Here is a 115,343-nt window from a genome sequence, read left to right as displayed (position 1 = left end):
CTCCTGAGGTTGCTTTTGGGCTGGCTGTGCCTACGGCTGATGGAGTATTCGACGTGCAAGCGACCGTTAAGCTTCCCATTATAGATGTAGCGACGAGCATCGTGAACATTTTGTTCTTTTTCATCTTTTGACCTCCTAAGATTATCCGGTTAGGTAAATCGGTTTGTGAAACATCAGAAACGCGGGAACAAGTTATGAGGTTGGGGACTTGATGTCTTACCTCAACTATATGGTAACGCTTACATTTTCACTATCTGCAAAATATCCAATGGCGTCGTGATTTCCGCCGCTATGTTCTACAAAATATCCAATTCCATCTCCAAAATAGCCAATTAGGGTCATTACAGGATGAAAAATACGGAAGGAAACCAGTATGAAGACTAGAATGAAGACCAGAATTAAGAACCCAACCGCGGGTCAGGTTCTCTAAAATTATACGCTTGGAGGTAAATAAGCAAGCTAAACGTTACTACTTAGGTAGCCAAGGAAAGAAGTGAGGAGTGTAGCGGAAGGTTCTGTTTCATAGCGTCGAAGTGAAGCTGCGGATCGTGGCCACCGGTTGTTCTCCACTTTCGACGGTACCTGCAATCTCGGTGCCGCTTCTTGTTAGCGACCCAACCTAGTAAGGGAACTACAGGGCGCTATTTAGGCAAAAAGCAGGGAAGCGAGGGTTATAGCGGAATTACAGGGGCTTATTTCCATGAAAAGCGCTGAATTTCCCGCGAAAAGGCAAAATAGCGTACTGTAGTTCCCTGTAGCCCCCGATAACGCCACTTTTGGCTACAATAGCGCCCTGTAGTTCCCTCTCCGCGAGGCAGCTGGAGTAACTCCGCGTTCACCTCAAAACATACCTTATTCCGAGCGCTCCGGACCCCTTTTTCTCGCAATTTTACCTATCGATCAACTCTTTATATTTCCCGGGCGTGATGCCTTCCACTTTCTTGAAGACGCGGATAAACGCATTGATATCGTTGAAGCCTACGCCATACGCGGCATCGCCGACAGACTGCTCGTGCTGTTTTAGAAGCTGCTTGGACTTGTCAATTCGGACTCGATTGATGCGATCGAGCAACCCTTCTCCGACATAATCTTTGAAGAGCTTGGATAAATAGGTTGCTTTACGGTCAAAATGGCTGCCGATCATCGTCACATTTAAGTTGGCATCTGTATAATTGTGCTCAATGTAAGCAGTCACTTCCTCAACCAGCTGCTGCAGCGCTTTTTGACGTGTAAGCGAGATGGCATGCTGACGTTTGGCGGCTGTGTAAGCACAGACTTGGGTTAACATCTCATTCAGTTGCTGATGCATGTCTTGCACCGTTTTACTGCAGAGAAGACGATCCAGCAATTGGGGGTTGCGGATGAACAAGCTCTCCTGAATATCCCCGGTTTCGCTGATGCTTTTCATCATCGTTGTGACCACATTCAGCATGAGACATTTGGTTAAGGAGACAGAGATATCGCGATTTGCGAAATTTTTGTCCATAATCTCATTCAAAATACGTTGTGCTTCCTCCAATTCTCCGAGCTTAACGGTATAAAGGAATTGCTGCTCTATTTGCGCAGGGTAGTCATAACCCGTGTTGGTATCACAAGCCACATTCTCTTGCAAAACGTCATACGAAAGAATTTCGCTGCCGCCCATAACCAGCTTGTAGGCCATAGAGTCAAGTGCTTCCAAGAAAGCTTGTGGCACACGCCCAATGTGTTCATGGATACTGCTGATAGCGATGGTCAAATGAATATCATAGGTGGTGGAAAGAAACGTCTGTGTTTCTTGCGCGATGCGAAGCAGTTCCTCTCGGGAACTGGCGCCATCGCCTGCTGTTAAATTGACTAAACAGGCTAACGTGTCATCAATTTCTGCCACATAGCCGCGGTGCTGCTTAGCTAATAGCTCCTCGATGACATTTTTGATAATAAACTGCAGCAGCTTCCATTTCTCGTCTTCAGACATATGGCTGACGCGATCTGTGAACGTTTCACTTTGATCGACAACGAACAGCATGACGGCATAATCCGGACGATCCAGCAACATATCGAAGGTAGTTAACGCTTCATCAATCGGGATTTGACTGTTAAGCTTGCCTTTCAAGAGCTTCTCGATAAAATGGGACCGCACTATGTGACGCTGCTGGTCCATTTTATTTTTGAAATCAGCGACTTCAATTAAGGTTCTGTCTACAGCTTCCTGAATGAAATGAAACTCATTGAACCGCTGCTGCGATGCTTGGTTCTGTTTGAGCGTGAAAGCATGCACAAGGCGGCGGACCGGATGGTAGTTCCTGCGCAGAAAGACATAAGTCAGAATACCTCCGCCAAGCAAGCTGATAGCCATGCTCATATACGTTAGATTGCGAATATGAGCTGCTTTTTGCCAATAGATCGTACTAGGCATGATAGAGACATAAGTTAATTTGGAACGTGGAGAATGTATCGTGAATACTTCATAATTCTGCCCTTCTGAGCTTTTGTAATAGAACTGTGTTGAGTTGGCTAGTTGCGTGTATGGAAAGTCTGCAGGGAGCGTATTGGTTGAGTTGGAAGCAAGTATTTGATTCTCCTCATTCAAAATAAGCACATGGCCTTTATTGAAGATCTCCATATTCTGAATCGCTCCCAGAATGCGGGACTGATCCACCATGATCACATTAGTAGCTTGCGGCTTGCCATGCTCCATCGGATAGCTGCTGATATATGCGACTGTCTTGAGCAGTTTGTTGTCACTGCTGATACGATACATCGGGATGAATCCTTTGAAATTATCGCGATTCAGAGTCTCTTGCCACGAAGTGAAAGGAAATGCATCACTTTTGTGCAGAGTTTCGTAGGCAAAGTCGATTGTTCGCACTGTGCCTGGGAGAATAACAGATTGATCTTTATTTAAATAAACATAGAAGGAGTCGATAAGTGGATAGGAGGTTTGATAGAGTGTGAAGCTGCGGGCGATTTGGTAAACATCGTATCGGTACTCTTTGGGAAAAGCATCATACTTATTGGAATAGAGCAGCTCTTGCATATTCACATTCCAGGTAAGTTCAAAGTTTAATTGCTCCATCGTTTTGAATTGGCTGTCCATAATTTCGCGAACTTGCTTCAACAAGGAATCATTCGCTTGCTGAATTTCTTCCTTCAACGTACGATTGGATTCAACATACAGAAGCAAGCCAATGGCAACGGGCAAAAGGAGAATGACAATATAAGAAATCATCCAAGTTAAGACGATGCTTTGTCTGTTGAAGGTGATTTTAGTCCGCATGGAAAGTAACCTCCTCACATTCATCAAGCAAGTAGGAGCATGAGATATCCGAATGAATGCGCTCTCAATTTATTGTATTTCCTTTCTATCGTTCAAGTCAACGATAGAAAGAACCAATTTTAACCGGATTCTTCTACGGGTTTAAAGCGATCTTTTCCGAAAAAGAAATAAAATAAGTACGAAATAAGGGAGTAGACGACGGCAGTGATACAGAAGGCATAAGCGTAACCGTAGTAAGAACCGTAATGCAACACGAGGCCTGTACTAACAGGAGATGCGAGAAACCATCCCAGATTAAAAACCGCTTCGCCTGAACTGGAGGCCAACCCGCGAAGCGAGCGGTGAACATAACTCATTTTGATCGAATTGTAAAAAGGATTGGCGGCATTCATCAGGGCTTGTCTGAACAAATAGCCACCCGAAGATAAATAAAAGTTAGCGGAGAAAGCCGTCAACAGCAGGAATGGAATCGAGCTTAGCTGTAAGTAAACAACCGACTTGACTTCCCCATAACGCTTCACAATCATAGGCCCGATAAGAAAGGCGATTGCCGTAGCACCCTGGCCCAAAGCGACAACAATTCCGATCGCGGACTTGGAAGCTTCGAATCGATCCTCGAAATAGACATTAAGGTAGGGGACAACCATCCCTCCGGCTGTTGATGACAGGAGTCCCAGCAAGCAGAATATGCCGATGACCTGAATCGAAGTCTTATGATTACGCCACAGCAGCTTGATTGCGAGTTTTTCCCGGCGCGGTTGAATTTCTTGTTCGTTTTTTTCAAACAGAGCCATCGGAATGACGCCCAGTGCGGCTATGCCGACACCGATTAATAAAGTAAATCGAAGACTATGAATTTCATCCAACCCGATCAGGAATTGGAAAAAGTCGCAAAGCACACCGCCAAGCGCAATACCGATGACATTGGCAAGCATAACCAAAGCCATATTGAAGCTAAATAAGTGTACGCGCTGCTGGGGCGTTGAGTTATTGGCCATGAATGGCAGAATTGTCGCCGAAACGACCGCGAGTGCCATACCGCCTAAGAAGGCGCTGACGAGCATGCCCTGCTGACCTTCAATCAAGGAACGTGCTGTCAAAGCGGCAATCGTGAACATAAGTCCAAAGGTAATAACACGTTTCGGCCCTAACCGATCGTTCATGATCCCAGCTGGAATTAATATAATTGCAGAGGCAAGCGCAGTCATCCCCACGATACTTCCGACCGTTGTTTGCTCATACCCCAAGCTTCTGACATACAGATTATAAACAAGACCAAACATGCCTAAGCCTAAGTTCCAAACAAAATTAAACCAAAAGAAAAGCATAATATTACGACTGTATCCGTGAAATTGATTTTTCCATTCTTGCAGTAAATGAGTCATCTTGTTGTTCCTGCCTTTGGATTCTGTGTCTAATTTGTAACCGCATTATCCATTCTACCACTGGTAAATAAATTTGAACACGGGAAAGACTTGATATTCGAATCGATCTGTATAATAATAAGTAGTCTAATCTATGAAACAGGGAGAACATAACTGAAATGTCTACATCAACGAGTACCGTGACGGAAGAACAGAAGCCAGAAGTCGAACAAATTGAGATTTGGAAATGTAAGGAGACAGATTGTAAAGCATGGATTCGCAAAGAATTCGTTACGGAAGCTTTACCAACTTGTCCGTTATGTAAAAATCCGATGGTGCGCAGCTATAAGCATGTGCCTGTGGCGGCTAAAAAAGGGAACAAAAAGTTTCTAGTAGGAAAAAAGCGGTTTTAAGTTGATTGATATAACTGTGAATGACCAAAGCATCTTCAGCCTAGCTTGAAGAGAGATGCTTTGGTCTTTTTTTTATTTGGAAAGAATCCGGGTAGACAAGCATATGTTGGTAGAAAGGGGGAAGTGTCTATGCAAAAATGGCCGGAACTTAATCTTAGCGACGATGCGAACAAGCTGTTGGAAGAACTCAAGGCTCGGAAGCAGAAATGGGATAAACTCAAAGCGATTCAGCCTGTGTTTGCCATCGTGACAGCTGCCTTCGTTTTCTTTTTTATTTATACGTTTTATAGAAAAGTGTTAGTGATCTCTGGCGGCAATGCGCTGGCCATCCTTGATTTGGTCATATCCAATCCGCTTTTCTCTGGCTCGCTCCTGATCAGCATATCGCTATTTCTTTTTACAAGGAACCGGATGAATCAGATTGAAAAAGCGAAAAGCAAATATGAGGATTTGCGTATAGAAGCGATAGAAAGACTAGACACCTCCTGGTTAAAAGATGTAAAGTCGGAATCAAGAGATCAAATTTCAAGCTTTTTACATCAGGAATACGATATCAATATCGTTCACAAAAGTTAAAGCTGGAAAGCATCTGAAATAAGATATCAGACAAGGAGCGTAGGAGGGCGAACATGAGATATGAATGCAATTATGTAGAGGTGCTTAATGACGGGCCAATCGACTGGGCTCAGATGCCTGCCAATCTGTTATGTGAAGTTGTAACTGGTGCGGCACCGCGATTGGAAACATTTTTTCGTGCTTGCTGGAGCGAGGAGGCCATCCATATTCGTTTCGAATGTGAGGATGATCACATTGTGGCGACCATGGAGCAGCGGGACGATCCGATTTATTTGGAAGATGTGGTTGAAGTATTTATCGATACCGTAGGTACTGGCAAGGTTTATTATGAGTTCGAGGTAAGTCCTCGGAACGTCCTCTTTGATGCGATCATTCACAACGATCTGGAAGGTGGAAAAGAGATCGATATTTCGTGGGATGCGCCAGACTGGCGAACAGATGTAACGCAGCGAGCGGATGGTTGGCGGGTATATGATCTGATGATTCCTTTTGCAGATTTGGATCATGCCGCTCCTCGCCCAGGCGCGGAATGGCGCTGGAATCTGTACCGCATTGACGACGATAAAGAAGGAAATCGCCACTATTGGGCCTGGTCGCCAACCCAAGCAGTCAATTTCCATGTTCCGCAGAGTTTTGGGACGCTGGTTTTCGTGCGAGCTTAGAGCGGCCTGTAATTAGGCTATGGATAAGAGTCCCTGGGGGACTCTTATTTGCGTTAAACTCTGTGACCCGCGTGAGCTGTGTGACCTGCCCCCGTGCCCCAGGACTCCGGGTGCACCCAGTGACCCCGGTGGCTCCAGTGCCTCCAGTGGCTCCAGTGCCTCCAGTGGCTCCAGTGGCTCCAGTACCCCCGTGCCCCCAGTGACTCCGGGTGCCCCCGTCCCCAGTGACTCCGCGCCCCTCCCACTTTTCCGCGAATAGAAGCTTGCAGGGTTCTTTTGTCTTAGAGTAGCTGTAATTTGAAGGAATCTGCCTGAAATAAGAGTCCCCAGGGGTTACTACTTACCTTCTTCCAAACGCGGAAAACGAAACTCCCCACGAAAAGTAACAATAAGCGTCGAGAGTACAGGTAAATTTTGTTTACGAAGGGTTGAAATGAAGCCGCGCGCGCGGGCGAACTGATGAGCCCCGTCCCAGGTACGGAATAAGCCGGAGACTTTGGCTTTGACCTTGGCCATCCGCAAGTCTCGTTCGGCGACATTGTTGTCAAAAGGAACACGGACATCTTGAATAAACCGGAGAATCGGTTCCTTGTGACGACGGAAACGTTCACCCAGATTGGCCGATTTACTTTTGCTTTGCCTGCCTTGCGGTCCGGTTTTGGCTTTGGTACGCCCTTGATTCCATTCCAGCTCGCCCTGCTGCAGGATGTCATCGTACCAATTCTCTAGCCATTTAACCGTACTCGGAGCTAAGCAGCACAAGACTTTACGGGCGGCTAGCGTGAGACGCCAGGCTACTTGTAGCAAGCGTTTCATCTGCACGGCCCACTGGTGATGATCATAATCGGCGATTCCTTGGCATTCCCGCAGTAAGTGCGCATTGCATAAGGCATGCTGGAACGTGTATTTTTCTTTAAAATACGGCCCGTTGCAGTCATGCACTAGAATGCCCGAGTAAGCCGGCAGCAGACCGATGGCATCAAAAGCGAGGGTGCCCCGGTTTTCGTGAACCGCCTGGAACGTCCAGTCCACATTAGAGAGGGTGTGCAGCCATCGCTGTTTGCCATCGACGTGAATGCCGGTTTCATCAGCGTGCAAAACATCGGCATTCAGCAGGTTTTGGCGAATTTGTTCCTCATAGGGACCTAGCTGCTTGTGCGATTTCTTCAAATGGGCGATGACCGTAGCCTCGCTCAGCGAATGCCCGGTCAGGTCCGCAAACATCTCGCTCACCCTTTTCAGTGGAATCATATGGTACGCACTCACATACACGATCCAGCCCGTAACACCAGCTCCATATTGGACAGAGGCGCTGACATGCGACGGAAAAGCAGCCTGATGAACCCCGCTACACTGCGGGCAGCAGCTCGTATGAGCGCGAAACTCGGTTGTCTGGATGCGTGGTTCAGGCAGATCGATCTGCTGACGCCGGTCGTAGCCTATACAGTTCTCCTGGTCCATTGGAGCATGACACGCAGGGCAGGTAGTTAGGCAAAAGTCGAGGATGGCATCCGGATCATCCACCATACTAAGTGTGTGTCCTTCATGACCTAGGGGTGCTCCCTTTTTGCCACCAGCGATGCGGGAGTTTGCGGGCTTACGAAACCCGTCACTTGAAGGCGGCTTGCTACTATTCTTGCTGTTAAGCCCTAGCTGGCGCTCCAACTCGGCTACTCTGTTTTCCAGTTCAGTGATCCGTTCTAGCAGTTTCGTAATGACCTTCTCGATTTGATCTGGACTACTGTGGCTAATTTGTTTGATTTCTTCGAGGCTCATTTTCATCCTGATCCCTCTTCTCCATTAAATTCGTTAAGTATTCTTAACCAATTTTTAGGGGTTTGAATAAGGGGACCTAAGTAGTAACCCCCAGGGACTCTTATTTCACGCCAAACCCCCACTTTTCCGCGAATAGGAGCTCCCAGAGACTCTTATATCTTGGAGTAGCTGTAATTAGAGGCATATTTCCATGGATACGAGTCCCTAGGGACTCTTATTTCGCGCGAAGCCCCCACTTTTCCGCAAATAGGAGCTTCCAGAGACTCTTATGTCATAGAGTAGCTTAGTATGGCAAGTGGGAGTCTTGGTTGGCTGGTTTAAGGAATAGTTTAAATCCATAGGGACTCATTTGACTGGATTTACTCCAGTGAAACATAACACAGAACCTCATCCAGTCCCTGTCTAGGAGGAAAGAAGAACATCGGAAACTTGCTGCCAAGCCCAATCCAGTTCATCCCTAGTGATCGTCAGCGGAGGAGCCAAACGAATAATATGCGCATGCGTTTCCTTGCATAGCAGTCCTTTAGCTAATAACTTCTCGCAATAGGGACGCGCGGGAACCGTAAGGTCAATCCCAATGAACAGGCCGCGGCCCCGCACTTCCGCGATGACGGGGGACTGAATTTCCTTCAGCCGCTGGAGGAAATACGTGCCCAGTTCATCCGAACGCTCTGCGAGCCGTTCGTCTTCTATAACCTCAAGGGCCGCGACCGCGACTGCGCAGCCGAGCGGATTGCCCCCGAACGTCGAGCCGTGGGAGCCAGGCTCGAACAGTTCAAGAACCTCCCGATCCCCCGCTACGGCGGAGATCGGGAATACACCGCCGCCGAGCGCTTTGCCCATGACATACAGGTGGGGGGTGACCCCCTCCCAGTCACAGGCAAAGCGGCGGCCCGTGCGGCCGAATCCAGTTTGGATTTCGTCCGCTACGAACAAGACATTATTCGCCTGACATAGCTCATAACAAGCCCGCAGGTACCCTGCCTGCGGGATAACAATGCCAGCCTCGCCCTGGATCGGCTCAACGAGAAAACCCGCCGTGTTCGGCCCGATGGCCTCACGGAGCGCCTCGGCATCCCCATAGGGGATGATGCGGAAGCCAGGCGTGAAAGGCCCGAATCCGCGCTGGTACTCCGGCGAGGAGGAGAACGATGTGATCGTGACGGTGCGGCCGTGGAAATTACCGTCACAGACGATAATTTCGGCTTGGTCGTCCGCGATGCCCTTCACATCGTATCCCCAACGACGCACCGCTTTAATGGCGGTTTCGACCGCTTCTGCACCGGTGTTCATCGGTAAAATCATCGGTTTATCCGTATATAAAGCCAATTTTTCATAGAAGGTGCCAAGTGTTTCACTGTGGAAGGCGCGCGAGGTCAACGTGACCTTCTCGGCTTGTTCATGCAGCGCTTGGAGAATATGGGGATGTCGATGTCCTTGATTCAAGGCGGAGTATGCACTTAGCATATCCATGTACCGATTGTTTTCCGGATCTTCAACCCACACGCCCTGAGCTTTGGCAATGACAATCGGCAGCGGGTGGTAATTGTGCGCACCGTATTTTTCTGTTTGTTCAATGATCCTAGAGCTACGCGTATCCATAAAGGATTCCTCCTAAAGTCAATTGACTTGGCCTTTGCTATAGTGTATTCCGGAAATCAGATATAAAATCATGGACCAAACGTATATCCACGGCAATTAAGCTAAAAATAACCATGGTCATAGTTTTCGCTGCGCGCTCACTGGGTATTCGCCTAATTTTAATTAACCGGTGATTGATAAATATAACAGAACATGTTAGATTTGAAATGTCCACATGTGCATCATACTTTAATTAAAAGGAACGGTGTGTTCGATGACCTATCGTGTTGAGAAAGACTTTTTAGGTGAGAAACAAGTTCCAGCTCAAGCGTACTATGGGATTCAAACGATGAGAGCTGTAGAAAATTTTCCGATTACGGGCGTCAAAATTCATGCTGAGTTGATTACGGCTCTTGCTGAAGTGAAGAGGGCAGCTGCGCTTGCGAATATGGACACCCATATGCTTCCTAAGAAAATTGGAGAGCAGTTGGTGAAAGCCGCTGAAGAAGTGCGGCAGGGCCAGTTGGTGGAAGAGTTTATTGTAGACTCTATCCAAGGGGGTGCCGGTACTTCGATCAATATGAACATGAATGAAGTGCTCTCCAATCGGGCGTTGGAGCTTATGGGCGAGGCGAAAGGGAACTATTTTCAATGCAATCCGAACAACCATGTGAATATGTCCCAATCAACGAATGATGTCATTCCCACTGCGATCAAAATTGCCGCTTACCGATTATCTGAACAATTAACAGAAGCCTTAACTTCTTTGCAGAGTGCTTTTGCCCGGAAGGAAGTTGAGTTCGATGATGTGATAAAAATGGGACGAACCCACTTGCAAGATGCGGTTCCGATTCGATTAGGTCAAGAATTCGGCGCCTATGCCCGTGTGCTGCAGCGTGATATTAACCGGATCCGTCAGGCCTCCCAAGGGCTGCTAACTGTCAATATGGGAGCAACGGCCGTGGGTACGGGGCTAAACGCCAAACCGGAATATGTCGAACGGGTTATGTTTCATTTGAAAGACGAAGTGGGCATCCCGATTGTGTTATCTGAGCATTTGGTGGATGGCACGCAAAATATGGATGCCTATACAGAGCTTTCTGCTTCTTTGAAGGTTTGTGCCGTTAATCTTTCCAAAATATGCAACGATATTCGCTTAATGGCTTCCGGGCCACGTGCCGGACTAGGGGAGTTGAAGCTGCCGCCAAGACAGCCAGGATCTTCGATTATGCCGGGGAAAGTGAATCCGGTTATGCCAGAGGTTGTGAATCAGGTGGCGTTCCAGGTCATTGGAAACGATCATACGATTTGTTTGGCCTGTGAAGCTGGGCAGTTCGAGCTCAATGTCATGGGTCCTGTACTGGCCTTTAATCTGCTGCAATCTCTTAAAATACTGCGCAACGCAGCAGATGTGTTCGAACGCTTCGCCATCGAAGGCTTGGAAGCCGATCGTGAACGCTGTGCGAACTATGTGGAACAGAGCTTCGGTATTGTAACGGCCCTGAACCCGCATCTGGGCTACGAAGTCGCCGCGCAATTAGTGAAAGAAGCCGTACGTACCGGAATGACGCTCAAAGAACTGATCCTGGAGCGCGGGCTCCTCACCCAAGAGGAGATCGAAGAGATCCTCAATCCGATTCAAATGACGACGCCAGGCATAGCCGGCGAGAGACTATTGCAGCTTACGGACTAAGCGCATAGAATTATAGCAAAGGAGCTGTCTCACAAGGTTAACTTGGAGAGCAGCTCCTTTTTTTCTTGAACCGATATCTCGTCAATACGCCTCCGCACGATGAAATAAGAGTTCCTAGGAGCTCCTATTCTCCTGAAAGTCAGCTTTTTATAGGTAATAGGAGTCTTTGGGGATTCCTATCACTAGTCAATTCACCCGATACCGCCTCAACACGATAACATAAGAGTCCCTAGGAGCTCCTATGCGCGCAAATGTTGGCTCATTTTATGGAATAAGAGTCTCTGGAGACTTCTATCCCTTCACACCAAACGAAGAGGACATTCCCTCTATTCCCTCTAATCATCTCCTTGGCTCGTCTTACGACTATTTTCCCATTTTTAGAGGCGCTGATCCGATTTTGCATTTGTTCCCAAGCCATTGATCATGAAGTAAAAGGTGGCGTAAACCAGCATAACGGAAAGGCCTACCACGAAACAGAAGAGGAAAGATTCTCCGCTCAAGGTCATTCGCAAAACACCCCAAATGTTATTGTCCAACAAGGCATCCCAGCTGTTCAAACGATATTCTCTGCCTAGTAGAATGCCATACCCGCACAGGAGTGAAGTCACTCCGATCCCGATCCATGACAGGAAAGCATTGAACATTCTTCTCGCGATAAGATGCATGATGTACATGGAACTGCAGCCCAGCAAGAGGCCATTCCAGGCAAATAAAAAGATGGTGTAGAAATCATACCAATAGCGATAAGTGAGGGTGCCATTCTGTGCATACGTATGCTTCATAATCGTTAAGTGGATAAAATCCGTCAACACATAAGGTGAGTTAGGGAGAAATAACAACCATCCCAGCGCGAAAATCATCAAGAGGCTTACTTGCATAATCGTAGATTTGTGCTTGTGAATATAGGAGGCTGCCAGAGCGAGCAGATAAGGAATCCAGGCAAGGAATAGATTCCAGATCAGAAATTCATAATACGTTTGATCTTTGAAAAATGCGTAGACGCTTACTGTAATGAGCGAAAATAAACCTAAAAATATAAATAGGTACTTGTTATTCAAAGTTTTCATTGTAGACTCCAAAGTGTGTTTATTTCTATTTGTTAGTGTAATTCCCTTTATAGTTTACCTGTATTTTCCATACCCGGCAAGCCAAAAAAATCCCCCGGGTGCGGGGGACTAAAACCTCATAGAATTTGCTTGCCTAACAAGGAACTAATTAAGCCTACAGCCAAATGGGACGTTTTGTTATTATCATCCAGAAGCGGATTTACTTCGACGAATTCAGCGGAAGTTACAATGCCTGCTTCAGCAAGCATCTCTACCGCCAAATGAGCTTCGCGGAAATGAAGGCCGCCTTTGACCGTTGTTCCTGTACCTGGAGCTTCCAATGGATCAAGAGAATCTACATCATAACTTAGATGAACACCGTCTGTTTTGGCACTTATATAATCAATGGCTTCCTGCATCACATGTGCCATGCCTTTGCGATCAATATCATACATGGTGAAGCATTTGATTCCGAGAGAACGAATGAGTTTCTTCTCGCCTTCATCCAACGAGCGTGATCCGATGAGGACGATATTTTCTGGTTTTATTTTCGGTAGCTTATGCTGGATCTCTGTTAATAACGGATGTCCCATGCCTAGGCTAACGGCTAATGACATCCCGTGGATATTGCCCGAAGGGCTCGTTTCCGCTGTATTCAGATCCGAGTGAGCATCAATCCAGATGACGCCCAGATTCGTGTAATGCTCGGATAATCCAGCTATCGTTCCAATAGCTATACTATGATCGCCACCTAGAATAAGTGGAAAATGCCCTTGCTGAACGACTTTGGATACTTCCTTCGCCAACCTTGTGTTTACTTCAACCACTTCTGCCAAATACTTGAGATTAGTATGATTCACTTCAGCGGCTAAGGGAGCAGCTTGGTCATCAGGCAGCCTAATTTCACCCGCATGCTCGGCGGTGATGCCCATCTGCTGCAAACCGCGCAACAATCCCGCTTGCAGGATGGTTTTGGGTCCTTTACTGGCTCCGCGCCGGCCTGCCCCTAGATCAAATGGCACGCTAATCGCACTAATTTTCGGTATGGTACTCATACGATCAACTCCTCTTGACTAAGATTCCCAGTAAACAAAAAATCATGCTGTCTTATCGCTATTAGATTACCATTTTATTCGTGTGTACGTATATGTTTCATTATATGAAAGGCTACTTCCATTGGTTATTGGAATTCAATTTGTTTTTGAGAAGGCCAACCTCGTGCCGATATGTTATACTATTATGAGAATGATTATCAATGATTCAGTGAAGGTGGGATTTGACTTGCATAGCGGTTTAAATCAAGAAGCGTATCTAGCGGGCACCTTGCTGGAACTGAGCAAATTAGACGTGATCACCTATTCAGCTAGTTGGAAATTTGAAGTGGAAAAGGCTGATAAACATACATTGCTTTTTTTCGTAAAAACAAGAGGTCAGCTTCTTATGAATCAGGAAGAGATTCCGATTTATGGTAAAACGCTCTGTTTGCTGCTGCCCGGAATGAGCGCGCAGACGATGAATTTGTCTGGCAATGAACATAGCTTGATTTATCAGCTTGAATTCGAATTATTTCGCATGGGGGAGAAAACGGATTTGCGCAAGGTTTATGACCGCGTGCTTGATTTCCCGGTACAGGGCTTGCTGCAAGCGGATCTACTGCTATTTCAGCGTAAAATACAATTGCTTGCATCCGCTTATGCCGTATCCAGTGTGAGAGAACATTTGCGTCAGCAATATGTTTATGAATTGCTGGAGCTGATTCTCAAGGAACAACCGCCAGTGGTAACTACACCTAAGGATGCGGATGCTTCGATCCAGTTGACCATCCAATACATGCAAGACGCTTATGCAACAGATTTGAATTTGGATACCCTTGCTGAACTTGCCGGCATGCATCCGGCTTATTATTCGCAGCGTTTTAAACAAAAGATGAATAAAACGCCGATCGAATTTCTTACACAAATCAGGATGAATAAGGCGAAGGAAACCTTACTCGTGTCTGCGCCTAAGATTAAGGATTTGGCTGGACTGGTTGGGTACCGCGACGAGTTCTATTTCAGCCGCCGCTTCAAAGAAAATAGCGGCTGTGCACCCAAGCAGTATACGAGCGAGCAGCTTGAGAGCATTGTGTCGTTATCTTATCCGTATACCGATCATCTGACAACGTTAGGCATTGTTCCTTCGGCAGCGCAATATCACCGTGCAGCGTATTTACCCGTGGAGGCAAAATCATTAAATTTGCCGTTGCATGCTGTTGAGGCTTGGGAAATAGGCAGACAGGCCTTCTTGGAAGCCAAGCCAAGCTTGGTGATTTGCAAAGATAATGTCGTTCTGAAAGCCAGAGAGCATATCAGTGATATAGCTCCTATCATTTCCATTCCATGGGCTACCCTGGATGTATTTGATCACTTAGAGGAAATTGGACAGTTGGTTGGGCGAAGACAGGCAGCCAAGGAATGGATTCAACGCCATGAATATATAGCGGAGCTGGCAAGGAAACGGGTTCAGAAAACTTTCGGGAATCCGACCTTGACGATTTGCCGGATGACAAGCAAGGGGCTGAGGCTGTATGGTGCAAGGAATGTGGGGCATATTTTTTATCGCGCTCTGCAATTCATGCCCCCAAGCCGTCTTAGTCAAGCGATGAGCTTGCACCGTGCAGGGACTAACTTTAACTGGATATCCATGACGCCAGAAGAATTAAACCAATATGAGTCCGATTACATGATTATCTTAACATCGTCGGAGCAAGCTGCTTCCAAGCTGCGCCACCAGTTAGTGACAGATCCAGCATGGCTGCGACTGCCTGCGATCAGACAGGGACGCTATTTCCTTTTGCAATGGGATGAATGGATGGTTTATGCACCGCAAGCGATTGAGCAGCTTCTTGAGAAGGCGACTCAGATGCTGATCAGTACTCCGCTGACCCAAAGCCGTTTGCAGCTCTGAAGGAAATCTTTAAATTATCCAAGGATTTATTCTTTGAAAATGACATGGACGAAAGCAAGATACATTTCTATAATTATTTTATTGATAATGATTATCAGTATTAATGAGAGGTAAGGATTTTACTCATGGATTCGAGTCGTCCGAGGATGAACGGTATTACGCATGGAGGGATAGGTCTCGCAACGATTGCTGTACTGCTGTTTATTATGTTTACTGCTATTTCGTTCGGAGCTAAGGATTTAACGCTGGGGACCGTATGGTCAGCCGTTTTCCAGTATGACCCAACGCTAACTTCACATCAGATTATCCATGAGCTGAGGCTGCCGAGAGTAATAGGCGCAGCTGTGATCGGAGCTGGCTTTGCCGTTGCAGGTGCTCTCATGCAAGGCATTACTCGAAATCCATTAGCGGATTCCGGCATTCTGGGAGTCAACGCAGGGGCTACAATGATGGTTGCCCTGAGCTTCGCCTTTTTCCCGAATCTGCCCTACTCAGCGCTTATGTTCGTTTCTTTTATTGGTGCTGTGGCGAGTACAGCTTTCATTTTCTTGCTTGGCGCTTCAACTCCAGGCGGCTTAACCCCGCTGCGTTTGACGTTGGCAGGAGCCGTAGTAGCTGCCATGCTGCATTCGCTGAGCTCTGGGATTGCGATCTATTACGATCTTAATCAGGATCTTGCATTTTGGTATGCAGGCGGGGTTTCGGGTGTGAAATGGCCCCAATTGAAGCTGCTTGTGCCTGTGATTGCTCTCGCCATCCTAGGTGCGATGATGATCAGCCGCTCTGTTTCCTTGATCGCTTTGGGCGAAGATGTTTCCGTTAGTTTGGGCGTTCAAACAAAACGCACACGCCTGATAGGAATAGCGCTGGCTGTGATTCTTGCCGGGGTAGGCGTTTCCGCCGCAGGTTCCATCGGATTCGTTGGACTCGTTATTCCCCATATCGCAAGAAAGATCGTGGGGGTAGATTATCGCTTCATTATCCCATTATCGGGATTACTCGGAGCCATCTTGCTTGTGCTCGCTGATTTGGGTGCTCGTATGGTTCATCCGCCGAAGGAACTGGCGATCAGCTTGATGGTAGCGATGGTCGGTGTGCCCTTCTTCCTGTATTTGGCCAGGAAAGAAAGGAGGGCTTTATGATGAGCTCACTTAGGCGCATTCGCCGGAGGAATCTAAGCCTAACGGTAGGGCTTTGTCTCCTGCTCATTAGTTTGCTGGTCATTCTGATTAGCTTGAACACAGGCTCGATTCGGCTCTCACCATTTGAGGTTTGGCAGACTTTTGTAGGCCAGGGGAGTCCGGATAGTCAACTGGTGTTGTTCGAATACCGACTGCCCCGCATATTGATTACGATGCTTGCGGGCATCGGTTTAGGCGTCTCCGGAGCGATTCTTCAAGGGATCACCCGCAATGGGCTTGCGGATCCCGGTATTCTGGGGCTTCATGCGGGAGCAGCTTTTGGATTGATTGTATTTGTTAGCTTTTTTCATGCCATGAAAGGCATGCCGTCTTTACTCATTCCAGTTTTTGCTTTTGTCGGTGGCATTGTGACGGCTGTTCTCATTGTCATCTTGGCCTATGACCGTCACAAAGGCATCGTACCTATTCGCCTGATTCTGGTTGGTATCGCGATTGCGGCAGGGTTCAGCGCGGTTACGTTATTCTTGTCGCTGCGGCTGGATGAAGCGACATACCGTTTTACGTCCAGATGGCTGCTGGGTAATGTATGGGGAAGAGAGTGGATCCATGTCTATGCCCTATTGCCGTGGATCCTTGCCTTCATTCCGTACACGTTCTCCAAGTGGAAAGTCATGAATGCCTTCTCGTTGGGGGATGAAACAACCGCTGGTATGGGCATTGCAGTGAACCGTGAACGCATGCTGCTGTTGATGAGCGCTGTTGCGCTCTCCAGCGCCAGTGTCGCGATGGCTGGAGGCATTGGTTTCCTGGGGCTGGTCGCGCCGCATCTGGCGCGGCGACTGGTCGGTCCCATGCATCAATATCTGCTGCCGATAGCAGGGTTGATCGGGCTAGTGATTCTAGTGAGTGCCGATACCATCGGGCGTTCAATCTTTCAGCCTAATGCGATCCCGGCCGGTGTCGTTGTAGCAGCCGTCGGGGCTCCGTATTTTTTGTATTTATTAATAAGAACGAAATAAGGATATTGAAGGAGTTTAACGATGGTAAAGAAAAATATTGCACTCATGAGTATGGTCAGTTCGCTATTCCTATTAGCGGCTTGCGGCCAATCCGCTGCCCCTCAAAGCGCAGCAACGAAGACACCAACAGCAACAGCAACAGCAACAGCAACAGCAGCAGCAACTGCGGCGACTACAGTAAAACCGATTGAGAAAGAGCCACGCATTGCCTCGTTGTCTATTCATTTGACGAATGATCTGCTTGCACTCGGAATTACACCAGTAGGTTCTGTTATGGGAGGAGACCTCAAAGCTTTCCTGCCGCATGTCGCTGATCGCCTGCAAAATACGAAAAAGCTGGGTGTTGTGACGGAACCTGATATGGAAGCTTTGCTGGCTTTGAAACCAGAAGTGATTTATTTGGATCAACAGTACGCTGGCAAAGATATAGCCAAATATGAAAAAATCGCAAAATCTGAAGTGTTTAATCTCGATGACGGCACATGGCGTGACCATTTGAAAAAAATCGGCAAGCTCGTTAACCGTGAACCGCAAGCGGAAACATACATCAAGGATTATGAAGCGCAAGCGACGAAAGTGAAAGGGCTCATTAAGGATAAAATCGGGGATGGCAAGGCCATGGCAATCCGTGTGACAGCCAAAGAATTGCGCGTGATGGGCATGAAGCGTCCATTAGGACCGCTCCTGTTCACGGATTTGGGTTTGAAGCCGGCGAACGGGGTGGAGAAGATCGACAAAGCTTATGAAACGATCTCCCAAGAAGTTCTGCCTGACTATGATGCTGACGCCATATTTGTCATTGTGAATAATGAGGATGCGGCTAAAAAGGTCTTTGAACAATTGTCTGCCAACCCCATTTGGAAAGGGCTGAAAGCTGTTAAAGCCGAGCATATTTACCCGATCGCCGACCAACCTTGGCTAGATTACTCAGCTATCGGCAACAAAATGGCGCTTGACGCAGCGGAGAAACTATTCGCCAAGTAACACCCAAAGAGGCTACCCTAAAGTCAGTTATCTCACTGGCGCTAGGGCAGTCTCTTCTTGTTCGTGCTACAGCAAGGAGCAGCAAAAGTCGGATGGCCGGATGTCATTCCTGATATTCTATGGATAAGGAGGTAAGGGTCATGGATTTGCTTACGAACATGAATGGCGCAATTGCGTATATGGAAGACCATTTAACAAGCGATATCGATTTCAAAGAAGTTGCCAAGCAAGCTTTTTGTTCAGAGTATCATTTTAAAAGAATGTTTTCCTTGCTTTCAGGCATGACGCTTTCGGAGTACGTCCGCCGCAGACGTCTAACGCTTGCCGCATTTGAGCTTAAAGGGAGCAGCATCAAAGTTATTGATCTGGCCATTAAATATGGGTACAACTCAGCTGATTCGTTTGCACGAGCTTTTCAGCAGTTGCATGGGATCACGCCGTCTGAGGCCAGGCTTCACGGTCATTCCCTTAAAGCGTACCCGCGAATGTCGTTCCAATTAACCATCAAAGGAGGTAGTGAAATGAACTACCGGATTGAAGAAAAAGCAGCATTCCGCATTGTCGGCAAGAAGAAGCGAGTTCCGATCATATTCAGTGGGGTGAATCCGGAAATTGCCGCTATGTGGCAAGGTCTGGATCAGACTACGATTGAAACTCTGAAAAAGCTTTCTGATGTCGAGCCCATAGGACTGATTAGTGCATCGACGAATTTCTCGGAAGGCAGGATGGAGGAGAAAGGGGAGCTGGATCATTATATTGGAGCAGCTACGATGCAGGCATGCCCGGAAGATTTCTCCCTGTTGGAAGTCCCTGCCTCCACATGGGCAGTATTCCAAGCGGTCGGACCTTTTCCGCAGACGCTGCAAGAAGTTTGGGGGCGTATTTATGCCGAATGGTTCCCATCGTCGAACTATGAGCAATTAGAAGGTCCGGAACTACTGTGGAATGAGAACAAAGATATATCCTCGCCAACTTTTAAAAGTGAAATCTGGATACCGGTGTCAAGACGGTAGTTATAAAGATAAATAAGGGGTTAGGCTTGGCTGCTTACCCCTTATTTTTTGTTTGAGCTGACCCGTTAGCGGATTAAAATGCCCAGTTGCCTTGGCGGAAGATTGGTTCAATGCGGCCATCCGCGTGCTCGCCATCAATATCCATTTCGGCAGAACCAATCATAAAGTCAACGTGAATCAAGCTATCGTTAAGACCTGCTTGCGCTTGCTGCTCCTTCGACATCTCAGCGCCACCCTCGATACAGGTTGGGAAAGCTCTGCCCAAAGCCAAATGATTGGAAGCATTCTCATCATACAACGTATTAAAGAAGATGAGATTTGAATTCGAAATCGGAGATAGATGCGGTACGAGTGCGATTTCGCCCAAATAATGCGCTCCTTCGTCCATCTCGATCATGGCTTGCAAAGACTCGTAGCCTTCTTCAGCTGTATAGTGGACGACACGCCCGTTCTCGAAGGTAAGCGAGAAGTTGTTAATAAGATTGCCTTGATAGCTCAAAGGCTTCGTACTGCGAACGGTTCCTTGGGTCCCTTGACGCAGCGGTGAGAGGAAGACTTCTTCTGTTGGGATATTCGGGTTAAACTCGAAGCCCCCGCGGCCATTCGTTGCTGATCCGCCACGCCAAACGTGATGCTCAGGGAGTTGTACGGTAAGGGCGGTTCCAGGTGCGCGGTAATGAATTTTGTGGAATTTCTTTTCATTCAGCTGTTCCCTTTTGCTGCGAAGTGTAGCGTTATGTTCCTGCCAAGTTTGCACAGGATCCTCTTGATCAACACGGGTAGCTTTGAAGATAGCGTCCCATAAGGCGTTGATTGCTGCTTGTTCTTCCAACTGCGGGAACACTTTTTTGGCCCAAGCTTCGGAAGGAGCGGCTACGATCGACCATGTCATTTTGTAGGATGACATATGTTCTCTCCACTTCACTAATTTCGGACCTGCGGCTTTGGAGTTAGCGGAAATGCGGGCAGGATCAACATCCTTGAGCAATTCAGGATCATCCGCATCAATCCATAAATAAGCCCCGTTATTGTCGGCTAATTCGCTGAGCGCATCCGCTCTCCACGTGGGATATTCATTGAAAGCATCGTCAGGAGCGTTGAGATATCTGATCTGTGTGCAGATTTCATCCTGCCATTCAATATGTACATGCTTGGCCCCGGCTTTATAAGCTTTGGAGGAGATCAGGCGTACCAGCTCAGGCTGCAGAATTGGAGCGTTAATCCAGAGTGATTGACCGGACTGAATATTCAGGGAAACACGGACGATAAGCTCTGCGTATTTATCAAGATTACGTGCAAAGGTCATGATGAATCCTCCTTATTTTAAATCTTGCTAGCAGTTTATCCTGAGATGAGCCGACTGTCAAATAAATTTTACCGTTGGTTTTTGATGAACGTAGAGGGGGTCATCCCATGCCATTTGCGGAATTGATTCGTAAAGTGGTTATAGTTTTGAAACCCTACATCGTAACAAACTTCCGAAGCACTTCGGCCCGTATGCTCCAGCATTAACACGGCTTGTTGAATCCGCATACGATTCAGGGTATCGATAATGGACAGGCCTGTGCTTTCTTTGAACAGATGCGATAATCTTGAAGGGGAGAGTCCGACGGTTTGAGCTAGATCCTCGATCCGAATCGGTTCACGCATGAGCTGTGAGAGCAGTCGGAGCACTTCTTCAATGCGGGGGTCCATGTAGCGCTTGGTTTTCTGCGCCATGATCAACAAGATTTCTCGCAGCGAGCCACAGCACAGCTCGAACCAGTACTCGCCGCGTTCACGGGAATCCGCCAGAATCCGGCTGAATGCCTGGAATATCCGTTCACGCGTAGATTCATTCTCGATGGTCAGATAAACGACTTCTTCCTGTGGAAGCAGGTTTATTTCCGAAAAAAAGGCAGGGAAATGCGCCCATACAAACTGCCACGTATGGTTCTTCAGTGTGCCATAATGATGAGCGGTTCCCGGTGCCAATAAGACGATATCGCCTGTTCGGCAGACGTGCTTCTCCTCGTTATGGTTAACATAGCCTTTCCCGTCCAGCGTAAACATCAATAGCCAGTCCTGCCGCCCATGAGGACGCTTGACGACATAGGATTCCGATTCATTGAAATGTCCTGCCAAGAGCTCTTGTACGTCTAACTTCATTTCCGTCGATTCCTTTCGCTAGAAGCTTTGGGACATCTTCAGTATATCAATAAATAGCAGGATTGTATGAGTATTTAGCACTATTATTACTTCTATGCCTGCTTGCTTTCCGTTATGCTGAAGTCAGGGAACAAACATGATGATAGGGGAGGGGAGCAGGATGAAGCCATCCTTGCTTAAATTGACGAAGGAACAGAAGCAGCATTTTGAAACAGAGGGGTATGTGATCGTGAAGGGGTTGTTTTCAGAGCAGAATCTCGCGGAAATTGATGCAACCTTTGAGGCGATTAGTGAACAAACGATTCCGGGCCATTTTGAACCTGAGCGGCAGGCTGAAGTCATGGATCCGTTGAAACGCTACCCGCGAGTGATGCATCCGCATCGGATTAACGAGACAGCCAAAAGATATATGCTGCATCAGCCCGTACTTGAAGTGTTAGCAGATTTGTATGAGGAAGAGGCGTTGGCTGCGCAAAGCATGTTTTATTACAAACCGCCAGGATCTCGCGGGCAAGCGCTGCATCAGGACAACTTTTATTTGCAAGTGGAGCCTGGCAATTGTATTGCGGCCTGGACGGCGATTGATGCGGCTGATGAGGAGAATGGCGGCCTGCTCGTGGTACCCAAAACGAACACTTATGATATTTCGTGTCCAGACATTGCAGATGCCAAAGAATCGTTTACTACACATTATGTGAAGCCGCCCAAAGATGAAAAGGCTATGCCAGTCATCATGGAGCGCGGCGATGTTCTCTTTTTCAATGGCAATCTGATTCATGGTTCTTATCGCAACAAGACGAAAGATCGCTTTCGTCGGGCGTTTATTTGCCATTATGCTAACGCATCAGCCACGCACATCAGTAATCATTACCGTCCTTTGTATCGACAAAACGGTGATCAGGTTGCCTTAGAGGTTAACCCTAACGGCGGACCGTGCGGCGAAGAATTTGAGAATGTCTATCCTCATTAAGCATTAACATGTATTATGGAGAATCGTTCCAAGGCCGGGAGACTGGCTTTGAACGGTTCTTTTTTCGTGCATGCGTATGGAATGATGTCAATTGTTTACAATAGGGGAGGGGTGAATAACAATATGATGATGGGATGGATGGCGGGATTGCTGCTTTTCTCGCAGCAGGTAACCGTGCCTGAGCGTTTGACACTTACGGATAATAAGGGGCAAATCACAGCCAATGTGGATAAAAAAGCCTACTCGCTGGAGTATTTGGATATCCCCTTAGTTGATAATGAACGATTGCATCAGCTAACCGACGAGGTAGGGAAGAGGATCTATCGAAAGCCAATCAATGCCACCATTAATGACAGCGGCGCTATAGTCAAAGAGATTCCAGGCGTTCAACTGAATCAAAGTGCGTTTGTGAAACAATTTTATCAACATTTTTATGATTCAAATTCGCTGAGCTTTGAGGTGCCCCAAATGGCGGTGTATCCCAGAGTGGATAGTGAACTATTAGCGAGCATTCGTGTGCGTCCAATCGGTTATTATGTCACATACTTTAACTCAAATAATAAGCATCGGTATACGAATATTAAACTTGCTACCCAAGCGATTAATAATTATGTTGTTCAACCGAATGAGACCTTCTCGTTTAATCGAGTTGTGGGCGTTAGGACGCGCGCCAAAGGCTATATGTCTGCCAAAATTATTGTGAGAGGTGAATTCTCCGAGGGGATTGGCGGAGGGATTTGCCAAATTTCTTCGACTTTATTCAACGCGGCGGATCGAGCCGGCCTTAAGATTGTGGAACGATTCTCTCATAGCAGATCAGTACCGTATGTTCCTTCGGGAAGGGACGCTACGGTCAATTGGGGTGGGCCGGATTTCAGCTTCAAAAATACGTATAATCAACCGATTCTGATTAGGGCACATGCCATGCCAGGTCGCGTGTATGTGAGCATTTCTTCCTCCGAAATGATTAACTACAAACCAAGGCATGTCCCGAGTGCTTCGGAAACGTTGCCGGAAGAAATTAACGCTGGAACGGACGTGGATCAAACGGTCCCCTAGCACTCGAAGGTCAATATATGCACATATTTGTATAAATAAAAGCAAAAAATCACAAGACTTCGAGTCCACCTTTCGCTAGAATAAAGGGCAGATCATTCAGCTTGAGAAGGGTGGAAATCAGTTTCATGAAAACATTTTTGGATGAGAATTTTTTGCTTGCGAATGAGACAGCGGTTAAATTATTCCATGAATTTGCCAAAGATTTGCCGATCATTGACTATCACTGTCATCTAAGTCCTAAGGAAATTTTTGAAAATAAACAATTCAATACCATCACTGAAGCTTGGCTGTATGGCGACCATTACAAGTGGAGAATGATGCGTGCCAATGGCGTCGAAGAGAATAAAATTACGGGAGAAGCGAGCGATTATGATCGTTTTACTGCCTGGGCCGCGACACTTCCGATGGCGATTGGCAATCCGTTGTACCATTGGTCCCATATGGAGCTTCAAACGTATTTTGGCGTTAATGACTTAATTAACGAGCAGAATGCGCCTGTTATATGGGAAAAAGTAAACGCGAAGCTGGCTGAGGGGAACTCGCGCGCTCGCGATTTAATTACGAATTCCAAAGTTACGGTCATTTGTACGACTGATGATCCGGTGGATTCCTTGGAATATCATATCAAAATCAAAGAAATCAAAGATTTCAATACACAAGTATTGCCGTCCTTCCGTCCTGATAAAGCATTGGAAATTAACCGGGCGACTTTCTTGCCATGGATCAGCCAATTGGAGAAATCGGCAGGCATCACGATCAACTCCTATGATGATCTGTTGGCGGGACTTGAAAGCAGAGCCGAATTTTTTGCTTCTGTTGGCTGCAAAGTATCTGATCATGCCTTGGATTATGTGCCATTTGCGGCTGCGACCAAAGAAGAAGTAGATGAGATCTTCAAAGCTGGATTGGCAGGTAAGGCTGTCAGCTTGGAAGACGAGAAGAAATATAAAGCGTTCACCTTGCTGTTCCTGGGCGGCATCTACAAAAAGCTGGATTGGGCGATGCAGTACCATATCAATGCTTCCCGGAACAATAATGGGCAAGCTTTCGCTACATTAGGACCGGATACGGGCTTTGACTCCATTAATGATAGCTCGGTTGCCAGCGCTCTTACAGGCTTGCTGTCGTCTCTGGCGGTTGCGGATTCGCTGCCGAGAACGATCCTTTATTCCCTGAACGCGCGGGATAATGAAATTCTCGCATCGTTGATGGGCAGTTTCCAAGGCGATGGCATCCCGGGCAAAATTCAGCTCGGCGCGGCTTGGTGGTTCAACGATACCAGAGACGGCATGGTGCAGCAGATGAAATCGCTGGGGAACTTCGGTTTGCTAGGCCGCTTCGTAGGGATGCTGACAGACTCCCGCAGCTTCTTGTCCTACACGAGACATGATTACTTCCGCAGAATCCTCTGCAACATGTTCGGCGAGTGGGTCGAAGCGGGCGAATTCCCGAACGACGAGCAGTTGCTGAAGCAGTTGGTTCAAGGGATTTCATATCATAACGCGAAGCAATATTTCGACTTCTAAAATAAGCTAACCTCCGCGCTTGCGCTGAGGCTGCTGAAATCGTTGATTTCAGTGGCTTTGGCGCAGGGTGGAGGTTTTTTGTTTTTTTGGTGGGCAGCAGGGGGGCGGTGCTGGAGTATGAGTAAGAGTAAGAGTAAGAGTAAGAATAAGAGTAGAAGTAGAAGTATAGGAGGAGGTCTAAAAGTGACTAATTTGTTGAACATCTAGGCAGAATGGAGGGGGATGAGGAGTTGCGAGTGGTGAGTTGTACATGAAAAGGAACTATAATCCGCTAATTGACGGGAACCGGGCTAAAAGCAGTATGAAAGGGAACTGAGGTACGCTATTCAAGCGGAAAATGCTGATTTCGACGGGGAAATGGTGATATAGCGGATCGTAGTTCCCTTTGGAGTGGGATTTGGCGGTTTTCAGCCATATAGCGGATCGTAGTTCCCTTTGGACTGTGCGATGGCACGGAACGTAGTGGGAAAAGGGTGTAGGGTGACCAATTTGTTGAACATCTAGGCAGAATGGAGGGGGATGAGGAGTTGCGAGTGGTGAGTTGTACATGAAAAGGAACTATAATCCGCTAATTGGCGGGAACCGGGGTAAAAGCATTATGAAAGGGAACTGAGGTACGCTATTCAAGCGAAAAATGCTGATTCCGACGGGGAAATGGTGATATAGAGGATCGTAGTTCCCTTTGGAGTGGGATTTGGCGGTTTTCGGCCATATAGAGGATCGTAGTTCCCTTTGGACCGTGCAATGGCACGGAACGTAGTGTGAAAAGGGAGTGGGGTGAAGGTTTTTTGTTTTTTGCGTGGGCAAAAAGGAGGCCGGTGGTGGGGTAAGAGTAAGGGGGAGGGTAGGAGTAGAAGTAGAAGAGGAGGAGGTCTAAAAGTGACTAATTTGTTGAACATCTAGGCAGAATGGAGGAGGATGAGGAGTTGCGAGTGGTGAGTTGTACATGAAAAGGAACTATAATCCACTAGCCTTGCAAAGAAGCTGACATCAGATCATTGTTTTGCTTAAGGAATATTTTTACAGTTTATTGTTGTGAAAAAGAACAAAAACAGTAACATTCAAATACGCATAGACAAATTACCATTTTTTTCAATTTACTCTTCAATTGTTTTAGTTCTGTTCAAGTTTCTTTTTCTGCGCTTTTTTCTTGATAGGATGAATTCGAGGACGCCCGCCCTTATTTTTCTTTCGACGTCCTTTTGAACTTCGCGTGGGCGCTCTGTTTAAAGCAGCAAGGAACTTTTCCCAGCTCATCATCACGTAAATGCGAACTAACTTCAGCACTTCCCATGTACTTTTTGTTGTTTTCGTTTGCAACTTGACCAGGATGCACAGTCCGTAGGCTAAAAGTGTCATGTAGATTTGGTTCCATACCGCATCAGGTTTATAGCTATAAAGTTTAGCCAAGTGAAGGTGCTGCTTCATCCATTTAAAGAACAATTCGATCATCCAGCGATCTCGGTACAAGTTAGCGATTTCTCGTGCTGAGAGATCCCACCTTGTTGTAACCACGCGGTAGATTCGTTTTTTGTCATCTTTGAATTCAACCAATCGGAGCGTTACTTTTTGATCAGGGTGCTTCGGAACCACCATTTGGACATCAGCATCTCGTAAAAGGCCAGGATCATCTTCTGGAACAGGTCGTGCCTGGATGACGGTTGTCTTACTATTTGCTTGTATTCGCACGACAAAACGAATGTTTGCTTCTGCCCATTTCTTGAAAAAGGCGTAGTTAATGTATCCGCGATCCATCACATACGTTGTGTTTTTATCTGTGAGAAGTTCGATCGCTACTTCCGAGTCAGCTACAGCTCCCGTCGATAAAATAACTTTGCTGGGATAGGCCATATCCGGGAAATCTGTGCAGAGGTAGGTATGCATTTTTACGCTATTTTGCATTTTGCTGCAGTAGGCCCACTGACCGTGAAAGTTGGGTAAAGAGATGGTGGTAGAGTCAATGATCGTTAGCTTTTTTACATCTCGCACCTTTACATGGGATGATTCTCGTAAGGTCTGTGCAATACGCCGATTGATTTCTTGAAAAGCGTACTGGAGTAAAAAAGTAGGTAACTCGTTCAATTTACGCGAGAAACGGGAGGCGCTAATCGATTTTGTTCCTACAAGAGCCTGCAAATTTTCGTTAGAACGCAAATGCTCCTCAATGGCAGTCGGCTCTTCGCGCCGTGCCAACTGAGCTTCGATGAAAAGTAGGATTGCACTGCGAACGGTAAGTTTTTGAGTCCGATAATCCAAAATGTCGCAGACTGCCTTTGGTAAATCCAACAATTGAAGACATTGACTAATAACGGTTTTATCTGGTACGATACCCATGCGATTTCTCCTTTTGATGAGGAAATGGGTAACATGCCTATTCCTTAACATTAGGGGATTTTTTTATGTCTTACCAGATAAAATAGTGAAATATATTCATAATATAGAAATTATTATATCTATAAGTTTTCATGTCAGGTTCGATGCAAGGCTAGTGACTATAATCCGCTAATTAGGACGGGGGTGAAGTAAGAGTAAGGGGGAGTGTAGAAGTAGAAGTAGAAGTAGAAGTAGAAGTAGAAGTAGAAGTAGAAGTAGAAGTAGAAGTAAAAGTAAAAGTAAAAGTAAGAGTAAGAGTAAGAGTAAGAGTAAGAGTAAGAGTAAGAGTAAGAGTAAGAGTAAGAGTAAGAGTAAGAGTAGAAGTAAAAGTAGCAGTCGCAGTATAGGAGGAGGTCTAAAAGTGACTAATTTGTTGAACATCTAGGCGGAATGAAGGGGGATGAGGAGTTGCGAGTGGTGAGTTGTACATGAAAAGGAACTATAATCCGCTAATTGGCGGGAACCGGGGTAAAAGCAGTATGAAAGGGAACTGAGGTACGCTATTCAAGCGAAAAATGCTGATTCTGACGGGGAAATGGTGATATAGCGGATCGTAGTTCCCTTTGGGCTAGGCGATGACTCAGAAAGTAGTGTGAAAAGGGTGTAGGGTGAAGGTTATTAGCTTTTTGGGTTGACAAAAAGGGGGGCCGTGGGTGAAGTAAGAGTAAGGGGGAGTGTAGAAGTAGAAGTAAAAGTAAAAGTAAAAGTAAAAGTAAAAGTAAAAGTAGCAGTGTAGGAGGAGGTCTAAAAGTGACTAATTTGTTGAACATCTAGGCAAAATGGACGGGGATGAGGAGTTGCGAGTGGTGAGTTGTACATGAAAAGGAACTATAATCCGCTAATTGGCGGGAACCTGGCTAAAAGCAGTATGAAAGGGAACTGAGGTACGCTATTCAAGCGAAAAATGCTGATTACGACGGGGAAATGGTGATATAGCGGATTGTAGTTCCCTTTGGAGTGGGATTTGGTGGTTTTCAGCCATATAGAGGATCGTAGTTCCCTTTGGGCTAGGCGATGACACAGAGCCTGGAGGGAAAAGGAACTATGGTTCGCTAAAAGGCGGAAAGGAGGCCGGGGACGGCGGGGACGGCCGGCATACCGTCGCGTAGTCCTCCGTCGTCACATGGCGTATCAGCTTTCAGCCCGCCCCGCCCCGCCCCGCCCCGCCCCGCCCCGCCCCGCCCCGCCCCCGTCACCTCAAAGCACGTGCCGCATCAGCTTCCGGCACTCCAGCGGCGTCTGCGAGGTGACTTGTTTGAACACGCGGCCGAAGTGGGCGACGCTGTCGAAGCCGGATTGCTCGGCGATGTGGATGACTTTGAGCTTCGTCTCGCGCAGCAGGCGCTGTGCTTCGCGGATGCGCACGTTGTTCAAGTATTCGACGAACGAGAAGCCGGTTGTTTCCTTGAATGAGCGGCAGAAGTAGCTCGGGCTGATATAAAAGGTTTCGGAAATCGAGGCGAGCGTCAGCCGATTGCGAAACTGCTCATTGATGTAGGAGACAATTTCGTACATTTTGGGATTGTGCGGTTGGGGCTGTTCGTCCACCAGATTTAGTTTATCTGTGAGCCGCGAACAGATAATCAGCAATTGCGTGAATAAGGCTTTGCTGTTAAGCTGCCAACCGCTTTGTTCCTGCTGCTGCTCTCGCAAAATATGAAAGAGCAAATTCTCTATAGCAGTGCGATTCGTGCCCGTGAGGGAGAAGACATGATGGTTTTGCTGAAAGAGCAAGAGCAGTTGTTCAGCGGCATCTTCACCAATGGATCGAATGAAGGAATCATCAAAGTTAAGCAGAATACGTTCGTGCGGCGCTGCATCGACATTTCGAGTTTTGTGAAGTACGTTTTTATCGATACAGACGAGGCCGCCCTCTTCAATATAATAAGAGCGGTCTTGTATAAAATAATGGCGTTTCCCGCTGAGTAAATAATAAATTTCATAGGTATCATGGAAATGGTTCACGTTCATGGAGAAAGCATGATCTCTGCGAAGTCGTTCAATCGCGAATTGCTGCAAGGCTAACCACCTCTTGTCTTAATCAAATAGGATCTTTTTATTATAGCAAGATATGCAAGGAAAGAAACTATAAAGGTAATATTTGATTAGAAACACAGCAAATATTGTATTAATCTTGAAGTAAGACATATCCATATTCGAGAGGGGTACAAACGGAATGAAAAAACGTTACGCAGTAGTCGGCACAGGTGGAAGAGCAGAATTTTTCTATGGGGCGATTGTGAAGGATTTTCAAGAAACGTCCGAATTGGTTGCGATTTGCGATATGAACCAAACGAGAATGAATTATACCAACCAACTACTGGTTGATAAATATGAGTACAATGCGGTACCAACCTATAAAGCAGATCAATTCGAGGAAATGATTCGCAACGAAAAACCTGATTATGTCATTGTGACATCGGTAGACCGGACACATCATACTTACATTATCAAAGCGATGGAGCTTGGTTGTGATGTGATCTCTGAAAAACCGATGACGGTGGATGAAGAGAAATGTCAAGAAATTCTCGATGCCATTAAACGTACGGGACGCCAGCTTCGCGTGACGTTCAATTACCGTTATGCTCCGCATAATACCAAAATTCGCGAGCTGATTATGGATGGAACCATTGGGGATGTACATTCGGTACATTTTGAATGGCTTTTGAATACCGAGCATGGCGCTGATTATTTCCGCAGATGGCACCGTGATAAGCGCAATGGCGGCGGGCTGCTGGTACACAAGTCTACGCATCATTTCGATCTCGTTAACTTCTGGCTCGGCACGACTCCTGACACGGTATTTGCGATGGGCGGCCTCATGTTCTATGGCCGAGAAAATGCAGAAAAACGCGGTGAAACGAAGTTCTATCAACGAGCTACGGGGAACGAGAATGCCAAGGATGATCCGTTTGCGCTGCATTTGGATACGAATAAGCATCTAAAAGGGATGTATTTGGATGCGGAACACGAAGACGGCTATCAACGCGATCAAAGCGTTTTCGGCGATGGGATTAGCATTGAAGACACGATGGGGGTTATGGTGCGCTACAAAAATAAAGCCATTCTCACTTATTCACTGAATGCCTACATGCCATGGGAAGGCTTCAATGTTATGATCAATGGCAGCAAGGGCCGTATTGAATTGCGGGTAGTTGAGAAATCATACGTGAATTCCGGTGGGGACAAAGCGGACGAAGGCGCATTAAAGGCCAAATCAATCAAGGTGTTCCCGATGTTCGCGGCCCCTTATGAAGTGGAAATTGAAGAGCTTGCTGGAGGACATGGCGGCGGTGATCCGATCTTGCTGCGTGATATCTTTGATAAGGCATCCGACGACCGCTTTGCCAGAGCAGCTTCCCATGTGGATGGAGCGATGTCCATTCTGACCGGCATAGCCGGGAACATTTCATTGCGGACGGGACAGCCTGTTGCTGTAGACAAATTGGTCACTTTCTAATACAAGGGGCGAGCGGCATGTGGAATCCGGATGCTATCATGGAGAACCTTTATAACACTTATGCCGACAAGCGGCTTCAAAAGCAAGAACATGAAACGGCTGCTTCGTATAAGCTGCGGTTAAAGGAGAAATTGACTGGCTCGCTGACGCTTCGAGAAGGACAGGATGATCTACATCCTGTCCTTCTTGAACGTACAGAGCTCAGTGATCATATTCGCGAGCGAATTGAAATTGGTACATACATGGGCTTCCGAGTACCTGCTTATGTATTGATTCCACGAGGTTTGAAAGAAAAGAGAGCTGCTGTACTAGCTCTGCATGGTCATGGGTTCGGGAGCAGGCAGATCGTAGGATTGAATGCGGATGGGACTGAGCATTCTGGTGAGCCGGACATTCACGACAATTATGCGCTGGAACTCGTTAGGCGCGGCTTCATCGTGATTGCTCCTGAGATTATAGGCTTCGGGGATCGAAGGCTAGCTGAGGATCAGAAGGACGGAAAAGTAGGGAATTCCTCCTGCCAAACCCTAGCATCACATTTGCTTTTATACGGGATATCGTTAGCGGCATTGCGCGTTCAGGAAGCGAGGCGAGCGCTCGACTACGTGTTGTTTCGGGATGATGTGGACAGCAGTAGCATCGGCTGCTTTGGTTTCTCGGGAGGCGGGCTTATCGCTGCTTATACAGCAGCTATCGATGAGCGGGTGAAAGCGACGGTTCTGTGCGCCTTTACCAATACATTCAAAGGCAGCATCATGCCTATTCGCCATTGCATCGACAATTATTTGCCGGGCGTGCTAACATACGCGGAGCTGCCTGAATTAATTGGTTTGATAGCTCCTCGCCCCTTGTTTATCGCATCTGGCAAACAAGATCCCATTTTTCCTGTAGAAACGGTAGAGGTTGCTGTTGCGTATTTAAGGAAACTGTATATACAGAGTGGTGTGGAAGACCGATTGCATGTTCATCTCTATGATGGGGTTCATGAAGTGGACGGGAGCCGGGCTTATCCTTGGTTGGTTGAGGCACTTGTACAGTTATGAGGTTAAATGCTGTTGTCTGTTCCGTTTAGTTTCAAGGTGTCGTACTTGCGGATTTCTTCACGCCAGGAGAGAAATCCGCTTTCCATTGCGCGAATCAGCATTTCTGCCGTCGCAACATTCGTAGCCAGAGGAATCCGCTGAACATCACATAGGCGAAGCAAAGCAGAAATATCCGGTTCGTGGCCGAGCGCTGACAGCGGATCGCGAAAAAAGATCAATAAATCAATATCATCCATCGCAATCATAGCTCCGATTTGTTGATCTCCACCAAGCGGACCTGAACGCAAACGGGTCACCTCTAGTTTGGCAGCCTCACTTATTCTTTTCCCTGTCGTTCCTGTTGCAAAAAGCGTATGCTTCTGGAAGATATGTTTGTAAGCGATAACGAAGTCTACGATTAAGTTTTTGTGAATGTCATGAGCGACCAATGCGATATTCATTTACTCTCCACCCCTATTATTGTGTTATATTATCTGACATACAATTGTTGTTGAATTCAGATTATCCTAAATTATAAATTAATTCAATCATTATTTTGGTTATTTTGATCAATATGCATATAATGTGTCATGTTTTCGAACATTAATATTACACCGAATGAGCTAATCAAGCAGTTTGCAGCTTGTTTCCTTCCTTTCTATAGGGAGCTAACTATGTTAATCTGTAAGAAGTGTCAACAAGGCGGTGGTCATTTTTTGAAACGAATTTTGATTACAGGGTACAAAGCATCAGAATTGGGTATTTTTTCATTAAAGCATCCGGGAATTCCGATTATAAAAAAAGCGATCCAGAAAAAGCTGATTGCTCTAGTTGAGGAAGGTTTGGAATGGGTCGTCGTCAGTGGGGGTTGGGGTGTAGAGTTGTGGGCGGCCGAGGCGGTGCTTGAGCTTAGAGCGAGTACATGCCCGGAGCTGAAATTAGCGATCATTACGCCTTTTGTGGAGCAGGAAGAGAAATGGAGCGACGATAAGAAGAATTGTTATACGAGTGTGATAGAGCGTGCTAATTATGTGAACAGCATAACGAAGACCAAATATGAAGGTCCTTGGCAGTTTAAGGAACGCGACAAGTTCCTGCTTCGCAACTCGGATGGCATCCTGCTTGTCTATGATGAAGAGACAGAAGGCTCTCCTAGATTCATGAAACAGCAAGCTGCGCAATTGGCAGCCAACCACGCTTATCCGATCTTGACCATCAATGCGTATGATTTGCAAAATATAGCAGAAGACGAGCAAGGGGAGCAGCACGGCGAAGAAGACTTGAGCGGAGATCAATGGGAAGATCTAGATACGTATAAGGATAATAAAGATTTCGAGGAAATCTAAAAAGGGGAAGCCAGGTCCGATGCGGACTTGGCTTTTTTTCCACAATAGAAAGTATACGTTTTCGGTTCCGAAAACGTCTTTCTATTTGGCGATAAAACCTACCTCTAAACGCGGTCGCTCATCCTCGAATGGCCTCGATAGAGGTTTTCTCATGACGGGTACGTTAAGATAATCTTAAGAATTGTCCCCACAATCTGTTAAGATTCAGCGTCTATACTAAGTCTCATGATAGCTATCAACATTTTGGTTGTATTTGCCAGACCAACTTGATACGTTTATGGATATCAGCAAAGCGCAGTACATGGGCTTAAAACTACTTCATACTTACACATGTAAAGGAGGGGACCCGGAATGGCACAAACTACAATACTCCTTGTCGACGACGAGAAAGAAATCATAGATATGCTGGCGATTTATTTGAAAAATGAAGGGTATCAGTTGCTTCGGGCGTCCGATGGCATGGAAGCCCTGCAGGTACTTCAGAAGGAAGAGGTAGATCTGATCGTCCTCGATATCATGATGCCGAAAATGGATGGGATCGAGGCTTGCTTTAAAATCCGCGAGCAAAAAAATATGCCGATCATCATGCTCTCTGCCAAGAGTCAGGATATGGATAAAATCTGGGGCTTAAGCTCAGGCGCTGACGATTACATGAGCAAACCATTTAACCCCTTGGAGCTTATCGCGCGAATTAAATCGCAGCTGCGCCGTTACACAAGGCTTAATGTGCCCCATGTGAACAAGGACCACGAGCTTGAAGTGGATGATCTGACGATCAATACACAGACGCACGAAGTCAAGCTGGAAGGCAAAGAAATTAAGCTAACCCCAAGAGAATTCGCCATTCTTGAATTGCTTGTCCGTAACCGCGGGATGGTGTGGAGCTCAGAAAAATTGTACGAAACCATTTGGAAGGAAGCCTATTATGACTCCGACAATACGGTCATGGTCCATATCCGCAAAATTCGTGAAAAAATTGAAACAAATCCAAGAAGCCCGAGATTTATAAAAACAGTTTGGGGGGTTGGCTACAAAGTTGAATAAACGATACGATATCGATCCTTACTCTAGACTGAACCGATTCCCATTTAGCATTTTCCCTTTTACCCTGCTTCGAAAGCTGATTATTTTGCTTCGGACGCTGTATAAGATTAGCATAGGTCATGTGAATCGGAGCGTACGGATGCAGTTGATGCTAACCTTTGTCATCTGTTTGTTGGCAGGATCGATGACTTATGGCATTTGTTCTAATCTATTCGGAGAAATGCGGCGGGCGGCTGTTATTGACTATAAGTACGGAATTGAACGAATAGATAGCGAAGCCCGCAGCCTGGTTAATGAACTAACATCCCTCCAAAGTCAACGAGATCTGTCCGGTGGCGGAAATTCGGGCGGGAGGCCGGAATTTTTCGAAAATCATGTAAACCGAATGAATGATCAGAAGTTCAAGGTTCTCATAACGGATCTGGAAGGCCGAGTCGTCTATCGAAGCCAGAACGCTGCGGAAACGAATGTCGAAATTCACAATGTGATAGGCAACGCGATGAATGCCCGGACGGACCAGGATTATGGCCGGAAAGAATTTTCCAGTTTTTACCCTGTCAACTATATGGGACAAAAATCATATCTGATTGTCTCCGGCATCCCGGAACCGCACATTACGTATCAGAAGGGTGAGAGCCCGCTGTCCTTGTTGAGCGCTGTGGCTGTTTTTATCCTGCTGTTCTACTTCATGACACAAAAGAAAATGCGCCATATTGAGGAATTGGCTGGTGGTCTGCGCATCATTGCAACGGGGAATTTGGATTACCGTGTCGTTGAACGCAGTCAAGATGAGCTTGGTTCCCTAGCACGGGATCTGAACTTCATGGTAGAGGATTTGCAGAAAAGGATTGAAGAGGAAAGAAGGAGCGAACGTTTGAAGCGCGAGCTGATTACGAATGTTTCTCATGATTTACGCACGCCTCTGACGCTCATCATGGGTTATTTGCGACTGCTGCATGATAAGGGCTACGAGACACCTGAGCAGGCGTCTGGCTATGTTAGTATTGCTTATCATAAATCCGAAAAGTTGAAGCTGCTCATTGATGACTTGTTCGAGTACACGAAGTTGTCCAATCGCGATGAGCCTCTTTACCGAGAAGGTGTTGTGATCAACGAACTGTTAGACCAATTACTTGAGGAGTTTGTCACACCGGCTGAGGAACAGCAACTTACGATTATTCGCACAATCCCGAAGGAGAAGCTATTGGTTCGCATCGACGTGGATAAGATGATTCGCGTCTTCGAGAATCTGCTGGGAAATTCACTGAAGTACAGCTTGAAGCCGGGAGCAATTACTGTCAGTTTGCGCCATGATTATCGGTATGTCACCCTGCAAGTCAGCAATAAAGCAGAATTGCTTAGTGATGACGCCTTGCATCAATTATTTGATCGGTTCTATCGGGTCGACGCTTCGCGTTCTTCTAATACGGGAGGGTCGGGCCTAGGGCTCGCCATCGCCAAAAGTATTGTAGAGTCGCACGAAGGCGCCATTTGGGCCGAGCAAAGCGGCGGGCAGATTCATTTTTTTGTGAAATTAAAGCTTATTTGATGGAATTAGGAAAAGGAAGATGAAAGGGGTTTTGCTATGAAACGATGGATTGTATGCTTGATGTTAGTAAGCTTGCTAGGGCTAATAGGGTGCTCGAAACCTATCGAATTTACCGGGAAAACGGAAGAATGGCGGGTGGCGTGTTCGGTAAATCCATCCGATCATGTCAAAGAATATGCGATCACGTATATTGGCAAAGACGGTCAGTCTGTCAAAAATGTCAGTTACTCTTTTATGGATAGTGGAAATTTTAATCAAAGCGGCACTAGCGAATCGAGCTCGAAAAATTTGAAAATAACCGGAAAGTCAACCGTAGAAACGCCTTTTGTTGAGGAAGATAGCTTTAAGCTTCATATCAAATGGAATGGCAAGGAGGACACGATACCTGTAGTGAAAAAAGCTTAGCATCACGTATATGCACACACAGCCGATTATTGCCCCTAAGGTAGAATCGGCTTTATTGTCATGCCATTTTTTAGGTGTCCAGTGCAGGGAGGAGTAGAAAAATTGACGAAGTTAACGGAGTTTTCCATGAAAAATGTTGCGGCTGTATGTATTGTGATATGGCTGCTGATTGCTGGGGGATGCTACGCTGCGACAAACTTGAAGGTAGAGAGTATGCCGGATATTACCTATCCGATTGTTATTATTTCGACTGATTATACAGCTCCGCCTAAAGATGTCATGGAGTTGGTTACCAAACCGTTGGAGAAATCAGTGGCAGGAATGCAAGGGCTTTTGAATATAAGCTCCAGTTCGCAGGATAATTACTCGCAAATTGTTATCCGACTAGAACAAGGCAAGAAACCAGAGGATGTTAAAAAAGATGTGGAAAGCTTGATTGCAAATGTGCGGCTTCCGCAGGGCTCTGAGAAGCCTAAGGTATTAACGGCGGGCTTCGCTTCCGAACCAATCTATCATTTGGCGCTTTATGCAGAAGAAGGAACGAATCAAACGGAGCTCGATCAAGCTTTCAAAGATATGATTTTACCTGGATTAGAGGGGATTAAAGGTATTGACCATGTAGATTCATTTGGCAATCGGGAAGCCGTGCTTACAATTAAGCTGGACGGTGCTGCAATGAACCGATACGGCCTTACGCCGCCGGAGGTATCCCGCTTTATTCAAGGAGCGCTCGTGTCCAGTCCGGCTGGCACGGTTGATTTTAACGGCAATCATCAGATGCTTAGGGTAAAAGGACAGCTGGATTCTATTTATAGTCTGGATAATATGAAAATAAGAACACCTGAAGGCGAGATGCTTCTGCTTAAGCAAATCGCGAAAGTGGAAGCGATCAGCGAGTCCGCCAATACAGCCAGACTAGATGACAAACCGGCGATCACTGTGCTGCTATACAAGACGAAGGATGCGAATACAGTAGAATTCGCTGGAGAAGTGGATAAACAAATAGCATCCTGGCAAAAGTCATTGAAAGGAGTGAAGTTTCATCTTGTGCTGAATGGAGCGACGTCTGTGAAGGAATCTATTCACGGGATGGTACAAGAAGGCGGGTTAGGGGCGCTTCTCGCTTCACTGATGATCCTGATCTTTTTGCGGAATGTGAGAATGACCCTCATTGTATTGGTCTCAATTCCGCTTTCAATTCTGATTACGCTGCTAGTTATGAACCCGCTCGGCATTTCATTGAACATTATGACGCTCGGGGGGATGGCGATTGCCATTGGACGGGTCGTTGATGACAGCATTGTCGTTATTGAAAATATATACAGCCAGATTCAGAAGGCGCAGGAACGCAGCGAATCGGTTATCAAGCTGGCTACGCAGCAAGTTGCCTCGGCGATTACTTCGTCAACCCTTACAACTGTTGGTGTTTTCGCGCCGATTGGATTCGTAAGCGGCACTGTCGGCGAAGTATTCCGTCCGTTTGCATTGACTTTGATTTGTGCGCTTCTGTCTTCGCTGCTCGTTGCCCTAACGGTCATTCCGATGCTGGCGAAGCTGATGGTGCTTAAAGGAAATAGCATTCCGCCTCAGAATGAGAAGCAAGCGACTTTGTTCATGCTTCGCTATCAAAAAATGTTAGAGTGGTCTTTAACTAACCGCATAAAGACGTTGTCGTTTGCAGCGGTTTTGTTTGTGCTTTCCATTGTGCTTACGGTGCCGCATCTGGCAACATCGTTTATGCCGGCCAACGCGTCGGAGAGGCAAATGGTTTTTACGATTCAGATGCCTCGCGGCACATCGCTCGAAATGATGAATGCCCAGTCCAAAGACATCGAAACGTTGTTGAAAAATGCCAAGAGCGCCTCGGGCCAGTCCGTCTTTAGCTACAACGAATCGATCATGGGGGCTGATTGGGCCGATATTTACACAGAATCGAGTACGCAAGAAGATGCTAAAATGGCTTTTAAACAATATAAGGAAAAAATTGCTGAACTGCTTCCCAAAGATGCCAAAGTGAACGGTAAAGTATTTAGTTTTGGACCTGGCACGGGAAGCGGTGTAGACTTCTCCTACTTATTAACAGGAGATGATCAGCTGTATTTGCAGCAGGCTGCTCGGCAGATTGAAAATAAACTGAGAGAGTTTCCAGAGCTTGCTGAGATTAAAAACAGCTTAAGCGAAACGAAAACAGAAGTCGAAATTACCGTTGATGAAGGCAAGGCGATGTTGTACGGCTTCACAGCGGCCCAAGTTCTAGAGAACGTGAACAGTTGGATCAAAGAAGAAAAGCTGGGTGATCTCACATTTAATCACATCACTTATGCGACCAAGGTGATGCTCGATAATAAATACAAAGATTCGATGGATAAGCTAGGCAGCTATATGCTTAAGTCAGCCAATGGCAAGCGTGTGCAAATCATTGAGATTGCCCAAATTAAGCAAATCAACGCGCCGGTCTCTATTAGTCGGGAGATGCAGGCTCAGGTGCTTACGGTGACAGCTCAAATCGACAGTGCCGATAAAGGCGGAATTAGTAAAAGAATATCGACGGAGCTTGCCAAAATTGAGTTGCCCGCGGGCGTAAGCCGCGAAGTGAAGGGAGTATCGGGTGATATTAATAAAAGTTTCATGGAAATGTTCATGGCCATGGGAGCATCGATTTTTATCGTGTATCTGGTCATGGTGCTCGCATTTGGGAATGCGAGAGCACCATTTGCAATTCTGTTCTGCTTGCCGCTAGCTGCAATCGGGGGGGTATTAGGCCTCTTCGTTACCGGGGAATCACTCAACGTTACTTCCTTGATCGGATTTCTAATGCTAATCGGCATAGTTGTGACGAATGCCATAGTTCTCATCGACAGGGTCCAGCAACTGGCTCAGCAGGGGTATCCGCTGCGCCAATCGTTGATTGAAGCGGGGATGACACGCTTGAGGCCGATTATTATGACCGCAGGGGCGACCATTATGGCTTTGATGCCATTGGCTCTAGGTCTATCGAAGGGGACGATCGTCTCGAAAGGTTTGGCCGTCGTAGTTATTGGGGGCTTAAGCACCTCGACACTGCTCACGCTTGTCGTTGTCCCTATTATGTATGAATGGATTTATTCCATTAAAATACGTCGCAAGATGGGATGGCAAAAGACTTCATAGTTGGTTGTGGAAAGGACTGTCAGGGTGTTTACTGGCAGTTTTTTTGTTGGGGGAAGCGAAGCTTTTACCTCGTGGGATTTATATGTTCGGAATGATTGAAAAGGAACTATGATCCGCTAATTGGTGGGAACTGGAGTAAAAGCAGCATGAAAGGGAACTGAGGTATGCTATTTAAGCGGAACATGCTGATTCCGAGCGGAAAATGGTGAAATAGCGGAACGTAGTTCCTTTTGGAGTGGAATTTGGCTAGATTCAGCATTATAGCGGATCCTAGTTCCCTTTGCGCTATGGGCATTCTTCGATCCATACAATTCGGAAGCTTCCGCGAAACTGTGCAAGAATTATGTATGTTAAAATCAATGTCATATAACATGACGTTTATTTGAGGGAATTCAATATATGTGAGATTTTTTTGTTCCTCAATCCAAATTAATGGTGAAAATTTAGCTCGATAAACAATAATGTGCTTGTTTGTGTTAGAAATATTGACGCTAATGACGCGTGGACATTACGATCAGGTTACAAACAACAGGGGGGATCGGAATGGCTAACCACTTGGACTTGATCATTCGCGGCGGCTCCATCGTTCTCAGAGATGAAGTTCGCGTGCTGGATATAGGTGTTAAGAGCGGGAAGATCGTAGCATTGGGTGAACAGATTGGAGAGGATGCCGAGACGATTGTGGATGCGCGAGGCATGACGATGATGGCAGGGATGATAGATGTTCATGTTCATCTGAATGAACCGGGACTTGGGGATTGGGAGGGTTTCGCTACGGGCTCGGCAGCTTTGGCGGCGGGAGGATGTACGACCTATTTGGATATGCCTCTAAATGGCGTTCCGCCAACCGTTACGCTTGCGGCCATGCAGATGAAGTTAGCAACAGCGGAGGCGCAGTCACACGTGGACTATGCGTTATGGGGCGGCCTCGTTCCAGGCAATGTGGATGATCTGGAAGCCCTGAATGAAGCAGGGGTTATCGGGTTCAAAGCGTTCATGTCCTCACCTGGCGACCCGGGGGAGGACGCATTCCGCGAGGTGGATGATCTCACCTTGTGGGAAGGGATGAAGCGGATTGCCCGCCTGAATCGTGTGCTTGCTATCCATGCCGAAAGCGAATCGCTCGTCTCGCAATTAGGAAGAATTCGCCAAGTAGAAGGAGCTGTTTCCGCCAAGGATTACTCCTCTTCAAGACCGATCCTGGCGGAGTTAGAGGCTGTAAATCGTGCTTTGTTTTATGCCGAGCAGACGGGGTGCCCTTTGCATTTCGTTCATATTAGCAGTCCGGCAGCGGTCATGGTCATAGCAAAAGCCAAGGAAAGAGGCGTTAATGTAACTGTGGAAACGTGCCCGCACTATTTGACGTTAACTGAGGATGATTTGGAACGGATTGGTCCCAAAGCCAAATGTGCGCCTCCGCTGCGGAGCAAAGAAGAACAGGATATGCTCTGGCATGTACTGCGGCTGGGCTACATTGATATGATATCGTCGGATCATTCTCCCTGTCCGGGAGATTTGAAATTATTAGACAACTATTTTGAAGCCTGGGGCGGCATAGCCGGGGCGCAAAGCTCACTGGAACTGATGCTGGACGAAGGTCATCTTAAGCGGAATATCCCGCTAACACAACTGACCGCCATGCTGTCCTGCGCACCAGCCAAACGCTTTGGGCTGCATCCGCGAAAGGGTGAAATTCGTATCGGGGCTGATGCCGATCTCGTCATGATTCAACTGAATAAGGCTTATGAATTGACGGAGGAGCAGCTGCTTGATCGGCATAAGCAAAGCCCCTATGTGGGGAAGACCTTCTCCTGCAAAGTCGCAGCCACATGGAGCAATGGGAATCTTGTGTATGAGCAATCAAGCGGCGTACAGCCGGTGAAGAGGGGAAGTTGGCTGAGCGGAATTAGCTAGTTGAGGCTCATCTTGATTCAGGCAGCATGGCCATGAAGGTGCTGAGCGAGCTGCTCACGAAGGCATCTTTGCGGGTAATGAATTCCGTATGGATGTGACGATAGTGATCAGGTATTTCAAAAGTACGGATCAAACCGTCCGCCTCATGCTTATGAACGACTGCTTTGGGCATAAGGGAAATGCCGAGTCCCGCAGATATGCCGCCAATAATGGCTTCTAACATCCCGAACTCCATCAAGGTGGGTTGCATCTTGCCGATGGATTGAAGCCACCCTTCCAACACATCCCGATAGGAACAGCCTGAGCTGAAAACAAGGATGGGCTTCGCCAAAGCTTCTGCCAGATTGGCCACATTAGGGCCAGCTGCAATGACTAATTCCTCTTGGAAGGCAGGAATGGATACCAGTTCGGGATGCGTGCACGAGCAGCCAATGAATGCGCCGTCCAACTCGTAATGAAGCACTTTTTCGATTAAAAATTGCGAGTGGCCTGTAGTTAGAGAGAGCTGAACATTCGAATGCTGCTCATAGTAGCAAGCAAGCAGTTTAGGCAGTCGAACAGCTGCGGCAGTTTGCGTAGATCCAATCAGGAGCGGGCCGCTAGGTTCCCCGGAAGATGAGAAGGCGAGGAACGCTTCATCCAGTAAGCCGACGATTTTATCTGCATAGGCTAGCAATGTTTTGCCGCTTGAAGTTAATGACATACCACGGTTATGCCGGTAAAAAAGCACGGTTTGCAGTTCCGATTCAAGCTGTCTGATTCGAGCTGTAATGTTGGATTGCACATAACCGAGCCGCTGAGCGGCCTTGGTGACGGAGCCTTCACGGGCGACCATTTGAAATACGCGCAAATCTGGACTTTCCATCTCGCAACCCCCTTGTAGGTATATTTCTTGCTATCATTCATTCTGATACCTAATATCATTAACAATCATTATACATAATAGAAGCCCTCCCTTACAATTAGCGTACTGTTAGTAAATGGAGGGTTTTCTCGATGAATAAATTCAAATATATTTGCCTTATTCTGGTTACCACTTTTGTAATGGGAGTTGCATTTCCGGTAGGGAAAATCGGCATGTTGTACGCGACACCTTTCTTTCTGATGGGAATCCGCTTTGTGTTCGCAGGAGGCTTGCTGGCTCTGTTAGTTGCCAAAAAACCACGCCCGCGTGGTGGCAGACAGTGGTTGAAATCAGCCATAATCGGCATTTTTCAATCTGCGGGTGTCATGGGGTGTGCCTACTACAGCATGCATTGGATCACCTCAAGTGAATCTTCCATTATTACTTGCACGAACCCGCTGATCGTCATTGTTCTCGGAACTTTATTGACTGGAGCCAAGTACCGTGGCCGTCAATGGCTAGGTGTTGCCATTGGTTTTGTTGGGGTCGCGATGACCTTTGGGCTCCAAATGAACTTCCAAATCGGCACCTTCATCGGCTTCGCAGGTGCGGTTTGCTTCGCTGCAGCTACGCTCCTTATCAAACGCTGGGGTGCTGAGTTTGACATGACGGTCCTGGCAGCTTATCAAATGTTGGCTGGGGGAATTGTGTTACTTCTATTAAGCGCGTTTACGGAACATGCCTACTTTACGTTTACAGGAGCCTCTGTGTTAGTCATGCTATGGCTGGTTATTATGGGTTCCATCGTGCAATTTTCCCTGTGGTTTTACTTGCTTAAGAACGGGGATCCGGCCAAAACGAGCGCCTTTTTGTTTCTTGTTCCGTTGTTTGGCGTCCTTTCCAGTTGGCTGCTGCTTGGCGAGCAAATCGCTTGGTATGTTTCGGCGGGCGGAGCTTTTATCTGCCTGGGTATCTTTTTGGTCAATTGGGAGGGGAAATGAATAAGCCGCCAGACACAAGGTTCCCCGAGTGTTTAGCGGCTTTTTTCAATACGGCTTGAGCTGAATAAGGTCTCTATGATGCGTGGCTAGTTGAGTTAAATCCTTTGACGATAAGCCACACGGCCAAAATCATTTCATAAGCGAATACCGGTACAGCCAAAATAGCTCCCCATGTTGAAAGTTGAAGAATGATGCCAAACATTTCTAATAAGGTTGCTATGAAAATGAGGGTTGCTCCGGCAAGGCCCATGATAGAAATAAAACGGGGAACAAGTTTGGATTTGTAGAGTAGGTAGCTGCACATCATCGTATTAACCGCAAGCATGAAATTGGGTCCTAGCATGAAAGTCCAGTCATGTACAGCTTTGAGCAAGATACCTGAAGTTTGAAAAGAGGCCGTATTCGGAGTGGATATTTTTACGAATTCCTGACTTAATGTCAAGAGGGAGAGCACGCTGATAACACCAACAATAATGATGGCCGCTTCAAGGAGCCTGAAGCAAACATAACCAAGAGCAAGGCTTTCATTTTGCTTTTTTAAGAATGGAAACAGAGTAATCGAAGTGCCAACAACGGAGCAGGCAAGAATTAGCTCCAGAAGAGCTCCGAGAATCACTTGGTTTGCATGTTCGGAGCCTGTGACAAGGGAATTGGGCCCATTGAGAATGGGGTCGTACAGAATAAGACCGATGATCGACGTAACTGTCGCAAGGATAAATAGTACCCCCACAATAAAAGCTGACTTTCTGTTGGCGGTCATTTGTTGTCTCCTTTTTAATGGAATTTGCCGCAAAGGTTGAGCATTTATCCCTGGAAAGAGAAAATCTCCTCTAACGGTAAGTCAAATACACGAGCGATGCGAAAAGCCAATTCCAGCGTAGGCGAGTATTTCTCATTCTCGATGGCTACGATGGTTTGCCGAGTTACCCCTACCTTATCAGCTAATTGCTGTTGGGTCATTTCGTCATGGTTAAAACGTAATTTTCGAATGTTGTTGCTGACAAGACTTTTCCCCATCTTAGACTCCTTTCCGATATAGGTAGAGTTGCGTACCAGTTCCAACTACCTCTGACACAAACCCTGATAGTAATAGCATAACGAACATCACGGAAGGCGACATATCCATGGCAAGCGGTACCATCGATAAAGCAAATCCAATAGCAAACACATAATGCGAGTTTCTTATTGCTTTTAATTCAATTAATTTGTCAAGCTCATCAGAGAAAGAGGGTTCTTTTTCTTTCGTTGCTATTGTATGGATGATGCTAAATACAATATGAATAATGATCCTGGATACAATCGCAATTGGAATTAGGGTTAGAATCATAACCCCCCAGAATTTGAAGGTGACCGTCGAATCTACGGCTGCTTCTTGGTACCTTTGGAAGACATAGATTCCATAAAGCATAGAAATGAGTACATTACTAATCAAATAGACAATATTCTTTTTTTCTTGAAAGGACATTTTCCTTTCCTCCTGTCTGACTATCTTTACTTGTAGTCAGTTATTATATACACAGTGTAAACAATTCATTACTACATGTCAAATATTTTATACATGTAAAACGAATTTAAATTAATAATCCATTTAAGCTGTGCTGCTGACCCCTTCGTTTATCTGTATTTATTCAAACTAAAACAAAAATAAAATAATTATTCAAAAATAAACAAAGATATGATATGATGAATCCATCAAAAACAAACACTTACTCATGGGAAGTAAACATTAGGAGGATACTTATGGTTGCGAATTTGTGGGAAGCTTCAAAAGCGAATGCTGTCTCAAAAGGGGTAGAGGAACTGGTTTATCGTTCCAATTTGTTGGGGACAGATCGCGCAGTTGCTAACTGGGGCGGTGGGAACACTTCTTACAAAACGATTGAGAAGGATTTCCGCGGTCGCGATGTAGAAGTCATGTGGGTAAAAGGAAGCGGTTCCGACCTTGCGACAATGAAAGCAAAGAATTTCACAGGTCTTCGTATGGAAGACATCCGTCCTTTGTTCGAAAAAGACGAAATGCCAGATGCCGAAATGGTTGCTTACCTTGTGAACTGTATGATCGACAGCAAACACCCGCGTGCTTCTATTGAGACGCTTTTACATGCTTTTCTGCCATTCAAACACGTGGATCACACGCATCCGGATGCGATTATCGGTCTATGCTGCGCTCACAATGGCCGTGAGCTAGCCAAAGAAATTTACGGCGACCGTTTCGTATGGGTTCCTTATGTACGTCCTGGTTTCACACTTTCCAAAATGATCGCCGAAGGCGTCAGAAACAATCCGAAAGCTGAACTTGTTTTGATGGAGAAGCATGGTCTTGTAACTTGGGGCGAAACGTCTGAAGAGAGCTACCTCAAGACGCTGGCTATCATTCAAGAAGCAGAAAGCTTCATCGAAGCACGCGTTAATGAAGACAACCTATACGGCGGAGCGAAATATGAATCTCTTTCGGTATCCGACCGCGAAGACATTTTGGCGCAAGTGCTGCCAATCGCACGCGGAGCAGTAAGTCAAGAGAAGAAAATGATTCTGACAACGGACAGTGCAGATGATGTTTTGAAATTCGTCAACAGCAAAGATGCAGGCGTTCTTTCCCAAGTTGGCGCGGCTTGCCCGGATCACTTGGTTCATACCAAAATGAAGCCATTATACATTGATTGGAATCCAAATTCCCGCGATGCAGCTTCCTTGATTGAAGCTTTGAATGCAGGGATTGCAGCATATAAAGAAGAATACCAAGCTTACTTCGATCGCAACAAAAATGAAGGCGACGTGATTTTCGAAACGGCTCCGCGCGTTATTTTGATTCCGGGTATCGGAATGATTAACACAGGCAAGAGCTGGGCGATGGCGCAGGTTAGCGGTGCGCTTTACCACCGTGCGATTTCCGTTATGAGAGGCGCTACAGCGCTCGGAACGTTCGTATCTTTAAGCGAAAATGAGTCTTACAATGTAGAGTACTGGCCTCTTGAGCTTTACAAATTGACACTCGCTCCTGCGGAAGCGGAATTCTCCCGTAAAATTGCTTTCATCACGGGCGGAGCAGGCGGAATCGGAAGCGTAACGGCTCGTCAATTCCTCAGAGACGGTGCGCATGTTGTTCTGGCCGACCTTAACCTAGAAGGCGCACAGAAACTTGCCGCTGAACTGAACGAACAATATGGCGAAAACAGAGCCATTGCCGTTAAAATGGACGTAACGAAAGAAGAAGAAGTAGAAGCAGCTTACCGCGAAGTGATCTTGAGCTACGGCGGAATCGACATTATCGTGAATAATGCGGGTCTCGCGACTTCGAGTCCTTTTGATGAAACATCGCTTAAAGAGTGGAACTTGAATATGAACGTGCTTTCCACGGGTTACTTTTTGGTAGCTAGAGAAGCATTTAAAATTATGAAAAAACAAAGCATCGGCGGCAGCATGGTATTCGTCGGTTCCAAGAACTCGGTATTTGCCGGCAAGAATGCTTCAGCTTACTCGACGGCTAAGGCAGCTGAGATTCACTTGGCGCGCTGTATCGCAGCTGAAGGCGGCGAATTCGGCATTCGCGTGAACTCCGTATTGCCAGATGCGATTCTCCAAGGATCAGCAATCTGGAATTCCGGCTGGCGCAATGAGCGTGCAGCAGCTTATGGGATTGAACCGGATCAGTTGGAAGAGCACTACCGCAAAAGAACGACTCTGCTTGTTAACATTTTCCCGAAAGACGTTGCAGAAGCCATCGTGTATTTCTCCTCTTCCAAAGCAGAGAAAACGACTGGCTGCATGATCACAGTTGACGGCGGCGTTCCAGCAGCCTTCACACGTTAATTCACCTAATAGGAGGATACGAATTCGATGAGCGATAAAGCATATGCATGGTTTGAGGAGCAGCAAGCAAATAGAGGTATTGATTTGGCTGCGGTTAAAGCTAAAATCAAAGCACTGAAAGTCGAAACCCCTTCGTGGGGTTACGGCGATTCAGGCACACGCTTCAAGGTGTACAAGCAAAATGGCGTGCCGCGCAATCCTTTCGAGAAATTCGAGGATGCTGCGCAAGTTCACAAATTGACGGGTGCTTGCCCGTCGGTTGCGATCCACATCCCTTGGGACAAAGTGGATGACTATGCGAAGCTTAAGCAGCACGCGGCTGATCTCGGTGTATCCATCGGTGCGGTGAACCCGAACCTGTTCCAAGAAGATGACTATATCTTCGGCAGCGTAACGAACTCCAATGCAGCGATTCGCCGCAAAGCGACGGATCATTTGCTGGAGTGTGTAGATATCGCGAAGACGGTTGGCTCTGATGTATTCAGCCTCTGGTTCGCGGATGGCTCGAACTATCCAGGTCAAGTAGACATTCGTGCCCGCAAAACTTGGATGTACGAAGCGCTTAAGGAAATGTACGAGGCGATGACGCCAAGCATGAGAATGCTGATCGAATACAAATTCTATGAGCCTGCTTTTTATCACACAGATTTGGCTGACTGGGGAATGGCGTTCAATTTGGCGAATAAATTGGGTCCGCAAGCTGAAGTGCTTGTAGACACTGGGCATCACCCGCAAGGAACGAACATTGAGCATATCGTGACGTACTTGTTGGACGAAAATAAACTTGGCGGCTTCCACTTCAACTCCCGGAAATACGGGGACGATGATTTGATCGTCGGTTCTGTAAATCCGTATGAATTGTTCTTGATTTTCTACCAAATCATCGATGCAGCGAACGATAAAAACCCGCAAATTCGTCAGGCTTCTGACAATATTGCTTATATGATCGACCAAAGCCACAATATCGAGCGTAAAATTCCAGCGATGCTGCGTTCCGTGCTTAACGTTCAAACGCAATATGCCAAAGCATTGCTGATCAACCTGGATGAAGTGAGAGATGCTCAAGAACGTCAAGACGTTCTAGGCGCTGAAGACGCGGTTCGCAAAGCATTCGAATTCGACGTAACCCCACTGCTGCATGCGGTTCGTGAAGAAATCGGCGTGCCGGTTGATCCAATGAAAGCTTATTTGGAAAGCGGCTACGATGAGAGCATTAACGCAAGAGGCAAGGGCGGTGCCAGCTGGTGAGTAACTTTTCGAGCGTTCTGGCTTTTGATTTGGGAGCAAGCAGCGGCAGAGCGATCGTCGGACGCCTTGATTCTGAAGCGGGCTGGATTACGATCGAGGAAGTTCATCGCTTCTCCAATGATCCAGTGAAGGTGGGCGACCGCCTTCATTGGGACATTCTGAGATTGTTTCATGAATTGAAACAAGGTATTTTACAAACGAAGCATCTTGGTTATACGGATATTGAGAGTTTGGCGATTGATTCCTGGGCGGTAGATTTCGGGCTGCTTGCGGCAAATGGCGAACTCCTTGGAAATCCGTATCATTATAGGGACCACCAAACGGATACCGTCATGGACAAGGTGATTGCAGCGATCGGCCGTGAAAACCTGTATGCCAAAACAGGACTTCAGTTCCTGCAATTCAACTCTATTTTTCAATTAATCGCTATCCAACAAAGAAATCCTGAGCTTCTGAAGCGGGCAGAAACCTTTTTGATGATACCGGACTTGCTCCGATATTTCCTGACCGGTGAGAAACATAGCGAATTTACCAATGCGTCGACAACTCAGCTGCTGAATGCAACGACTAAGGCGTGGGACACGGAACTTTTGGAGCAATTAGGCTTGCAGGGAGAAATTTTGCTGCAGCCCGTTGCTTCAGGAACGCGGGTCGGTGCTTTGACTCCAGACATTTGCGAAGAGCTTGATGTGGCTTCAATTCCAGTTATCGCCGTGGGTGAGCATGATACCGCTTCCGCCGTTGTTGCTGTTCCAGCGTTGGATGAAGATTTTGCTTTCCTCAGCTGCGGCACTTGGTCCCTCCTGGGAACGGAAACTGACGCTCCAGTTCTTAGTGAACAAGCGCAAGCTTGGAATTTCACGAATGAAGGCGGCGTGTATGGCACGAATCGTTTGCTCAAGAACATCATGGGGCTTTGGCTCATTCAAGAATGCAAGCGAACGTGGGACAAAGAGGGTAGAAATATCAGTTTTGCTGAACTGGTCAAGTTGGCCGAACCTGTGAAGCCTTTCCAATTCTTCATTGATCCGGATGATGATATGTTCTTGAATCCTGCGCACATGCCCAAGCAAATTCAGCAATATTGCCGCGATACGAATCAGACTGTCCCCCAAACAGAGGGTGAAATCGTTCGTTGTATTTTGGAAAGTCTGGCCATGAAATACCGCTTTATTCTTGAGCGAACGGAGCTGCTTTCAGGCAAAGCGTATCAAGGAATGCACATTGTAGGCGGCGGCATCCAGAATGAACTGCTTTGTCAATTCACGGCGAGTGCGATTCAGCGTGAGGTTTGGGCTGGACCTGTTGAGGGTAGTGCCTTGGGAAACCTTGTAGTACAATGGATAGCACTAGGGTATATCGCGGATTTGCGCGAAGCCAGGAAGCTGATTCGGAATTCGTTCCCGGTCAAAACGTATACCCCACAGGGGAGCGCGGGTTGGCAGGAAGCGTATGCAATATTTGAACAGGTGGCGTCCCGATCGACGGTGAAATGAGGGAAAACGATGCTGGTAGCGGAAAGATGGCAGAGAATCGTTCAGGCAGTGAATGAAAGAGGCAGTATTCGTGTTACAGAGCTCAGCGAACTCTGCCAAGTAACGGAAGAAACGATACGGCGTGATCTGGATCGGCTTGAAAGCGAAGGCAAGCTAATGCGCAGCCACGGCGGTGCTGTCAGTGTGAAGGAAGCGCAGACCGAGGTCCCTTTTATGGAGCGGGAAACGGCTTATGCCGACTTCAAGATCAGCATTGCGAGGGAAGCGGTATCCTATATTCGCGAGCATGACCGCATCATTCTGGATGCTAGTACAACGGCTTGGTACATGGCTAGATTGATTCCGGATATGTCGCTGACGATCATTACGAATTCGATGAAAGTGGCTTTGGAAGTAAGCGCCAAGGAGAAGATTCAGGTCATTTCCACAGGCGGACTCCTCTCGCCCAAATCGTTGTCTTACGTAGGACCACTAGCTGAAAGATCACTGGATATGTACCATGTTCATAAATGTTTTCTGTCCTGCAAAGGGGTGCACATCCAGCGTGGAATCAGTGAATCCAATGAATTGCAGGCGCTTATCAAGCGCAAAATGATCAGCATAGCTGACGAAACCTATCTGCTGGCGGATCATAGTAAATTCGGGATGCAATCTTTGACGCAAGTGGCAGGTTGGCCTGAGATCAAGCATGTCATCACAGATGGACAAACCAATAAGGAAGATGTGAATCGGATCCGCGAGATTGGTGTGAACGTGCTTCAATTAGATAAAGGTTAAAACTATTGTTCCTTCCATCACCAGTATGTTTCTTGCGTACTGAGGATGGTTTTTTGTATAGCCAATCACATCTTTGGTGGGGACAATTAAGGAAGGGAGTTAGCTGCAATCATGAAAGTATCTATGTTCATAACGTGCTTGAGCGATCTTGTGTATCCAAAGGTTGGCGAGTCTATCGTGCAGTTGCTTGCCAAATATGGCGTTAAGCTGGACTTTCCTGCCAAGCAAACTTGCTGCGGTCAACCGGCCTTCAATAGCGGATACTGGGATGAGGCCAAGGGGGCGGCTTTAACGCTGCTTGAAGCGTTTGATGATAGTGATTTTGTCATATCTCCTTCGGGTTCCTGTACAAGTATGATCCATCATTATTATCCTAAGCTTTTTGAAAATGATCCTATCCATCTAGCCAAAGCTAACCGACTCGTAGAGAAAACGTATGAGTTTACACAGTTTCTTGTGCAAGTCATGGGCGTTACAGATTTGGGTGCTGTGTTCCCGCACAAAGTGACGTATCATCCGTCCTGCCATGGCAGCAGACTGCTCGGGGTCAAAGCGGAACCGATGCAGTTGATGCAAAATATCCGTGGAATGGAACTAGTTCCACTCCCTCACGCCGAGGATTGCTGCGGATTCGGGGGTACTTTTGCGGTGAAAATGTGCGATATTTCCGGGGCGATGGTTGCTGAGAAATCCGACCATGTGCTCGAAACCGATGCCGAAGTGCTAGTTGGACTCGACATGGGCTGCTTGATGAATATTGCCGGTAATTTATCCTACCGCGGGACACCTGTAAAGGTGATGCATCTGGCTGAATTATTGGCTGAGGGAGTGAAGTTGGCCCATGAGCGAGCATAAAGCAAGCGGTACCGTCAAGGAAAGATCCAAGGTAGCCTTGAACAATGATTTTCTACGAAATGCGGTTAAGTTCACGACGGAACGCTTGAAGAACGGCAAGCTTGCTGCGGCTGAAGAGATTGGAAACTGGGAAGAGTGGCGTGAACGAGGGCGCGAAATTCGTCTCCATACCATCGCACACTTAGACTACTATTTGGGCAAATTTGTGGAAAATGCCAGAGCGCAAGGCGTGCATGTCCACTTTGCGGCAGATGCAGCGGATGCGGTTCGCTTGACGATGCAAATTGCCGAGCATAAGAAAGCTAAAAGCGTCGTGAAATCCAAGTCCATGGTTTCGGAGGAATTGCATATCAACCATGCGCTGGAATCCATCGGGGTTGAAGCGATCGAAACGGATCTGGGCGAATATATTATTCAACTTGCTGGAGAAACGCCATCGCACATCATTATTCCGGCGATTCACAAGAATCGGTATCAGATTGCCGATTTGCTTTCCGAAGATGCCGGCGAGAAGCTTGAGCCAGATACCGGTATTTTGGCTGGGTATGTGCGGAGGAAATTACGCGAGAAATTTCTGGAAGCCGATATTGGGATGACGGGCTGCAATTTTGCCATTGCCGAGACAGGTTCCATTGTTCTATTTGAAAATGAAGGAAATGCCCGGATGGTCAGCACGATTCCCAAGACACAAATTACGTTCATGGGGATGGAACGAATTATTCCAACCCTGGACGATCTCGAAGTGATGGCAACTCTGCTGCCTCGTTCAGCGACAGGTCAGAAACTGACCGTCTATATGTCCGTGATTTCCGGTCCGCAGCGGGAGCAGGATGGCGATGGGGCGGAGGAAATGCACATCATTATTTTGGATAATGGTCGTTCCTTGCAGCTCGGAGATCCGCAGTTCCAGGAATTGCTGAACTGTATTCGCTGTGGCGCGTGCCTCAACGCATGCCCGGTGTATCGCCATATTGGCGGCCATGCTTATGGCGGCGTGTATAGTGGGCCGATTGGTGCTGTATTGACGCCAGCTTTGAATAAAAATGTGGACCAGTGGGACGACATCGCCAGCGCATCGAGTTTGTGCGGGGCTTGCTATGAGGCTTGTCCGGTGAAAATTCCGCTGCATGATATGCTTGTCTATTTGCGTCAACGCAAGGTCGAACGAGGTTCGACGGATTTAGGCGAGAAGCTGGGTATGAAAGGGTTTAATTTCTTGATGTCCGATGCCAAGCGTGTGAAGGCTTTGATCCAAGTTGGCCGCATCGGACAAAAGCTGCTCGTTCGCGACGGTCATATTAAAGCGAAAGTAGGACCGCTTAAGGGATGGAACTCGCATCGATTTGCGCCAAGCATAGCGAAGAAGACGTTCCGTGAATCGTGGAAGGACATCGAGCAAGGGCTTGAAGGAACTTTCCCTGAACTGGATGCCGCGATGAAGGCTCGGATGGAGAAGCTGGTCGCAGATCGCAAAGAAGGCGGAGGAGGACATCATCATGGCTAAATCAGATCCAGCTTTTCTCCAAAATCTGCATCAGGAAGCCCTCAAGGATCAAGAGGCCTTCTTTGCCAATATTGCTGCAAGGCTGGGGAGATCCAAGCCTATGCAGAGCGCTCCCACGCACAGCATGAAAGGGGCTCCTGCATTCTGGGAGCAGGTGGATCTTCCGCTGGAGCAGCGCACCCAGCTGTTCATGTCGAACTGGCAGAAGGCGGGCGGCCATACGCAGCGCCTCCAAGGGATGACAGAAGCGCAAGCGTTCATTGCCGATTTCATCGGCAAGACGCAGGCAAAGCATCTGATCATCCAAGATCAAGCGGAGCTGGCAGAGCTGCGCGCTGGACTTGCCGCGGAAACAGAGACGGACATCACCGTCTGGAATGCCGGCGGCATCGATGCTGCTTCCAAGGATGAGCTGGTCGCGAAGGCGGCTGGCGCTGACATCGGCATCGTGGCTGTCGAGCATGCTGTGGCCTACACGGGGTCGCTCGTAGTCACATCCGATGCCACGCGAGGCCGAAGCGTCAGCTTGCTGCCGACGACCTTCATTGCGATCATCCCTGTGGATCGCTTGCGGACGAAGCTGGGCGAAGTGCTTCGCCCGTTTGACGGCCTTGCGCGTAAAGACAGGCCGGCGGGCATTCACTTCATCTCAGGACCGAGCCGTTCGGCTGATATCGAGAATGATTTGACGATCGGCGTGCATGGACCTGGTATTGTGTATGCCCTAATTATTGAATAATTCATGAGGCTGTCCCAAAAGTCAATTCATTGACTTAAGGCAGCCTCTTGCTTTCAATATTGCACTACATGGAAAATCGAAATTCCTGTTAAATTTCGCTCCAAATCGAAACAATATAGAGGCTGCTCTCTAGGTTTGTAACCTTTTTGAGTCAGCTTCTTTTTCTATTTCGTGTTTCAATACGTAAAATAAGCACATTTAGCTTGCTTGTTCTTCCTCGAGCACCATAGTGTAGTGCACTTATCGGGTAATTTCGCATGCCGGCGGAACGTCGATCCCTCGCTTGCTTAAAATCATGTCAACATCATTCATGACGAAAAGGGATTTTGATTTGATTGAACATGAAAGCGCTTTTGCTTTACGATAAGAACATGAAACAAACAAAGGGAGGTTATCCTAGTGAGTACAATTGCTGCGCAGAAGCAAGCAAATTCCGGAGGATTCCGGGTGAAGGTACAAAATTTCGGTCGTTTTTTGAGTGGTATGGTGATGCCGAACATTGGCGCATTTATTGCTTGGGGACTCATTACGGCTTTATTTATTCCGACAGGCTGGATTCCAAATGAGTATTTGGCCAAACTAGTCGGCCCTACAATTACTTATCTTCTTCCCCTGCTGATTGGCTATACGGGAGGAACGATGATACACGGTACGCGCGGCGGCGTCATCGGCGCTGTCACGACGATGGGTGTCGTGATCGGTACGGATATACCGATGTTCATGGGAGCCATGATTGTAGGCCCATTCGCCGCATGGGTGCTGAAGCAGTTCGATAGGTCGATTGAAGGCAAAATTAAATCCGGCTTCGAAATGCTCGTGAACAACTTCTCATCAGGCATCATTGGAGCTATTCTAGCCGTTCTAGCCTATACGGTAGTTGGTCCTGCGGTTCAAGTGGTGAGCAAGGCTCTCGCGTCTGGCGTGCAAGCGCTTGTCAATGCTGGCTTGCTGCCTCTGGCTAACGTACTGATTGAACCAGGGAAAGTGCTGTTCCTGAACAATGCCATTAATCATGGCGTGTTAAGTCCGATCGCTCTGGATCAAGCATCCAAAACAGGCAAGTCCATCTTGTTCATGCTGGAGTCTAATCCAGGCCCAGGTCTTGGCATTCTGCTTGCTTATTGGTTTGTTGGCCGCGGCGCGGCGAAACTTTCGGCACCGGGTTCTGCCATTATTCACTTCTTTGGCGGTATTCATGAAATCTATTTCCCTTACATTTTGATGAATCCACGACTGATCTTGGCTGTTATTGCCGGCGGTGTGACAGGGACGTTCACGTTCTCCTTGTTCGGCGCAGGGCTGGTTGCTCCCCCCTCACCGGGAAGCATTTTCGCTTATATCGCTATGGCTCCCAAGGGGAACATGCTGCCGATTTTCTCAGGGGTGATCACATCAACGATTGTCTCCTTTGCCGTAGGTTCTCTGCTGCTCAAAACAAGCAAGCAAAGCGAGAGTGAAGATCTGGATCAAGCTACTGCACGAATGAAAGAAATGAAACAAGCTCCGGCTGCTGCGGCAGCGGAACAAGTGGCTGCTCCGATCACAAAACCAACAGCTCATGTGCAGAAAATAGTTTTCTCATGCGATGCTGGCATGGGCTCAAGTGCCATGGGCGCTTCGATTCTGAGAAAGAAAATGAAAGAGGCAGCTATTGATATCACAGTCATTAATACAGCAATTAGTGAGATTCCAATGGACGCAGATATCGTCATTACGCATAAATCATTAACGGATCGAGCGCGGAACAAAGCTCCGCAAGCCGAACATATTTCTATTGAGAATTTCATGAAAAGTCCGGCTTACGATGAGCTTGTGAAACGATTGAGTTAAACGGAATAACTTAACGCTGGCTGATTGCCGGCGTTATCTCCATTTTGTTCGTGAGGAGAATCGACATGGGCCTGTCTAACAGGCATCGCCAAATCCTAGAGCTGTTAATGTACCGGGCGGATGACATTACAGCAGGAGAAATCGCTGCCGAAATCAATGTAAGCACACGTACCGTTCATCGAGAGTTGTCTGAACTCGAGGCGATTTTGGCTGATTATGGCATCGGGTTGCAGAAGAAATCAGGCAAGGGTATTCAGCTTCAAGCTGAGCCTGAACAACTGGAAGCATTCAGACAGATGCTCTATGGCAGGATGGCTGTTGAGTACTCCGCCGAGGATCGCAGGATGATGATCCTATGTACTTTGCTGGAAGAAGAGGAACCTGTGAAGCTATTCGCGCTATCGCACGATTTGGGCGTAACTGTTCCTACGATCACTCATGATCTGGATGAGCTGGAAGGATGGGTGAAGCGGTCTAACCTCACGCTAGTTCGTAAAAGAGGCTATGGTGTCGGCTTAGTCGGCACAGAAGCCAACAAGCGCAGGATGATTGCCAGATTGGCTAAGAACGGACTGGATGAATCGGATCTGTTTGGCAAGAATGAAACGCCTCAATCTCAATCTCCGGTTGTCCAGAAATTACTTGAGCTTATCAGCAAAGAGAACTTCACGCATGTTGAAGCTGCCTTGTGGCTAGCTGAAGATGAAGGCTTGAGCGAGCTTTCGGAAGAGAGTTACACGAATCTGCTTATTCATATATCCATCACCATAGCTAGAATTCAGCAGGGGCGCTCGATGGAAGGTCCATTGGAAACAAGTCCACCTGTGGCAAGCAAGCTGCTAACGCATACGGTAGAGCATTTGACGAAAGTCCTTTCAGTGGAACTATCATCCGCCGAAATCGCCTATATTGCTGAATTGCTGGAGCCAAAGTCTTTGAACCATCCCAATCATCTGCTTCCTATTGATGAACTGAGTTATATGGAGATGGTTTGGAAGTTGATACGCTGCATGGAAAAGAGTCTGGATATTCCGTTCAGTGAGGATCGCTCCTTGCGCGATGGCCTTCTGTCACATCTGGAATCTGCAATCAAGCGGCTTCAGGCAGGAGCGAACATTCGCAATCCATTGCTGGCGCAAATCAAGAAAGATTATGAGTTCTTATTCGATGCGATACGGCATGCCGTCAATCAGACGATCGAAGAAATGGCGATCCCTGATGAAGAGATCGGGTTCCTGGTTATGCATTTCGGAGCCTCGATAGAAAGACAGAAGCAGTTTAAAAGAAATGTAAGAGCTATATTAGTCTGCACAAGCGGAATCGGCACTTCCAAAATGCTTGCTGTGCGTCTAACGAAGGAGCTTCCGCAAATCAATATTATCGGGCACGCCTCGTGGTTTGAGGCAGCACGTATTCCTGAGAAGGACTACGATCTGATCATATCTACCGTCGATTTGCCTCTGGAGCCTAATCAATACATGAAGTTAAGTCCGCTGCTTACGAAAGAAGAAGCAGAACGTCTGAGGCTTTTCATCCAAAATGTCACCTTGCAAAAACAGCCGGAAGAACGCATAGAAACGCATCAAGAGGAAGATTCAACAGGTCGATTGCATCGCATCCAGCTTTATATAAATGAAATCGTCAGCATCATTGATCAATTCAAGGTGCATGCCATTGAGCAAAGCTTTCATAGTCTGCAGCAAGCTTTAGAGGTCATTTGTGGCTACAGCAGCCGAACAGGTGTTATTGAGGAAGTAGGGCCTATAGTCAATCTTTTGTTGGAAAGGGAGCGACTGAGCAGTCAAGTCATTCCGGAAACAGGGCTTGCCCTTTTTCACATTCGAAGCGAACAAGTTTTAAGGCCTTCCTTTACACTATTTCGATTAAAAGAAGATTTGCCTCTGGATAGCGGGATACCCTCCGAAGTCAAGCAACTGCTGTTGATGCTCGGTCCCCAGAAGCTTTCTAAAGAAAGTCTGGAAGTTCTAAGCGAAATAAGCTCTTTGCTATTAATTCCGGAGATGATTGAACTGCTCAAATCGGGGAGCCAAGCTGAAATTAAACAGTTTATATCCCAAGAGCTAGCTGCTTTCTTAGAAGATAAAAAATAAATCGGATATAAGGAGAGATCAATTATGAGTATCTTATCAACGAACAAAATTAGGCTGAATGCGAAGCCCAAGGATAAATTCGAGGCGATTCGGATGGCTGGACAACTGTTAGTAGACGCGGGTCATGCATCATCCGCTTATATCGATAAAATGTTGGAAAGAGAACAGACACTCTCTACCTATATGGGCAATGGCCTCGCCATTCCGCATGGCACGCAGGATTCCAAATCACTGATCATTTCTACAGGGCTGTCGATCGTACAAATCCCTGATGGCGTTGATTTCGGAGAAGGGGAATTAGCCACTTTGGTGATCGGGATTGCTGCCGCAGGGAATGAACATTTGGACATTTTGACGAATGTGGCGATGATTTGTTCCGAGGATGAGAATGTCGAGATGATCATGAAAGCGACGACGCCGGAAGAGATGGTCAGCATTTTTGAAAGCGGGATGGAATCATGAAGGCCGTTCATTTCGGCGCAGGGAATATCGGACGCGGATTCATCGGTCTCCTTTTGTCGCAGGCAGGCTATGAAGTCTTGTTCTCTGATGTGAACGACAGCTTGGTGGAGCAGCTTAAGGAAAGGAAATCGTACACGGTTCGCTTGGCCAATGAGGCACAGGAGGCGTTCCACGTTTCTAATGTGTCTGCAATCAATGGGAAACAGGCAGACGATGTCGCAGAGGCGGTTGCACAGGCCGATCTGGTCACAACCGCCGTTGGCGTGAATATCCTCAAACACATTGCGGCAGGCATCGCCAAAGGGATTGAGCTCCGCTTGAATCGCGGCGCCGCGCCGCTTCCTATCATCGCCTGCGAGAATGCGATTGGCGGCAGCACGCAGCTCAAGGAACATGTGTACAGTCATTTGAGTGCGGATATGCGTGAAAAGGCAGATGCCAGCATCGCATTCCCTGATGCAGCAGTCGACCGGATCGTTCCCTTGCAGCATCATGAAGATCCTCTGCAAGTGACGGTGGAGCCATTCTATGAATGGGTGATTGACGAGTCTCAAATGCTGGAGGGCTTTCACCGGATTGAGGGTGTACATTATGTGAAACAGCTAGAGCCCTACATCGAGCGCAAGCTGTTTACGGTGAATACAGGGCATTGCAGCGCGGCTTATCTTGGTTATCTGCATGGCTTCGATACCATTCAAGCAGCAATGGCAAACCCGCAAATTGCCGCTTTGGTGCGCCATGTGATGCAGGAGACAGGTTCCTTGCTGATTAAGAAGCATGGCTTTGATCAGGCTCAACATGACAGCTATATCGATAAAATTTTGAACAGATTCTTAAATCCTTATTTGATCGATGAGGTTGCCAGAGTTGGCAGATCGCCGATTCGCAAGTTATCCGCCAATGATCGACTCGTGCGGCCTGCTTTACAGGCTTACGAACTGGGGATGAAGCCCGCTTATTTAGCTATGGCGATGGCAGCAGCCTTTTCTTTTAAGGATAAGGAAGATCCTGAGGCTATTCAGATTCAAGCGGATTTGGCGGCAATCGGAATCACGCAAGCGATAACTAAATATACAACGATTCCTGAAGATCACCCGATCCATGCTATGATTAAGACGCAGTATGAACAATTTCAACAGGTAGAAGTTTCCTAAGAAAGGGGAGTTTCCAAGATGGCTAAAATGATGTCCAATCGCTTGACTGGTATAGCTGCTTCCCCCGGCATTGCCATAGCTAAAGCTTTCCGACTGAACAATGCTGATGATTACGTTCCAGTTGCTGACAAAGCAGCGGATACTCATATAGAAGTAAATCGATTTCGCAAGGCTGTTGATGAAGCCAGGCAGGAGCTTGAAGAGATCAGAATATTAACGGAACAGCGCATAGGAGCTGCCAAAGCGGAGATTTTCGAAGCCCATCTCATGCTGCTGGAAGATCCTGATTATGTAGATGCGGTGATTGAGGGCATCGAAGAGGAAGGCATGAACGCCGAATTCAAGCTGCATGAAATAGCGAACAGCTTCATTGAAGTGCTCAGCGCGATGGATAACGAGCTGCTTAGGGAACGTGCGGCGGATGTGAAGGACGTTACTGGCCGCATCATGAGCAAGCTTCGTGGCGTCTCCTATGCGGCGATTGCGGCCATTAATGAACCTTGTATTCTAATCGCGGAAGACTTAACCCCTTCGGATACAGCTCAGCTTAATCTGGATTATGTACTCGGCTTTGTAACGGAAATCGGCAGCCGTACTTCGCATTCTGCGATTATGGCTCGCTCGCTTGAAGTGCCGGCTATCGTTGGGGCTGGCACAGCGGCAGGAGATATCCAGACAGGGACGATGGTTGTCATGGATGCGTCGCTAGGGACGGTTCTTATCGCTCCAACCGAAGAAGAAGTAGCGGATTACCAGTCGCGCAAGCTTGCTTATGATCAACGCCGAGTTGAACTTCGCAAGCTGCTGGATCAGCCAACGCTTTCAGCTGACGGGCAGCATGTTGAGCTTGCTGCCAATATCGGCAGTGTGGAAGATCTGCAGAAGGTGTTCGCGAACGGAGCGGAAGGGATCGGGCTGTTCCGCACGGAATTTCTGTATATGGGACGCAGCGCGATGCCAAGTGAAGAGGAACAATTTCAAGTGTATAAGCATGTTTTGGAGCGAATGAATCCTAAACCTGTCGTCATTCGTACGCTGGATATCGGTGGCGATAAAGAATTGCCTTATATGAAGCTTCCGGAAGAGAGCAATCCATTCTTGGGGCTGCGTGCGATCCGCCTATGTTTAAGCAAACAGGAGATATTCCGGACTCAGCTAAGAGCTTTACTGCGGGCAAGCGCTTATGGGCAATTGAAAATCATGTTCCCCATGATTGCTGTTATGGAAGAGCTGAGGGCTGCGAAGCAATTGCTCGAAGAGGAAAAAGGGAAGCTGGTACAAGAAGGAGTCCCTGTACCTGAGAACATCGAGGTAGGCATTATGATCGAAGTTCCGGCTGCTGCCCTGGGAGCGGATTTCCTCGCCAAAGAGGTCGACTTCTTCAGTATCGGAACGAATGATTTGATTCAATATACAATGGCGGCAGATCGCATGAATGAAACGGTCTCCTATTTGTATCAGCCTTGCCATCCAGCTGTTTTGCGTTTGATCCATATGGTCATCCGGGCAGCGGAGCGGGAAGGGAAATGGGTTGGCATGTGCGGGGAGATGGCAGGCGACGTGACGGCGATTCCGATTCTACTCGGTATGGGCCTACATGAATTCAGCATGAGTGCCAGCTCGATTTTGCCCGCTAGAGCCTTGATTAAAGAGGTGTCGAGAACAGAGTGGGCAGGTTATACACAGCAGATTCTAGCCATGAGCAGTCAAGAGCAAATACAACAATTCGTCAAGCAGAAATTAAGGAGTGACTTGCAATGAGATCGCAAACGTTTACGATTCTAAATCCATCGGGTTTTCATGCCCGTCCCACCAAAGTGTTCGTTCAGAAAGTCGGGACCTTTCCCTGCAAAGTAAGTGTAAGCAAAGGCGGGAAGAAGGTTAACGGTAAAAGCTCGCTAAGCATGCTTACACTAGGCATTCAGCAGAATGATGAAGTAACATTGGAAGTGGACGGCGAGCAAGAGGAGCAGGCGTTGCAAGAACTTGGGGCGCTGCTTACTCATATTTTCGAAGAATAGCTGTATCTCATAATAAACAGAGGCTGACTCGAAAGGTTGAATACCTTGAGAGCAGCCTCTGTTTCTGTTTCTATTAACGAACGTACCACTCGCCGGAAACCCAATCGGTGGATTTCCAACGCAGGACATCGGGGGTAGCCAAATGCATGATTTCTTTGAGAAAAGCAAGCTGCTCGAGTTCGGTCATCGGTGTAAAGCTTTTGGCGATGGCCAAGTTTTGTTCGAGCTGCGCCATCGACTCCATCCCGACAATCGCTGTCGAAATAGGGAGTGAGAACGTATATTGCAGCGCCTTCTCATACCAAGGTGCAAGCTTGCCAAGAGCCATGACCTTCATCCCGATGATGGCCACACCCTTTTCAATCGCCTTGGGCAGAAATTCGTGAGCGAAGCTGTACACGAGATGGTCCGCTGCCGATAGAGCAACCAGCGCGCTGTCGAAGGCATAGCGTTCAATCGCTTCCAGTTGGACGAGCGGATTCGTGTGTCCGCTGATCGAGATGTGCTTGATCAAGCCTTGTTCCTTCGCTTCGAGGAGCGCCTCCAACGCGCCGCCTTTGGCGAAGCACTTGTCGAGCTCTTCCATGGTCATAATGTTATGTAATCGCCATTCATCCACATGATCCGTCTGCAGGCGCTTCAAACTTGCTTCCAGCAGCTTCAATGAGCCGTCACGCGTGCGATCGTGTGTCTTGGTTGCAATCCAGACTTCATCCCTGCGACTCCGGAGCGCCAAGGCTTTGCCTAATCGCTCTTCCGATTGACCATCCGAATAGCTTGGTGCTGTATCGAAATAAGTAATGCCCTCGTCAATCGCCCGATTCACAATGTGAATCGCTTCCTCTTCCGTACAGTTGTGTTCATCTACAATGCGCTGAGCGCCAAAGCTCAGGATTGGAAATTGCTGCCCAGTTGAACCGAAAAGCCGTTTCTCCACTTCATCCACTCCTTTTTATACTCATTTTTGCCAAAAAGGTGAAGAGATCATACGCCATTCACATTTGAAATCGCTTACTTCAAGCTAGAGATCGCATTAAGCAGGAATTTGCCCTCTCTAAGTATAAAATAGGTAAGAGCAGGATGCCAGCATTCGTCAGAAGGTTTGTTTATTCAACAAATGTTCATGACTATTGTCCTATATATTCGACAAAAAGTGATTGTAATTTATAGTAAATAAACTTATTATATGTACATATACAACTTTCTGTCGAAATCATGGAGGGTCAATGACATCGGAACAGGGAAAGCCTTATGACAGCCCAGGATTTCATCTCTGGCAGGTCACGAATCAATGGCAAAAAAATCTTCGCCATGCCCTGCATGACTTGGATCTAACGCATGTTCAATTTATTTTGCTGGCAGCCACGCAAGGATTAAACACACAGTCACAGCTCGAGGACATCACACAGGTACAAATTGCGAGTTATGCGCATGTTGATCCCATGATGGCGTCGCAAGTGCTCCGTCACTTGGAGAAGAAAGGGTTTATTATCCGGAAGGAACACCCGACAGACACAAGGGCGAAAGCGATCTCCTTAACGCTGGAAGGGGAACGGATAACTGCCCAGGCGCTGGAGATTGTCATGGAAGCCGAGAATATCTTTTTTGCTAAGTTGGGGGAAGAACAGGAAACATTAGTAAACTTGATGCGTGCTCTAGGAAATGAAACAACTCAAGATAACAATTAACATGAAAATGACCATAGGAGAGGTGCCTTGCACATGGAGAAATCATCAGTTATTGGCATTGTTTTAGCATTTATATCCATCGGTGTGGGGATGGTGTTGAAAGGCGCGAGTTTAGCAGCTTTGCTGAATCCGGCAGCGGCCTTAATCATTTTCGGTGGTACAGCCTCAGCGCTTTTTATCGCTTTCTCACTGGAAGAAATGAAGAAAATACCGGCATTATTGAAAATTATTTTTACCGAACAAAAGTTGATGCCTAAAAAAGAATTGATCGAAACCTTTATCGAATGGGTATCCATTACTCGCCGCGAAGGATTGCTTTCTTTGGAAAAACAAGCGGAAGAGCTTTCCGATCCTTTTATGAAAAGCGGTATGCGCTTGATCATTGACGGGAATGACGCTGATTTCGTGCGTGACGTATTGCTCGAAGACATCGCTGAAATGGAAACAAGACATAAAAAATATGCGGGTATTTTTACGCAAGCAGGTACATACGCACCAACATTGGGAGTGCTAGGCGCCGTAGTAGGACTTATTGCCGCACTAGGCAACCTGAGTGAAGTAGAAAAGCTGGGACATCTGATTTCAGCAGCCTTCGTTGCTACAATGTTCGGGATTTTCCTTGGTTACGTTGTATTCCATCCGTTCGCTAATAAGCTGAAACAGAAGTCCAAAAAAGAAGTTGAAATCAAGTTGATGGTAGTCGAAGGCCTGCTCTCCATTCAATCCGGCGTTTCTGCCAATTCCGTGAAGCAAAAAATGATGATCTTCGTAGCCAATAGCGATCGAGCGGCTTATGAAGAAGAATCACCAAGGGAGGCTGCTCCACAGTGAGTAAAAAAAAGAAGCATGAGGAACATGAAGAACACGTTGATGAAACCTGGCTCATTCCCTATGCCGACTTGCTTACCTTGCTTCTAGCTCTATTTATCATTCTATTTGCATCCAGCCAGTTGGATTCGAAGAAGTACGATTCGATTATGAGATCTTTGAACAATGCCTTCTCGGGTGGCGAAGCCCCCTTCGCAATGTCGAATTTAATCCCGATTGATGATGCGGCGAATTCAACGAAAAATAATAATAAAAACCAGAATCCGCCGAACAAAGAACAAAGCAAAGAAGAGAGCCAACTAGCTGCGAAGCTGCAAAAAGAAGAGAAAGATCTCGAAGAGCTGAAGAAAAGCATGGATGCTTTCATCAAAGACAACAGCATGAGCGAGCAGTTGACGACCAAGCTGGATAATGAAAAATTGACGATTACGATCAGTGACCGTGCCTTGTTTGACTCCGGATCAGCAACGATCAAACAGGATTCACAGAATCTGGCGCTTGCGATGTCCAACCTGTTGGCCAGCTATCCCGGCTATCAAGTTGAAGTAGGCGGGCATACGGATAACATTCCCATTCATCGCGCCGATTTTGAAACGAACTGGGATTTGAGCGCTAAGCGTGCCGTCAATTTCATGAAAATTCTTTTGAACAACGGAAAAATCGATCCCTCATCCTATTCGTCGGTCGGCTTTGGAGAATATCGCCCGATTGCACCAAATGACACGACAGAAGGCAGGGCCAAGAATCGCCGCGTTGAAGTAAGCATTCTGCGCAATATTAAAGCTACGGATGAGATTGCCAAGTAAAATGGTTGTATTCAGGTCAAGAGCCTAGGTCAAGAGCCTATAGGCTCTTGGCTTTTTTTTTGATATATAAGAATTTATATGTTCTGGAGTGAACGAGGAGTTGCCCGGGCTGCTTGAGCGGGGATAAGGGAACTACAGTCCGCTATTCTAGCAAAAAGCGTCATTATTGCGAGGTTGAGGGAACTACAATCCGCTATTTTGCTGTTTTCTAGGAAATTCAGCTCTTTTGGTGGAAATAAGACCCTGTAGTTCCGCTAATACCCTAGCAACCCTGCTTTTTGCCAAAATAGCGTCCTCTAGTTCCCTTAACAGGTTTTGTCGCTAATAAGAGGCTGATTTCTCAGGGCGGCGAAGCCGTTTTTCTTACGGCGCTTAAAGATATTCCGCTGCGAGAAAGGGGATGCTAAAAAAAACGAAAAGAGGAGAACAGACCATTGGATGCTACATTCGAGCATGTTTACATTCCCTTAACAACCGTATCGAGCGGAGAGGGTCAAGAAGTCAATATCGATATCTACTGCTACTGCATCCAGTTCGTCAATATTTGTTTGTTGGGTAATCAGACTAGCAAGACGAAGGAGTGGTTCTTAATCGATGCTGGCTTGCCACACTCGGCAGACAACATAATTCGCCTTGCGGAGGACCATTTTGGGTCGATGACGAAGCCTCAAGGCATTATTTTAACGCATGGACATTTTGATCATGTTGGCGCTATGGGGGAATTGTTGGAGCATTGGGATGTGCCCGTTTATGCGCATGAATGGGAGATTCCCTATCTAACAGGGAAAGCCGATTATCCCAAAGGCGATCCAACTGTAAATGGCGGTCTCATTAGCGAGCTTTCTCCCTTGTTTCCTAATCACGGCATTAACCTGGAAAACCATGTACAGGCGCTTCCAGCTGACGGCAGCATTCCGGGATTGCCCGAATGGCAATGGATTCATACACCGGGGCATACGCCAGGGCATATTTCTCTATTTCGCGGTAGAGACCGCTCGCTCCTTGCAGGGGATGCTTTTGTCACGGTGAAACAGGAATCATTGTACAAAGTCATACTCCAGACGAAGGAAATCAGCGGACCGCCGAAATATTTCACGACGGACTGGCAGGCGGCGGAAGCTTCCGTAAGAAAACTTCAAGCGCTCCAGCCGGTCTTGGCCGTAACAGGCCATGGAAAGCCGATGCGCGAGGAGGAGCTGACGAATCAGCTCAGCTATTTGGCCGAGAATTTCGCGCGTGTGGCCGTGCCGAAGGAAGGCCGATTCGTGCATTAGCGGATGTGAAAAAATGAGGCTGTCTCAACAGGTTGAAAACCTGGCGAGCAGCCTCTTTGTTGCGATCAGGAGCGAAATCTAATGGGGATTCCTCCCTATAATTCGAGGGAAATTCGCTATTTAGCGAGAAATGAGCAGAAATAACAGAAGGTTTTGTTTTCCAGTTAACTATACAGTAGGGGCAAGAGATGAGGGGGTGATGCTAACCTATCAGCACCGGCTCTTTTTTCTCCTGTCCCTTCGTAGTGTCTGACGCCGACTCCGTTTTACTCTTCGCGGACTCGTCGGTTGAACTTGGCGCTTCAGCTTGCTCCTCATCGCGTTCCGCTCCCTGCTCCGTTTGCATGAGAACTTCATCGGCAACGTCATCCGAAACAGTATCCGAAGTTGCTGTGCGAGACGTTCCCTCAACAAAATTCAAGGGTGCCGTATTATCTAGCGAACCATCCAGTTTCTCCTCCGCATTATCATGCTTCTCTACCGAACCATCCAGTTTATCTTCCGAATCATCATGCTTCTCCTCCGAACCACCCAACTTCTCCGCCTCTTCCTCGTTGATTCGGAATTTACTGATCTCGGCGAACAACTGCTGCGCTAGATCCAGGATATCATCCGATTCTTCGGCGATGCGGCGAATCGAAACATCCTGCTGGATGGAGGTCGAGTTAACCTCCTCGACACCTGCTGCTGTTTCCTGGGCAATCGCGGCAACGAATTGCACAGAGTCAACGAGCTCGTCGTTCTTCGAGCGAGCTTGTTCGATCTTCAGATGGATTTGTTCAATCTGAAGTTTAATGCCCTGCATCGAGTAATCGATGCTTTCGAAAGAGCCAAGCGTGTCAGCGACACGGCTGTCTTGAGCCAGCGCCGAGTCGCGCGCTTCGATCAAGGAGCTCTGCAGCTCCTTGATCTGCTGTTGCAGCGTTCCGATGATGGCGCTGATCGTCTTGGACGATTGGTTCGTCTGCTGCGACAGATGACGAACTTCGTCCGCGATCACGGAGAAGCCGCGTCCGTGTGCGCCGGCTCTTGCCGCTTCAATCGCGGCATTCAAGGCCAACACGTTCGTCTGCGTCGAAATTTCCGTGATGGAGTGAATGATGGCGCCAATTTGCTTCGAGCTGGCGGCCACGGTCTGCATCGCGGCATCTACCCGCTGCAGCAAATCTTGCGAATGCTCGGAGGAAGCTTTCAGCGCTCGGACCGAGTTTGTGCCTTGCTGCGTACCTGCTGCCGCTTCGTCGCTCGCACGCTTCATTTCATATGTATATGCGGTGATGTCACGGATCTCTGCTTCCAGCTCTGCAATGACGATGGAGCTGTGCTCCGTCTTAACAGCTTGTTCATCGGCGCCATGGGAGATTTCGTGAATGGCTTTCAGAATATCTGTGTTCGCCGATGCAGTCAGCTGTGAGAAGCGATGAAACTCATGCGAGTGCTCGGACAGGGAGGAGGCGATATGCTTCGTTGCGCTGAGCATGTGGCGTACCTGAACAATCATATGATCGAAGCTGTTGCTCAGAGCGCCAAGCTCATCCGTTGATTTGGAATTGATTGTCTGGGTCAAATCCCCCTCTGCGATGAGCGTGACTGCTTTCTGCAAGCGGGAAATCGGTCTGATAAAGGAACGAATTAAGAGAATGGCAATAGCGATGGTCACGGCGAGCACGACAACGGCGGCAATCATCATAACTTGACTCGTGCTATCGAGCGCTTTGGTGGAATCCGCAATAGCCTGATCAGCCGAATTGGCGTAGGTCACATAGAACTTATCAACGAGTTCGAATATTTTATCCTTTAATTCTTGCGATTCATTATATAAGTAGAGCAGATTAATCTCCAGGTCTTTGGGATTTGTGCCGTTGCCTTGAATCATTTGCGCCGCGGAATCGAAATTGTTGATGTAATCGACAGAGATTTGGATCAGTTGGCTGCGCCATTTGATTTGATCGGGTGTAGTGGCGGTATCGCCAATTTTTTTAATGAAATCATTATAAGGTTGTCGTTTGCTGTTATATTTCAGAATGAATTCAGGTTTCTTGGAAATCTCCAAACCTGACGCAATGATGTTCATTTCCTGCACCATTTCCTTTAACTCCAGGGCAAGAACTTTCAATTCCACTTTGTCATTCTGATCGTTCATATTTTGTTTGATTTGACTAACCTGATGCAAATTGAAGAAGGCAACTGCCAGAAAAATGAGAAGCACTCCACCAAAGCTAGCAATCAATCGACTCCGCATGGTCATATTGAACAACATCATCTTGCGCATTGTCATCCCTCCATTAATAAGACAAGAACTGACTTTATTCTTGCTTTTGCTTATTAATATAGGTCTTCTGTATTAAATAGAGCATCGAATTATGTAAACCAGTTGTAAATTTATCCATAAATATAGCTGCTTAGGACCCAAATAAAAGTTTTACATTACGTTTACGTTTCGTGGGTTTGGAATTTACAATCGATTGTTACGATAGGAGAGTAGTTAGCAGGGCGGACAAACAAGAAGACGCGGAGCTAACAAAACCAGTAACATAAAATCAAAGGAGGACATGCTAACCATGTTCAAGTTCATGTCGAAAAAAGGAATTACATTATCACTTTCCGCGGTATTAATGATGGGGTCATTGGTTGGTTGCGGTACTAAAACAGAGACGAAACCCGCAGCATCAGCAACACCAGCTGCTAGTACAGCTGCTTCAGCTTCTGCAAAACCTTCAGATGCTCCAAAAACAGAGCTTAGCGGTACAGTAACAGCTTCCGGTTCCAGTGCACTTCTTCCTTTAGTTAAACAAGCGGCAACAGAATTCATGGAAAAGAACCCGAAAGTAACGATCAACGTTACAGCAGGCGGTTCAGGTACAGGAATTAAAAACGTAGCTGATGGTACTTCTGACATTGGTAACTCCGATGTTGAGCCAGCTGCTGAATATAAAGATAAAGGTTTAGTTGATCACCAAGTAGCAATCGCGCCTTTCGCACTCATCGTAAACAAAGATGTGAAAGTAGACAACGTAACAAAAGCACAAGCAGCTGATATTTACATGGGTAAAATCACGAACTGGAAAGAAGTTGGCGGCAATGACGCGAAAATCGTTCTTGTTCACCGTCCAGACAGTTCAGGTTCCCGTACGCTTGTTAAACAAATTATTCTTGATGGCAAAGAATTCACAAAAGACGGTATCACACAAGAAAACAGTGGCGCTATGAAAACAGCGGTAGTTGGTCAATCCAGCTCCATTGGTTATGTGGATACGCCTTATATCGATGACACTGTAAAAGCATTGAAAATTGATGGTGTAGCTTTCTCCGAAGAAAACATCAAAAACGGTACTTATAAATTGTTTGGTGTTGAGCACATGTATACAAAAGGCGAAGCAAAAGATCCAGCTAAAGCTTTCATCGCTTACATCTCCAGCAAAGAATTCCAAGGCAAACAAGTTCGTGATTTGAAATTCTTGCCTGCAGATCTGCTTAAAAAATAATTAGCCATCCCACCAAGAGCGCTCGCAAGTCTGAGCGTTCTTTTTTTATGCTCAGCCATAAAACTTTTACATTCCCTTAACATTTCATTGATGATCCAATGACAATCGTAACCTATTCTAGAAGTAAGGTATGCGAAAGACATGCGTGTATTAATAGAAGGGGGATTAACCCATTGAATTCAGTAGCAGACAAACTATCAAGCACGAATTCGGAAAGAAGTCGTCCACTTACTTCCAAATGGACCCAAGGACAACATAGACAGGACAGCCTCATGAGATGGGTGTTTGTAGGCAGTGCTGCCCTAGTGTCAGCGATTATTTTCTCTATCATTGTTTTCGTAGGTATGCAAGGTATTAAGACGTTCCAGGATGTCAGTGTGATAGAGTTTTTCTTTTCTACGGATTGGACACCAGGCCAAAATAAATTCGGAGCTTTTCCTTTTCTATACAGCACATTATTAATGACATTGGTTTCGGTTGTGTTCTCTGTACCTCTAGCATTATCCGGTGCATTGTTCATGGCGAAAATTGCTCCCAAATGGATGCGCGAAATCATGCGTCCAGCCACGGATTTGTTCGTAGGTATTCCTTCCGTCGTCTATGGTCTGATCGGGATGACCGTGATTGTACCTGCCCTCGGTAAGTTCACAGGCGGAATTGGCTACGGGATTCTACCTGCCTCGATCATTTTGGCGATTATGATTCTACCGACTATTCTCTCCATATCTGAAGATGCTATCCGAGCTCTTCCAGGGCGTTTGGAAGAAGCGTCACTAGCCTTAGGCGCAACACGCTGGCAAACGATGTGGCGGGTCCTCCTGCCAGCGGCCAGACCTGGTATTCTGACAGCGATCATTCTCGGCATGGGCCGCGCTATCGGAGAAACAATGGCCGTGTTCATGGTTATCGGAAACTCTCCTCAAATGCCTAAGTCATTGTTGGATTCCACAACCGTACTAACAACAGCGATCGTGAAGGATATGGGGAATACGAATTATGGATCTGCATGGAACAATGCCCTTTATATGATGGCTCTGCTTTTACTAGTGATCTCCTTATCCTTAATCCTAATTATTCGTATCGTGGCTAAAAGGAGTGAACTGAAATAATGACTAGCAAAACGACAGATCGTATAGCCACATTTTACTTTTGGGCATCAGGTGTCATTATCATTGCCATTCTGGCTTGGTTCCTTATTCGTATCCTAGGGGAAGGGATTCCTCATCTATCCTGGCACTTTATCTTTGGCAAACCGGAAGAAATCAAAGCGGGAGGCGGCGTCGGGCCGCAGTTGTTCAACTCCTTCTACGTCTTGTTTTTATCCTTATTGATTTCCATTCCTATCGGATTATTCTCAGGAATTTACTTGGCTATCTATGCACAAAAAAATTGGTTCACTGATCTGGTGCGTATTTCCGTTGAAGCTTTATCATCCGTTCCTTCCATCGTATTTGGGTTGTTCGGGTTTCTGCTCTTCGCGAATCTGCTTGGTCTGAAATTCTCCATTATCGGCGGTGCTGCGACTGTTGCCCTTCTGAACTTGCCGGTTATGGTGCGGGTTACGGAAGAATCCATTCGTACAGTACCGGAATCTTACTGGGAAGCAAGCTTGGCGCTTGGATCGACCAAATGGCAGGCCATTCGCAAGGTGCTTATACCTGCTGCACTGCCTAGCTTAATCACCGGAATTACTTTGATTGCTGGACGTGCCTTAGGTGAATCAGCGATTCTCATTTATACAGCCGGGTTATCGGTTTCCCGTTTCTTCCCGGACTTCAACCCGCTCAAGATGGGAGAGACACTGTCAGTCCATCTCTGGTATGTAGGGGCTGAAGCGCTTGTGCCGGACGCCAAGGATATTGCCAAAGGCAGCGCCGCGCTGCTCCTGATCGTCGTCTTAATTTTCAACCTGCTTGTTAGCATACCAAGCCGAATCCTACAAAAAAGACTTTCCGGGGGGAAATAATCGTGGCGACTAAACATAAAATCAAAGCGGATAAATTGAATTTGTTTTACGGGGAAAATCATGCGCTTCATGATATTGAATTAGCCATTGAAACAGGAACGATTGCTGCCTTGATCGGGCCGTCAGGCTGTGGGAAATCGACCTTCCTGCGCACCTTGAACCGGATGAATGATCTCATTGACAGCGTGCGGATTACAGGGAATGTAGCCGTTGACGGGCACAATATTTATGAGGCTGATTCTGATGTGGTTTCTTTGCGCAAACGTGTGGGCATGGTCTTCCAACGCCCTAATCCATTCCCGATGAGTATCTATGATAACATCGCCTATGGACCGCGCATTCACGGCACCAAGAAAAAAGCTCATCTGGATGAAATTGTCGAGCGCAGTCTTGTACAAGCGGCTCTCTGGGATGAAGTGAAGGATCGTTTGCATAAATCGGCACTAGGTTTGTCAGGCGGTCAACAGCAGCGTCTATGTATCGCTCGTTTGCTTGCCGTTGAGCCAGACGTTCTGTTGATGGATGAGCCGACATCTGCACTAGATCCGATCTCCACACTGAAGGTGGAAGAGTTAACGCAAACCTTGAAAGAGAAATATACGATCATTATCGTTACGCATAACATGCAGCAAGCAGCGAGAATTTCCGATATGACTTCCTTTTTCTTAAATGGGTATCTAGTCGAAACCGACAAAACAGATAAAATCTTCACTAATCCGAACGACCAACGTACGGAAGATTACATTACGGGAAGATTCGGCTAACCACTTCGAAAGGGGACAAACAAATGGATGCAAGACCAGGGTTTCATCAATCGTTAGCACTACTGCAAAAAGAATTGCAAGATATGGGAGAAAGCGTAGAGGATTTGATCTTCAAATCGGTCGAGTCCTTGGCAAAGCTAGATGAGAAAGCTGCAGTCCAAGTTATTAAGACGGATGACCTGATTGATGACTATTTAACGACCATCGACGAACTGTGTCTGCGACTCATCGCTCTGCAGCAGCCAATGGCCAGTGATTTGAGGATTATCGGCACGGCGCTCAAAATTGCCACAGATTTGGAACGCATCGCAGACCATGCCGTTGATATCGCCAAGATTACAATACGCTTCGCGGGGGAAGAACTGGTGAAGCCGCTTGAAGTCATCCCGCAAATGGCGGAGATTGCTATCGAGATGCTGCATGAGAGCCTTCTTTCCTACACGGAGCGCGATGTACACCGCGCGGCATCGCTTGCAGAGAAGGATGACCGGGTAGATAAGCTTTACAGCACAGTGATGCAGGAACTGATGAGCTTGATGAGTTCTGATTACAACCGCAATCGCCAACTGACACACTTGCTGTTTGTGGCTCACTTCCTGGAGCGCGTCGCTGACCATACAACGAACATCGGTGAAGGCGTTATTTATATGGTGACAGGAAAGCGCAAGGATTTGAATGTATAGATAAATCAATTAAAAAGAAGCATATGCTATTTAAAAACAGATGTGATGTAAGCTGTTTTTTGATACATATGCTTTTTTCTTATGTAAGTTTGATGTGGTCAAGAAAGTCATAAACTATTTAAATTGTTTCTAGTTCCTGATCGTTGCATACATACTTTCGCCTTCATTGGATAAATCCAATGAAATTGGCTCTAAAGCTGTTGAAATCAACCTTTCACTGGATTTATCCAATCTTTTAACAGGGAATCACTCTATAAGAGCTGATTATGGACATCCCATTGGAAATATCCAATGAAAGAGGGTTCTGAAGCACAAAAATGAGGAAAACACTGGATAAATCCAATGTTTTCCTCAACTGAAGGAGCGGCTGCGGAGGGGCGTAGCTGCTAGGCGTGCCCCCTAAGAGGTAGTGTCGCTCACCACTCCTCCTCACCGCACCAAGCAATTCGCTTCGCGCCTCTGCCGCAGCAAGCAACTCGCTTCGCGCCTCTGCTGCACCAAGCACCAACTATTATAGATTGAACTTTTGTTTGCAGTCGAACACAGAGCCGCACATGACTTCCATGGGTTGGCTGCGCCTTGATAGCTGCGTATGTAGCCATTCAAGGTCTTCTCCGATGCGTTGACCATCTTCCTATTAAGAATCGGCGCCATCCTCAAGAACGGGGAAGCGAATATAAAAAGTTGTCCCTTTGGGGCTGGATTGAACTTCAATGGAGGCCCGATGCCTGGCCGCTATACTGTAGCAGATTGCCAGACCAAGTCCAGTTCCTTCGTCTTTGGTGGTGAAGAAAGGCCGGCCAAGCTTCTCGAGATGATGCTCATCGATGCCTGTCCCCTCATCCCCAATAAGCAGGACAACGTGTTCTGGTTCACGGTAGGTCTCGATCCGCAGCTTGCCGCCGATGCTCATCGCTTCCAGACCATTCATGCACATATTTAAGATGAGTTGGCGGATTTCTTTGTCGTCGAGCTGAATGATCGGACAGTCCATGATCTGATACTGCACATGCTTGCCGGACATCACAGCCTCAGCTTGAATCAACGGCAGCAGCATTTCGATGATCCGGTTAATCTGATCGGGATGCTGATGGGATTGCTTATTTTTGGCGAGGGATAAATATTCGGTGATGATCTCGTTGGCACGATCCAATTCTTCGAGCATGATGGGAATGTACTGTTTCTGCATACGGCCATCGTTTTCGCGAAATAACTGGAGGAAGCCGCGGATGGTGGTCATGGGGTTGCGAATTTCATGCGCGATGCCAGCGGCCATTTCACCGACCAGATTTAACTGGGCTAGACGGGCCATTTCTGCTTCGAAACGCAGGCTTTCTGTAATATCTACAGCGACCTGAAGCATACAGCTCTCGTTCTCGATATCAATGATTTCTGTCGACATGAGCGCTGTCCGCATTTCCTTGGATTTGGTCTCATATCTCACTTTCAAGTTATGGATGACCTCATCGCATTTCATCGGTTCTCCCTGTTCCGTTCGCAGGAGATCCATCGAGGTCCCAATAATTTCGTCCCCATAACCTGTATACTGCTTCCAACTCTCATTAATCTCCAGATAAGTGAGATCAGGCAGGCGCCGGATCGCCATCAGGGAGGGAGAGAGCATAAACATTTTCTTGAAATGCTCTTGGGATTTCAATAATTTCTGGTGAGCGTCGACCAGTTCGGACGTACGTTCTTCGACCCAATTTTCCAATAGCACATTCTGTTGTTTCAGCTTTTCTTCCGCTTCCGCTAATTTCCGATTCGTTTCTTCAAGGTCCAGTGTCCGCTTCTGCAAAAGCTCGCTCTGCGATTTGATTTTCTGGTGATTCAAATGCATGTTAACAAAAGCATCCACTTTCTTGCGAAGCATTTCGGGATGCACAGGTTTAAATAGGTAATCAATCGATCCCACATGATAGCCTTTGAGCACATGTTCAATGGACGTACTAAGGGCTGTCAGGAAGATGATAGGAATATCTTGACAAGCCTTGCGCTGTTTAATCAGCTCAACAGTCTCGAACCCGCTGAGTCCCGGCATTTGCACATCCATGAGAATGACGGCAATATGATCGGCAGATTCCTTTAATAAATATCGAAGAGCCTCTTCACCGGATTGCAAGCCAATCACTTCATAATGGGGAGAGGCCAGAATACTGTTTAGAGCCAGCAAGTTCTCGTAGCGGTCATCTACCGCCAAGATTTTGACTTGTTGTTCCATGTCAAATCCTTTCCGTGCTAGTAAAGACTGTTAAGCACCTTGCGATTCTCCTTTTCTCTTTTCGTGGAAAAAATGGAATTCCCTCTTTTTTATTTGAAGTCTTTACAAAGATTTTACATAAGGATAATAAAGGAAGCTATTTGGTTTGATAGACTGATCATATACGGAATAACAAATAAGGGATGATGGACATGAAGGCTCAGTCAGAAATGCTTGACCAGTTTCATAAGATAATCAGGGAGCAGCTCTTGTACTCCGTTTATCAACCCATTGTATCTTTACAGGACGGACAAGTAATGGGTTATGAAGCTTTAATTCGAGGGCCCAAAGAGAGCCCGTTCCATTCCCCGCTAGCGATGTTTCAATTCGCAGAGCAAGAGGGTGAACTTTATCCGCTTGAACAGTTGGCTCGTGAAAAAGCCATTCAGGGATCCATTTTGGAGCATCCTCAGCAATTGCTTTTTATTAATATTTCTTCGCAAGTCTTGTATGACCCAGGGTTTATTCCAGGCAAAACACTGGAGATTTTGCAGCGGCATGGCCTGAATCCGAGCAACGTTGTATTTGAAATAACGGAAAGAAGTTCAATTGAAGATTTTTCGTTGGCCAAAAAAATTCTTGAGCATTACCGCAAGCAGGGCTATCGGATTGCCATCGATGATGCTGGGGCCGGGTATTCCTCTCTTCAAGCGATCGCCGAGCTGCAGCCTGATTTTATAAAAATTGATCGTTCGCTTATTGAACATATTCATAAAAGCAAGGTGAAAGAGTACATCCTGGAAACCTTCGTTACTTTTGCCCAAAAAATGAACATTTCCCTGATTGCCGAAGGGATCGAACATGCGGATGAATTGATTAAATTAACTAGACTCGGTGTGCATTACGCGCAGGGGTTTTTGCTGGGCAAACCCGAAGTGTCCGCCGCCAAGGTGCATGACCATTTGGCTATGCTGATCTGGCAGCACCGCAAAGTGCAAGGTCTCAGTATGACGTGGAATATTGGCGATTTGGCTACACCAGTTCAGGTATTTGACAAAAGAGTGCTGATTTCGGAGGTCGCGGATTATTTCAAAAAGAATCAAGATGCCGTGGGTGTTGTCATTACGAGCGAGGAAGTACCCGTAGGTCTCGTGATGAGAGAGCGCCTGTTTCAGCATTTGGCAGGTCAATACGCCTTCTCTTTATTTTGGAACCGGACGATTGATGGCATCATGGATGAAGCCCCGCTTATTGTGGATGAGTTCATGTTTGTTGAGCAAGTTTCCCAAATGGCGACTTCGCGCTCTATTCATCATTTGTATGACCTTGTCATCATTACAAGCTACGGGAAGATGGCGGGAGCAGCTTCCATAAGGACCATTCTGGAAAGTATTACGAATGTGCGGATGGAATCCGCGCGTGTGGCGAATCCGTTAACAGGACTGCCGGGCAATTTGCAAATCAATCGGGAATTGACCAAACGGATCAATGAAAGCAAGCCATTTCACGTGGTGTACGCAGATCTGGATTATTTCAAATGGTTCAATGACCGTTTCGGTTTCCAAAAAGGGGATCAGTTGATTCAATATACCGCAGATATTATGCAGCAGGCGATTGCCGTATGTGGAACCCCGCACGATTTTGTGGGGCATGTGGGAGGCGATGATTTCATTGCTATCTCTGTCACGCGGGAACCTGAGCAGTTGTGTCGGGAGATGATTCGTCGCTTTGAACAGGGCGTTAAGGTGTTTTATGAAGAGGAAGAATGGGAATATGTTTGGGACCGGAGCGGGAATAAGGTAAAAAGCGAGGGAGTCACATTATCGCTTTCGCTTGTCGTATGCAGCTGTGAATCTCCCATTTCGCTCGAACATATTTCACACACGGCCGCGACGCTCAAGAAGAAAGCCAAAGCGCATCAAGGCAGCATTTATTATTTTCAAAATATTGGCTGACAAACAACGCTTAGAAGGTATAGACCAGTTGTTTAAAAGAACGAATGATAATGACTTTCTGCTTGCCGATGCGCCGCTCGGAAATTTTCTTAATATTCCCCGGATGAATCCAGATGGCATCCATGCCGCTTGAGGCGGCCCCTACGACGTCATTCCGCCACGAATTACCGACCATCACACATTGGCTTGGAACCGCGCTCATGGACCTTAAAGCACTTTCGAAGATCGCAGGGTGCGGTTTGCGCGGACCATCCTTTTCGGAGCTGAATAGCCGATTATGGTCAATCCAAGGTGTCAATTTCATCTTCTCCAAATTATTCTGCAGTCGCCTTCGATTCCCATTGCTGATAATCGCAAGCTGATAGTTCTGAGATAAGGCTTCCAGGGTATCCTCGACACCCGGGAAGAGTGCCACGAAGTTATCCTCCTGTTCTTCCACCTGTTCAAAAAAAGCCCTCGTAAACATGGGATTCACATTCACTGGCAAGGTCTGAAGCGCTTTGCGCAAACAAATATGACGCAGCTCATCCGGAGAAATCGGACTCCGGATCGGCGCTTTGCGGTGACGGCTCCATTCCATCTTGTAGCTCTGCAGAGCATCTTGCGCGGAGAACTGCGACTCATCCGGCTCCCACCTCGCCGTGTAGTCGTTCATAACGTCAAGAAAGGCCGAGTCAAAGCATTGTCTGCGATCCAGTATCGTATTGTTCATATCAAAAAAGATGAATTTTTTACGTGTTGGTGAGAAAAAAGGGCTCATACGGAGAACCTCCTTCTGAAGTCCTAGCCATCCAATCATGCTTTCCTTTTATGTTTATGTGCGGAACCGTTTTTTTATTTTAATTTCGTATGCTATGATGAAGGAAGTATGTCAAAAATCGGGGTGCGAACTTATGGATAAGCTTATTATTATTGATGGAAACTCTATTGCGAATCGAGCATTCTATGCCTTGCCGCTGCTAAGCAATTCAAGCGGATTGCATACCAATGCGGTATATGGGTTTACAACTATGCTGCTCAAGCTCATTGAAGAAGAAAAACCGACACATTTTCTTGTGGCTTTTGATGCGGGGAAAATAACGTTTCGACATAAAGAATATACGGAGTACAAAGGCGGCCGAGCCAAAACGCCGACGGAGCTTTCCGAGCAATTCCCACTGATCAAAGAACTTCTGACGGCTTTCAAAATTACACAGTTTGAACTGTCAGGCTATGAAGCTGACGATATCATCGGTACGCTGACCAAGGCAGCTGATGAAAAGGGCAAGAAAGTGCTGCTGGTTTCGGGAGATAAGGATATGCTGCAGTTGGCCTCCGATCATGTGACCGTAGCCATTACGCGCAAAGGCATCACGGAAGTAGAACTGTATAATCCGCAAGAGATCAAAGATAAGTATGGGCTGACGCCTGCGCAAATCATTGACCTCAAAGGTCTAATGGGCGATACCTCAGATAACATTCCGGGGATTCCGGGCGTTGGCGAAAAAACCGCGCTGAAAATGCTGCATGAGTTCGGTTCGGTTGAAGAAGTGCTTGCCAATACGGCAAGTCTCAAAGGCAAAATGAAGGAAAAAGTTGAAGAACATGCCAAAGACGCGATCATGAGTAAAGAACTCGCGACGATATTCCGTGAGGTCCCCATGGAAACCGAGTGGAATTCGTATCGTTATGACGGCTTTGATGGACAAGCTTTATCCGGGATGTTTCGCAAACTCGAATTCAAATCGCTCCTAGAGAAGATGGATTTCGGTCCTGGCGCTGTAGCGGAAGATCAGGTTGTGGAGAGTTTGGAAGCCGTTGCTGTGACGGAAACGAATGTAGCTGAACTTGTCGGGAAATTAAGCGACAGCGCTGCGATTCACGTGGAAGCGGTTGGTGAAAATCCACATCAGGCTGCGCCTGTTGGCGTGGTATGGTTTGTTGATGACGGCGCGGAGAATAAATCCTATTACGTGCCGATCTCGTTGCTGAAAAGCGAAGCGGGAGAGCCGCTGCGCACGTGGCTCAGCGACGAGTCGAAGAAAAAGCAGCTCTTCGACCTGCACCGTGCCCGTTTGGTGCTGGCATGGCAAGGCATCACGCTGGCTGGCGTGGATTTCGATGCGCTTTTGGCCTCTTATTTGCTGGATCCGACTGAGTCGAATCTGAGCTTAAGCGGCCTGACCTACAAATACGGTTTGCCAGGCGTTAAAACCGACGAAGAAGTATTCGGCAAAGGGGCGAAGTTCCGCCTGCCGGAACTGACAGCGCTTAGCGACCATCTGGGCCGCAAAGGGATGGCGGTTGCGCGCATCGTACCGGTGCTGCGCGAAGAACTGGAGAAGAGCGGCATGCAGAGCCTCTTCTACGAGCTTGAACAGCCTCTGGCGGGTGTTCTTGCCGAGATGGAACTGCAAGGCATCCTCGTGGACGCTGAGGGCCTTAAAGCGCTTGGTGTCGATTTGGTGAAGCAGCTCGACACGATCATGGCCAGCATCTACAAGCTCGCTGGCGTCGAGTTCAACATCAACTCGCCGAAGCAGCTTGGCGAGATTCTGTTCGAGAAGCTGGGGCTGCCAGCTTGGAAGAAGACCAAAACCGGCTACTCGACGGATGCCGAGGTGCTGGAACGTCTAGCGCCCTACAATGAAATCGTAGGGCAGATCCTCCACTACCGTCAGCTCGCGAAGCTGCAATCGACGTACGTCGAAGGGCTGCTGAAAGAGGTGCGGCCGGAGACCGGCAAGGTGCATACCTATTACCGGCAGACCATTGCCGCCACAGGCCGGCTCAGCAGCCAGTTCCCGAACCTCCAGAACATTCCGATTCGTCTGGAGGAAGGGCGCAAGATCCGCAAGGTCTTCGTTCCATCCGAGCCTGGATGGTACATTCTTGCCGCGGATTACTCGCAGATCGAGCTGCGCGTGCTTGCGCACATCTCGCAGGATGAGAAACTGAAGGAAGCGTTCCTTCAGAATATGGACGTTCATACGAAGACGGCGATGGATGTCTTCGGCGTCGAGGAGAGCGCCGTCGATTCGAACTTGCGCCGCCAAGCCAAGGCTGTTAACTTCGGTATTGTTTACGGCATCAGCGGCTATGGTTTATCTCAGAACTTGGACATTTCCCGCAAGGATGCAGAGCAGTTCATTGAACAGTATTTTGCTGTCTTCCAAGGGGTTCGCAAATATATGGACGATATCGTGAAGGATGCTCGCCGAGATGGGTTTGTGACCACCTTGCTGCAGCGCCGCCGCTATCTGCCCGAGATTACGGCATCGAATTTCAATCTGCGCTCCTTTGCGGAGCGTACGGCGATGAACACCCCCATCCAGGGGACTGCGGCCGATATTATTAAGCTGGCCATGGTACAGATGGCGGACCGCTTGAAGCAAGATGGGCTGAAGAGCCGCATGCTGCTTCAAGTTCACGATGAGCTCGTCTTCGAAGTGCCGGAAGATGAACTGGAGACGATGCGCCGTCTCGTCCCTGAAGTCATGGCATCCGCGCTTGCACTCGACGTTCCGCTTAGCGCGGACGTTGATTATGGACTTACTTGGTACGATGCCAAGTAAGCTATCAACATTACACCATAAAGAGGTGAACATCCGTGCCTGAACTACCTGAAGTCGAAACGGTCAAACGGACGCTGAATACTTTAATTACCGGAAAAACGATTGCACACGTTCAGGTCAGATTGCCGCGCATTATTCAGAAACCTGATGATATCCAAGTTTTTGAGCTTTTGCTGCAAGGGCAGACCATTGAAAACATCGAACGCAGAGGGAAATTCCTGAGGTTCATTCTTACCGATTATGTGATGGTCTCCCATTTGCGAATGGAAGGCCGCTACGGGGTATATGACGCCGACGATCCCTTAGAGCTGCACACCCATGTGTTGTTCCGTTTCACGGACGGCAGTGAACTTCGCTACAAGGATGTGCGTCAGTTTGGAACGATGCATCTGTTCCCGCGAGGCGAAGAATTAACGCAGCCACCGCTGCATAAGCTGGGGCTGGAACCGCTCGATGAAGCCTTCACCTTCGAAGCTTTCCGCGAGCGGATTGCTCATAAGTCCACCAAGATTAAACCGCTCCTGCTGAATCAAGAATATATTGTCGGTATCGGGAATATTTATGTAGACGAGTCCTTATTTCTGGCGGGCATTCACCCTGAACGGGAAGCATCGTCGCTGAGCAGGAAAGAACTCGTCCTCCTTCATGCAGCCATCATCAAGACGCTGAGCGACTCGGTGGAAGTGGGAGGCTCTTCGATTAAATCGTATGTGAACGGACAAGGGGAAATTGGCTTGTTCCAGCATCAATTGAACATTTATGGCAGACAGTCGCAAGCTTGCAACAAATGCGGGACAGAAATATACAAGACCGTCGTTGGCGGCAGGGGCACGCATATCTGTCCGCTCTGTCAGCCGCTCAAACGTCAGCGTATTCGAAAGAAGTTAGAGAAATAGGCACGTGAGACATACCCTTCCCATATGATATGGAGTACTTAGCCCAGATAAACAGCTTCCATAGCGCGTTTGCCGGGTAACACTCTTAGGAGGGGTATTATGCTTCCTGTCATTTCTTTACTTATTCTGGCTTTTGCAGTTTCATTGGATGGTTTCGGTGTTGGTGTGATGTATGGGCTGCGCAAAATACGTATTCCGCTCCTCTCCATTGGCATTATATCACTATGGTCTGGTATCATTATTTATAGCTCGATGCAAATTGGTGTGCTGATGTCTTCTTTCATGTCACCTATCGTTGCTCAGCGGATTGGCGCTTTTATTCTAATCGGAATTGGCGTCTGGGCCTTGGCGCAAACGAGGCAAAAGTCTCAGGAAGAGTCCAGCAAATTGACGGAGCAAGCTTCTGTTAGCGGCGTGCAGGCTGATTCAGCCATGAGAACATTGGGTGCTAACGAACTCGCTTCCTATGACACGCTGCAAAGAACCAAGGAAATTTTGAACATAGAATTGAAACGATTCGGTCTGGTGATTCAAATATTGCGCACACCCTCAATTGCCGATGTCGACAAGTCTGGAAATATTTCAGCGTCTGAAGCTACACTGCTTGGTCTGGCACTTTCGCTCGATGCTTTTGGCGCAGGAATTGGTGCGGCTTTGATTGGTTTTGTGCCTTTATTGACGGCTTCAGTGATTTCGATTGCGAGTGGTTCCTTTATTGCTCTGGGACTGCGGATTGGCTTCCGCTATGCAGAGATGAAGTGGATGAAGAAGCTGTCGATTCTCCCGGGATGTGTCCTTATCGTGATGGGTCTTTTGAAAATGTTATAGTCTAATTAGGAGAGAACTGCCCATGAATATCGGGTTAACAGGAGGAATCGCCTGCGGCAAAAGCACGGTCAGTGCCATGCTGGTTTGCCGCGGCGCTCTATTGGTAGATGCGGATCAAATCGCCCGTGATGTTGTCGAGCCCGGCAGCCCTGTTCTTGAACAGGTTGCAGCCCGTTTTGGACAAGCTGTTCTGCAACCAGATGGTTCTCTTCATCGCAAAAAACTAGGTGAAATCATCTTTGGTCAGACAGAAGCACGGAAACAGTTGGAAAGTATTTTGCACCCCCCTATTCGTAAACAAATGCGGGAACAGATGGAAGCCTACGAGCAGCAGTATCCGAACAGGTTGGTTGTGGTGGATGTCCCTTTATTGATAGAATCAAATTTGAGCTTTATGTTTGAAGAAGTCTTAGTCGTCTATGTGCCGCGTCATGTGCAGTTGGAGCGACTTATGCACAGAGATGGTTTAACCGAGACCGAGGCTAATAAGCGGATTAACTCTCAGATGTCGATTGAAGAGAAACGCCAAGTGGCTGATATCGTGATTGACAACAGCGGGTCATGGGAACAGACCCAATCTGAAGTAGAGCGATTTTGGCTAAGGAAGGGGCTCTCATGACGTTTTTGCGTAAAAAACGCGTTTTTGCCCTTTTACTCGTCTGTTTTATCGTGGTTCTCTTTATGAACAGTTCATTTATCGGGAGAAAGCTGTATCCCATCTACTTTGAGCAGGAAATCAGGCAGAGCGCGGCGAAACACCATATAGATCCTTTTCTTATTGCTGCGATCATTCGCGTCGAGACGAACTATAAGCACCATTTGGAGTCCAAAAAAGGCGCGTTAGGTCTGATGCAGCTCATGCCGGATACGGCAGACTGGATTGTGGAATCGACAAATCTAGAGCCGCATGCACAAAAGGATTTACTCGAAGTAGATGTGAACATTAATTTGGGGTCATGGTATCTGAGTTGGCTGCAGAAGCATTACAATGGCAATTTGGTTTATGCGATTGCTGCTTATAATGCGGGTCAGGGTAATGTGAATAAGTGGAAGCAAAATGACATTTGGGACGGCTCCCAAGCGAACATCAATCAAATTCCGTTTGGTGAAACGCGTCATTATGTTCAGCGAGTTTTGTATTATTATGAGAAGTATACGAATCTTTATTCCGAGCGCTGGGGAGCTCTCCCCAAACAAAACAAAGAAGCATTGGACTAGCTCCTTGTGGGGGCCTAGAGTCCAATACTTCCTGTTTGGCAGATTCAGAAGCTAATCTTCAAGATTACTTGAATTGACCAGCCAAAGATTGTTCTGCGATTTGTACCAGGCGACGAGTAATGTGACCACCGATGGCACCAGTGTCACGAGTAGCCATATTACCGTAGTATCCATCTTGTGGGATAGAGATACCTAGCTCTTGAGCTACTTCGTATTTCAACTGATCCAACGCTGCGTTAGCTTGAGGAACGACTAATGTGTTGCTGCTGCGGGATTGTCCTGCGCTCATGTCTGTTCACCTCCTTGTCGGTTGGTACTAGTATTGTGCGCAAAACGGCGAAGTTCATAACTTGTAACATATGGTAATCCTTCAACCATTCAACCAGGAGAGAAAGGAGTGAAAAGCGAATGAAATGTCCGTTTTGTGACTATTCCGGTACGAAAGTGCTTGATTCCCGTTCTGCGAATGAAAATAAATCGATCCGTCGGCGTCGTGAATGCGAAAAATGCGCAAGAAGATTCACAACCTTTGAGATGGTGGAAGAAACTCCGCTCATCGTGATTAAAAAAGATGGCAGCCGGGAAGAATTTAGTCGAGAGAAAATTTTGCGGGGCTTGATTCGCGCCTGTGAGAAGCGGCCTGTTTCGATGGAGCGACTGGAAATGATCGTATCCGAGGTCGAAATGCAGCTGCGCACGACAGCTCATGCTGAAGTCGAAAGTCTGGGCATCGGAGAAATCGTTATGGAGCAATTGTACCCCGTCGATGAAGTGGCGTACATTCGCTTCGCTTCCGTCTATCGGCAGTTTAAAGATATTAACATGTTCTTGAAGGAGCTCACGCAAATTCTGGGAAAGCATGATTCCGGATTGCTCCGGGATAAATAAATAGCTGTAAGTTGCACCCGCAAGAATAAATCACAGCGGCAGCGCTCGCGGTTTGCAACTACGAAATCTGACAAAAAAGTAGAAAAAGACAGCGGGTTTCCCGTTGTCTTTTTCTTTTGCAAGCTTATAAATTCAGCAATTACTTGATTATCATGAATTGAAAAAAAATATTTTATAGACACCAACCGACTGTATTTTTGATTGCGTTGTTGCATAATTCTTTTATTGAGTACGATTGTCCAATTCACTTCGCAGAAAATGTATAAATCGAATGGATTCTTCAGGGGTTAAAAGATTGTCATCAAACTTAAAGGAGAACATGTCCAGAATATCGCTCTCAGGAAGATGCAAATGTTCAATCAATTGCCTGACATCCAAACTCATTGCGCCATCTAACGTGATTTTACCCATCATTATTATCTCCTCCTAGGCTTTCTACATGAATCGGACGGAGGCTATACCGGTAGCTGGCTGACATCTTGACCATTGTGACATGTCAATTTAGTCCCTATAGCTTTGCGTCACCACTTTTCAATGGTTTTGCCTTTATCGTACCGATTCATGCTTGTATCAAAACTATATCACATTTAAGGATCAGGTTGCATTAATTACAATTACATTTATTCGAAGGATGGTTGAAACATATGTCCGTCAATTCTAATCCAATCCCCCATATTTCTTGCGAGTTAGATATCGTTAAGGTTGCTTATTCACTGGGAATTGATCAAGATCGCTTACTGGCTTATGTGTACTCAAATGTGCAAGCAACCAAACAAATCGATGACAAGGAGCTATCGCCGGATTATCAGAGTTGACGGTTCGCATAGGTATGGATGCAAAAAGATCCTCAATTCCACAAAATCGGGGAATTGAGGATCTTTCTTTATCTTTCTTCCGTTAAACCATGATTTTGCAAATATCGTTTGTGAATTCAACCGGATCCTGCAGCGGCAGGCCTTCGATCAAGAGCGCTTGATTGTAGAGGAGAGCTGTGTACAGGTTCAGCTTATCCTTATCTTTGGCAAGGGCGTCTTTCAGTGAAGCGAAAACGTCATGGTTGATATTGATTTCCAATACCTTCTCAGCTTTCACATTCGGATTGTTTGGCATCGCATTTAAGATTTTTTCCATCTCAATGGTTACATCACCATCCGTGGATAAGCAGACAGGGTGAGTTTTCAACCGCTTGGATGCTTTCACATTGGACACTTTGCCGGATAACAGGTTCTTCATGTAGTCAAAAAGCTCCTGGTTTTCGTTCTTGTCGGATTCGTTTTCCGCTTCCTTGTCGTCTGCCTCAATGCCCAGATCGCCGCTGGATACGGATTTAAATTCTTTTTCTTTGTAGGTCATGATCATTTTGATCGCAAACTCATCGATATCGTCTGTGAAATACAAGTATTCGTAGCCTTTTTCAGAGACAATTTCCGTTTGTGGAAGCTTATCGATACGCTCGATGGATTCCCCGGAAGCATAATAGATATACTTCTGATCTTCTGGCATTCTTGCGATGTATTCATCCAACGTGACGAGCTTCTTCTCCTTGGAGGAGTAGAACATCAGCAGGTCCTGAAGGACGTCCTTGTGAGTGCCGTAGTCGCTGTATACACCGAATTTCAATTGACGGCCGAAGGCTTTATAGAACTGCTCGTACTTGTCTCTTTCGTCTTTCAACAAGCTTTGCAGTTGGCCTTTGATCTTGCTTTGAATATTTTTGGCGATCAGCTTCAATTGACGGTCATGCTGCAGCATTTCTCTGGAAATGTTCAGTGATAAGCTTTCAGAGTCAACCATACCCTTCACGAAGCTGAAGTAGTCCGGCAGCAAATCAGCACATTTATCCATGATCAAGACACCATTGGCATAGAGCTCCAAACCTTTTTCGAACTCTTTGGAGTAGTAATCAAAAGGCATATTTTCCGGGATAAAGAGAATGGCTTGGTAAATCACAGCACCATCGGCGCTGACATGAATGTGCTTGAGCGGCTTATCGAAGCCGTAGTGCTTCTCATGATAGAACTTTTCGTAATCTTCCGGTGTGAGCTCGCTTTTGTTTTTACGCCAGATCGGCACCATGCTGTTCACGTGCTGTTCTTCTTCATAATCCTCGAATTCACTTTCACTGCCTTCTTTCAAGCGTTTGCCGGCAATGTCCATTTTGATCGGATAGCGGATGAAATCAGAGTATTTTTTGATAATCGCCTTTAAGCGGTACTCGTCCAAGTATTCATCATAGTTGTCATCTTCGCTGTTATCTTTGATTTTCAAAACAATTTCCGTACCCACAGCATCTTTCTCGCAAGCCTCGATCGTATACCCGTCAGCGCCCGTAGATTGCCATCTGTAAGCCACATCACTGTTCAGAGCCTTACTGGTCACGGTAACGACATCTGCGACCATAAACGCCGAATAGAAGCCTACACCGAACTGACCGATGATGTTGTGTCCGTCTTTCGCTTCGTTTTCCTTCTTGAAGGCAAGTGATCCGCTCTTGGCAATGATCCCTAGATTATTCTCCAGGTCTTCTTTGGTCATCCCAATTCCTGTATCGCGAATCGTTAAGGTACGGTTAGCTTTGTCAGCTACAACTTTAATGAAATAGCTATCTTTATCAAAGACCAACGCATCATCCGTCAATGCCTTGTAATAAATCTTGTCGATGGCATCGCTTGCATTGGAGATGAGTTCTCTTAGAAAAATCTCTTTTTGTGTGTAAATGGAGTTAATCATCATTTCCAAAAGTCTTTTGGATTCAGCCTGAAATTGTTTCTTTTCCACGGGGAGATCTCCTTTCAAATTTGAACGATGTAATAGGTTCATAAGTTCCTGCGAATGACTGCGTTAGCACTCTCTTACTTCGAGTGCTATTCAATAATTTTATAACATTGTTACATTATTATGTCAAATGAAAGATCGTTGAAATTTCAAACTCCCACTTAACCATCCTAGAAAATGGAATGGTTAAGTGGGAGCTAATTAATTATTTTTATGGAAGAAGTGAACCAGGGAATACAGCAACGGATTGATAATCTCCGCCGACGGACGCAAATGCTGTCCATGTTGCTCCAGTGGAAGATGAAAGTATTGTTCCATCGTTACCCACTGCTATAAATTTGCCTGTTGATTCATCATAAGCAACAGCATTTAAATTGCTGGAAGTTGCAGGTGATGCTGCACTCCAAGTAATAGCGTCTGTAGAATACAGGATTAACCCACCAGTACCAACAGCTATAAATTTGCCGTTTCCATAGGCAACACCATTTAATTGCTTGTTATAGTAGCTATTGAGTATAAGCGGCGAAGAACTCCAGTTGGTGCCATTGGTTGAAGAATCAATGACTGGACGGAAAGTTCCTGTACCTGTTGGGTACATGCCTACTGTTACAAATTTACCATTACCATAAGTAATCCCATTGTAATTAAGTGCAGTAGCTGTAAGCTGGATTGACCAGTTAGATCCATTCAATGATGTCGCTGTATAACTTAGGTAATCCGTATTCCCGATAAGAACGAACTTTCCATTCCCATAAACGCCGTCTTTAATAATCCCCATAGCGTCACCACTGTTGTAGTTTGCGTTAGCATTTCTGTATCCATCTATTGTCTGCGTGAAGTTTGTTCCATCCGTCGAAGTATAACCGATTGTACTTGTGTTGTTTCCAATTCGATATCCTCCAGCAACGACATATTTTCCATTGCCATATACAGCAGCGTATACAGGCATTTGTTGTGCGTTATGATTCCCGTCTAAGGTTACAATAGGAGTGGTTCCGAAGCCGAAGCTATCACTAAGATAGCCATAGCCGATAAGACGGTCATTTAATGCAGTACGGGTTCCCAGTGCAAGCATATTGCTTCCTGCTGTGTAAAGTTCCATGTAGTTTAAGCTGTCGGGCGTGATATCAGCCCAACTAGCAAGCCCATCTTCAGAAGTGAAGAGTCCAGTATTCCCGCCAATCACAACGGAATGATTTGTAGAATTGTAAGTAGTTACTTGAATTGAATTACTTGGAGAAGACACATTTCCTTCTGCATCTCTTGCGTAAACTGTGAATGTATAAGTCGTTGACAATGCTAATCCGCTGACCGTATATACATTGCCAGACACGGTTCCAGCAAGGGAACTATTTACATAAATATCGTAAGCTGCAACGGCAACATTATCTGTTGAAGCTGTCCAGTTTAATTCTACAGTTGTTCCACTGTGTGCGTTCGAAATCAAACCACTAGGTGCGGTTGGTGGGGTGATGTCTGGAGCAATGGGAACGACAGATACAATGTTCGAATTCCCGATGTCCCCAACAGCATCGATGCCAGTAATTTTGTAGTAATAAGTAACGCCACCAGTAACACTGCTGTCTGTAAAGCTTGTGGAAGTTGAACTTGAAATTGTTGTATAGGGACCTGTTGAAGCAGCAGCTCTTTTGACCTGATACTCCAAAGCATTAGGGATAGGATTCCAGGCTAGCTGGACAACATTAACCCCTGGAGTAGCAGTAAGCTGTGAAAAAAGAGTCGTGATGGAAATAGTATTACTGTCTAAAGATAAATTGTTCGCAGAATCTTTTGCTTTAATTGTATAACTATACGTTGAGCCGGCACTAAGGCCGGCTAAAGAATATGTAGTCCCTGCGGTTGTACCTATTAATGCGCCATTCTGATAAATATTATAGCCAGTGACGGAATAATACCCAGCTGCAGATGGGGACCATGTTAGTGTTGCAGAATTTGTTGTGACATTCGATTGTGTGATCGACGCAGGTGGCGTTGGTCCCAAATTCAAACTTATTGTTTGGTTGATAAGGATGGGGAGTTGTGATGATGTCGTCGTGTTGTTACCCAGTTGTCCGTTGCCATTGCTTCCGAAAGTATAAAGTTTCCCAGTATCAGTAAGTGTAATAACGTGAAAATTACCACCACCAATAGCGATAACATTGCCAGGGATGCCGGAGACTAATGCGGGAGTATAGAAACTTGAAGTTGCGCTTGTACCGGTTCTGGTGTTGTCTCCCCACGCCCTTACTTTCTTGTCAGTGCCCAAAGCAACGCTTTGCGTATTCCCCATGACGATATCCTTAACCCCTGATAGGTTAGCGATCAGTGTCGGGGAATAGGCGGTGTTTTGTGAGGGTTGACCTAGCAAGTAGGAATTATTTGTCCCCCAGGAAAGCACATTCCCGGAACCGTTGAGTGCCATGGCTCCCTGCCAAGCTCCTTTAACTTTAGTAATGTTAGATAGACCAGCAATTTTCTCGGGTGCACTGATTATATAAACACCCGAAAGATTCACAACTTGTTTGTAGAAATTGTCCCCCCATCCTGCTACAGTGCCGTCTGTCATAACTGCATAGGAATTGCCTCGAGTTGCATTGATAGATTTAGCAATCCTGTTACCAAACCCGGTATAGGTTGGAAAAACAACTTCTGTGGGGATGGAAGTGCTTCCAGTACGACCTAATTGACTAGTACTGTTGTCTCCCCATGAGTAGACTTTCCCCTGATTATCAAGTGCGAGATTATGATTCATATAAGTACTGACTTCAACGATAAAAATACCTGACAATGTTGTTAATTCCTGTGGTGTTGTTTGTGGAGATCCAGTTGTGCCAAGACCAAGTTGGCCTAAATCATTTGCACCATAAGCATAAACCTTCCCATTTGTTGTTAAGATAAGCGTATGTCCTGCACCAGTGGAAACACTTGCAACATTGGGAATCGATAAGGCTGCGACTGGGATTTTTCTATCAACGTTAGTCCCGTCACCGATTTGATAAGTAGAATTTGCCCCCCAACCATAAATAGTACCGTTGGCATCAATTGCTTTGGATGAAGTTCCTCCTCCACTAAGTGATAGCGACGGGCTAATTGCAAATGAGGTAGATGAATCGAAAAGCAATCCAGATAACAATAAAGCACTAGTAAAGAATAAGAACATTAATCTTTGTTTCAGCTTAGACATATTGATTCTCCTTTTTTGTATAATTATGGAACGGTTGAATCTATTGGTAGATTATAGATATTTATTGGTAGAATAGCAATAACAAAAAACACTCATTTCAGAATATGGAATGAGTGTTTTTTGTTATAACCTGGGTACTCAAATGTCAGAAGATTTGGTCTGTCAAGCCCGCCTTATTCCGTGGTTTGGGCACCCCATTTGAGCGACCATTTCTCCATCTCTTTCAGAGAGGATTGAAAGTCTTCGCCTTTGGCCGTTAATGAATATTCAACGGACACAGGAACTGTGGGGAAAACCTCTCGGCGGACGATGCCATTTTTCTCCAGGTGGCGAAGCGCGTCTGTTAATGACTGAGTCCTAACGATAGCCAGATCTCTGTGCAGCTGCTTGAAACGTCTTGGTCCTTTGGCCAATTCAGCAATCACCAGGAAGGACCACTTGGCCCCTAATATTTGGAGCACCGAACAAATGGCCGAGGAATTTTGTACTTCTTTTTCCGTTGATTCCATGCTTCATTCACCTGCTTACTATTATATAGGTAGTCAAAATATTTGGATAAAGACCAGTAGTTTTGCCTTCTTACCTAAAGTATGCAACTTCATTATAATACATTCAAGAGAAGTTGAGGAGGATGATTATAATGAATCGCATGACGATTTATATGCTTACAATTGGGGTGTTTCTAACAGCTACTGCTGAATTAATTGTCTCTGGTATTCTTACGTATATTGCTGAAGATTTGCATGTATCTTTAGCCCTTGCTGGGCAATTAATTACCGCTTATTCTTTATCCTTTGCCGTAGGAACTCCTATTTTGGTCTCATTGACTTCCCGAATGGGTCGTAGAAAGGTACTCATTGGCTCACTGTTCGTCTTTATCATGGGAAGCTTATTGTCGGCTATGAGCACGACTTTCATCCTGCTAATGTTATCTCGAGTGGTGCTTGGGATCAGTGCTGGAGTCTATTTCGTCACGGTGTTCGGGGCTGTCGCGAAGCTGGTCATTCCAGAGAAATTAGGCAGTGCGATTGGCACCATTGTTCTTGGCTTTAGCACAGCAATGATCTTGGGAGTGCCCATGGGAATCTTGATAACGAAATGGCTGAGTTGGCAGGCTATATTTGTCATACTGAGTTTGCTTAGCTTGTTGATTGCTTATAGCATCTATCGACTTGTACCGGAAATTGAGGGGGATGCGCCTATTTCTTTTATGAAACAATTTAAAGTATTGGGCAGCTTTGCTATTGTAAGCGGGCTATTCATTACTCTTTTCAAAGAATCCGGAAGCTCCATCCTATTCACATATATGACACCATTTATGCAAGAGATTCTGGGGCTCAAAGCGACCGCGATTAGCTTCCTCATGCTTGTTCTTGGTGTTGTTGGCTCAATTGGTTCCAAGTTTGGGGGATATGGTGTTGATAAATGGGGGGCTGCCCGCATGGTTTCGATGAGTTTAATTGTACAAATTACAGCTGCGGCCTTGTTGCCCATCGCCGTTGGTTCGCTGCCGCTTAGCCTGCTATTGATCGGCTTTATCGTGTTGTCGATGTTTGTCAGCGGTCCTGCTGTGCAAAGCTACTTCATTCAGCAAGCTCCGCAATCCGCCAATCTTGTTCTAAGTTTGAATACGTCTATCGTACATCTAGGATTGGCAGCCGGAGCGGGAGCAGGCGGATATTTGTTAGATTCGACATCGACACTGTTGTATCATCCTTGGCTGGCGGGAATTGTGCTTATGCTAGGATTAACCGCAGCTATCTATAGCTTCTACCCTAGACATAATCGCAAAACGACATGGTCTGCCAAATGAGGTAGTTCAGCGAGTCATAACGATCTGTTATAATGGCCTAGACAGACATTTCATTGAATCTTGATAAGCTTGCGCGGGGGGTTAGAAAACCTGATTTTATAAGGTTATTTTTCTTTATCAGGATTACTGATAGATCTTATAAGTTCATTCTAATTGACCAGATCTCTCAAGCATGGTAGGTTCAGATGAGTGAATAGTGAGATATGTAAAGGGTTTCTTATCAATGCAGGCTACGAGAGGTGGATATTCTTGGAATTTCAAGTAACAAACAGTCCTTTTAACCAGGAACAAGTAGAATTGCTGAATCGTCTGTTACCGACATTGTCGGAGACACAACGGATCTGGCTGAACGGGTATCTTGCGGCTACCCAAGGATCAGCAGTAAGCGCAACAGCGGGGGCGGCTACAGGAAGTCCGGTTGTGACTTTAGCGACGAACGCGCCGGTTATTTCCAAGGAAGTAACTGTGCTTTTCGGCTCCCAAACCGGCAAATCTCAAGGTTTGGCCAAAAAAGTTACGAAAAAACTGGAAGACATCGGCTTTCAGGTAACGCTCTCCTCGATGGCGGATTTCAAGCCGAACAATCTCAAAAAAGTACAAAACCTGCTTGTTCTGGTGAGCACACATGGGGAAGGCGATCCGCCTGACAACGCTATTTCTTTCCATGAGTTCTTGCATAGCAAACGTGCGCCTCAGTTGGAAGATCTGCGTTATTCCGTGCTTTCACTTGGAGATACGTCCTATGAGTTCTTCTGTCAGACAGGCAAAGATTTCGACAACCGTCTGGCTGAACTCGGCGGTAAACGCCTAACTCCTCGAGTGGATTGCGACGTTGATTTTGATGAGCCTGCCGGAGAGTGGATCAGCGCTGTTTTGGGCTCTCTGAATCAAGCTTCATCCGCATCCGTTGCAGTTAGCGCGGTCGGTACGGCAGGAGAGAGTGGAGCTGAGTCCGAATTTTCGAGAACGAATCCGTTTCAGGCAGAAGTTCTGGAGAATTTGAACTTGAACGGGCGTGGTTCCGACCGTGAAACACGTCACCTTGAGATTTCGCTCGAAGGATCAAACTTACAATATGAGCCAGGCGATTGCTTGGGTATTTACCCAGAGAATCACCCGCGTCTTGTTGAAGAATTAATTGAAGCTATGGGATGGAAATCCGATGAGCTTGTAACGATAAATAAAAATGGGGAAAAGCGTGCCTTGCAGGATGCTTTGCTTCGCAATTATGAAATTACCGTCTTGACGAAACCGTTACTGGAACAAGTTGCCAAACTTACTTCCAACAGCGGGCTGCAAGAACTGCTTGCGGCAGGACGTGAACAAGATCTTAAATCTTACCTTGTTGGACGCGATTTGCTTGATTTGGTACAGGATTATGCACTGAAAGGTGTCTCATCTGCAGAATTTGTTGGCATTCTTCGGAAAATGCCTGCACGCTTGTACTCCATCGCGAGCAGCTTCAAATCCTTCCCAGACGAAGTGCACGTTACCGTTCGCACGGTTCGTTATGAGGCGCAAGGCAGAGAACGTTATGGCGTTTGCTCCGTACAACTCGCAGAACGCATTCAAGCTGGCGATGCGCTGCCGGTCTATATTCAGAACAATCCGAACTTCAAGCTGCCCGAAAATCCAGAAACGCCAATCATCATGATTGGTCCAGGTACGGGCGTTGCTCCGTTCCGCGCATTCTTGGGTGAACGTGAGGAGCTTGGAGCAGAAGGGAAATCTTGGCTCTTCTATGGTGATCAACATTTCTCCACTGATTTCCTTTACCAAGTTGAATGGCAGAAGTGGCTCAAGAATGGCGTGTTGACGCGAATGGATGTTGCATTCTCCCGCGACACTGACCAGAAGGTATATGTACAGCATAGAATGCTTGAGAAAAGCGCTGAGCTCTACAAGTGGCTCCAAGAAGGAGCTTGTGTTTACGTCTGTGGCGATGAAAAGAAAATGGCTCACGATGTTCACGCAACCTTGGCAGCGATCATTGAACAAGAAGGAAGTTTCAGTCCGGAAGAAGCTTCTGAATATTTGACCCGCATGCAACAGCAAAAACGTTATCAAAGGGATGTTTACTAAACGCCAAGTTTACTAAACCTATGTCTCAGAGATCGCGAGAGGAGTAAGGCCGACAATGTCAGATAATAATTTAGTATCAACAAATAGCGCACCGCACAGCGATGTAGAGGAAATCAAGATCAGAAGTAACTACCTCCGGGGGAGCCTGGAAGAAACGCTGAAAGACGCGATCACAGGCTCGATTCCCGAAGACGATAATCGGTTAATGAAATTTCACGGCAGCTATATGCAGGACGATCGCGACCTGCGTAATGAAAGACAAAAGCAGAAGCTGGAACCAGCTTATCAATTCATGCTTCGCGTCCGCGCAGCGGGCGGGATCGTAACGCCGGATCAATGGCTTATGATGGATCGCGTTGCTCAGAAATTTGCCAACGGTACGATTCGTTTAACGACACGACAATCTTTCCAATTGCATGGCGTTCTCAAGTGGAACATGAAGAAAACAATTCGCGAAGTGAACGATGCCATGTTAAGCACATTAGCAGCTTGCGGAGACGTAAACCGTAATGTCATGTGTAATCCGAATCCGTTTCAATCGGATGTTCATGCAGAAGTTTATGAATGGGCCAGCCGCGTGAGCAATCATCTCGATCCCCACACCAGAGCCTATCATGAGATTTGGCTCGATGGCGAGAAAGTTGTAGACAGCTTGGAAGGCGTAGAGCAAGAACCTATCTATGGACATGTCTATTTGCCGCGTAAGTTTAAAATTGGTGTTGCTGTTCCTCCTTCTAACGATGTGGATGTTTTTTCTCAGGATCTGGGCTTCATTGCTATCGTTGAAAATGGACGTCTTGTAGGCTTCAACGTTTCCGTTGGCGGCGGCATGGGGATGAGTCACGGCGATACGTTGACGTATCCGCAAGTTGCCCAAGTTATCGGATTTATCAAGCCGGAACAAATGATTGATTTGGCCGAGAAGACGGTTATGATTCAACGTGATTACGGCGATCGTTCTGTACGCAAGCATGCACGTTTCAAATACACAATTGATGACCGCGGCATCGATTGGTTCATAGGTGAACTGACAGCCCGTTTGGGTTGGAGTTTGGAACCAGCGCGTGCTTACCATTTTGACAACAATGGAGACCGTTATGGTTGGGTAAAAGGCAGCAATGGCAAATGGCACTTCAACCTGTTTATCCAAAACGGCCGTGTGAAAGACGATGACAACTTCTTCTTGATGACGGGACTTCGCGAAATTGCCAAAGTGCATACGGGAGACTTCCGTTTGACAGCGAATCAGAACCTCATTATCGGCAATGTTAGCAGTCAGAAGAAGAAAAAGATTGAGGAGTTAATCAAAGAGTATGGACTTACCGACGGGCTTCATTACTCCGCTCTGCGCAGAAGTTCCATGGCTTGCGTGGCATTCCCAACGTGTGGATTGGCTATGGCTGAATCCGAACGTTACTTGCCGTCTTTGATCGATAAGCTTGAACCCATGCTGGATGAAGCTGGCCTGCGGGAGAAAGAAATCGTCATCCGCATGACGGGTTGCCCAAATGGCTGCGCTCGCCCTATGTTGGCAGAAATCGCGTTCATCGGCAAGGCTCAAGGCAAATACAATATGTATTTGGGTGGAGGCCACACCGGAAATCGTTTGAACAAACTGTACAAAGAGAATATCGGTGAAACGGAGATTCTGGATTCCTTGAAACCGATCATCAATCAATATGCCAAAGAGCGTGAGGATGGCGAACACTTCGGTGACTTTGTGATCCGCGCTGGATATGTGAGAGAAGTACGCTCAGGACAGGATTTCCACGCATAAAAGAAAGAAGTGCATCTGCGATTTGCGGATGCACTTCTTTTTGTTCTGGACTATGTTCTTAGTATTCTCAGCTCTGTTGCTTCTTTAATCCATTGCGGGAACTCATTGAGAAGCAGATTGTACAACGTTTCATCGGAGATGGCGGCTATATCATCGATATGAATAAAATTAGCATTGTCCACAATGCGGCCTTCCATGGTATCCAACTTCTTGAGTACTTCGAAATCAGAGCGGCCTATGCCGACGAACTGCCAGAAAATTGGCTGAACAGCCGCTTCCGTTATCACTTTTTTGATAGATTTCAAGACGCCGCCATCATTAATGAATACTAAGAATACAGGGAGGGAAGAAACTTCTTCTTTGGTGTACTTTTTTATTACATCCTTCATGACAGGAGGTTCATTATTATAACCGAATTTATGGATACTGCGATTGCTGATAATTTGATTTTGAACATAATTGTCAAAATCTGCTTCAGTAGCAGGGGATAATCTGCTGAATTCATTATCATAAACCCACACATCGAGGCTGGCATTATCGTCAAATTTACAGGCTACAGCCAAAATACGCTCGACGACCTCTTGAACCGTTCCATTGTTGTATAGATGTCTCATCGAACCTGAAATATCAAGAACTAGTCCGACTCTCGCGGTCAAATGAGTCAATTGTTTCTTTTCCAAAGTGATTTGCACAAGCTTCTTGCGCAAATCAATGGTTGAGAGCATTTTCTCCTCCTGAGGGAGTGGAAGTTCTAGATGGGCTTGAGGATTCTCCTCTACTTCCAAACCAAAGCTCGTGCATAAAGCAGCCAAACCTCCAAAAAAACCGCTCCCTATTGCGTTAAATTTCCACTCCCCATTATGCCTGTATAATTCACTTGCTACGATAGCCGTCTCCTTGTGTAAATCTGTTCCATAGTCAAAGCGGCAGATTTCTTCATTTCGTTCGTTATTGACTAAGGTGACAAAAAGATTAGACACATTTTTCATGATATAACCATGTTTTTCAGCTTCATGAATGGTGACAGTGAATGCTAATTTAGCGGCGCTCTGCGGTATTTGTGATAAGTTAATTTGGATTGATTCTTTGACAGTACTATGACCAACCATTTGCTGATGGGAGATAGCTCCATGATAAACGGACGGATTGCCGTAGAAGACGAAGTCCTCATCCTGTTCGCAACGGTTTCTGGCAGACAGCACAAAACAGGCAGCATCAATATTCATTTCTGGTACTGTAGAGGTCCAGCCAAACTGCAGACTAAGCGTAGACACGTTTGCACCTTTGGTAACGTCTACTTTTTGTCCTTTAGACAATAACATTTAGGTTCTCCTCTGTTTTGGAAATTGTTGTATAGTTTCTATCATAATGGAAAGGGTAGATTTAGAGAAGCGTTTGTGCAAATTTAATGTCATTTTCTGTGAAAAGCTTGCGAAAGAGGGAGAATATTCAGCCGCTTGTGCAAAACAAACACGGCAAAAAAGGGCTTCCCCCAAAGTTGATGAACCTTGAGGCAAGTCCCTCTGCGAACTCAATAAACGTTATTTGATCAAAATGGTCTGTTTTGAAAATGTAACGAATTCCCGATGCACTATTACATGCAAATGATCGCCATTCTGCCTATAGTCTACTCGATAACGCCAAGACAGTTCGTTAAATCGCCAAAGAGGCTGTTTTCTCATCTATAAGCATCCTACAGTTCATTACATGACAGATCGATTGCGCGGGTGCTCGGGGCAGTTCTGGGAGGTGCAGTGTCGTGCCGTGCCGTGATACAGCGGTACTCAGCTCTATTCTATGAAATCGCGACTGGACACTTCCTATGTTATAATGAAAAGAAAAAGGGAGAAACTTTATGAGCGATCCACGCAAAGAGCTTTGGGAAAAAAGAAAACAACTAGGTCGATCCAAGTACTTAATTTTGTTCGGCTTGCTCCCATGGGGCATTGGACTAACGATCTTAACGAGTATTATCGAAATTATCAGTTTCAAAGCACTCAACCCAGTCTGGATTCCGATTCGCCTGCTCGTCTTCTTTTTCATCGGTTTCTTCGTTGCGAATGCCCGTTGGCATGCCATGGAAACCCGTTATGAGCCTTATGTAAGACGACCTTAAAGGGTCGTTTTTTCTTTTTACTCAGTGTAAAAAAGTTTGATCTTCGACATCATCGGTATGAAATAGAGAAGCCGTCCGGCTCAGTTTAAAATGCTCCTCCAAATCGGTGCGTATGGTGCCAACCGCCAAAATAGCATCTTTGAATTCTTCGCGTTCCACCCACTTGCTGTGAAACAATTCGTCCGACACATCCTGAAAAGCTTCATGTAAATTGTTGTCATACCAGTCAATTTCACTTGAAGCATCTTTGCGGTAAACGTGTCTCAAATCAAAATCATGGTCCAGCGTCGCAGCGAATTCAGCGAGTAAGACACCATGCACACCGTCAGCTTTGACTTCTATATCGACGCAACGAACATCATTTCGTTCAGTGTAACGCACGATATTGGCTTGTTTGATTTTCTTCATGTTCATACCCTCCGAATAATTTAATCATAGAGAGAGTATTTCCCGTTTTACAGGTTTTATCAACCGCCTGGCGCGAACCATATTTTGCGAAAATCGACCCACCCCAGATCGTTAAGACTCACGCCTTTGATCGAGTCATGATAAGTTGTTTGCTGCGAGCGATGAAGCACGAAAAGAAAGGATTTTTCTTCCTGTAGAATTTCAACCAATTGATGAAGCTTGCCAATACGTTCCTCTCGATTTGGATTTTGGAGGATTTGATCTATTTCTAGGTCCACCCAAGCCATGCGCTGCTCGCCTAAATGGGCACGGACGTAGCTGTTGCTTTGTTTCAACGTTTGGATAATATGAAGATCATATTCACTCTCCATACAAATGTGATAGAAAATCAAGTCCGATTCCATGATCGTTGAGAGGTTCATCATGTCTGACTTGCTGCGAGTTGTCAGTTCAATGGTTATGCCTGCTCGGGCACATTGCTCACAAATCCATACGGCATCTTCGTTGTGGTTGCTATAGATGTACATGTGAAGAACTTCCCCGCGATACCCCATCTCTTCAAGCAACCGCCTGGCTTCCGCAAAATCTGTCCGATAGGGCGCTTCGGATCCACTTTGATTCAACGATGGCAAAAAGCTGCTCGCTGGGGCTTCTCGAAAGCCGCCAAGTTCCTCAATCATCCGCTCGCGATCAATAATCAAGTCGATTGCTTTGCGAAAATTAGGGTGCTGCTGAGGACCTTTTTTGCTCCTGTTGAACGTAAGCAAGCTGCAGCCGAGAATAGATTGCTCGATCTGATGCCACTCCGAATCTTTCCCAACCGCACCGACAGGTTTGCGGGAGTTATTGTGATCGCACAGCACCTGAACCATATCCCAGCTCGGACCCACTTCAGATAAATCCGGCGGCAGCAGCCAAATTTCCACTTGATCGAGATGGGGTCTGACACCAAAATAACTGTCAAAAGCACGAAGTTTGCATATATAATCATCGTTGCGTTCCAAACGAAAAGGCCCTGTACCGATGGGCATACGCCCAAAAATGTCCTCATTATCACGGCAAATTTCCTCAGGTAGAATAGCTAGCGAGGAGTGAGCTAATTGTTGAAGGAAGAGCACATTCGGCTGTTTCAGCTCAATAGCGATCGTGCTGCGGTTCAAAACCGTCATATTCTCAATCGTTTCCGTCATCCAGCCCTGGCTAGCTGATAGACCCAAATCCTTGAGCCTGGAGATCGAATAATGAACATCGTGGGCTGTCATTTCTCGACCGTGATGGAACAACACGCCTTTTCTCAAATAAAAGGTGTAATGCAGGCCATCCTCACTTATCTCCCAGTAATGGGCCAAATGGGGCTCAATCACCATCGTTTGCGAGTTATTTTGAACCAATGTATCAAATATTTGATTGATCAGATGACTGTCGAAGGCGAAAAAAGAAAATGCCGGGTCCAACGACACCAGCCACTTATAAACGGGGAATCGCAGCGTATCCTTATAACGCTCTTCATATTCGACAGCGCGATAGCCAAAGAAGCTGAATAACCAATCGATGAAGGAATCTTGCAGCGCTTCGCCCTTGCCCAATTGGTGAATCAACTCAATAGTCCCTTTATAATCGCCTTGACTGGCTAAGGCCATCGCTTGTTTCGAGATCATATCCTCAGCGGATACGAGAAAAGTTAACTCTGAGACATTCCCGCGGCCTCTGCCGGGCTTCCAAGAAATCCACTCTTGCTCACACATCTTCTTCAGCAGAATCTTCACGTTCCGCGTCGAACAGTACAAACGATCTGCAAGTTCATCCAAAGTAATCGGCTGTGGTTCCTGCTCAACGCCATGTGGAAAACTGGCCCTGAGCTCGAAAAAATGGCTTAAAAGCTGCATCGATTCAATCCTTTCCTTAAAAGGGGAAATAGTTAAACAGAATTATACACTTTTTGTTCCCCTTATTCCAGATGTAAACTAGACCTATCAGGAAAAGAAAGGAAGGTGATCATTATGCAATCAACAGACTTCTATGCATCTGAGAAATTGATGCAGTGGCAACAACAGGGTTTGGAAATCGAAGCTCGCGAGCTATGGAAATTCAAATCGGTCAAAAAAAGAAAAGTCTACATGCTGCTGACTAACTTATTCTTCTTCGTTTAATCCATCGACGGATTCCGAAGCCAATCAGGATGATGAGAGCTGCGAGAACAACACCGATGGAATCGATAGCTACATCAATCGCATGTCCGGTTCGACCAGCAACAAACGTTTGATGCCATTCATCGGATGCCGCATAAAGGATTGAAATGAAGGAGGAGGTGATCAGTGCGATGACGACTTTAACTTGCTTCGCCACAAGCGCTAAGGACCAGAGCAGGGCTAGGATAGCGAATTCGCTGACATGCCCTGCTTTTCTTATGAAGAATTCGATAACGCCGACGGGGTCCTGCCATGAGATCTTTTGGTGGTCATAGGAAAATTCAAAATGAGGCAAACTCTTTTGTAAATAATTGCTCGAGAACTTGGATTCCAGAAGCGGCCGCAAGCTCTGTTGTTCATACGATTCTGCTGATTTGAAAAAAATAAAGGCCATCCAAAGGACGGCTGCAGCTAAAAATAAATAAAAAAAAGTCTTGGAAGATGACAGCTTCACAGGTGAAAAATCCCCTTTTATGGATTCAATTTCTTACGAATACTGAACAAAGCAAAAAACTCAATAACCATCAAATTCACCGCAGAAACGCCATAGAAGGCCATTCCGAACATCATGTAGAATCCTTCCGGTGTCACGGATTTCCACCACAATGCCGCGGCAAGCGTCAACACAATATTCAAAGCCGTCGTTATCCAGAAAGAGAATCCTAAGCGATTCGTTCTCCGCATTAACCACACGCCAATCACGAATGGGATTACAAAAGCAATCCCTAAGAATACCCAATATAACACTGCATTCGACACGTTCCGTCACTCCTACACGATCAACTAGTTTATTTTACTAGGTTAGCATGAATAAGAGGCTGAAAACAACGTTTGCTCCACTTTGCAACAGAAACGTCAAATGACCAACGCAAATAATTAGGTTTCAAAAATATCTCTGTTAAGGACTTGCCTGAGTCCTATAATTCATGTATAATACGAAAAGTCGACATGAATTAATCGACATTGCGGGGCCTTAGCTCAGCTGGGAGAGCGCATCGCTGGCAGCGATGAGGTCAGGGGTTCGATCCCCCTAGGCTCCATATAGAACGAAAAAAAGAACATGTCATTGGACATGTTCTTTTTTTCGTTCAAGGAGCCCAGGGTAGAGAACCCCGGCGGGTTCGCCCGCGCGGACGGAACGGATGAGTGAGCTTTGAAAACCAGCGTTAACTGGTGGAATTGAGCGCCTAACAATCCATCTGTAATCCTTATGAACTGTATGATGCTTATAGACGAGAAAATGGCTGCTTTGGCGATCTAGTGAATGTCTTATTTTGGGCAAATAAAGGTTATTGAGTTCGTAAGGGACTTGCTCAAGGTCAATCGGACTTTGAGCAAGTCTCTTTGGTAATAGTAGGCGAACCGCTACATAAATGAGAGTGGATATGCCCACTAGTGATCTGGCTGTAATGACTATTGAAACGTACGAAAAACTGGTTGGAAAGTTCGAACTATATAAGCTGCTTGATGAAGGTATGGATGCACTGAAAATGCAAAAGGTACGATCTTTTGATGAGGCATTTGCAGATATCGAGAAAAGAACTCCGGAGTGAGGCTTAAATATCGTTTAGTTATCACTGAGCCGGCAGAATCGGATTTGCGAGAAATCGCCGACGAATTGATTGAACCGACGACAGCTCGAAAAATGATTGTCAGAATCTCTGAAGCTGCTTTTCAATGGGAGCAAATGCCTTCTAGAAATAGATTAGTTCGCGATGAACGAGTGGCAGCGAACGGCATTCGACATTTACTTGTGGACGTGTACGTCCTGTTCTATGTCATCTCGGAAAAAGAAGATACCGTTACATTTATTTGGATTATTTACTTAAAGAGGAAATAAAAATTACTGGTAGTGAATCTGACTCACTCGGGAGGGCGCATCGTTGGCAGCGATGAGGTCAGTGGTTCGATCCCCCCAGACTCCATATAAGAAAAACCGCGGTCAGTCTTCTTAGAATTCATGATATGCATACCTCTGAACACAAACTTTTCAGGCAAATGAAAGTTGCTCTTTTATTTGTGAATAATCACCACTCATAAATCTTGTGTATATACACTCTACCTGCTTCACGAAATTAAGTAACTCAGCATAAATACCAAGTTCTTTTAGCAACTCAACATCCTCTACTTTATATAACAGTATCCTCCATACCTTTTCCTTTTTTTCACATAAGGTCTTGTTTTTTTGAAGCTCTTTGAATTTGCTTTTCTTCATAAGTTTTGGATATGCATCCAAAACATTTGCAATTTCCAGATTCTCAATCAAACTTATCTCATCGCTAATACAACAACCGGAAGATTGTTGTATGCCAGAGTTGTTATACTCAAATTCAATTCTGCAATGAAATAAATGATTTAGAACTTTGCTATCATCATCTCCATTTTCTAATTTGTCCAAGTATTTTTTTATCATAGGTTCCACGTAAGATTTATTAAAATGAAAAGGATTGAGCTCTTCAAACATTTTATGCATACATCTTTCCCATTCATAGCACTTGAAATAATAAACACCGTAATTCGCATAATATATGCTCACTTCCGGCCTAAAAGCATGTCTGGTTTCAAGTTTAAATTTGTAAAAATTGTCACCCCAGAGCTCGTGATAGTACTTCTCTAGCTCATCTAATTCATCACCTTGGCTAGCCATAGTCCATAGAAAAGCATGACTAAATATAAAGAGTGGTATATGAAGAAAACGCACCCATTGTTCGTCCCGCATGATTACATGTCTATAGACAACTTCTTGAAGTGAAACATCATTTTTTAAGTAATAGTTGTAAACATCGCTAGACAAAAATTCGTTCAACCGTAAAATAGGCTCTTCCTGATATATAAATAGATAAAAGCTTTCCGCGCAGAAGTTCACGAGCTTTTTTATCAACTCTCGATTATTTTGACCGATATATGACAGCATAGTCATACTAAGGGCGCTCTCTTGCTTAGAAAAAATGCAGTCAAAATCGAACAACGAGGCGAAGAGCAGATCAATAGATTCTTTCGTTTGTAAGAAATTGAAAATATGATGCGGACTACCAGTTTCGAGTACTTGATTCATTTTCGCCTTAATTGCTGGGTTTATGTTACTTTTTAAAATAAACTCAACAATCTGTTCTTCATCTAAATACGTTTCACTTGGCCCGAATAACCATTGTTCCGCATCTTCTTTTACAATTTCATAAAGCTGTTCTTCACGATCTATGTAGTCGTGAGATGGCTTTTGAGCCACTTTCTTTTTCTGTGTAACAGCTGCTGGTTCTCTTCCACACAATGAATTTACTTTTTGTCCAAACTGTTTCGTATATCGCAATCCGAACTCTTTGAGAATATCTGGAATAGCATCAATCAGTATATCTAGCTCAAGATCCATGGAAAATTCCTGAAGTAACTCTATTTCAGAGAGTATATTATTCTTCATTCCATTTTTAAGTTTATGAAAATAAGTAGTATGAAACGCATCGTACTCTTCCGAAAACACTTCTTGAAATTTTTTCATTGCTGAATAATGAAATAAACTGAATGCAGACTCATAATATTTAGCAATGATGTCTTTACCATTGAAAGTCATCCCCTTTTTTATGCACCTGATAATTATATCTGGTAGATTATGCAGGTCTGCGTATTTTGATTCTAACTCCCCTCTATTCATAGATAGGCAATAGTCGTTTATTTTAGTTTCTAAAAACCGAAAAAGAGTAGGGTGCCTTTTGGGGTCACTAGAACGAAGTAAGTGAAAGAACCTATGAAGTTCTTCTCTCTGGTTGAAAAAATCAGTATCCACTTCCCAATTCCAACTTCCGTCGTATTCCATGAAGCTATATTCATAATCATGATAATGCAGGATGCATCGCTGCTCTATTAAACTTACAAGTTTTTCACTACAGTGTTCTGAGTAATTTTCAAGTAAAAATTGAAGCTGATTGTAGAAAGCGCAGCATTGTAAAATTAGAGGAATATACTGTTCACTGTTTTGGGTTATAAAAGAGTGAACAAAATCCTGCACTGCCGGCATGTTAAATTTCAGTAAGATTTCTTCCTCTTCGTCGCTGTAGAACGATTTGATCAATGTTTTCTCAAGTTCTGCAATGCACTTACTTAAATTCATTACTTTTGTTGGGTCGCTGGAATTATGGATATATCCCACATAGCAAGATTGCATATCTGCCAAGCGCATGGGAGTTGATGAGATTAATAGAAGCATTGCGACTATTTGTGCTTCTGGCGAGAGTTCTTCAAAGATATCCTCCCAGAATGAACCAGGGTTATCGAAATAATCACACAGTTGTTCGAAATACTCTTCGGGTGAACAATCGTCCTCTGGCCTTTTGTCCAAAAAAGTTACTATTACGCGGGGGTTATAATTCTGATGGAGTATAATTTCTTTATATTGTAAGAATATAGTACTAACATATTCGTATCTAAGCTTAGATGTGTAGAGATGTCTAAACAAGATACTTGCTTTTTCTCCTTCTCCGTACTCTTCCATTGTACAGATTATTGAATGCTGGTCCAAAGTGTCTTTTAATCCTGGATGTTTTTGTAGCCCTTGTTGAAGTACGTACTCTCTTGTCGTTAGGATTAGACGTTGCTTCCCTTCGGACTGAACGATACGTCTAATAAGTTTATTTAGTCCATTCTCCTCATTCCTGTGCCTGTGTTCCTCGTGAAAGATACTACCCCAAAAATCATCCAAGATAATGACTTGTTTCTTATCATCTTCAAACATTATACGGACATCATCGATTGAATTAGCCCAGACAAACCCATCCAATTCCTTAGGCTGCAGATAGGCTAATGCCATAAGGTAAGCCATAGATGTTTTGCCAACACCTGGCTCTCCAGAAAGAATGATGACGTTGTTTTGTGACCACTTATGCAACGCCTCTCGATAAATTCTGGTTGGGACAAATGATTTCGATTCTTTGATTGCCTCTTTCAGTTCTTCAGCTGACTCTTTATAGAGTGCGCGGTGTACGGTTTCATGTAACACTTTCTTGAATATACTAATACTAGGAACCCAGAGATTGGGATACGCCTGCACGATCCAATGGTATGTTGGTTCATTAAGTAACCTGTTTATATTCCTAGTACTTAAAATATCGTCTTTACTTGAAATATACTCACCGAACAATGCTAAAATTTTTTCTTTCTGGCCTAGACCAAAATCAATTGAAACACCTAAGATGTATCGATCTGGATTTAGTTTACGTACCTTAGGAAGTTCTAAATGCTCTAAGTTATAATACAATTTATTAAAATCTTGATAGCGTTTTGCTTGAACTATTGTTTTCTTACTATCTCTATCCGTATATGAGCCGTCAATACCCATGTCACGTCCTTCTTTGTATGTTTCTAAAAATATCCCTTCTCGCTGCTGGACAACATCACAGACCAACCCTTCGAACTCAAGTGGTTCTAGTAATGCATGAAAATCATAATTGAACATATTCCATCCTCCATTAAGGCATTTTAACGGTCTATTTATTACAATGAGTGGCTTAATTCAATAGTATATTTACTTCCAATATTATTCCATGAAAAAGAAAATAATCAATGAAAACGAACAAAACTCAATGAGCCTGACTACATTACGGAGAATGGACAAGGTAATTTGGCGTGTTGAGTATTGAAGCATACGAAAAAATGACTGGAAAGTTCGAAGTATATAAGCTTGCTGGATAGTTTTTCATTAGGCATTTGCAGATATTGAGAATGGAATTCCAGAGTGAGTATAAAATGTGGTTTGGCGATAAAAAAAACGGCAAAAACTGATATTTGGGAACTCACAAACTATATCGCGTTTGAATTGGTACTACCCAGCAAAACTTGTGAAAATTGCTAAGATCATTTATTTTTTTGGATCATCCGTGTTATTTATAGTGAAAAGCATTGAAGCAGCTTGCTTTAATTTTTGGTAGTGATACCCGCCTCACCCGGGCGGAACAGATGAATAATCTTCGAAGAATAGCTTTGCGTGCAGAAGCACAGTGTTTGAATCCACCGCTAAGGGGAGTCTGCGTCGAATTGGCTTCGTCAGCGATTAATCGAGATTCCATCCCATGGTGGATAAGCGATTTCCGCGAGAGCATTCAGTAGTGATCTAAGCTCCAGAATTGAATGAAATATTAGCAGGATACTAAAGCCTCGCCTAGGGGGAGTTGTAAACAAAACGACTCCCCCTTCGGTGAAGGAGAGAGCCAATAGCGTTTTGAACAATTTAAAACTGCGTGGCATACAAATTTGCGTACACGCCATTTCGCGCAAGCAATGCATCACGCGTACCATGTTCCGCAATACCATCCTCCGTCAGTACAATAATTCGCCCTGCATTGCGGATAGTGGAAAGGCGGTGGGCAATGATGATGGTTGTACGCCCATTTGCCAGCAATTCTAATGATGCCTTTATGATTCTTTCGCTCTCATTATCCAGTGCACTCGTCGCCTCATCCAAAATAAGAATGGGTGGTTTTTTTAGGAATACGCGAGCAATGCTTAGCCGCTGCTTCTGTCCACCGGACAGCTTGACACCTCGCTGGCCAATTTCGGAGTCATACCCTTTTGGCAGTTTCATAATAAAATCAAGGGCATTGGCATTCTTGGCTGCTACTATAATTTCTTCATCGCTGGCTGCTTGATTTCCATACCGGATATTTTCCATTACCGTCCCAGCAAAAAGGAAAACATCTTGCAGTACAAAACCAATGTTTTTTCTTAATGACGCTGGGTCGATATTACGAACGTTGATCCCATCTATTAATATTTCCCCGTCTTTCGCATCATAAAAGCGAGGGATGAGCGAGCATAATGTCGTTTTTCCCGTACCAGACGGACCCACTAAGGCAACATACTCACCCGGCTGGATACGAAGGGAAATGTTTTGTAAAACTCTGTTCAAATGTTCTTCATAATAGAAGGAAACATGCCTGAATTCAATCTCCCCGTGAATCTCCGGAAGAATTATGGCATTCGGCTTGTTTTCGATTGAAGGCTTCAAATTCATGATTTCCATAAAACACTGAAAGCCAGTGACGCCTTCTTGAAGCTGTGTGCTCATATGATTCAGTCGTTGAATCGGCTTTAAAGTGGGGGTTGTAATGCTGAAAAACAGCGTTAAGAGGCAGAGAAGAGCACTATAAATGGCAATTTAGTTGGGATAAGGTTGAAATTGCATTTAGACTTAACAGTGGACACAACGAATTGGGAAATTAGATAATAGACCTATCTAAATGACGAGGTGTCCGAGATGAATGAATTCCGCCAACGGTACAATCAAAAGTTCAAAGAAGAAACGGTTAAGTACATTCAACAACATAGTAAATCGATTCCGGATATTGCAAACGAACTGAACATTCCAGCGAAAACATTGAGCAGTTGGGTCAGTAAATATCGCCAATTTCCAGATGAGCCCTTCGTAGGAAGTGGCAATCTACGTAGCCATGACCGGATCATGAAAGACTTGGAACAACGCAACAAAGACCTAGAGGAAGAACTAGCTATCTTAAAAAAGGCGCTGCACATCTTCAGCAAAGACCCGAAGTGAGATTCAAGTTCATTGATGACCACCGTTCAACATTTCGAGTTGAGAAGATGTGCAGCGTACTAGGTGTATCCAAGAGCGGCTATTATAAATGGCGAACCACACCCCCAAGTGAGCGGAAAAAGCACCGCGAAGCGTTGGCTAAAGAGGTGGAAAAGGAGTACTTGGAATCGGATCGGAATTACGGGAGTCCGAAAATCACAAAGGAACTGAGAAAAAAAGGTTTCAAAGTCGCTGTCAAAACGGTTGGACGCATCATGAAAAAGAAGGGCTTACGCTCACAAGCTATAGGGAAATTCAAGGTACAAACAACGGATTCCAATCACAGCCACCCGATTGCGCCAAATTGGTTAAATCAGCATTTTGATGTGTGTACAAGACCGAATCAAGTATGGGTTACCGACATCACGTACATCCATACACGTCAAGGAAACCTTTATTTAGCAAGCGTTCTTGACTTGTTTACCCGCAAAATCGTTGGCTGGCAGCTGGGCAATCGCATGACCGTGGAACTGACGCTAGACGCCTTAAATCAAGCATACGAAGCCAAAAGGCCGCCTAAAGGCCTTATCCATCATTCAGACCGGGGATCGCAGTATGCATCTAATGAGTACCGTAAACAACTGAAAGAATACCATATGATTCGTAGTATGAGCCGTAAAGGCAATTGCTACGATAACGCTTGTATAGAGGCTTTTCACAGCATTCTCAAGCGGGAATTGGTGTACAGATATAAATTTCAAAGCCGCCAAGAAGCACACCAACGAATCTACTGGTACATTGAGTTTTTCTACAACAGGAAACGTACGCACAGCAAGCTTGGCTATTTGTCTCCAGACAAGTTTGAATCCCAGTACTACAAGCAAATAAAACTGATTTCTTAGCTCTTTTTTTTGTGTCCACTCTATTGACTCAGATACAAATTCAGCGTTAAAGCGGCGTCTGAGGCTAAAGTGGGAGCTGTAACGCTGAAAAACAGCGTTAACTGGTTAAACAGAGCCGCCTCACAAACAATATGTCCTTCTAATGAACTGGATGATGCTTATAGATGAAAAATGGCTACTTTGGCGATTTTATGAACTTGAAGGACGTTATGGAGTAGTCTATAGGTGGAATTGTGAATGTTTTCTTTAAATAACGGATTGAGAATTCATAAGATTTTCCCTATGAACGATTTTGATCAAATAGCGGTTATTGAGTTATCTGATAGTAAAGATGACGAAAACCTGATCTCAAGAATAACTTGATCTCAGGTTTTCGCCTTGGAGAGATACCGTTTAAATGAAGGATATGCTTAATCTAGTTATTTTTTGGAAATATCGTTGAAATACACCACTTCTTCATTTGATATCATTTTTACTAGTTGTGGCGAGGCCCAATATTGACCATTATATTTAATAACGTCACCTGATGCCAAATACTTTAACAATGAAGCCGGATCTCCTGTGCTATATTGTACCCAACCTGTTAGATCTAGCGTGCCATCAGATTTCTTTGCAGGGGAGGAGGCTTGGCTGGAGTTCTTATTTTTTGATTTGTTTGCATCAGCTACAGCCTTTGCTTTTGAATCAGCCTCAGCCTTAGCTTCGGCCTCAGCTTTTGCTTTAGCTTCGGCCTCAGCTTTTATCTTTGAATCTACATGCGCATCGGTTACTTGTATAAATGACAATAAACTTTCTTTTGCTTTGTCTTGTTTAATGTTGATTGTTTTTACTTTTGCATCATCAATTTCTTTTCGGGTAATGGATTCTTTTACAGTAGATTTCTCAGATGAAGTGAATAAAGCATCAACCATCCTTGTTGCAGTCGAAATTTGTTCTTTTTGAGTTTCGGCATCATTAATTTTAGTCATCAGTTCATTTACAAAATATGGTTTATCCGATTTCAATGTATCTAGCTGGTCTTTGGAGGACTTTATGTCAGCCGATTCAACAATTGCGCCATTTTTATCGAATAGTTTATCTATATTTTGTTTAATGTAGAACATCTTCTCCACATAACTTATGTCTAAAGAAGCTTGATTTAATAAAGTGGAAGCTTGAGGCGAAAGTTCTTTATTTTTAATATTTATAAATAAGTCATTTGTACTTTTAATCATGTCAGTATTAACATTATCTACAAGATTCATTTTGTGGTTGTCTTTATAAAGGGAGTTTACCTTCTCTTGAATCGTTGATATGTCTGTTAATATGTCCATTTCTTTCTTCGCTTTATCATCATTAATTTTCCAAATGACTAAACCCGAAATACCTGCTACTAGTAATAAAGCGACAATTGAAATAATTGCTGTTTTTTTCATGCACAATCTCCTTGGTTTTAAATAGAATTGTAATATATACCATTTATTTGTACAAGGTAAATTGTGGTTTTTTTCCTGCCGAATGTTAATCCCCTTATTTGTTTATACCTTTCACGTCGATTAAAGCTAATACTAAGAAATTCTGTGTGCTAGCATAGGCAGCGAAGAATAGCCCGCGTGTTGCTAGAATGGCTGGCATGCCTTTTCTCAAAGTAAGAGTTCCCATGGGCAGCAGTTTGCGCAGCGGATATACCATTAGTACTAAGCCCATAATGACTAAAACAAACCCAGTTATTATCGGCAGCATGCCAAGACCAACTAAGAAAATCCCCGTACCTACTGTTAATAGTAACGCCATCCATGTAGCTGCGGCACCGTTGTCCCCTTGTGTACCCTGTATTTTTAATTTTCTGAAAGCAGGTAAGCTAAGCAGAGCTGAAAGAAGCAAGATCGGTAATATTCCCCAGAAAACAAATCTCCAGGACCATTGATCTGCAATAAGACCTGCGACGTATGGACCGATCATCGACGGAAGAACATAGGCTGTTCCGAATGCCCCGAGTATTTTGGCGCGTAATTCATCGGGGTAACTCAAGGATATTGCCGTGTATACAAAAGTCATCATAGCTCCTGCACCTAGGCCCTGCATGGCTCGCGCCAAAATCCATGATATATTGTCCGATTTGTGAGGCTGCTGCCGTTTGTACGGGGTTATGTAAGAATGAGTTGAATTTATTTCAATCCATCCTCGGAAGTGATGTTCTTATCGAACGTGTAGAGCATATTTTGGCGGGTGGGAGAAATTGTGTATATAGGGTTAAGGAAAATGAGTAAGCGTGGGGAGAGGGTTCGATGTGCTCAGAATAGGGTAGCTAAAAGTGTTTGGCTACCCTATTCGTCACGCAAAAGGACCGTCAGGATTTTCCTGACGGTTTGCTGACAGCTAGAATGTTAGTGTGCTTGAATTATCTTTTTTAATTCCTCGATTGAAATTCCGGTAAACTCAGAGACGGACTCCATATCCATTCCTTTTGAAAGCATTTTGGCGGCTACTTCAAGTTTGCCTTCAAGTTTGCCTTCAAGCTTGCCTTTCAATTCGCCTTCTTCTCTTGCACCTTCCCGTAAAGAAGCTTCATCATGCAAAGCCTTTTGTCTCATTTCATAAAGCCGACGAGCTTCAGCATCCTGACTCAGGAATTCCAACACAGCCATTGCTTTACCAAGTTCTGGGTCCTGCATTTTCAAAACCTCCCAATTTTCTGTATTGTCACTTTTGAGAAAAAGCAACCAATTGACTAAACCGCCTGAAGGAGTTGTTTGCTGATGGTTGAGCTTAGAGAGTTCAAGAAAATGAATTTCCAAATCATCCGTTAGTGGGAGCCCACTAATATCCTCCCTTAAATGGAACATGTTATGATACTGTTCATTCGGAAGGATAGAGAAGTTAAGAATATTGATAGTTAACACACTTTTTTAGCTTTTTATAGGATTGTCCTTCTTCAAGCTGGCACGCGTACTGTTTACTCCAATAATACAATGTGCGTTTTTCATTATCATAGCGGTTAAATAATTGCATTTCGATATTAATCAATTTGCCTTCTGCTGTTTTCGCTTGAATGTCGAAGATGGATTGTTTATCTTGAGGCGAGTCTTTATCTGTGTAGGGGTTCATAAGTATGATTTCTGTAAGAGGAGGCTCTCCGGCATCTTGAAAGGTTCTGTTAAGAAAAGCCAAAAGGAGATCCTTGTTGTCTTCGCTGCCAAATATGCGTTTAAAGACAAAATCGATCTTTGGGTCTAGCAAATCTCTCATGAAGATCAGCTCCTATTCAGTTTAATTATATCATGAAGATTCTATAAAGCTTCATTTTTTGTCAGATCTGCTAATTTACTTGTGCTCGCATAAAGCGATTTGGCGAGCAACCACTTTTTAATAATGAAAGAAAGCTTTATATTAGAAAGTGAATATACACTTCACAAGCGAGGAGGGAGCGACTCCACGGATGCAATCCCATGGTTCTGTCGCGCAAATGCGATGCATGTACAAACCTATATCCCGAAGGCTCCATTGTCAGGTTTTGTGAATTATTTCTGGTATTTCGAAGGATATGCTCCGCCACATTCGAAGGAGCTCGCGATGCCTGATGGTTCGATTGAACTCGTGATCAACCTGCGTGAAGAGAAGATTAAATTGTTTGACCGAGAATATAAGAACCCAACTCGGACATATGGCAGCTCGGTTATTTGTGGGCCGCATTCCGAATATTTCATCATCGATACTTCCGAAGAGACCACGGTCTTGGGCATACATTTCAAACCTGGCGGTATGTATCCATTTCTTAAAATGCCGCTAAATGAACTGCATAATACACTTGTTTCCTTGGAAGCACTGTGGGGAGCAAGAGCGCATGAATTGCGAGAGAAGCTGCTGGAATCAGAGGTCGTGAATGATAAATTTCGAATACTAGAAGAGAGTCTTACAAAACTAGCCTCACGACCGCTAGTTCGACATCCGGCTGTAAGCTTCGCGCTTAATGAGTTTCAGAGTTTACCACATAGAAGTCCTCTCTCCGATGTGATCGGACAGATCGGTTTAAGTCATAGGCGATTTATCCAGATTTTCAAAGAAGAAGTGGGAATGACGCCGAAGCTCTTCTGTCGCCTTCGCCGCTTTCAGGAGGTGTTGAACCGGATAGATCGCACCAAGAATGTCAATTGGCTGGATGTCGCTCTCGCATGTGGTTACTATGATCAGATGCATTTTATTAAGGATTTCCAGGCTTTCTCAAGTCTCAATCCGACAGAGTACTTGTCGACGCAAGTCAGACATCCTAATCATGTTGGTCTATAGGGTCAATTTTTTACTATAAGCTCATGGGGGATATCGGTTAGGCTATTGATATGAGGCGGGTTCAGTCAGCATGATGGCAATTAGCGATAGGACAAACCTCATCATTTCGGGAAAAAGGAAGGTGGAACTATATGATTAATGCAACGCCATTCCTCTGGATCAAGAATGCTGCTGAGGCGATTGAATTCTATAAGAAGGCTTTTGGTGCGGTTGAGCAATATCGTTTGACAGAGCCGGGAGGCAAAGTGGCTCATGCCGAAATTACAATTGGCGGAGCCAAGATATCACTAGCAGGTGAATACCCGGAATATGGTATTCTGGGGCCGGAAACGCTCGGGAATACGACGGTCGGTATCCAACTTCAAGTCGAAGATGCGGATAAGCTGTTCCAACAGGCGATTGCGGCTGGAGCCACAGTTGTTAATCCGATGATGGATCAATTCTATGGTGATCGAGCTGGAAGTGTGAAGGATCCGTTCGGACATTATTGGATGATCTATACGACTATTGAAAACGTGAGCCCGGAAGAAATGCAGAAGCGGTTCCTCGCCATGTTTTAAAGTTAAGTGTGGGATAAATCTTACGAACTCCTACACCGGAAGAATGAAAGCACAGTTGACGGTGAAAGACTGCGATTCGTATAATTTAGCTATGACTATTCCCATTATATCTACTAAATTATATATCCCTCCTTCACGGCCAAATGTGGTTGTCCGGCCTCGTTTAATCGAGCGGATGAACGAAGGGCTGCACCGTAAACTTACTGTCATTTCTGCTTCGGCAGGATCTGGCAAAACAACACTGCTCAGCGAGTGGCTCGCTTGTTGTGATCGACCTGTTGCATGGCTATCCATGGATGAGGGGGAGAACGATCCCACCTGTTTTCTGACCTATCTATTTGCTTCGTTGCAGTCGATTGCAACAAGCATGGGAGACGGCGTGTTCGGCTTCCTGCAATCTCCTCAACTTCCACCAATGGAGTCGATGATAGCAACGCTGATTAATGAAGTCTCCTCCATTCAAAATCATTTTGTTCTCGTGCTAGATGATTATCATGTAATCAAAGCGGGACCGATTGATCAGGCGATCGCCCTATTAATAGAGCGCATGCCGCCACAGATGCATCTGGTCATCGCTACCCGTGAAGATCCGCGTCTGCCGCTGGGACGTTTACGTGTCCGGGATCAGTTGACGGAAGTACGAGCCGCAGATTTGCGTTTTACCTCTTCCGAAGCAGGTGAATTTATGGATCAGGTGATGGGGCTACAACTTTCCAGGAAAGACATCACCTTGCTTGAGTCTCGAACAGAAGGCTGGGTTGCCGGTTTGCAATTAGCTGCTCTTTCCATAAAGGGACAATCAGATGCCTCCAGCTTCATCCAGTCTTTTGGCGGCAGCCACCATTTCGTTGTCGATTATCTGGTAGAAGAAGTGCTGCAGCAGCAATCAGCGAACGTTCTGACTTTCTTGTTAAGCACATCCATCCTCGACCGATTGTGTGGTCCACTATGCGACGCGCTTCTTGATAGTGGTCTCGAAGGACACCTCGCTTCTTCATCATCCGGGCAAGAGATCTTAGAATATCTCGAACAAGCCAACTTGTTCATCGTTCCATTGGACAGCGCGAGGCATTGGTACCGTTATCACCATCTCTTTGGTGATTTGCTGAGAACGCGGCTGCAACAGAGTATGGGCGCATCCATTTCGGCAGAACTGCATATTCGTGCCAGTGAATGGTACGAGGATAATGGTCAAGAGATCGAAGCTTTTCACCATGCTGTCGCTGCCCATGATATTGAACGCGCTGCTCGTCTGGTGGAGGGGAAAGGGGTTCCTCTACTTTTTCGGGGAGCCGTGGCGCCAGTACGAAATTGGCTGGATTCGCTGTCACAAGAGGAGTTGGATGCAAGACCTTCGCTGTGGGCGATCTATGCCTCATCTTTACTGTTGGTGGGCCAAACGACAGGTGTAGAGCAGAAACTTCAGTCCG

The 115,343-nt window shown here is 45.9% G+C and carries 95 protein-coding genes, 1 tRNA gene, 4 pseudogenes and 1 riboswitch (2 of these 101 cut by a window edge); of the genes and pseudogenes, 63 read left to right on the top strand and 37 right to left on the bottom strand.

Translation table 11 applies throughout. The features are described 5' to 3' along the window. The 3 genes from LOZ80_RS21835 to LOZ80_RS21825 all read right to left on the bottom strand — a co-directional run. Positions 1-124, bottom strand: partial view of an extracellular solute-binding protein gene (locus tag LOZ80_RS21835; RefSeq protein ID WP_238166684.1) — the 5' portion only. Its footprint begins 1,520 nt before the window's first position; the window shows 124 of its 1,644 coding nt (coding positions 1-124); its start codon is at positions 122-124; its stop codon lies off the left edge, out of view. 765 nt (positions 125-889) lie between these two features. Beyond that, positions 890-3,259 carry a helix-turn-helix domain-containing protein gene (locus tag LOZ80_RS21830; protein WP_238166683.1) on the bottom strand — a complete coding sequence of 790 codons (2,370 nt, stop codon included), beginning with the start codon at positions 3,257-3,259 and terminating at the stop codon, positions 890-892. Positions 3,260-3,378: 119 nt separating this feature from the next. After that, the gene (locus tag LOZ80_RS21825) at positions 3,379-4,644 is read right to left on the bottom strand and encodes an MFS transporter (RefSeq protein ID WP_238166682.1); all 1,266 of its coding nucleotides are present in this window, start codon (positions 4,642-4,644) and stop codon (positions 3,379-3,381) included. Positions 4,645-4,802: 158 nt separating this feature from the next. On the opposite strand from LOZ80_RS21825, the gene LOZ80_RS21820 reads away from it, so the two are divergent. The 3 genes from LOZ80_RS21820 to LOZ80_RS21810 all read left to right on the top strand — a co-directional run bounded on the left by LOZ80_RS21820 (position 4,803) and on the right by LOZ80_RS21810 (position 6,274). After that, positions 4,803-5,036 carry a cold-inducible protein YdjO-related protein gene (locus LOZ80_RS21820; protein WP_238166681.1) on the top strand — a complete coding sequence of 78 codons (234 nt, stop codon included), beginning with the start codon at positions 4,803-4,805 and terminating at the stop codon, positions 5,034-5,036. Between the two features lie 129 nt (positions 5,037-5,165). Then, a complete protein-coding gene (locus LOZ80_RS21815; protein WP_238166680.1) occupies positions 5,166-5,612 on the top strand; it encodes a DUF2663 family protein in 447 nt (148 codons plus the stop codon). Between the two features lie 53 nt (positions 5,613-5,665). Then, entirely contained in the window at positions 5,666-6,274 is a 609-nt protein-coding gene (locus LOZ80_RS21810; RefSeq protein ID WP_238166679.1) for a carbohydrate-binding family 9-like protein, read from the top strand. Positions 6,275-6,610: 336 nt separating this feature from the next. Here LOZ80_RS21810 and tnpC read toward each other — a convergent pair whose 3' ends face one another. Continuing rightward, the gene (gene tnpC, locus LOZ80_RS21805; RefSeq protein WP_238166678.1) at positions 6,611-8,056 is read right to left on the bottom strand and encodes an IS66 family transposase; all 1,446 of its coding nucleotides are present in this window, start codon (positions 8,054-8,056) and stop codon (positions 6,611-6,613) included. A 396-nt stretch (positions 8,057-8,452) separates the two neighbouring features. Next, positions 8,453-9,652, bottom strand: coding sequence for an ornithine--oxo-acid transaminase (locus LOZ80_RS21800; RefSeq protein ID WP_238166677.1), 1,200 nt, complete (start codon positions 9,650-9,652; stop codon positions 8,453-8,455). 253 nt (positions 9,653-9,905) lie between these two features. On the opposite strand from LOZ80_RS21800, the gene aspA reads away from it, so the two are divergent. After that, positions 9,906-11,324 (top strand): aspartate ammonia-lyase, encoded by a 1,419-nt coding sequence (aspA, locus tag LOZ80_RS21795; protein ID WP_238166676.1) that lies wholly within the window; start codon positions 9,906-9,908, stop codon positions 11,322-11,324. A 377-nt stretch (positions 11,325-11,701) separates the two neighbouring features. Here the strand turns inward: aspA and LOZ80_RS21790 are convergent, their stop codons facing one another. Then, positions 11,702-12,391: a DUF1361 domain-containing protein gene (locus LOZ80_RS21790; protein WP_238166675.1), complete on the bottom strand. Its 690-nt coding sequence runs from the start codon at positions 12,389-12,391 to the stop codon at positions 11,702-11,704. Between the two features lie 116 nt (positions 12,392-12,507). Further along, on the bottom strand, positions 12,508-13,425 hold the full coding sequence (rocF, locus tag LOZ80_RS21785; protein ID WP_238166674.1) for an arginase: 918 nt from the start codon (positions 13,423-13,425) through the stop codon (positions 12,508-12,510). A gap of 226 nt (positions 13,426-13,651) precedes the next feature. Here rocF and LOZ80_RS21780 point away from each other — a divergent pair, with 226 nt between their 5' ends. The 5 genes from LOZ80_RS21780 to LOZ80_RS21760 all read left to right on the top strand — a co-directional run bounded on the left by LOZ80_RS21780 (position 13,652) and on the right by LOZ80_RS21760 (position 19,474). Then, a complete protein-coding gene (locus tag LOZ80_RS21780) occupies positions 13,652-15,316 on the top strand; it encodes an AraC family transcriptional regulator (protein ID WP_238166673.1) in 1,665 nt (554 codons plus the stop codon). Positions 15,317-15,522: 206 nt separating this feature from the next. After that, a complete protein-coding gene (locus LOZ80_RS21775; RefSeq protein ID WP_443147075.1) occupies positions 15,523-16,458 on the top strand; it encodes a FecCD family ABC transporter permease in 936 nt (311 codons plus the stop codon). Next, the gene (locus LOZ80_RS21770; protein WP_238166671.1) at positions 16,455-17,477 is read left to right on the top strand and encodes a FecCD family ABC transporter permease; all 1,023 of its coding nucleotides are present in this window, start codon (positions 16,455-16,457) and stop codon (positions 17,475-17,477) included. The genes LOZ80_RS21775 and LOZ80_RS21770 overlap by 4 nt, the downstream gene beginning before the upstream one ends. 21 nt (positions 17,478-17,498) lie before the next feature. After that, positions 17,499-18,461: an ABC transporter substrate-binding protein gene (locus tag LOZ80_RS21765; protein WP_238166670.1), complete on the top strand. Its 963-nt coding sequence runs from the start codon at positions 17,499-17,501 to the stop codon at positions 18,459-18,461. A 140-nt stretch (positions 18,462-18,601) separates the two neighbouring features. Beyond that, entirely contained in the window at positions 18,602-19,474 is an 873-nt protein-coding gene (locus tag LOZ80_RS21760) for an AraC family transcriptional regulator (protein WP_238166669.1), read from the top strand. A 73-nt stretch (positions 19,475-19,547) separates the two neighbouring features. Here LOZ80_RS21760 and LOZ80_RS21755 read toward each other — a convergent pair whose 3' ends face one another. Together LOZ80_RS21755 and LOZ80_RS21750 are read right to left on the bottom strand one after the other, a co-directional pair. Then, positions 19,548-20,780 carry an aminopeptidase gene (locus LOZ80_RS21755; RefSeq protein ID WP_238166668.1) on the bottom strand — a complete coding sequence of 411 codons (1,233 nt, stop codon included), beginning with the start codon at positions 20,778-20,780 and terminating at the stop codon, positions 19,548-19,550. A gap of 68 nt (positions 20,781-20,848) precedes the next feature. Then, on the bottom strand, positions 20,849-21,622 hold the full coding sequence (locus LOZ80_RS21750; RefSeq protein WP_238166667.1) for a helix-turn-helix domain-containing protein: 774 nt from the start codon (positions 21,620-21,622) through the stop codon (positions 20,849-20,851). Positions 21,623-21,782: 160 nt separating this feature from the next. Between LOZ80_RS21750 and LOZ80_RS21745 the strand changes: the two genes are divergently transcribed. From LOZ80_RS21745 to uxaC, 3 genes are all read left to right on the top strand, one after another. Then, a complete protein-coding gene (locus LOZ80_RS21745; protein ID WP_238166666.1) occupies positions 21,783-22,592 on the top strand; it encodes a phytanoyl-CoA dioxygenase family protein in 810 nt (269 codons plus the stop codon). A 123-nt stretch (positions 22,593-22,715) separates the two neighbouring features. After that, positions 22,716-23,651, top strand: a complete 936-nt coding sequence (locus LOZ80_RS21740) for a VanW family protein (RefSeq protein WP_238173071.1) — start codon at positions 22,716-22,718, stop codon at positions 23,649-23,651. 125 nt (positions 23,652-23,776) lie between these two features. After that, complete coding sequence (uxaC, locus tag LOZ80_RS21735) at positions 23,777-25,177, top strand: glucuronate isomerase (RefSeq protein WP_238166665.1); 1,401 nt, start codon at positions 23,777-23,779, stop codon at positions 25,175-25,177. Between the two features lie 1,113 nt (positions 25,178-26,290). Here uxaC and LOZ80_RS21730 read toward each other — a convergent pair. Together LOZ80_RS21730 and LOZ80_RS21725 are read right to left on the bottom strand one after the other, a co-directional pair. After that, positions 26,291-27,511, bottom strand: coding sequence for an IS4 family transposase (locus tag LOZ80_RS21730; RefSeq protein ID WP_238166664.1), 1,221 nt, complete (start codon positions 27,509-27,511; stop codon positions 26,291-26,293). A 1,236-nt stretch (positions 27,512-28,747) separates the two neighbouring features. Beyond that, positions 28,748-29,569, bottom strand: coding sequence for an AraC family transcriptional regulator (locus LOZ80_RS21725; RefSeq protein ID WP_238166663.1), 822 nt, complete (start codon positions 29,567-29,569; stop codon positions 28,748-28,750). Positions 29,570-29,726: 157 nt separating this feature from the next. On the opposite strand from LOZ80_RS21725, the gene LOZ80_RS21720 reads away from it, so the two are divergent. Together LOZ80_RS21720 and LOZ80_RS21715 are read left to right on the top strand one after the other, a co-directional pair. Then, entirely contained in the window at positions 29,727-31,010 is a 1,284-nt protein-coding gene (locus LOZ80_RS21720) for a Gfo/Idh/MocA family protein (RefSeq protein ID WP_238166662.1), read from the top strand. Positions 31,011-31,027: 17 nt separating this feature from the next. After that, a complete protein-coding gene (locus LOZ80_RS21715; protein ID WP_238166661.1) occupies positions 31,028-32,053 on the top strand; it encodes a dienelactone hydrolase family protein in 1,026 nt (341 codons plus the stop codon). A gap of 2 nt (positions 32,054-32,055) precedes the next feature. On the opposite strand, the gene LOZ80_RS21710 is transcribed toward LOZ80_RS21715, so the two are convergent. Further along, positions 32,056-32,493 carry a methylglyoxal synthase gene (locus tag LOZ80_RS21710; RefSeq protein ID WP_238166660.1) on the bottom strand — a complete coding sequence of 146 codons (438 nt, stop codon included), beginning with the start codon at positions 32,491-32,493 and terminating at the stop codon, positions 32,056-32,058. Positions 32,494-32,748: 255 nt separating this feature from the next. On the opposite strand from LOZ80_RS21710, the gene LOZ80_RS21705 reads away from it, so the two are divergent. From LOZ80_RS21705 to LOZ80_RS21680, 6 genes are all read left to right on the top strand, one after another. After that, the gene (locus tag LOZ80_RS21705; RefSeq protein ID WP_238166659.1) at positions 32,749-33,378 is read left to right on the top strand and encodes an SLOG family protein; all 630 of its coding nucleotides are present in this window, start codon (positions 32,749-32,751) and stop codon (positions 33,376-33,378) included. Positions 33,379-33,729: 351 nt separating this feature from the next. Further along, positions 33,730-34,422: a response regulator transcription factor gene (locus LOZ80_RS21700; RefSeq protein WP_238166658.1), complete on the top strand. Its 693-nt coding sequence runs from the start codon at positions 33,730-33,732 to the stop codon at positions 34,420-34,422. Next, the gene (locus LOZ80_RS21695) at positions 34,415-35,971 is read left to right on the top strand and encodes a HAMP domain-containing sensor histidine kinase (RefSeq protein ID WP_238166657.1); all 1,557 of its coding nucleotides are present in this window, start codon (positions 34,415-34,417) and stop codon (positions 35,969-35,971) included. The genes LOZ80_RS21700 and LOZ80_RS21695 overlap by 8 nt, the downstream gene beginning before the upstream one ends. 36 nt (positions 35,972-36,007) lie before the next feature. Continuing rightward, positions 36,008-36,376 carry a hypothetical protein gene (locus LOZ80_RS21690; protein WP_238166656.1) on the top strand — a complete coding sequence of 123 codons (369 nt, stop codon included), beginning with the start codon at positions 36,008-36,010 and terminating at the stop codon, positions 36,374-36,376. 102 nt (positions 36,377-36,478) lie between these two features. Next, a complete protein-coding gene (locus LOZ80_RS21685) occupies positions 36,479-39,526 on the top strand; it encodes an efflux RND transporter permease subunit (protein WP_238166655.1) in 3,048 nt (1,015 codons plus the stop codon). Positions 39,527-40,069: 543 nt separating this feature from the next. Then, positions 40,070-41,440, top strand: a complete 1,371-nt coding sequence (locus LOZ80_RS21680; RefSeq protein WP_238166654.1) for an allantoinase — start codon at positions 40,070-40,072, stop codon at positions 41,438-41,440. A 7-nt stretch (positions 41,441-41,447) separates the two neighbouring features. Here the strand turns inward: LOZ80_RS21680 and LOZ80_RS21675 are convergent, their stop codons facing one another. Continuing rightward, positions 41,448-42,305, bottom strand: coding sequence for a LysR family transcriptional regulator (locus tag LOZ80_RS21675; RefSeq protein ID WP_238166653.1), 858 nt, complete (start codon positions 42,303-42,305; stop codon positions 41,448-41,450). Between the two features lie 131 nt (positions 42,306-42,436). Here LOZ80_RS21675 and LOZ80_RS21670 point away from each other — a divergent pair, with 131 nt between their 5' ends. Then, positions 42,437-43,285, top strand: a complete 849-nt coding sequence (locus LOZ80_RS21670; RefSeq protein WP_238166652.1) for a DMT family transporter — start codon at positions 42,437-42,439, stop codon at positions 43,283-43,285. A gap of 73 nt (positions 43,286-43,358) precedes the next feature. Here the strand turns inward: LOZ80_RS21670 and LOZ80_RS21665 are convergent, their stop codons facing one another. Genes LOZ80_RS21665 through LOZ80_RS21655 form a run of 3 tightly spaced genes read right to left on the bottom strand, consistent with a single transcriptional unit; the run spans position 43,359 to position 44,750 of the window. Then, positions 43,359-44,045 (bottom strand): DUF4386 domain-containing protein, encoded by a 687-nt coding sequence (locus LOZ80_RS21665; protein ID WP_238166651.1) that lies wholly within the window; start codon positions 44,043-44,045, stop codon positions 43,359-43,361. A gap of 44 nt (positions 44,046-44,089) precedes the next feature. Further along, positions 44,090-44,302: a helix-turn-helix transcriptional regulator gene (locus tag LOZ80_RS21660; RefSeq protein ID WP_238166650.1), complete on the bottom strand. Its 213-nt coding sequence runs from the start codon at positions 44,300-44,302 to the stop codon at positions 44,090-44,092. A 1-nt stretch (position 44,303) separates the two neighbouring features. Next, complete coding sequence (locus LOZ80_RS21655) at positions 44,304-44,750, bottom strand: hypothetical protein (RefSeq protein WP_238166649.1); 447 nt, start codon at positions 44,748-44,750, stop codon at positions 44,304-44,306. A 275-nt stretch (positions 44,751-45,025) separates the two neighbouring features. Between LOZ80_RS21655 and LOZ80_RS21650 the strand changes: the two genes are divergently transcribed. From LOZ80_RS21650 to LOZ80_RS21590, 13 genes are all read left to right on the top strand, one after another. After that, on the top strand, positions 45,026-47,095 hold the full coding sequence (locus LOZ80_RS21650) for a bifunctional aldolase/short-chain dehydrogenase (RefSeq protein ID WP_238166648.1): 2,070 nt from the start codon (positions 45,026-45,028) through the stop codon (positions 47,093-47,095). Between the two features lie 27 nt (positions 47,096-47,122). Continuing rightward, the gene (gene rhaI / locus LOZ80_RS21645; RefSeq protein ID WP_238166647.1) at positions 47,123-48,343 is read left to right on the top strand and encodes an L-rhamnose isomerase; all 1,221 of its coding nucleotides are present in this window, start codon (positions 47,123-47,125) and stop codon (positions 48,341-48,343) included. Continuing rightward, the gene (rhaB, locus tag LOZ80_RS21640) at positions 48,337-49,839 is read left to right on the top strand and encodes a rhamnulokinase (protein WP_238173070.1); all 1,503 of its coding nucleotides are present in this window, start codon (positions 48,337-48,339) and stop codon (positions 49,837-49,839) included. Before rhaI ends, rhaB begins: the two co-directional genes overlap by 7 nt. 9 nt (positions 49,840-49,848) lie before the next feature. Further along, positions 49,849-50,616 carry a DeoR/GlpR family DNA-binding transcription regulator gene (locus LOZ80_RS21635; protein WP_238166646.1) on the top strand — a complete coding sequence of 256 codons (768 nt, stop codon included), beginning with the start codon at positions 49,849-49,851 and terminating at the stop codon, positions 50,614-50,616. A gap of 111 nt (positions 50,617-50,727) precedes the next feature. After that, on the top strand, positions 50,728-51,471 hold the full coding sequence (locus tag LOZ80_RS21630) for a (Fe-S)-binding protein (protein WP_238166645.1): 744 nt from the start codon (positions 50,728-50,730) through the stop codon (positions 51,469-51,471). Then, a complete protein-coding gene (locus LOZ80_RS21625) occupies positions 51,458-52,975 on the top strand; it encodes a LutB/LldF family L-lactate oxidation iron-sulfur protein (RefSeq protein ID WP_238166644.1) in 1,518 nt (505 codons plus the stop codon). Before LOZ80_RS21630 ends, LOZ80_RS21625 begins: the two co-directional genes overlap by 14 nt. Then, positions 52,968-53,714, top strand: coding sequence for a LutC/YkgG family protein (locus tag LOZ80_RS21620; protein ID WP_238166643.1), 747 nt, complete (start codon positions 52,968-52,970; stop codon positions 53,712-53,714). Before LOZ80_RS21625 ends, LOZ80_RS21620 begins: the two co-directional genes overlap by 8 nt. A gap of 399 nt (positions 53,715-54,113) precedes the next feature. Continuing rightward, entirely contained in the window at positions 54,114-55,544 is a 1,431-nt protein-coding gene (locus LOZ80_RS21615) for a PTS mannitol transporter subunit IIBC (RefSeq protein WP_238166642.1), read from the top strand. Between the two features lie 65 nt (positions 55,545-55,609). Beyond that, a complete protein-coding gene (locus tag LOZ80_RS21610) occupies positions 55,610-57,655 on the top strand; it encodes a BglG family transcription antiterminator (protein ID WP_238166641.1) in 2,046 nt (681 codons plus the stop codon). A gap of 24 nt (positions 57,656-57,679) precedes the next feature. Continuing rightward, positions 57,680-58,117: a PTS mannitol transporter subunit IIA gene (locus tag LOZ80_RS21605; protein WP_238166640.1), complete on the top strand. Its 438-nt coding sequence runs from the start codon at positions 57,680-57,682 to the stop codon at positions 58,115-58,117. Further along, a complete protein-coding gene (locus LOZ80_RS21600) occupies positions 58,114-59,271 on the top strand; it encodes a mannitol-1-phosphate 5-dehydrogenase (RefSeq protein WP_238166639.1) in 1,158 nt (385 codons plus the stop codon). Before LOZ80_RS21605 ends, LOZ80_RS21600 begins: the two co-directional genes overlap by 4 nt. A gap of 30 nt (positions 59,272-59,301) precedes the next feature. Beyond that, the gene (gene ptsP, locus LOZ80_RS21595) at positions 59,302-61,032 is read left to right on the top strand and encodes a phosphoenolpyruvate--protein phosphotransferase (protein WP_238173069.1); all 1,731 of its coding nucleotides are present in this window, start codon (positions 59,302-59,304) and stop codon (positions 61,030-61,032) included. After that, positions 61,029-61,292: an HPr family phosphocarrier protein gene (locus LOZ80_RS21590; protein ID WP_238166638.1), complete on the top strand. Its 264-nt coding sequence runs from the start codon at positions 61,029-61,031 to the stop codon at positions 61,290-61,292. The genes ptsP and LOZ80_RS21590 overlap by 4 nt, the downstream gene beginning before the upstream one ends. A 73-nt stretch (positions 61,293-61,365) precedes the next feature. On the opposite strand, the gene LOZ80_RS21585 is transcribed toward LOZ80_RS21590, so the two are convergent. After that, entirely contained in the window at positions 61,366-62,229 is an 864-nt protein-coding gene (locus tag LOZ80_RS21585; protein WP_238166637.1) for an aldo/keto reductase, read from the bottom strand. Positions 62,230-62,518: 289 nt separating this feature from the next. Between LOZ80_RS21585 and LOZ80_RS21580 the strand changes: the two genes are divergently transcribed. From LOZ80_RS21580 to LOZ80_RS21565, 4 genes are all read left to right on the top strand, one after another. Next, on the top strand, positions 62,519-62,980 hold the full coding sequence (locus tag LOZ80_RS21580) for a MarR family winged helix-turn-helix transcriptional regulator (RefSeq protein WP_238166636.1): 462 nt from the start codon (positions 62,519-62,521) through the stop codon (positions 62,978-62,980). Between the two features lie 33 nt (positions 62,981-63,013). Continuing rightward, a complete protein-coding gene (gene motA, locus LOZ80_RS21575) occupies positions 63,014-63,811 on the top strand; it encodes a flagellar motor stator protein MotA (RefSeq protein ID WP_238166635.1) in 798 nt (265 codons plus the stop codon). After that, positions 63,808-64,614 carry a flagellar motor protein MotB gene (gene motB / locus LOZ80_RS21570; protein WP_238166634.1) on the top strand — a complete coding sequence of 269 codons (807 nt, stop codon included), beginning with the start codon at positions 63,808-63,810 and terminating at the stop codon, positions 64,612-64,614. Before motA ends, motB begins: the two co-directional genes overlap by 4 nt. Before the next feature lie 434 nt (positions 64,615-65,048). Then, complete coding sequence (locus LOZ80_RS21565; protein ID WP_238166633.1) at positions 65,049-65,888, top strand: MBL fold metallo-hydrolase; 840 nt, start codon at positions 65,049-65,051, stop codon at positions 65,886-65,888. Between the two features lie 202 nt (positions 65,889-66,090). Here the strand turns inward: LOZ80_RS21565 and LOZ80_RS21560 are convergent, their stop codons facing one another. Then, a complete protein-coding gene (locus LOZ80_RS21560; RefSeq protein WP_238166632.1) occupies positions 66,091-68,160 on the bottom strand; it encodes a methyl-accepting chemotaxis protein in 2,070 nt (689 codons plus the stop codon). 289 nt (positions 68,161-68,449) lie between these two features. On the opposite strand from LOZ80_RS21560, the gene LOZ80_RS21555 reads away from it, so the two are divergent. The 5 genes from LOZ80_RS21555 (at position 68,450) to phoU (ending at position 72,786) form a co-directional block, all read left to right on the top strand. Then, a complete protein-coding gene (locus LOZ80_RS21555) occupies positions 68,450-69,373 on the top strand; it encodes a phosphate ABC transporter substrate-binding protein (RefSeq protein ID WP_238166631.1) in 924 nt (307 codons plus the stop codon). Between the two features lie 173 nt (positions 69,374-69,546). Beyond that, on the top strand, positions 69,547-70,482 hold the full coding sequence (gene pstC / locus LOZ80_RS21550) for a phosphate ABC transporter permease subunit PstC (RefSeq protein ID WP_238166630.1): 936 nt from the start codon (positions 69,547-69,549) through the stop codon (positions 70,480-70,482). Then, on the top strand, positions 70,482-71,339 hold the full coding sequence (pstA, locus tag LOZ80_RS21545; RefSeq protein WP_238166629.1) for a phosphate ABC transporter permease PstA: 858 nt from the start codon (positions 70,482-70,484) through the stop codon (positions 71,337-71,339). The genes pstC and pstA overlap by 1 nt, the downstream gene beginning before the upstream one ends. Beyond that, on the top strand, positions 71,336-72,103 hold the full coding sequence (gene pstB, locus LOZ80_RS21540) for a phosphate ABC transporter ATP-binding protein PstB (RefSeq protein ID WP_229757459.1): 768 nt from the start codon (positions 71,336-71,338) through the stop codon (positions 72,101-72,103). The genes pstA and pstB overlap by 4 nt, the downstream gene beginning before the upstream one ends. Positions 72,104-72,126: 23 nt before the next feature. Further along, the gene (phoU, locus tag LOZ80_RS21535; RefSeq protein WP_189007841.1) at positions 72,127-72,786 is read left to right on the top strand and encodes a phosphate signaling complex protein PhoU; all 660 of its coding nucleotides are present in this window, start codon (positions 72,127-72,129) and stop codon (positions 72,784-72,786) included. A 416-nt stretch (positions 72,787-73,202) separates the two neighbouring features. Here phoU and LOZ80_RS21530 read toward each other — a convergent pair whose 3' ends face one another. Both LOZ80_RS21530 and LOZ80_RS21525 read right to left on the bottom strand, forming a co-directional pair. Then, positions 73,203-73,388, bottom strand: coding sequence for a hypothetical protein (locus tag LOZ80_RS21530; RefSeq protein WP_238166628.1), 186 nt, complete (start codon positions 73,386-73,388; stop codon positions 73,203-73,205). A gap of 35 nt (positions 73,389-73,423) precedes the next feature. After that, complete coding sequence (locus LOZ80_RS21525) at positions 73,424-75,007, bottom strand: response regulator (protein ID WP_238166627.1); 1,584 nt, start codon at positions 75,005-75,007, stop codon at positions 73,424-73,426. Between the two features lie 191 nt (positions 75,008-75,198). Between LOZ80_RS21525 and LOZ80_RS21520 the strand changes: the two genes are divergently transcribed. Further along, positions 75,199-76,941 (top strand): GGDEF domain-containing protein, encoded by a 1,743-nt coding sequence (locus tag LOZ80_RS21520; RefSeq protein ID WP_238166626.1) that lies wholly within the window; start codon positions 75,199-75,201, stop codon positions 76,939-76,941. Positions 76,942-76,951: 10 nt separating this feature from the next. Here the strand turns inward: LOZ80_RS21520 and LOZ80_RS21515 are convergent, their stop codons facing one another. Continuing rightward, the gene (locus tag LOZ80_RS21515) at positions 76,952-77,701 is read right to left on the bottom strand and encodes an HAD family hydrolase (protein WP_238166625.1); all 750 of its coding nucleotides are present in this window, start codon (positions 77,699-77,701) and stop codon (positions 76,952-76,954) included. Between the two features lie 133 nt (positions 77,702-77,834). Here LOZ80_RS21515 and polA point away from each other — a divergent pair, with 133 nt between their 5' ends. The 5 genes from polA to LOZ80_RS21490 all read left to right on the top strand — a co-directional run bounded on the left by polA (position 77,835) and on the right by LOZ80_RS21490 (position 83,437). Further along, entirely contained in the window at positions 77,835-80,495 is a 2,661-nt protein-coding gene (gene polA / locus LOZ80_RS21510) for a DNA polymerase I (protein ID WP_238166624.1), read from the top strand. A gap of 35 nt (positions 80,496-80,530) precedes the next feature. Beyond that, positions 80,531-81,391, top strand: coding sequence for a DNA-formamidopyrimidine glycosylase (gene mutM / locus LOZ80_RS21505; protein ID WP_238166623.1), 861 nt, complete (start codon positions 80,531-80,533; stop codon positions 81,389-81,391). 99 nt (positions 81,392-81,490) lie between these two features. After that, positions 81,491-82,219, top strand: coding sequence for an MntP/YtaF family protein (locus LOZ80_RS21500; RefSeq protein WP_238166622.1), 729 nt, complete (start codon positions 81,491-81,493; stop codon positions 82,217-82,219). Positions 82,220-82,241: 22 nt separating this feature from the next. Further along, on the top strand, positions 82,242-82,838 hold the full coding sequence (coaE, locus tag LOZ80_RS21495; protein WP_238166621.1) for a dephospho-CoA kinase: 597 nt from the start codon (positions 82,242-82,244) through the stop codon (positions 82,836-82,838). Beyond that, a complete protein-coding gene (locus LOZ80_RS21490) occupies positions 82,835-83,437 on the top strand; it encodes a lytic transglycosylase domain-containing protein (RefSeq protein ID WP_238166620.1) in 603 nt (200 codons plus the stop codon). The genes coaE and LOZ80_RS21490 overlap by 4 nt, the downstream gene beginning before the upstream one ends. A gap of 64 nt (positions 83,438-83,501) precedes the next feature. Here LOZ80_RS21490 and LOZ80_RS21485 read toward each other — a convergent pair whose 3' ends face one another. Beyond that, positions 83,502-83,726, bottom strand: coding sequence for an alpha/beta-type small acid-soluble spore protein (locus LOZ80_RS21485; RefSeq protein ID WP_079414920.1), 225 nt, complete (start codon positions 83,724-83,726; stop codon positions 83,502-83,504). Positions 83,727-83,845: 119 nt separating this feature from the next. On the opposite strand from LOZ80_RS21485, the gene nrdR reads away from it, so the two are divergent. Beyond that, a complete protein-coding gene (nrdR, locus tag LOZ80_RS21480) occupies positions 83,846-84,325 on the top strand; it encodes a transcriptional regulator NrdR (RefSeq protein WP_238166619.1) in 480 nt (159 codons plus the stop codon). Between the two features lie 222 nt (positions 84,326-84,547). Here the strand turns inward: nrdR and LOZ80_RS21475 are convergent, their stop codons facing one another. Next, positions 84,548-84,739, bottom strand: coding sequence for a hypothetical protein (locus LOZ80_RS21475; RefSeq protein ID WP_189007870.1), 192 nt, complete (start codon positions 84,737-84,739; stop codon positions 84,548-84,550). 45 nt (positions 84,740-84,784) lie between these two features. Next, positions 84,785-84,880, bottom strand: a riboswitch (cyclic di-GMP riboswitch). Positions 84,881-84,969: 89 nt separating this feature from the next. Between LOZ80_RS21475 and LOZ80_RS21470 the strand changes: the two genes are divergently transcribed. After that, positions 84,970-85,140, top strand: coding sequence for a hypothetical protein (locus tag LOZ80_RS21470; RefSeq protein ID WP_238166618.1), 171 nt, complete (start codon positions 84,970-84,972; stop codon positions 85,138-85,140). Positions 85,141-85,222: 82 nt separating this feature from the next. On the opposite strand, the gene htpG is transcribed toward LOZ80_RS21470, so the two are convergent. The 3 genes from htpG to LOZ80_RS21455 form a co-directional block, all read right to left on the bottom strand. Further along, a complete protein-coding gene (gene htpG, locus LOZ80_RS21465) occupies positions 85,223-87,103 on the bottom strand; it encodes a molecular chaperone HtpG (RefSeq protein ID WP_238166617.1) in 1,881 nt (626 codons plus the stop codon). 208 nt (positions 87,104-87,311) lie between these two features. Then, positions 87,312-90,284, bottom strand: coding sequence for a fibronectin type III domain-containing protein (locus tag LOZ80_RS21460; RefSeq protein WP_238166616.1), 2,973 nt, complete (start codon positions 90,282-90,284; stop codon positions 87,312-87,314). Between the two features lie 173 nt (positions 90,285-90,457). Continuing rightward, on the bottom strand, positions 90,458-90,793 hold the full coding sequence (locus tag LOZ80_RS21455; RefSeq protein ID WP_238166615.1) for a winged helix-turn-helix transcriptional regulator: 336 nt from the start codon (positions 90,791-90,793) through the stop codon (positions 90,458-90,460). 131 nt (positions 90,794-90,924) lie between these two features. On the opposite strand from LOZ80_RS21455, the gene LOZ80_RS21450 reads away from it, so the two are divergent. The 3 genes from LOZ80_RS21450 to cysI all read left to right on the top strand — a co-directional run bounded on the left by LOZ80_RS21450 (position 90,925) and on the right by cysI (position 95,956). Then, positions 90,925-92,097: an MFS transporter gene (locus tag LOZ80_RS21450; protein WP_238166614.1), complete on the top strand. Its 1,173-nt coding sequence runs from the start codon at positions 90,925-90,927 to the stop codon at positions 92,095-92,097. 249 nt (positions 92,098-92,346) lie between these two features. Beyond that, on the top strand, positions 92,347-94,179 hold the full coding sequence (locus LOZ80_RS21445; protein ID WP_238166613.1) for an assimilatory sulfite reductase (NADPH) flavoprotein subunit: 1,833 nt from the start codon (positions 92,347-92,349) through the stop codon (positions 94,177-94,179). A gap of 55 nt (positions 94,180-94,234) precedes the next feature. Continuing rightward, the gene (gene cysI / locus LOZ80_RS21440) at positions 94,235-95,956 is read left to right on the top strand and encodes an assimilatory sulfite reductase (NADPH) hemoprotein subunit (RefSeq protein WP_238166612.1); all 1,722 of its coding nucleotides are present in this window, start codon (positions 94,235-94,237) and stop codon (positions 95,954-95,956) included. A gap of 50 nt (positions 95,957-96,006) precedes the next feature. Here the strand turns inward: cysI and LOZ80_RS21435 are convergent, their stop codons facing one another. Continuing rightward, positions 96,007-96,681 carry a vWA domain-containing protein gene (locus tag LOZ80_RS21435; RefSeq protein ID WP_238173068.1) on the bottom strand — a complete coding sequence of 225 codons (675 nt, stop codon included), beginning with the start codon at positions 96,679-96,681 and terminating at the stop codon, positions 96,007-96,009. Positions 96,682-96,756: 75 nt separating this feature from the next. Then, positions 96,757-97,278, bottom strand: a pseudogene (locus tag LOZ80_RS21430) (TerD family protein); the annotation flags it as partial. Between the two features lie 533 nt (positions 97,279-97,811). Between LOZ80_RS21430 and LOZ80_RS21425 the strand changes: the two are divergent. Then, positions 97,812-98,072, top strand: a complete 261-nt coding sequence (locus LOZ80_RS21425) for a hypothetical protein (protein ID WP_189007895.1) — start codon at positions 97,812-97,814, stop codon at positions 98,070-98,072. Positions 98,073-98,093: 21 nt separating this feature from the next. Here the strand turns inward: LOZ80_RS21425 and LOZ80_RS21420 are convergent, their stop codons facing one another. Further along, positions 98,094-98,480, bottom strand: coding sequence for a hypothetical protein (locus LOZ80_RS21420; protein ID WP_238166611.1), 387 nt, complete (start codon positions 98,478-98,480; stop codon positions 98,094-98,096). Between the two features lie 59 nt (positions 98,481-98,539). Continuing rightward, complete coding sequence (locus LOZ80_RS21415; RefSeq protein WP_238166610.1) at positions 98,540-100,366, bottom strand: SgrR family transcriptional regulator; 1,827 nt, start codon at positions 100,364-100,366, stop codon at positions 98,540-98,542. A gap of 114 nt (positions 100,367-100,480) precedes the next feature. Between LOZ80_RS21415 and LOZ80_RS21410 the strand changes: the two genes are divergently transcribed. Further along, positions 100,481-100,630 carry a hypothetical protein gene (locus tag LOZ80_RS21410; RefSeq protein WP_238166609.1) on the top strand — a complete coding sequence of 50 codons (150 nt, stop codon included), beginning with the start codon at positions 100,481-100,483 and terminating at the stop codon, positions 100,628-100,630. Here the strand turns inward: LOZ80_RS21410 and LOZ80_RS21405 are convergent. Both LOZ80_RS21405 and LOZ80_RS21400 read right to left on the bottom strand, forming a co-directional pair. After that, positions 100,608-101,123 carry a VanZ family protein gene (locus tag LOZ80_RS21405; protein ID WP_238166608.1) on the bottom strand — a complete coding sequence of 172 codons (516 nt, stop codon included), beginning with the start codon at positions 101,121-101,123 and terminating at the stop codon, positions 100,608-100,610. The genes LOZ80_RS21410 and LOZ80_RS21405 overlap by 23 nt on opposite strands. A 17-nt stretch (positions 101,124-101,140) precedes the next feature. Next, positions 101,141-101,428 (bottom strand): hypothetical protein, encoded by a 288-nt coding sequence (locus LOZ80_RS21400; RefSeq protein WP_238166607.1) that lies wholly within the window; start codon positions 101,426-101,428, stop codon positions 101,141-101,143. Positions 101,429-101,636: 208 nt separating this feature from the next. Between LOZ80_RS21400 and LOZ80_RS21395 the strand changes: the two genes are divergently transcribed. From LOZ80_RS21395 to LOZ80_RS21385, 3 genes are all read left to right on the top strand, one after another. Beyond that, positions 101,637-101,709 (top strand) — tRNA-Ala (locus LOZ80_RS21395). Between the two features lie 345 nt (positions 101,710-102,054). Beyond that, positions 102,055-102,222 (top strand): hypothetical protein, encoded by a 168-nt coding sequence (locus LOZ80_RS21390; RefSeq protein ID WP_238166606.1) that lies wholly within the window; start codon positions 102,055-102,057, stop codon positions 102,220-102,222. Continuing rightward, positions 102,219-102,509 (top strand): type II toxin-antitoxin system RelE/ParE family toxin, encoded by a 291-nt coding sequence (locus LOZ80_RS21385; protein ID WP_238166605.1) that lies wholly within the window; start codon positions 102,219-102,221, stop codon positions 102,507-102,509. Before LOZ80_RS21390 ends, LOZ80_RS21385 begins: the two co-directional genes overlap by 4 nt. A gap of 150 nt (positions 102,510-102,659) precedes the next feature. On the opposite strand, the gene LOZ80_RS21380 is transcribed toward LOZ80_RS21385, so the two are convergent. Both LOZ80_RS21380 and LOZ80_RS21375 read right to left on the bottom strand, forming a co-directional pair. Then, positions 102,660-106,112 (bottom strand): nSTAND3 domain-containing NTPase, encoded by a 3,453-nt coding sequence (locus LOZ80_RS21380; protein WP_238166604.1) that lies wholly within the window; start codon positions 106,110-106,112, stop codon positions 102,660-102,662. A gap of 771 nt (positions 106,113-106,883) precedes the next feature. Further along, a pseudogene (locus LOZ80_RS21375) lies at positions 106,884-107,747 on the bottom strand (ABC transporter ATP-binding protein); the annotation flags it as partial. A 162-nt stretch (positions 107,748-107,909) separates the two neighbouring features. Between LOZ80_RS21375 and LOZ80_RS21365 the strand changes: the two are divergent. Continuing rightward, positions 107,910-109,087 (top strand): annotated as a pseudogene (locus LOZ80_RS21365) (IS3 family transposase). A gap of 419 nt (positions 109,088-109,506) precedes the next feature. Here the strand turns inward: LOZ80_RS21365 and LOZ80_RS21360 are convergent. From LOZ80_RS21360 to LOZ80_RS21350, 3 genes and pseudogenes are all read right to left on the bottom strand, one after another. Further along, a complete protein-coding gene (locus tag LOZ80_RS21360) occupies positions 109,507-110,502 on the bottom strand; it encodes a toxin Cry1Ac domain D-VI-related protein (RefSeq protein WP_238166601.1) in 996 nt (331 codons plus the stop codon). 94 nt (positions 110,503-110,596) lie between these two features. Then, entirely contained in the window at positions 110,597-111,163 is a 567-nt protein-coding gene (locus LOZ80_RS21355; protein ID WP_443146969.1) for an MFS transporter, read from the bottom strand. Positions 111,164-111,453: 290 nt separating this feature from the next. Beyond that, positions 111,454-112,315 (bottom strand): annotated as a pseudogene (locus LOZ80_RS21350) (Rpn family recombination-promoting nuclease/putative transposase). Between the two features lie 222 nt (positions 112,316-112,537). Here LOZ80_RS21350 and LOZ80_RS21345 point away from each other — a divergent pair. The 3 genes from LOZ80_RS21345 to LOZ80_RS21335 form a co-directional block, all read left to right on the top strand. Next, positions 112,538-113,353: a DUF6597 domain-containing transcriptional factor gene (locus LOZ80_RS21345; protein ID WP_337950969.1), complete on the top strand. Its 816-nt coding sequence runs from the start codon at positions 112,538-112,540 to the stop codon at positions 113,351-113,353. A 131-nt stretch (positions 113,354-113,484) separates the two neighbouring features. Further along, the gene (locus LOZ80_RS21340) at positions 113,485-113,913 is read left to right on the top strand and encodes a VOC family protein (protein WP_238166598.1); all 429 of its coding nucleotides are present in this window, start codon (positions 113,485-113,487) and stop codon (positions 113,911-113,913) included. A 91-nt stretch (positions 113,914-114,004) separates the two neighbouring features. Next, positions 114,005-115,343, top strand: the 5' portion of a protein-coding gene (locus LOZ80_RS21335; RefSeq protein ID WP_238173067.1) for a winged helix-turn-helix domain-containing protein. 1,295 nt of this gene lie beyond the right edge of the window; the window shows 1,339 of its 2,634 coding nt (coding positions 1-1,339); the start codon lies at positions 114,005-114,007; its stop codon lies off the right edge, out of view.

It is taken from the genome of Paenibacillus sp. HWE-109, from assembly GCF_022163125.1.
Lineage (GTDB): Bacteria > Bacillota > Bacilli > Paenibacillales > NBRC-103111 > Paenibacillus_E.
Note: the sequence above shows the minus strand (reverse complement) of the source record. Positions and strands in the feature narration are given on the sequence as shown.

Excerpts from the sequence above, each read along its gene's own strand:
- LOZ80_RS21520 (WP_238166626.1), top strand. The coding sequence starts at position 75,199 with ATGAAGGCTCAGTCAGAAATGCTTGACCAGTTTCATAAGATAATCAGG.
- ptsP (WP_238173069.1), top strand. The coding sequence starts at position 59,302 with ATGTCCAATCGCTTGACTGGTATAGCTGCTTCCCCCGGCATTGCCATA.
- LOZ80_RS21525 (WP_238166627.1), bottom strand. The coding sequence starts at position 75,007 with ATGGAACAACAAGTCAAAATCTTGGCGGTAGATGACCGCTACGAGAAC.
- motA (WP_238166635.1), top strand. The coding sequence starts at position 63,014 with ATGGAGAAATCATCAGTTATTGGCATTGTTTTAGCATTTATATCCATC.
- LOZ80_RS21825 (WP_238166682.1), bottom strand. The coding sequence starts at position 4,644 with ATGACTCATTTACTGCAAGAATGGAAAAATCAATTTCACGGATACAGT.
- LOZ80_RS21620 (WP_238166643.1), top strand. The coding sequence starts at position 52,968 with ATGGCTAAATCAGATCCAGCTTTTCTCCAAAATCTGCATCAGGAAGCC.
- phoU (WP_189007841.1), top strand. The coding sequence starts at position 72,127 with ATGGATGCAAGACCAGGGTTTCATCAATCGTTAGCACTACTGCAAAAA.
- LOZ80_RS21390 (WP_238166606.1), top strand. The coding sequence starts at position 102,055 with ATGCCCACTAGTGATCTGGCTGTAATGACTATTGAAACGTACGAAAAA.
- LOZ80_RS21380 (WP_238166604.1), bottom strand. The coding sequence starts at position 106,112 with ATGTTCAATTATGATTTTCATGCATTACTAGAACCACTTGAGTTCGAA.
- LOZ80_RS21590 (WP_238166638.1), top strand. The coding sequence starts at position 61,029 with ATGAGATCGCAAACGTTTACGATTCTAAATCCATCGGGTTTTCATGCC.
- LOZ80_RS21420 (WP_238166611.1), bottom strand. The coding sequence starts at position 98,480 with ATGAAGAAAATCAAACAAGCCAATATCGTGCGTTACACTGAACGAAAT.
- LOZ80_RS21675 (WP_238166653.1), bottom strand. The coding sequence starts at position 42,305 with ATGGAAAGTCCAGATTTGCGCGTATTTCAAATGGTCGCCCGTGAAGGC.
- LOZ80_RS21340 (WP_238166598.1), top strand. The coding sequence starts at position 113,485 with ATGATTAATGCAACGCCATTCCTCTGGATCAAGAATGCTGCTGAGGCG.
- cysI (WP_238166612.1), top strand. The coding sequence starts at position 94,235 with ATGTCAGATAATAATTTAGTATCAACAAATAGCGCACCGCACAGCGAT.
- polA (WP_238166624.1), top strand. The coding sequence starts at position 77,835 with ATGGATAAGCTTATTATTATTGATGGAAACTCTATTGCGAATCGAGCA.
- LOZ80_RS21460 (WP_238166616.1), bottom strand. The coding sequence starts at position 90,284 with ATGTCTAAGCTGAAACAAAGATTAATGTTCTTATTCTTTACTAGTGCT.
- LOZ80_RS21740 (WP_238173071.1), top strand. The coding sequence starts at position 22,716 with ATGATGATGGGATGGATGGCGGGATTGCTGCTTTTCTCGCAGCAGGTA.
- LOZ80_RS21810 (WP_238166679.1), top strand. The coding sequence starts at position 5,666 with ATGAGATATGAATGCAATTATGTAGAGGTGCTTAATGACGGGCCAATC.
- LOZ80_RS21360 (WP_238166601.1), bottom strand. The coding sequence starts at position 110,502 with ATGAAAAAAACAGCAATTATTTCAATTGTCGCTTTATTACTAGTAGCA.
- LOZ80_RS21710 (WP_238166660.1), bottom strand. The coding sequence starts at position 32,493 with ATGAATATCGCATTGGTCGCTCATGACATTCACAAAAACTTAATCGTA.
- LOZ80_RS21425 (WP_189007895.1), top strand. The coding sequence starts at position 97,812 with ATGAGCGATCCACGCAAAGAGCTTTGGGAAAAAAGAAAACAACTAGGT.
- LOZ80_RS21770 (WP_238166671.1), top strand. The coding sequence starts at position 16,455 with ATGATGAGCTCACTTAGGCGCATTCGCCGGAGGAATCTAAGCCTAACG.
- LOZ80_RS21605 (WP_238166640.1), top strand. The coding sequence starts at position 57,680 with ATGAGTATCTTATCAACGAACAAAATTAGGCTGAATGCGAAGCCCAAG.
- LOZ80_RS21830 (WP_238166683.1), bottom strand. The coding sequence starts at position 3,259 with ATGCGGACTAAAATCACCTTCAACAGACAAAGCATCGTCTTAACTTGG.
- LOZ80_RS21610 (WP_238166641.1), top strand. The coding sequence starts at position 55,610 with ATGGGCCTGTCTAACAGGCATCGCCAAATCCTAGAGCTGTTAATGTAC.
- LOZ80_RS21720 (WP_238166662.1), top strand. The coding sequence starts at position 29,727 with ATGAAAAAACGTTACGCAGTAGTCGGCACAGGTGGAAGAGCAGAATTT.
- LOZ80_RS21815 (WP_238166680.1), top strand. The coding sequence starts at position 5,166 with ATGCAAAAATGGCCGGAACTTAATCTTAGCGACGATGCGAACAAGCTG.
- LOZ80_RS21630 (WP_238166645.1), top strand. The coding sequence starts at position 50,728 with ATGAAAGTATCTATGTTCATAACGTGCTTGAGCGATCTTGTGTATCCA.
- LOZ80_RS21530 (WP_238166628.1), bottom strand. The coding sequence starts at position 73,388 with ATGGCTACATACGCAGCTATCAAGGCGCAGCCAACCCATGGAAGTCAT.
- LOZ80_RS21435 (WP_238173068.1), bottom strand. The coding sequence starts at position 96,681 with ATGCTCTCAACCATTGATTTGCGCAAGAAGCTTGTGCAAATCACTTTG.
- LOZ80_RS21730 (WP_238166664.1), bottom strand. The coding sequence starts at position 27,511 with ATGGGTATCGTACCAGATAAAACCGTTATTAGTCAATGTCTTCAATTG.
- LOZ80_RS21490 (WP_238166620.1), top strand. The coding sequence starts at position 82,835 with ATGACGTTTTTGCGTAAAAAACGCGTTTTTGCCCTTTTACTCGTCTGT.
- LOZ80_RS21410 (WP_238166609.1), top strand. The coding sequence starts at position 100,481 with ATGCAATCAACAGACTTCTATGCATCTGAGAAATTGATGCAGTGGCAA.
- LOZ80_RS21600 (WP_238166639.1), top strand. The coding sequence starts at position 58,114 with ATGAAGGCCGTTCATTTCGGCGCAGGGAATATCGGACGCGGATTCATC.
- LOZ80_RS21670 (WP_238166652.1), top strand. The coding sequence starts at position 42,437 with ATGAATAAATTCAAATATATTTGCCTTATTCTGGTTACCACTTTTGTA.
- tnpC (WP_238166678.1), bottom strand. The coding sequence starts at position 8,056 with ATGAAAATGAGCCTCGAAGAAATCAAACAAATTAGCCACAGTAGTCCA.
- aspA (WP_238166676.1), top strand. The coding sequence starts at position 9,906 with ATGACCTATCGTGTTGAGAAAGACTTTTTAGGTGAGAAACAAGTTCCA.
- coaE (WP_238166621.1), top strand. The coding sequence starts at position 82,242 with ATGAATATCGGGTTAACAGGAGGAATCGCCTGCGGCAAAAGCACGGTC.
- LOZ80_RS21345 (WP_337950969.1), top strand. The coding sequence starts at position 112,538 with ATGCATGTACAAACCTATATCCCGAAGGCTCCATTGTCAGGTTTTGTG.
- LOZ80_RS21485 (WP_079414920.1), bottom strand. The coding sequence starts at position 83,726 with ATGAGCGCAGGACAATCCCGCAGCAGCAACACATTAGTCGTTCCTCAA.
- LOZ80_RS21625 (WP_238166644.1), top strand. The coding sequence starts at position 51,458 with ATGAGCGAGCATAAAGCAAGCGGTACCGTCAAGGAAAGATCCAAGGTA.
- LOZ80_RS21800 (WP_238166677.1), bottom strand. The coding sequence starts at position 9,652 with ATGGATACGCGTAGCTCTAGGATCATTGAACAAACAGAAAAATACGGT.
- uxaC (WP_238166665.1), top strand. The coding sequence starts at position 23,777 with ATGAAAACATTTTTGGATGAGAATTTTTTGCTTGCGAATGAGACAGCG.
- LOZ80_RS21750 (WP_238166667.1), bottom strand. The coding sequence starts at position 21,622 with ATGAAGTTAGACGTACAAGAGCTCTTGGCAGGACATTTCAATGAATCG.
- rhaI (WP_238166647.1), top strand. The coding sequence starts at position 47,123 with ATGAGCGATAAAGCATATGCATGGTTTGAGGAGCAGCAAGCAAATAGA.
- LOZ80_RS21760 (WP_238166669.1), top strand. The coding sequence starts at position 18,602 with ATGGATTTGCTTACGAACATGAATGGCGCAATTGCGTATATGGAAGAC.
- LOZ80_RS21470 (WP_238166618.1), top strand. The coding sequence starts at position 84,970 with ATGTCCGTCAATTCTAATCCAATCCCCCATATTTCTTGCGAGTTAGAT.
- LOZ80_RS21820 (WP_238166681.1), top strand. The coding sequence starts at position 4,803 with ATGTCTACATCAACGAGTACCGTGACGGAAGAACAGAAGCCAGAAGTC.
- LOZ80_RS21580 (WP_238166636.1), top strand. The coding sequence starts at position 62,519 with ATGACATCGGAACAGGGAAAGCCTTATGACAGCCCAGGATTTCATCTC.
- LOZ80_RS21715 (WP_238166661.1), top strand. The coding sequence starts at position 31,028 with ATGTGGAATCCGGATGCTATCATGGAGAACCTTTATAACACTTATGCC.
- LOZ80_RS21655 (WP_238166649.1), bottom strand. The coding sequence starts at position 44,750 with ATGTCCTTTCAAGAAAAAAAGAATATTGTCTATTTGATTAGTAATGTA.
- LOZ80_RS21660 (WP_238166650.1), bottom strand. The coding sequence starts at position 44,302 with ATGGGGAAAAGTCTTGTCAGCAACAACATTCGAAAATTACGTTTTAAC.
- LOZ80_RS21765 (WP_238166670.1), top strand. The coding sequence starts at position 17,499 with ATGGTAAAGAAAAATATTGCACTCATGAGTATGGTCAGTTCGCTATTC.
- LOZ80_RS21790 (WP_238166675.1), bottom strand. The coding sequence starts at position 12,391 with ATGAAAACTTTGAATAACAAGTACCTATTTATATTTTTAGGTTTATTT.
- LOZ80_RS21635 (WP_238166646.1), top strand. The coding sequence starts at position 49,849 with ATGCTGGTAGCGGAAAGATGGCAGAGAATCGTTCAGGCAGTGAATGAA.
- LOZ80_RS21680 (WP_238166654.1), top strand. The coding sequence starts at position 40,070 with ATGGCTAACCACTTGGACTTGATCATTCGCGGCGGCTCCATCGTTCTC.
- LOZ80_RS21555 (WP_238166631.1), top strand. The coding sequence starts at position 68,450 with ATGTTCAAGTTCATGTCGAAAAAAGGAATTACATTATCACTTTCCGCG.
- LOZ80_RS21475 (WP_189007870.1), bottom strand. The coding sequence starts at position 84,739 with ATGATGGGTAAAATCACGTTAGATGGCGCAATGAGTTTGGATGTCAGG.
- LOZ80_RS21415 (WP_238166610.1), bottom strand. The coding sequence starts at position 100,366 with ATGCAGCTTTTAAGCCATTTTTTCGAGCTCAGGGCCAGTTTTCCACAT.
- LOZ80_RS21665 (WP_238166651.1), bottom strand. The coding sequence starts at position 44,045 with ATGACCGCCAACAGAAAGTCAGCTTTTATTGTGGGGGTACTATTTATC.
- LOZ80_RS21700 (WP_238166658.1), top strand. The coding sequence starts at position 33,730 with ATGGCACAAACTACAATACTCCTTGTCGACGACGAGAAAGAAATCATA.
- LOZ80_RS21690 (WP_238166656.1), top strand. The coding sequence starts at position 36,008 with ATGAAACGATGGATTGTATGCTTGATGTTAGTAAGCTTGCTAGGGCTA.
- LOZ80_RS21455 (WP_238166615.1), bottom strand. The coding sequence starts at position 90,793 with ATGGAATCAACGGAAAAAGAAGTACAAAATTCCTCGGCCATTTGTTCG.
- LOZ80_RS21650 (WP_238166648.1), top strand. The coding sequence starts at position 45,026 with ATGGTTGCGAATTTGTGGGAAGCTTCAAAAGCGAATGCTGTCTCAAAA.
- LOZ80_RS21515 (WP_238166625.1), bottom strand. The coding sequence starts at position 77,701 with ATGAGCCCTTTTTTCTCACCAACACGTAAAAAATTCATCTTTTTTGAT.
- LOZ80_RS21560 (WP_238166632.1), bottom strand. The coding sequence starts at position 68,160 with ATGCGCAAGATGATGTTGTTCAATATGACCATGCGGAGTCGATTGATT.
- rocF (WP_238166674.1), bottom strand. The coding sequence starts at position 13,425 with ATGAGTACCATACCGAAAATTAGTGCGATTAGCGTGCCATTTGATCTA.
- LOZ80_RS21500 (WP_238166622.1), top strand. The coding sequence starts at position 81,491 with ATGCTTCCTGTCATTTCTTTACTTATTCTGGCTTTTGCAGTTTCATTG.
- pstA (WP_238166629.1), top strand. The coding sequence starts at position 70,482 with ATGACTAGCAAAACGACAGATCGTATAGCCACATTTTACTTTTGGGCA.
- LOZ80_RS21745 (WP_238166666.1), top strand. The coding sequence starts at position 21,783 with ATGAAGCCATCCTTGCTTAAATTGACGAAGGAACAGAAGCAGCATTTT.
- LOZ80_RS21755 (WP_238166668.1), bottom strand. The coding sequence starts at position 20,780 with ATGACCTTTGCACGTAATCTTGATAAATACGCAGAGCTTATCGTCCGT.
- LOZ80_RS21450 (WP_238166614.1), top strand. The coding sequence starts at position 90,925 with ATGAATCGCATGACGATTTATATGCTTACAATTGGGGTGTTTCTAACA.
- nrdR (WP_238166619.1), top strand. The coding sequence starts at position 83,846 with ATGAAATGTCCGTTTTGTGACTATTCCGGTACGAAAGTGCTTGATTCC.
- LOZ80_RS21775 (WP_443147075.1), top strand. The coding sequence starts at position 15,523 with ATGTTTACTGCTATTTCGTTCGGAGCTAAGGATTTAACGCTGGGGACC.